67 protein-coding genes, 7 tRNA genes, 2 rRNA genes and 1 riboswitch (1 of these 77 cut by a window edge) are annotated in these 82,137 nt (G+C 41.5%); of the genes, 32 read left to right on the top strand and 44 right to left on the bottom strand.

Annotation, left to right across the window (positions count from 1 at the left end):
• Positions 1-71: 71 nt before the first annotated feature.
• From F946_RS14215 to F946_RS14200, 4 genes are all read right to left on the bottom strand, one after another.
• Positions 72-2,965 (bottom strand): 23S ribosomal RNA (locus tag F946_RS14215).
• Positions 2,966-3,347: 382 nt separating this feature from the next.
• Positions 3,348-3,423, bottom strand: a tRNA-Ala gene (locus F946_RS14210).
• Positions 3,424-3,491: 68 nt separating this feature from the next.
• Positions 3,492-3,568 (bottom strand) — tRNA-Ile (locus F946_RS14205).
• Between the two features lie 61 nt (positions 3,569-3,629).
• Positions 3,630-5,167 (bottom strand): 16S ribosomal RNA (locus F946_RS14200).
• Together the 16S and 23S rRNA genes with 2 tRNA genes alongside form the textbook arrangement of a ribosomal RNA operon.
• A 507-nt stretch (positions 5,168-5,674) precedes the next feature.
• On the opposite strand from F946_RS14200, the gene F946_RS14195 reads away from it, so the two are divergent.
• Genes F946_RS14195 through F946_RS14185 form a run of 3 tightly spaced genes read left to right on the top strand, consistent with a single transcriptional unit; the run spans position 5,675 to position 7,891 of the window.
• Complete coding sequence (locus F946_RS14195; protein WP_035327139.1) at positions 5,675-6,175, top strand: regulatory sequestration protein YfiR; 501 nt, start codon at positions 5,675-5,677, stop codon at positions 6,173-6,175.
• 4 nt (positions 6,176-6,179) lie between these two features.
• Positions 6,180-7,418: a diguanylate cyclase DgcN/YfiN gene (locus F946_RS14190; RefSeq protein WP_004983665.1), complete on the top strand. Its 1,239-nt coding sequence runs from the start codon at positions 6,180-6,182 to the stop codon at positions 7,416-7,418.
• Entirely contained in the window at positions 7,412-7,891 is a 480-nt protein-coding gene (locus F946_RS14185) for an outer membrane lipoprotein YfiB (RefSeq protein WP_004983663.1), read from the top strand. Before F946_RS14190 ends, F946_RS14185 begins: the two co-directional genes overlap by 7 nt.
• 122 nt (positions 7,892-8,013) lie before the next feature.
• Here the strand turns inward: F946_RS14185 and F946_RS14180 are convergent.
• The 9 genes from F946_RS14180 to F946_RS14140 form a co-directional block, all read right to left on the bottom strand.
• Positions 8,014-8,090 (bottom strand) — tRNA-Pro (locus F946_RS14180).
• 18 nt (positions 8,091-8,108) lie between these two features.
• Positions 8,109-8,184 (bottom strand) — tRNA-His (locus F946_RS14175).
• A 35-nt stretch (positions 8,185-8,219) separates the two neighbouring features.
• Positions 8,220-8,296, bottom strand: a tRNA-Arg gene (locus tag F946_RS14170).
• 46 nt (positions 8,297-8,342) lie between these two features.
• Positions 8,343-8,419 (bottom strand) — tRNA-Pro (locus F946_RS14165).
• Positions 8,420-8,572: 153 nt separating this feature from the next.
• Entirely contained in the window at positions 8,573-9,640 is a 1,068-nt protein-coding gene (gene nadA, locus F946_RS14160; RefSeq protein ID WP_035327160.1) for a quinolinate synthase NadA, read from the bottom strand.
• Between the two features lie 145 nt (positions 9,641-9,785).
• On the bottom strand, positions 9,786-11,006 hold the full coding sequence (argJ, locus tag F946_RS14155; protein WP_004983656.1) for a bifunctional glutamate N-acetyltransferase/amino-acid acetyltransferase ArgJ: 1,221 nt from the start codon (positions 11,004-11,006) through the stop codon (positions 9,786-9,788).
• 157 nt (positions 11,007-11,163) lie between these two features.
• Complete coding sequence (locus F946_RS14150; protein ID WP_004983653.1) at positions 11,164-11,511, bottom strand: hypothetical protein; 348 nt, start codon at positions 11,509-11,511, stop codon at positions 11,164-11,166.
• A 192-nt stretch (positions 11,512-11,703) separates the two neighbouring features.
• On the bottom strand, positions 11,704-14,427 hold the full coding sequence (gene secA / locus F946_RS14145) for a preprotein translocase subunit SecA (protein WP_004983641.1): 2,724 nt from the start codon (positions 14,425-14,427) through the stop codon (positions 11,704-11,706).
• A gap of 215 nt (positions 14,428-14,642) precedes the next feature.
• Positions 14,643-15,068, bottom strand: a complete 426-nt coding sequence (locus tag F946_RS14140; protein WP_004697800.1) for a hypothetical protein — start codon at positions 15,066-15,068, stop codon at positions 14,643-14,645.
• Positions 15,069-15,413: 345 nt separating this feature from the next.
• Here F946_RS14140 and F946_RS14135 point away from each other — a divergent pair, with 345 nt between their 5' ends.
• The 3 genes from F946_RS14135 (at position 15,414) to F946_RS14125 (ending at position 17,761) form a co-directional block, all read left to right on the top strand.
• Entirely contained in the window at positions 15,414-16,055 is a 642-nt protein-coding gene (locus tag F946_RS14135; protein WP_004983640.1) for a peroxiredoxin, read from the top strand.
• 309 nt (positions 16,056-16,364) lie between these two features.
• Positions 16,365-17,189 (top strand): MBL fold metallo-hydrolase, encoded by an 825-nt coding sequence (locus F946_RS14130; RefSeq protein WP_004983638.1) that lies wholly within the window; start codon positions 16,365-16,367, stop codon positions 17,187-17,189.
• Positions 17,186-17,761 carry a dual specificity protein phosphatase family protein gene (locus tag F946_RS14125; RefSeq protein WP_004983635.1) on the top strand — a complete coding sequence of 192 codons (576 nt, stop codon included), beginning with the start codon at positions 17,186-17,188 and terminating at the stop codon, positions 17,759-17,761. Before F946_RS14130 ends, F946_RS14125 begins: the two co-directional genes overlap by 4 nt.
• A 26-nt stretch (positions 17,762-17,787) precedes the next feature.
• On the opposite strand, the gene F946_RS14120 is transcribed toward F946_RS14125, so the two are convergent.
• From F946_RS14120 to trpA, 4 genes are read right to left on the bottom strand one after another with little or no spacing between them, the layout of a single operon-like run.
• Complete coding sequence (locus F946_RS14120; protein WP_373868104.1) at positions 17,788-18,801, bottom strand: SPOR domain-containing protein; 1,014 nt, start codon at positions 18,799-18,801, stop codon at positions 17,788-17,790.
• Complete coding sequence (folC, locus tag F946_RS14115; RefSeq protein ID WP_004983632.1) at positions 18,792-20,075, bottom strand: bifunctional tetrahydrofolate synthase/dihydrofolate synthase; 1,284 nt, start codon at positions 20,073-20,075, stop codon at positions 18,792-18,794. The genes F946_RS14120 and folC overlap by 10 nt, the downstream gene beginning before the upstream one ends.
• Positions 20,072-20,968: an acetyl-CoA carboxylase, carboxyltransferase subunit beta gene (gene accD / locus F946_RS14110; protein WP_004697788.1), complete on the bottom strand. Its 897-nt coding sequence runs from the start codon at positions 20,966-20,968 to the stop codon at positions 20,072-20,074. The genes folC and accD overlap by 4 nt, the downstream gene beginning before the upstream one ends.
• Positions 20,965-21,768, bottom strand: a complete 804-nt coding sequence (trpA, locus tag F946_RS14105) for a tryptophan synthase subunit alpha (protein WP_004983629.1) — start codon at positions 21,766-21,768, stop codon at positions 20,965-20,967. Before trpA ends, accD begins: the two co-directional genes overlap by 4 nt.
• Before the next feature lie 372 nt (positions 21,769-22,140).
• Between trpA and F946_RS14100 the strand changes: the two genes are divergently transcribed.
• Positions 22,141-23,472 carry a Na+/H+ antiporter NhaC family protein gene (locus F946_RS14100; protein ID WP_004983627.1) on the top strand — a complete coding sequence of 444 codons (1,332 nt, stop codon included), beginning with the start codon at positions 22,141-22,143 and terminating at the stop codon, positions 23,470-23,472.
• Positions 23,473-23,523: 51 nt separating this feature from the next.
• Here F946_RS14100 and F946_RS14095 read toward each other — a convergent pair whose 3' ends face one another.
• Entirely contained in the window at positions 23,524-24,546 is a 1,023-nt protein-coding gene (locus F946_RS14095) for an AraC family transcriptional regulator (RefSeq protein ID WP_004983626.1), read from the bottom strand.
• Positions 24,547-24,681: 135 nt separating this feature from the next.
• Here F946_RS14095 and F946_RS14090 point away from each other — a divergent pair, with 135 nt between their 5' ends.
• Positions 24,682-25,557 (top strand): metal-dependent hydrolase, encoded by an 876-nt coding sequence (locus F946_RS14090; protein ID WP_004983624.1) that lies wholly within the window; start codon positions 24,682-24,684, stop codon positions 25,555-25,557.
• A 113-nt stretch (positions 25,558-25,670) separates the two neighbouring features.
• Positions 25,671-27,503, top strand: a complete 1,833-nt coding sequence (locus F946_RS14085) for a DUF3413 domain-containing protein (RefSeq protein ID WP_035327157.1) — start codon at positions 25,671-25,673, stop codon at positions 27,501-27,503.
• A 47-nt stretch (positions 27,504-27,550) separates the two neighbouring features.
• Here the strand turns inward: F946_RS14085 and F946_RS14080 are convergent, their stop codons facing one another.
• The 4 genes from F946_RS14080 to F946_RS14065 form a co-directional block, all read right to left on the bottom strand.
• Positions 27,551-28,543 (bottom strand): DUF2804 domain-containing protein, encoded by a 993-nt coding sequence (locus tag F946_RS14080; RefSeq protein ID WP_004983619.1) that lies wholly within the window; start codon positions 28,541-28,543, stop codon positions 27,551-27,553.
• Positions 28,544-28,705: 162 nt separating this feature from the next.
• Positions 28,706-29,218, bottom strand: coding sequence for a DUF1543 domain-containing protein (locus tag F946_RS14075; protein ID WP_004983617.1), 513 nt, complete (start codon positions 29,216-29,218; stop codon positions 28,706-28,708).
• A 373-nt stretch (positions 29,219-29,591) separates the two neighbouring features.
• Entirely contained in the window at positions 29,592-30,821 is a 1,230-nt protein-coding gene (gene trpB, locus F946_RS14070; RefSeq protein ID WP_004697773.1) for a tryptophan synthase subunit beta, read from the bottom strand.
• Positions 30,805-31,446: a phosphoribosylanthranilate isomerase gene (locus tag F946_RS14065; RefSeq protein WP_004983613.1), complete on the bottom strand. Its 642-nt coding sequence runs from the start codon at positions 31,444-31,446 to the stop codon at positions 30,805-30,807. The genes trpB and F946_RS14065 overlap by 17 nt, the downstream gene beginning before the upstream one ends.
• A 143-nt stretch (positions 31,447-31,589) precedes the next feature.
• A riboswitch (cobalamin riboswitch) is annotated at positions 31,590-31,796 on the top strand.
• A 35-nt stretch (positions 31,797-31,831) separates the two neighbouring features.
• On the opposite strand from F946_RS14065, the gene F946_RS14060 reads away from it, so the two are divergent.
• The 7 genes from F946_RS14060 to F946_RS14030 all read left to right on the top strand — a co-directional run bounded on the left by F946_RS14060 (position 31,832) and on the right by F946_RS14030 (position 39,185).
• Positions 31,832-33,661 carry a TonB-dependent receptor plug domain-containing protein gene (locus F946_RS14060; protein WP_004983609.1) on the top strand — a complete coding sequence of 610 codons (1,830 nt, stop codon included), beginning with the start codon at positions 31,832-31,834 and terminating at the stop codon, positions 33,659-33,661.
• 100 nt (positions 33,662-33,761) lie between these two features.
• Entirely contained in the window at positions 33,762-34,340 is a 579-nt protein-coding gene (locus F946_RS14055; protein ID WP_004983606.1) for a cob(I)yrinic acid a,c-diamide adenosyltransferase, read from the top strand.
• 307 nt (positions 34,341-34,647) lie between these two features.
• Positions 34,648-35,370, top strand: coding sequence for a glycerophosphodiester phosphodiesterase (locus F946_RS14050; RefSeq protein ID WP_004983604.1), 723 nt, complete (start codon positions 34,648-34,650; stop codon positions 35,368-35,370).
• Positions 35,371-35,647: 277 nt separating this feature from the next.
• Complete coding sequence (locus tag F946_RS14045; RefSeq protein WP_004697764.1) at positions 35,648-36,814, top strand: acyl-CoA desaturase; 1,167 nt, start codon at positions 35,648-35,650, stop codon at positions 36,812-36,814.
• A 75-nt stretch (positions 36,815-36,889) separates the two neighbouring features.
• Positions 36,890-37,219, top strand: a complete 330-nt coding sequence (locus F946_RS14040) for a DHCW motif cupin fold protein (protein ID WP_004983602.1) — start codon at positions 36,890-36,892, stop codon at positions 37,217-37,219.
• A gap of 78 nt (positions 37,220-37,297) precedes the next feature.
• The gene (locus F946_RS14035) at positions 37,298-38,743 is read left to right on the top strand and encodes a protein adenylyltransferase SelO (protein WP_004983601.1); all 1,446 of its coding nucleotides are present in this window, start codon (positions 37,298-37,300) and stop codon (positions 38,741-38,743) included.
• A gap of 70 nt (positions 38,744-38,813) precedes the next feature.
• Entirely contained in the window at positions 38,814-39,185 is a 372-nt protein-coding gene (locus F946_RS14030; protein ID WP_004983600.1) for an MmcQ/YjbR family DNA-binding protein, read from the top strand.
• Positions 39,186-40,168: 983 nt separating this feature from the next.
• Here the strand turns inward: F946_RS14030 and F946_RS14025 are convergent.
• From F946_RS14025 to baeS, 3 genes are all read right to left on the bottom strand, one after another.
• The gene (locus tag F946_RS14025) at positions 40,169-41,524 is read right to left on the bottom strand and encodes an amino acid permease (RefSeq protein ID WP_004983598.1); all 1,356 of its coding nucleotides are present in this window, start codon (positions 41,522-41,524) and stop codon (positions 40,169-40,171) included.
• A gap of 211 nt (positions 41,525-41,735) precedes the next feature.
• On the bottom strand, positions 41,736-42,422 hold the full coding sequence (locus tag F946_RS14020) for a response regulator (RefSeq protein WP_004983596.1): 687 nt from the start codon (positions 42,420-42,422) through the stop codon (positions 41,736-41,738).
• A 19-nt stretch (positions 42,423-42,441) separates the two neighbouring features.
• Entirely contained in the window at positions 42,442-44,094 is a 1,653-nt protein-coding gene (gene baeS, locus F946_RS14015; protein ID WP_004983594.1) for a sensor histidine kinase efflux regulator BaeS, read from the bottom strand.
• A 137-nt stretch (positions 44,095-44,231) separates the two neighbouring features.
• Here baeS and F946_RS14010 point away from each other — a divergent pair, with 137 nt between their 5' ends.
• The 4 genes from F946_RS14010 to F946_RS13995 all read left to right on the top strand — a co-directional run bounded on the left by F946_RS14010 (position 44,232) and on the right by F946_RS13995 (position 49,574).
• A complete protein-coding gene (locus F946_RS14010; RefSeq protein ID WP_004983592.1) occupies positions 44,232-44,849 on the top strand; it encodes a hypothetical protein in 618 nt (205 codons plus the stop codon).
• Positions 44,850-45,154: 305 nt separating this feature from the next.
• A complete protein-coding gene (locus tag F946_RS14005; protein WP_004983590.1) occupies positions 45,155-46,957 on the top strand; it encodes an acyl-CoA dehydrogenase C-terminal domain-containing protein in 1,803 nt (600 codons plus the stop codon).
• Between the two features lie 197 nt (positions 46,958-47,154).
• Positions 47,155-48,936, top strand: a complete 1,782-nt coding sequence (locus tag F946_RS14000) for an acyl-CoA dehydrogenase C-terminal domain-containing protein (protein ID WP_004983588.1) — start codon at positions 47,155-47,157, stop codon at positions 48,934-48,936.
• 140 nt (positions 48,937-49,076) lie between these two features.
• Positions 49,077-49,574: a phosphate-starvation-inducible protein PsiE gene (locus tag F946_RS13995; RefSeq protein ID WP_004983586.1), complete on the top strand. Its 498-nt coding sequence runs from the start codon at positions 49,077-49,079 to the stop codon at positions 49,572-49,574.
• Between the two features lie 70 nt (positions 49,575-49,644).
• Here the strand turns inward: F946_RS13995 and F946_RS13990 are convergent, their stop codons facing one another.
• On the bottom strand, positions 49,645-50,100 hold the full coding sequence (locus F946_RS13990) for an RcnB family protein (RefSeq protein ID WP_005401677.1): 456 nt from the start codon (positions 50,098-50,100) through the stop codon (positions 49,645-49,647).
• Between the two features lie 193 nt (positions 50,101-50,293).
• Between F946_RS13990 and F946_RS13985 the strand changes: the two genes are divergently transcribed.
• A complete protein-coding gene (locus F946_RS13985; protein WP_004983582.1) occupies positions 50,294-50,746 on the top strand; it encodes a hypothetical protein in 453 nt (150 codons plus the stop codon).
• Positions 50,747-50,864: 118 nt separating this feature from the next.
• Here F946_RS13985 and F946_RS13980 read toward each other — a convergent pair whose 3' ends face one another.
• Positions 50,865-52,328, bottom strand: coding sequence for a phospholipase D family protein (locus tag F946_RS13980; RefSeq protein WP_004983580.1), 1,464 nt, complete (start codon positions 52,326-52,328; stop codon positions 50,865-50,867).
• 165 nt (positions 52,329-52,493) lie between these two features.
• Positions 52,494-54,569 carry a zinc piracy TonB-dependent receptor ZnuD gene (gene znuD, locus F946_RS13975; RefSeq protein WP_004983578.1) on the bottom strand — a complete coding sequence of 692 codons (2,076 nt, stop codon included), beginning with the start codon at positions 54,567-54,569 and terminating at the stop codon, positions 52,494-52,496.
• Positions 54,570-54,707: 138 nt separating this feature from the next.
• Here znuD and F946_RS13970 point away from each other — a divergent pair, with 138 nt between their 5' ends.
• The 5 genes from F946_RS13970 (at position 54,708) to F946_RS13950 (ending at position 59,916) form a co-directional block, all read left to right on the top strand.
• Positions 54,708-55,472 carry a DUF4184 family protein gene (locus F946_RS13970; protein ID WP_004983576.1) on the top strand — a complete coding sequence of 255 codons (765 nt, stop codon included), beginning with the start codon at positions 54,708-54,710 and terminating at the stop codon, positions 55,470-55,472.
• A gap of 151 nt (positions 55,473-55,623) precedes the next feature.
• Positions 55,624-57,408, top strand: coding sequence for an aspartate--tRNA ligase (aspS, locus tag F946_RS13965; protein ID WP_004697728.1), 1,785 nt, complete (start codon positions 55,624-55,626; stop codon positions 57,406-57,408).
• A gap of 320 nt (positions 57,409-57,728) precedes the next feature.
• The gene (locus F946_RS13960; RefSeq protein ID WP_004983574.1) at positions 57,729-58,613 is read left to right on the top strand and encodes a lysophospholipid acyltransferase family protein; all 885 of its coding nucleotides are present in this window, start codon (positions 57,729-57,731) and stop codon (positions 58,611-58,613) included.
• Between the two features lie 152 nt (positions 58,614-58,765).
• Positions 58,766-58,984, top strand: a complete 219-nt coding sequence (locus F946_RS13955; protein ID WP_004983573.1) for a hypothetical protein — start codon at positions 58,766-58,768, stop codon at positions 58,982-58,984.
• 11 nt (positions 58,985-58,995) lie between these two features.
• Positions 58,996-59,916: a capsular polysaccharide synthesis protein gene (locus F946_RS13950; protein ID WP_004983572.1), complete on the top strand. Its 921-nt coding sequence runs from the start codon at positions 58,996-58,998 to the stop codon at positions 59,914-59,916.
• A gap of 22 nt (positions 59,917-59,938) precedes the next feature.
• Here the strand turns inward: F946_RS13950 and F946_RS13945 are convergent, their stop codons facing one another.
• The 11 genes from F946_RS13945 to F946_RS13895 all read right to left on the bottom strand — a co-directional run bounded on the left by F946_RS13945 (position 59,939) and on the right by F946_RS13895 (position 69,367).
• Positions 59,939-60,769 carry a glycosyltransferase gene (locus F946_RS13945; protein WP_004983570.1) on the bottom strand — a complete coding sequence of 277 codons (831 nt, stop codon included), beginning with the start codon at positions 60,767-60,769 and terminating at the stop codon, positions 59,939-59,941.
• Complete coding sequence (rffA, locus tag F946_RS13940) at positions 60,766-61,917, bottom strand: dTDP-4-amino-4,6-dideoxygalactose transaminase (protein WP_004983564.1); 1,152 nt, start codon at positions 61,915-61,917, stop codon at positions 60,766-60,768. The genes F946_RS13945 and rffA overlap by 4 nt, the downstream gene beginning before the upstream one ends.
• Before the next feature lie 29 nt (positions 61,918-61,946).
• Positions 61,947-62,387 (bottom strand): MaoC family dehydratase, encoded by a 441-nt coding sequence (locus F946_RS13935; RefSeq protein WP_004983563.1) that lies wholly within the window; start codon positions 62,385-62,387, stop codon positions 61,947-61,949.
• A 17-nt stretch (positions 62,388-62,404) separates the two neighbouring features.
• Positions 62,405-62,971, bottom strand: coding sequence for an acyltransferase (locus F946_RS13930; RefSeq protein ID WP_004983562.1), 567 nt, complete (start codon positions 62,969-62,971; stop codon positions 62,405-62,407).
• A 3-nt stretch (positions 62,972-62,974) separates the two neighbouring features.
• Entirely contained in the window at positions 62,975-63,997 is a 1,023-nt protein-coding gene (locus F946_RS13925) for a TDP-N-acetylfucosamine:lipid II N-acetylfucosaminyltransferase family protein (protein ID WP_035327130.1), read from the bottom strand.
• Between the two features lie 8 nt (positions 63,998-64,005).
• Positions 64,006-64,881, bottom strand: a complete 876-nt coding sequence (gene rfbA / locus F946_RS13920) for a glucose-1-phosphate thymidylyltransferase RfbA (RefSeq protein ID WP_004983560.1) — start codon at positions 64,879-64,881, stop codon at positions 64,006-64,008.
• Positions 64,881-65,939, bottom strand: a complete 1,059-nt coding sequence (rfbB, locus tag F946_RS13915; RefSeq protein ID WP_004983559.1) for a dTDP-glucose 4,6-dehydratase — start codon at positions 65,937-65,939, stop codon at positions 64,881-64,883. The genes rfbA and rfbB overlap by 1 nt, the downstream gene beginning before the upstream one ends.
• 89 nt (positions 65,940-66,028) lie before the next feature.
• Positions 66,029-66,799 (bottom strand): glycosyltransferase family 25 protein, encoded by a 771-nt coding sequence (locus F946_RS13910; RefSeq protein WP_004983558.1) that lies wholly within the window; start codon positions 66,797-66,799, stop codon positions 66,029-66,031.
• Between the two features lie 11 nt (positions 66,800-66,810).
• Positions 66,811-67,575: a glycosyltransferase family 25 protein gene (locus tag F946_RS13905; protein ID WP_004983557.1), complete on the bottom strand. Its 765-nt coding sequence runs from the start codon at positions 67,573-67,575 to the stop codon at positions 66,811-66,813.
• Positions 67,576-67,584: 9 nt separating this feature from the next.
• Positions 67,585-68,556 carry a stealth family protein gene (locus F946_RS13900; protein WP_004983556.1) on the bottom strand — a complete coding sequence of 324 codons (972 nt, stop codon included), beginning with the start codon at positions 68,554-68,556 and terminating at the stop codon, positions 67,585-67,587.
• Between the two features lie 37 nt (positions 68,557-68,593).
• Positions 68,594-69,367: a hypothetical protein gene (locus F946_RS13895; RefSeq protein ID WP_004983555.1), complete on the bottom strand. Its 774-nt coding sequence runs from the start codon at positions 69,365-69,367 to the stop codon at positions 68,594-68,596.
• Between the two features lie 184 nt (positions 69,368-69,551).
• On the opposite strand from F946_RS13895, the gene F946_RS13890 reads away from it, so the two are divergent.
• Both F946_RS13890 and F946_RS13885 read left to right on the top strand, forming a co-directional pair.
• Positions 69,552-70,721: a nucleotide sugar dehydrogenase gene (locus F946_RS13890; RefSeq protein ID WP_004983553.1), complete on the top strand. Its 1,170-nt coding sequence runs from the start codon at positions 69,552-69,554 to the stop codon at positions 70,719-70,721.
• Complete coding sequence (locus F946_RS13885) at positions 70,718-71,740, top strand: NAD-dependent epimerase (RefSeq protein ID WP_004983551.1); 1,023 nt, start codon at positions 70,718-70,720, stop codon at positions 71,738-71,740. The genes F946_RS13890 and F946_RS13885 overlap by 4 nt, the downstream gene beginning before the upstream one ends.
• A gap of 484 nt (positions 71,741-72,224) precedes the next feature.
• On the opposite strand, the gene F946_RS13880 is transcribed toward F946_RS13885, so the two are convergent.
• The 5 genes from F946_RS13880 to F946_RS13860 all read right to left on the bottom strand — a co-directional run bounded on the left by F946_RS13880 (position 72,225) and on the right by F946_RS13860 (position 78,806).
• A complete protein-coding gene (locus tag F946_RS13880) occupies positions 72,225-73,100 on the bottom strand; it encodes an ATP-grasp fold amidoligase family protein (protein WP_035327151.1) in 876 nt (291 codons plus the stop codon).
• Between the two features lie 206 nt (positions 73,101-73,306).
• Positions 73,307-74,233, bottom strand: a complete 927-nt coding sequence (locus F946_RS13875) for a branched-chain amino acid transaminase (RefSeq protein ID WP_004983545.1) — start codon at positions 74,231-74,233, stop codon at positions 73,307-73,309.
• A gap of 33 nt (positions 74,234-74,266) precedes the next feature.
• Positions 74,267-77,011 (bottom strand): bifunctional [glutamate--ammonia ligase]-adenylyl-L-tyrosine phosphorylase/[glutamate--ammonia-ligase] adenylyltransferase, encoded by a 2,745-nt coding sequence (gene glnE, locus F946_RS13870; protein WP_004983543.1) that lies wholly within the window; start codon positions 77,009-77,011, stop codon positions 74,267-74,269.
• An 81-nt stretch (positions 77,012-77,092) separates the two neighbouring features.
• Complete coding sequence (locus F946_RS13865) at positions 77,093-78,361, bottom strand: sensor histidine kinase (protein WP_004983540.1); 1,269 nt, start codon at positions 78,359-78,361, stop codon at positions 77,093-77,095.
• A gap of 358 nt (positions 78,362-78,719) precedes the next feature.
• Positions 78,720-78,806: transfer RNA gene (locus tag F946_RS13860), tRNA-Leu, on the bottom strand.
• 184 nt (positions 78,807-78,990) lie between these two features.
• Between F946_RS13860 and queA the strand changes: the two genes are divergently transcribed.
• The 4 genes from queA to tgt all read left to right on the top strand — a co-directional run.
• Positions 78,991-80,031 carry a tRNA preQ1(34) S-adenosylmethionine ribosyltransferase-isomerase QueA gene (gene queA, locus F946_RS13855; RefSeq protein ID WP_004983539.1) on the top strand — a complete coding sequence of 347 codons (1,041 nt, stop codon included), beginning with the start codon at positions 78,991-78,993 and terminating at the stop codon, positions 80,029-80,031.
• A 9-nt stretch (positions 80,032-80,040) separates the two neighbouring features.
• Positions 80,041-81,069, top strand: a complete 1,029-nt coding sequence (locus F946_RS13850) for a hypothetical protein (RefSeq protein ID WP_004983536.1) — start codon at positions 80,041-80,043, stop codon at positions 81,067-81,069.
• A gap of 25 nt (positions 81,070-81,094) precedes the next feature.
• Positions 81,095-81,664 (top strand): LemA family protein, encoded by a 570-nt coding sequence (locus F946_RS13845; protein ID WP_004983531.1) that lies wholly within the window; start codon positions 81,095-81,097, stop codon positions 81,662-81,664.
• Between the two features lie 315 nt (positions 81,665-81,979).
• Positions 81,980-82,137, top strand: partial view of a tRNA guanosine(34) transglycosylase Tgt gene (tgt, locus tag F946_RS13840; RefSeq protein WP_004697695.1) — the beginning only. It continues 973 nt past the right edge of the window; 158 of the gene's 1,131 nt are visible here — the first part of the coding sequence; it begins with the start codon at positions 81,980-81,982; its stop codon lies off the right edge, out of view.

The following is an 82,137-nucleotide window of genomic DNA, read 5'->3' as shown; positions in this document are numbered from 1 at the left end:
TATCTAGCTTTATAACTAAATCAAGTTGTTTGCAGTGATTTGAACCACAACACCAACTGTTTGGGTGTTGTATAGTCAAGCCTCACGAGCAATTAGTATTGGTCAGCTTCACATATCACTATGCTTCCACATCCAACCTATCAACGTCGTAGTCTTCAACGGCTCTTTAGAGGACATAAAGTCCTAGGGAAATCTTATCTTGAGGTAGGCTTCCCGCTTAGATGCTTTCAGCGGTTATCCCTTCCGAACATAGCTACCCGGCGATGCGACTGGCGTCACAACCGGTACACCAGAGGTTCGTCCACTCTGGTCCTCTCGTACTAGGAGCAGATCCTCTCAAATTTCCAACGCCCACGGTAGATAGGGACCGAACTGTCTCACGACGTTCTAAACCCAGCTCGCGTACCTCTTTAAATGGCGAACAGCCATACCCTTGGGACCTGCTTCAGCCCCAGGATGAGATGAGCCGACATCGAGGTGCCAAACACCGCCGTCGATATGAACTCTTGGGCGGTATCAGCCTGTTATCCCCAGAGTACCTTTTATCCGTTGAGCGATGGCCCTTCCATACAGAACCACCGGATCACTAAGACCTACTTTCGTACCTGCTCGACTTGTGGGTCTCGCAGTTAAGCGCGCTTTTGCCTTTATACTCTACGCGTGATTTCCGACCACGCTGAGCGCACCTTCGTACTCCTCCGTTACTCTTTAGGAGGAGACCGCCCCAGTCAAACTACCCACCAGACATGGTCCTCGTCCCGGATAACGGGACAGAGTTAGAACCTCAATATTACCAGGGTGGTATTTCAAGATTGGCTCCACCGAAACTAGCGTCTCGGTTTCAAAGCCTCCCACCTATCCTACACAAGTAAGATCAAAGTTCAATGTCAAGCTGCAGTAAAGGTTCACGGGGTCTTTCCGTCTAGCCGCGGGTACACCGCATCTTCACGGCGAATTCGATTTCACTGAGTCTCTGCTGGAGACAGCGCCCCCATCATTATGCCATTCGTGCAGGTCGGAACTTACCCGACAAGGAATTTCGCTACCTTAGGACCGTTATAGTTACGGCCGCCGTTTACTGGGGCTTCGATCAAGAGCTTCGCTTACGCTAACCCCATCAATTAACCTTCCAGCACCGGGCAGGCATCACACCCTATACGTCCACTTTCGTGTTTGCAGAGTGCTATGTTTTTAATAAACAGTTGCAGGGGCCTGGTTTCTGTGGCTGCCAATAGCTCAAGGAGTAAATCCTATCACCGTCGGCAGCGTACCTTCTCCCGAAGTTACGGTACCATTTTGCCTAGTTCCTTCAGCAGAGTTCTCTCAAGCGCTTTGGTCTACTCGACCTGACCACCTGTGTCGGTTTCGGGTACGATTCCTATGTAACTGAAGCTTAGAGACTTTTCCTGGAAGCATGGTATCAGCCACTTCACTGTACAAGTACAGCTTGCTATCAGTTCTCAGCATAGAGTACCCCGGATTTGCCTAAGATACATGCCTACAACCTTCCACCTGGACAACCAACGCCAGGCTGACTTAACCTTCTCCGTCCTCTCATCGCATTACATAGAAGTATTGGAATATTAACCAATTTCCCATCGACTACGCCTCTCGGCCTCGCCTTAGGGGTCGACTCACCCAGCCCCGATTAACGTTGGACTGGAACCCTTGGTCTTTCAGCGTGCGAGTTTTTCACTCGCATTGTCGTTACTCACGTCAGCATTCGCACTTCTGATACCTCCAGCATACTTCTCAATACACCTTCATCGGCTTACAGAACGCTCCCCTACCACTTGCAATAAATTGCAAATCCGCAGCTTCGGCATATAGTTTTAGCCCCGTTACATCTTCCGCGCAGGCCGACTCGACTAGTGAGCTATTACGCTTTCTTTAAAGGGTGGCTGCTTCTAAGCCAACCTCCTAGCTGTCTATGCCTTCCCACATCGTTTCCCACTTAACTATAATTTTGGGGCCTTAGCTGGCGGTCTGGATTGTTTTCCTCTTGACTACGGACGTTAGCACCCGCAGTCTGTCTCCCGGATAGTACTCATTGGTATTCGGAGTTTGCATCGGTTTGGTAAGTCGGGATGACCCCCTAGCCGAAACAGTGCTCTACCCCCAATGGTATTCGTCCGAGGCGCTACCTAAATAGCTTTCGGGGAGAACCAGCTATCACCGAGTTTGATTAGCCTTTCACCCCTATCCACAAGTCATCCCCTGGCTTTTCAACGACAGTGGGTTCGGTCCTCCAGTTAGTGTTACCCAACCTTCAACCTGCTCATGGATAGATCACCCGGTTTCGGGTCTACACCCAGCAACTAAACGCCCTATTAAGACTCGATTTCTCTACGGCTCCCCTATGCGGTTAACCTTGCTACTGAATGTAAGTCGCTGACCCATTATACAAAAGGTACGCAGTCACCGAACAAGTCGGCTCCCACTGCTTGTATGCATGCGGTTTCAGGATCTATTTCACTCCCCTCACAGGGGTTCTTTTCGCCTTTCCCTCACGGTACTGGTTCACTATCGGTCAGTCAGGAGTATTTAGCCTTGGAGGATGGTCCCCCCATATTCAGACAAGGTTTCACGTGCCCCGCCCTACTCGACATCATCATATAAGCCCTTTCGTGTACAGGACTATCACCCACTATGGTTGCACTTCCCAGAGCATTCCACTAGAACTTATATGACTTAATGGGCTTTTCCCCGTTCGCTCGCCGCTACTGAGGGAATCTCAATTGATTTCTTTTCCTAAGGGTACTGAGATGTTTCACTTCCCCTCGTTCGCCTCGTATGACTATGTATTCATCATACGATACCTGCCTTATGACAGGTGGGTTTCCCCATTCAGAAATCTCCGGATCACAGGATATTTGCCGCCTCCCCGGAGCTTATCGCAGGCTATTACGTCTTTCATCGCCTCTGACTGCCAAGGCATCCACCACATGCACTTAATTACTTGACTATACAACCCCAAACAGTCGATCGTTCCTACAAGTGAGAACGTTCAACATTACAGTTTGAAGTACTGTGCACTTAAGCACCGTACAGCTTCAATTCAATTCACATACCAAAACGCTTGATTCAGTTAATTTCGCTAGTAACTCATTTCATTCAACGTTAACAATTGCTTGTTAAGTTAACTAAAACGAGTATGAACAAATTATTTCAACTCAAATATATTCTGTTAATGATTTTTCCAGCCTTCGTCAGGTCAGGAAACTGTGATAAATCACAGAAGTTAATAAGTTATCTACTTACTAATTTCTGTAATCCAACCTATCTGCGCGAAGCATAGCTTCTTGCTTAAATTTCAAGGAAAAGCATGCTTTTCTTGTCTTGAAATTTGGTGGAGACTAGGAGAGTCGAACTCCTGACCTCCTGCGTGCAAAGCAGGCGCTCTACCAACTAAGCTAAGTCCCCAGCTTATCAATAAGTCAATGTCTCTGCTTTTCTGTATTCAGCATTTAATAATGCTTGTTAGTCAGATTTGGTGGGTCTGACAAGACTTGAACTTGTGACCCCACGCTTATCAAGCGTGTGCTCTAACCAACTGAGCTACAGACCCTCAGATACATCGTCATGAAGAACAACTTGTTGTGGATTCTTACCAATCGTCAATCTTTCGTTAAGGAGGTGATCCAGCCGCAGGTTCCCCTACGGCTACCTTGTTACGACTTCACCCCAGTCATCGGCCACACCGTGGTAAGCGTCCTCCTTGCGGTTAGACTACCTACTTCTGGTGCAACAAATTCCCATGGTGTGACGGGCGGTGTGTACAAGGCCCGGGAACGTATTCACCGCGGCATTCTGATCCGCGATTACTAGCGATTCCGACTTCATGGAGTCGAGTTGCAGACTCCAATCCGGACTACGATCGGCTTTTTGAGATTAGCATCCTATCGCTAGGTAGCAACCCTTTGTACCGACCATTGTAGCACGTGTGTAGCCCTGGTCGTAAGGGCCATGATGACTTGACGTCGTCCCCGCCTTCCTCCAGTTTGTCACTGGCAGTATCCTTAAAGTTCCCGGCTTAACCCGCTGGCAAATAAGGAAAAGGGTTGCGCTCGTTGCGGGACTTAACCCAACATCTCACGACACGAGCTGACGACAGCCATGCAGCACCTGTATGTAAGTTCCCGAAGGCACCAATCCATCTCTGGAAAGTTCTTACTATGTCAAGACCAGGTAAGGTTCTTCGCGTTGCATCGAATTAAACCACATGCTCCACCGCTTGTGCGGGCCCCCGTCAATTCATTTGAGTTTTAGTCTTGCGACCGTACTCCCCAGGCGGTCTACTTATCGCGTTAGCTGCGCCACTAAAGCCTCAAAGGCCCCAACGGCTAGTAGACATCGTTTACGGCATGGACTACCAGGGTATCTAATCCTGTTTGCTCCCCATGCTTTCGTACCTCAGCGTCAGTATTAGGCCAGATGGCTGCCTTCGCCATCGGTATTCCTCCAGATCTCTACGCATTTCACCGCTACACCTGGAATTCTACCATCCTCTCCCATACTCTAGCTTCCCAGTATCGAATGCAATTCCTAAGTTAAGCTCAGGGATTTCACATCCGACTTAAAAAGCCGCCTACGCACGCTTTACGCCCAGTAAATCCGATTAACGCTCGCACCCTCTGTATTACCGCGGCTGCTGGCACAGAGTTAGCCGGTGCTTATTCTGCGAGTAACGTCCACTATCCAAGAGTATTAATCTCGGTAGCCTCCTCCTCGCTTAAAGTGCTTTACAACCAAAAGGCCTTCTTCACACACGCGGCATGGCTGGATCAGGCTTTCGCCCATTGTCCAATATTCCCCACTGCTGCCTCCCGTAGGAGTCTGGGCCGTGTCTCAGTCCCAGTGTGGCGGATCATCCTCTCAGACCCGCTACAGATCGTCGCCTTGGTAGGCCTTTACCCCACCAACTAGCTAATCTGACTTAGGCTCATCTATTAGCGCAAGGTCCGAAGATCCCCTGCTTTCCCCCGTAGGGCGTATGCGGTATTAGCATTCCTTTCGGAATGTTGTCCCCCACTAATAGGCAGATTCCTAAGCATTACTCACCCGTCCGCCGCTAGGAAATGTAGCAAGCTACATCTCCCCGCTCGACTTGCATGTGTTAAGCCTGCCGCCAGCGTTCAATCTGAGCCATGATCAAACTCTTCAGTTAAAAATCATTAGTAGCTTATGGCTACAAATCTTGGCTCATCAATTTTCTGACAAATATTTCTCAAATAAACTTCGAGTAATTTTTACCTTCAATCAATGAAATATTTTCGATCGATCAATCAGTAAAAATCCACACAAGTTGTTCTTCATAATCTCTTAATGATCTTCTTGCTGATTCGTCATCAGCAAGCTAGGTCGGCTATACTACTCTCTTTCAAGAAGAAGTCAACTGGTTTTGTTAATTATTTTTAAACTTATTCAAGACTTCCAGATTCTACCGCTTGGGCTAAATCCTTGTTTCTCAACAAGTTTTAATCAACATCACCGCCGATGGATGTGCATTCTACAGCATTTCTAACCCCTTGCAATACCTTTTTCTATTATTTTATTTCAAGCGCATATTTTTTGGTCAAAAATGTGATTTTTGTCGATTATTAAAGCAATTTTAACCATCACTGTTTATTTTTCGTTAAAATAAGCTCACTTTCGCTGCCAAGCAAAATGAATAATGACAGCTTTTAAATACAAAATTTATTTAACCCTTTTGTCCTGTTTAATGATTTCTCAGGTACAGGCACAGCCACAACTAAATCTCCCTGCAACCACGTTGACGATTTTGAGCTATGTGCGTTGGAATACACCCAATCCTATTTCTTTATGCATTTTAAATAACAGCCAATTATCCAATCAGTTCATTCAAGTCAATCAGCAACTCAAGAGTGCGTATCAAATTCAAGCGGTCAGTTTGTCTGAGTTAAATAAGGTCATGTGTAATGCTGTTTTTTTCTCAACCTACACACCACGTGAAGAGCAAAATATTATAAATAACCTAAAAGATGCTCCTCTAACATTCAGCTCTAACAATACTGAATGTGAATTAGGCAGCGCATTTTGTTTATATCAAAACAAAACACGAACTTCCTTTAAGGTAAACTTGACCAGCCTGTCCCAGTCACAAGCGCGTGTTGACCCACGCGTTTTATTATTAGCAAAATCTACGGAGCCTTAAGTCAATGTTTCGTAAAAGCTCTAATACTTCCCTACAAAAAATTTTTAGTCAGTCTCAATTGCTGATTTTTGCTCTTACTCTTGGAATTTGTAGTTTTATTTTCGTGGTGATTTCCATCTACACCATGAATACCTATGCCAAACAAAGCCTTAATATTTTTAGCGCAACCTTAAGTGAGCAAATTCAACCTGCTGTCATTTTCAATGATCGTATTACGCTACAGCAAACACTGAACAATCATATTCAGCAATATCCAATTCGTACTATTCAAGTCATCAACCTGCAAGGGAAACCACTGGCCGAAGCATACAAACCTACACCTGAGTTTGCATGGATGGAAAATCTGTTTGATAAGGTCTTCTTTAAACACCCTGTGACACGCACCATCAAACATCAAAATAACCAGTACGGGACATTGATCATTTACGGTAGTGCCACTCAACTCATGAGCTTTTTCTTTCAACTCTTGATTTGTCTCTCCGCTGGGATTTTTGTCATCCTGTTGATTATGTTGTGGTTGGTACATTCAACCTATCAAAAACTAATGCACTCAATTCAACCCATGGTCAATACTGTTGAAAGCCTTAATCTTAATACTCAATATCAAGCACGTCTTCCATCATCCCCCATTTATGAATTTCGCGTCATCAGTGGTGCATTTAATAATTTATTAGATAAGGTGCAGCGCACCAATGAAAAACTACAAAGCGAAAACTCTCAGTTATCACATCAAGCATTGCATGATCAGTTAACCGAACTCCCGAATCGTCATTATTTTTACAATATTTTGTTCAATCAATTTGAGCACCCTGAGAAAAACCAGACAGCTCTTTTTTTTATCGACAACAATAACTTTAAAAACATTAATGATATGTATGGGCACTTAGCAGGTGATGCCGTGCTCAAAGAAATGGCTCAACGCTTAAAAAAGAATGTCAGAAGCCACGATGTGGTAGCACGATTAGGTGGTGATGAGTTTGCAATTCTGCTCCGTAATATCAAACACTATGATCACCTAGAACTGATTTGTGAGCATTTAATCGAATGCAGTAAAGCACCATTATCTTTTGATCAACAACAGATTCATTTTAGTTTCAGTATTGGCGTTGCTTTTTCAAAATGTGCAACAACGCCTGAAGATTTGATTGCTGAAGCAGACAATGCCATGTATAAAGCCAAAAACTTAGCTCAAGGGTGGTACATCACACCTTGCCTAAATCCTGATCAGGAATCCTCATGTTAAAACATCTTTGTAAATTTATGCTTATCGCAGGTCTTATGACTGCTTTATCTGGCTGCCTTAGTTTAGGGCACCTCAACTATAAACAAGCGCGCATGCTGAAGAAACAAGGCTTTACTTTGACCGAAGAAGGCTGGACGCTGAGACTGCCTGAAAAATTATTGTTCGGCTTTGATCAATCCGATATTCAAGCTTCTCAAAAACCCGCACTCGAAGCGCTTTCTAAACAGTTGCAGCAGTATAATTTGAATAAAATTAAAGTGGTTGGACATACAGATAATATTGGTGACCCAAGCTACAACCAAACACTCTCCGAGAAACGCGCATCAACAGTTAGCCAGATTTTTATCGAAACAGGGTTTAAAACTCAAAATATTCAGAGCATGGGTCGCGGTGCATCACAACCTTTGGTAGAAAATAGCAGCGAGGAAAATCGAGCGCTGAATCGTCGCGTGAATATTATTATTATTCCTTAAGCGTCTCTGTTCTATGTTTTATCTTTAGCCTTCGTCACGAAGGCTTTTTTATGCACCTTACTAAATTTAAGGCATAAAAAAACCGCTTAACGCGGCATCTTTATCTCGACCATTTCAATAAATGGTCGGAGCAGTAGGATTCGAACCTACGACCCCCTGGTCCCAAACCAGGTGCACTACCAGGCTGTGCTATGCTCCGATTTCAACTTTTTAAAGTTGGGGTGAATGACGGGATTCGAACCCGCGACAACTGGAATCACAATCCAGGGCTCTACCAACTGAGCTACATCCACCATAATGTGTCGGTTCTTAATACCAAGCTACCTAATGGCGCGCCTGACAGGATTCGAACCTGTGACCATCCGCTTAGAAGGCGGATGCTCTATCCAACTGAGCTACAGGCGCATGACCAATAATACGAGGTATTATGGATAACCTTGCCTTGAAGAATTGGTCGGAGCAGTAGGATTCGAACCTACGACCCCCTGGTCCCAAACCAGGTGCACTACCAGGCTGTGCTATGCTCCGATTCATCTCAGCTTTTGTATCGAACATCTCGTTCGGTACGGTGTGCATTCTAGGCGTGACGCTTGATAACGTCAACACCTATATTTAAAAAAAATAAAAAAATCACGTCAAATGTATATTAATCAAGCGTTTCAGGCGTTTTTTATACAAATTTTAACGTTTTAGCGATGCACTGAAATCCAACATGCGATCTAAAGGTAATTTCGCACGCTCAGCAAGTGCTGGATCTACAAATATTTCCTGATCGCCACGCTGTAATACCTCTAAAATCCCATCCAGCTCATTCATTGCCATCCATGGACAATGTGCACAAGAACGACAGGTTGCTCCCTCTCCTGCTGTTGGCGCTTCAACCAAAATTTTGTTGGGCACTGCTTGTTGCATTTTGTAGAAAATACCCCGATCGGTTGCCACAATCAGTCGTTCATTGGGTAAGGTTTGTGCCGCTTTAATCAGTTGCGACGTACTTCCAACGGCATCAGCAATATCTACCACAGATTCTGGCGATTCTGGATGCACCAAAACTGCCGCATCCGGATAAAGTGCTTTCATTTGCGCGATGCCACGTGCACGGAATTCTTCATGCACAATACATGCACCATCCCAAAGCAACATGTCTGCGCCCGTTTTCTTTTGGATATAACGGCCTAAATGCTGATCGGGTGCCCAAATAATCTTTTCACCTAAACTGTCTAGATGCTCAATAATTTCGACCGCACAGCTTGAGGTCACGACCCAATCAGCACGAGCTTTAACCGCTGCTGAAGTGTTGGCATAGACCACTACTGTATGGTCTGGATGGGCATCACAAAACTGACTAAATTCTTCAACAGGACAACCCAAATCTAAAGAACATGTGGCCTCTAAAGTTGGCATCAGAATGGTTTTATTCGGTGATAAAATTTTTGAGGTTTCACCCATAAATTTAACGCCTGCCACCACCAAGGTTGATGCTGGATGATCACGACCAAAGCGGGCCATTTCCAATGAATCAGAAACACATCCACCACTTAACTCGGCCAATTCCTGCACTTCAGGATCGCAATAGTAGTGCGCCACCAATACCGCATCGCGCTTTTTCAACTCGTCCAAGATTAAAGCAAATTTTTTTTGCTTCAGTTCTTCACTGAGCTTTGAGTCTTTGGTTTCACCCAAACGGTCCAAATGCGCCTGCACAATTGATTTTGCGTCATTGGTAATTAAATTGGTCGCATTGTTCATCATTCATTCATCCCTTCATGCTTGTCGGCAAGCAAGTCCCGCACTTAATTTATTGGCCAAATGGCTTCTCGGCTTTTGACCAATCATTCAAAAGTTCTTATGGTAAAAAAGCCTCCAAAGGAGGCTTTTTTTAAACTCGTTAAGATTAAGAGCGATAATCCGCATTAATCTTTACATAGTCATAAGATAAGTCACAGGTATACACTGTGTCTTTCGCTGCCCCGCGTCCTAGATCTACACGAATGGTCATTTCAGCTTGTGACATTACACGAGCACCTTCCGCTTCAGTGTAATCGGCAGCCGCGCCACCATCCTTACAGATTTGCACATCATCTAACCAAACTTGGATTTTTTCAACATCTAAATTTTTAACCCCAGCATAACCAATCGCAGCCAAGATACGTCCCCAGTTCGGATCTGACGCAAAAATCGCGGTTTTAACCAAAGGTGAATGCGCAATACTATAAGCAATATCACAGCATTCTTGCGTGTCATACCCACCTTCAACAGCAACCGTAATAAACTTGGTTGCTCCTTCACCATCACGCACAATCAGTTGTGCAAGACGTTTCATCATACGCGTCAGTACATCTAGCACTACGGCATAGCGTGCATCTTGGGTTGAGCTAATCTCAACACCACCCGCTTGACCCGTAGCTGCAAAGATACAGGAGTCATTGGTTGAAGTATCACCGTCAATGGTAATTCGGTTGAACGAAACATTCACCGTTTCGCTCAACAGTTGCTGAACCAACTCACGGCTGATAGGTGCATCGGTTGCAACATAGCCCAACATCGTTGCCATGTTGGGACGAATCATGCCTGCACCCTTAGAAATACCCGTCATGGTATACGTGACGCCATCCAATTCGAATTGCTCAGATGCACCTTTTGGTGTGGTGTCTGTGGTCATAATCCCGGTAGCAGCAACATCCCAAGCATCAGCACTCAAACTATTTAATGCAGGCTGTAATCCATTTAACAAACGCTCCAACGGCAATTGTTCACCAATCACCCCTGTTGAAAACGGTAACACTTCCGTTGCTTGCACACCAGCAAGCTCAGCCAACTGTGCACAAGTACGCTCAGCATTCAGCATGCCTGTCTTGCCTGTACCTGCATTGGCATTACCAGTGTTAATAATGAGGTAGCGCGGATTCGCCACTTGTAAGTGCGCTTTTGACACATGCACAGGTGCTGCACAGAACGCATTTTGAGTGAAAACACCCGCAACATTCGTTCCTTCAGCAAATTCGAAAATGACAAGATCACGTCGGTTCTGATAGCGCACATAAGCTTCAGCCGTTCCGATTCTCACCCCTTTCACCACGTGCATTTGTGGCATTGATACGTCACCTACTGGCATTTTAAACGTCCAATTCATTTGTTAGAAAAAACACAGCTTATTAGAATTTTCAGAAAAAATCGAGCAGAAGACTTTGTTTGCTTTAACTTTTCAATGCACACTCATTTTTGACATAAAAAAACCAATCCGAAGATTGGTTTTATGCAACAGCATTTGATTAATTTGAAGCAAGCTGTGCTGAGCTAGACAAAAGCGCTTGTTTAGCATTTTCTTGACTTACAGGAGAAAGCGCTGGGTTTGAAGCCACAATACGATTCACCGTTGCTGCATTTACAGGAGCAATAGCAGCCGTTTGCAGAACCACTGGGCGTTGATTTGGATTGGCAAAGGTATAACGAATCCCTGTACGCGGACTTTGTACCGTAATATTGCCATTGGCTTGTGCCGCAGGTGCTGTGGTTGCACCGCGTGCTTGTTGAACTTTAGCTGCGGTAGTGGTATCTGCAAATGCAAAAGTTGGAAGCGCTAAAGCTACAATCATGATTGGTTTTAATACTTTTTTCATTGTCTTTCCACTTTAGAGGTTTAGATGATGAGCAACTAAATAGCATTTAATGCCTAACACTGCAAATGCTATTCACATTATGCAACGCTTTAGCTGTAATCAGAATCGTATTTGGATTGATCTTAACGTCAATTTTTCAGTCATACCAATAAAAAGCAGAACCGAAGTTCTGCTTTTTCACTCGTTCACAGTTTAGATTTTACCGTGACACTGTTTGTATTTTAAGCCTGAACCACATGGGCAAGGCGCGTTACGGCTCGCAGGTGCTGCAAACTCTTCTACTGGCTCGTATTGTGCATCTACTTCTGCGAATTGGCTTTGATCATCGGTCAACAAACCATCAAAGTCTGCATGCGACAAGTTCAATTGCATCGCTTCAGCTTGAGCTTGCTTTTGAGCTTCCATTTCAGCCAGCTCTTCAGCCGTTGGTACATGTACGCGAGATAAATCAGTCACAACATCCGATTTGATAATCGCCAACATATTTACAAATAAGTTATACGCTTCTTTTTTGTATTCTTGCTCAGGATTTTTCTGTGCATAGCCACGTAAGTGAATGCCTTGACGTAAATAATCCATCGCCGCCAAGTGATCTTTCCAGTGACGATCCAGCGAGTTCAACATGAAGTGACGCTCCAGCATAACTGCTGTTTCATCGCCCATTTGCTCACGGCGGCTACGGTAGCGCTGTACCACTTCATCAGTAATACGCTCAACCAAAGATTCTTCATCTAAACGGCGGTCATCTTCCAACCATTGGTTGATTGGCAAATCAATCGCAAGATCTTCACGCAACGCTTTTTCAAGCCCATCAATATCCCATTGATCATGAATTGACTCAGGTGGAATATAGTTAGAAATCACGCCTTTCATCACATCACGTTGCATCTCTTCGATGTAATCTTGTAATGTACTTTCAGCCAAAACTTCATCACGTTGCGAGTAAATAATTTTACGCTGCTCGTTGTTGACGTCATCGTATTTCAATAAGTTCTTACGAATATCGAAGTTACGTGCTTCAACTTTACGCTGCGCATTTTCAATCGAACGTGACACCATTTTATGCTCAATGGCTTCATCTTCTTGTAAGCCCATCGCACGCATCATGCCCACAACACGATCACCTGCAAAGATACGCATTAAGTCATCTTCAAGTGACAAGTAGAAACGTGACACACCAGGGTCACCCTGACGACCTGCACGACCACGAAGCTGGTTATCAATACGACGTGATTCGTGACGCTCAGAACCAATGATGTGTAAGCCACCAGAACTTAATACCATTTCATGGTTTTGTTCCCATTCGGCTTTTAAGCGCGCTTCATCTTCATGGGTTGGGTTTTCAATTTTTGCCAGTAAAGCTTTCCAGTTACCACCGAGCAGAATGTCTGTACCACGACCAGCCATGTTGGTTGCAATCGTTACTGCTCGCGGTGCACCCGCTTGCGCAATAATATCTGCTTCACGTTCGTGTTGTTTCGCATTTAACACTTCGTGCTGAATGCCTGCATCACGCAATTTATCCGAGAGAATCTCAGAAGCTTCAATGGTTGCTGTACCAATCAAAATTGGGGCTACACCAGACTCATGCACGCGTTGAATTTCTTGAATAATCGCGTTGTATTTACCATTACGATTTAAATAAATTAAATCGTTTTGATCGAGACGAACCATTGGACGGTGCGTCGGAATGATGACTACATCTAGACCATAAATTTCTTTCATTTCCGCTGCTTCAGTATCGGCAGTACCGGTCATACCCGAAAGCTTTTTGTATAGACGGAAATAGTTCTGGAAGGTTGTGGTTGCAAGCGTTTGGTTTTCAGGCTGGATTTCTAAGCCTTCTTTTGCTTCAACCGCTTGGTGTAAACCTTCAGACCAGCGACGACCTGGCATGGTACGCCCTGTGTTTTCATCGACAATAATCACTTCACCATCATTGATGATGTAATGCACATTACGTTGATACAAGTAATGCGCACGAATGGCAGCAGTAACATGATGAACTAGGTTTAGGTTGGTCGATGAATACAGGCTTTCACCTTCAGCCAACAAGCCCATTTCAATTAGTTCATTTTCAACCGTTTCAAAACCAATTTCTGTCATTTCAACAGAACGTTGTTTTTCATCAATCCAGAAATGACCACCATCTGCGACTTTTTCTTCTTTCTGTGCATGCAGTTTGGGCGGAATGCTATTGATTGCGGCATACAACTGTGAAGAATCATCACTTTGCCCTGAAATAATCAAAGGCGTACGCGCTTCATCAATTAAGATCGAATCGACTTCATCAATGATGGCATAGATCAAACCACGTTGTTTTTTCTCAGCAAGCGAGAACACCATGTTGTCACGTAGATAGTCAAAGCCAAATTCGTTGTTGGTACCGTAGGTAATATCGGCACGATAGGCTTCAGCTTTCTCTGTTGGATCTTGCATGGAATAGATAATCCCGATGCTTAAACCCAAGAATTCAAAGAGCGGACGGTTTAATTCTGCATCACGCTGTGCCAAGTAGTCATTCACGGTAATGACATGAACACCTTGAGCACTAATCGCGTTTAAATAACACGCCAAGGTACCCATCAGGGTTTTACCTTCACCTGTACGCATCTCTGCAATTTTACCTTCGTGTAAGGTAATGCCACCGATCAACTGTACATCGTAATGACGCATGCCCATGACACGCTTAGCTGCTTCACGGCAGACGGCAAATGCTTCTGGGAGTAATTTATCGAGGCTTTCGCCCTTGTTATATCGTTGTTTAAATTCTTCAGTTTTTGCAGATAAGTCTGCATCGCCAAGAGCGGATATCGTCGGCTCGAGCGCATTAATCTTGTCTACGATTTTACGCATGCGTTTGAGTTCGCGCTCATTTTTGGTACCGAAGATTCCTCCGATCAGACTTGCCAACATGAATAGACTCTCTAAATCTTGCTTGTCAAATGAATATGTTTTCTTAGTCGTTATTATGGTGCTAGAAATTTGAAGTACAAGGGCTTTACACAAAACCATTTAAAAAATCTATTCATTGTTTCTAGCCCGTCGAATCTAAGGCAAACTAATGTAACAAATTTTAAACAGCCGACATAGAGATTTCATCCGAACTCATCAGGATTCAACAGTCTTTTTTAAAGTAGCGACTTTAATTGTTTGCAGTTATTCAAGGTTTTGCTTTCAAGCGCTTGATTTTCCCGCAGCGAGGCTTTCACCCCGTTGTTGGACTGACTTGGATTCATGCTCTGTAAGAAACCCAAGAGTTGTTCATCATTGACTCGCATTGCGGTAAGAATCGGAACAAGCTGTACGCAGGTAATATTATAGACATTACTCGCATTCGTATTCTGACCTTGAGTTAACTCTCGCTCGAGAGCTTGTGAAAGGGTGGCTTTACGCTGTTTGAGGCTTTTTTGAGACGCTAGATATTGATCTGTAATTTGTTGTGGCGTTTGACGAGCAGTACTGACTTGGGCTTGTTTCAATTGCCCACCATTCTGCGCATAGGTTACTTCCAGTCCCCATAACACTAAAGTCAGGACGATACCTATTTTTTTCATTGTTCTAATACTCAAGTTTTTTATACTTTGTGGAATTACTTTAAAAAAACAACTATAAATCAATCATGAAAAGAATTGTAGCCAATCATATACGCGATCAATTCTATAGAGCGATACACTTCAGAAGCAGAAATAATCTCGTCTAAACATCGTTACCAAATATGAAAATAAGCGGTCTCTAGAGCAACAACGAGGTCATCTTTAGCATACCCAAATACAGAACACCTATCCGACCAATTATGAATATTTTGTATAAACAAATAATAAAACACTATTTTTCATGCAAAAGAAATTGCGCCATAGTGATGTTCATTCCATAGACATAAAGATAATTTGAGGTTCAACATGAGTTTACGTTTAGGCGACATCGCACCCAACTTTCAACAGGCTTCGAGCGAAGGCGAAATCGATTTTTATCAATTTTTAGGCGATAGCTGGGGAGTACTGTTTTCACATCCTGCTGACTACACGCCAGTATGTACCACCGAGCTTGGCTTTACCGCAAAACTCAAAGATGAATTTGAAAAACGTGGGGTAAAAGCCATTGCCCTCTCGGTCGATGATGTCGAATCGCATCAGGGTTGGATTAAAGACATCAATGCAACCCAAAACACCACGGTGAACTTCCCGATCATTGCCGACCAAGACCGTAAAGTGTCTGAGTTATATGGTTTTATCCATCCCAATGCCAGTGAAACATTGACTGTCCGCTCTTTAGTGATTATCGATCCAAACAAAAAAGTCCGTTTGATTATCACTTATCCTGCATCAACAGGTCGTAATTTCCATGAAATCTTACGCGTGATTGACTCACTGCAACTGACCGATCACCACAAAGTTGCAACTCCTGCGAACTGGCAACAAGGCGAAGATGTGGTGATTGTGCCGTCACTCAAAGATGAAGCTGAAATCGCACAGCGCTTTCCGAAAGGTTATAAAGCAGTTACCCCGTATTTACGCCTGACTCCACAGCCTGAGCAAAGATAAAATATTCTGCTGTGGCAGCAGACAAGTGAAGCCCGAGGTTTTGACCGAGCAGCTCCATTGAAAACAAAAATAGGGTACCGAACTTCAAGCAATCAAAAGAGGAGACTAACCCATAAAAATACGCTCTGAGTCACCTTGTATGATCGTTTCAAACTCCAATGACGAGCCGGGTTTGAACTTTTGAAAGCCTGTCAATCGACAGGCTTTTTTCTGCTTAAAGCAGGCATACATGACTCTTTAACAAAATCAAACTGTTAAAACTAAAATCTTCCGCTATAACAGTCAAAACAATACGATAAAAATGACTTTATGATTTATAACATTCACCATTTACATTGTGGCACCATGTGTCCAGTGTGTGCCCCACTCTTTGGTCAAAAAGGTTTTCAAGCTAAGGTTGTGTGCCATTGTCTTTTGGTTGAAACAGATCAAGGGCTGGTACTGATTGATACGGGCTTAGGTATACAAGACTATCTACACACCAAGCAGCGTTTGGGGCAATTGGTGGCTCGGATTGGAAAAATTGAACAAAACTTAGAATTAACCGCCATTGCACAAATCCAAAAACTTGGCTTTAGCCCAAAGGATGTCAAACACATTTTGGTTTCACATCTGGATTTTGACCATGCGGGGGGTATTTCCGACTTTCCCAATGCAACAGTACATATCCTGTCTAACGAATATAATGCGGCACAAAACCTGAAGTCATTTAAAAATAAAGCCCGTTATAAAACACAACAATTTCAGCAGCATCGCCATTGGCACTTTATTGAGCCAATTCACGGTGATGCATGGTTTAACTTAACTCAAGTGCAAGGGTTTGACTTATTTCATAATGAGATTCTTTTGATTCCACTGTTTGGGCATACTGAAGGTCACTGTGGCATTGCCATTAAAACCCAACAGGGTTGGAAACTCTTCTGCGGGGATGCCTACTACTCCCACCTAGAACTTAATCCCCAAAACAAACTTCGCAGCTTAAATGCCTTAGAAGTATTTTTTACCGAAGATAATGCACAGCGTTTAAGCAACTTGCATAAAATTCAACAATTGGCACAGTCTGAACCAAGTATCGAAATCTTTTGTGCACATGACCCTGTTGAACTCTCACACCATCAGAGCCTGATCCTATGACCAAATATCTTGTTATGCTTTCTCTGTGTATCAGTGTTTCTGGCTGTATGACTACGCCTGCGCTGCCCGAGACAGAGCGTCCACAACACTGGGGGCAGTCTATCCAACCTGCGCATAATTTCTATCAAATCAGTGAAACTGTTTTTCGTAGTGAGCAACCCGATCAAGATTTAGTTCAGAGTTTAAAAGCACAGAAAATTGATGTGATTATTAACTTACGCTCCCGCAATCAAGACCTGAAAAAACTGTCCAACCAAGGATTTGAATTGGTGCACATCCCGATTCATACATGGGCAATTGACCGAGAAGATTTGCTAAAAGTAATGCACAAAATTCAACATGCGGAGCAAAACCAGCAAAAAGTTTTATTGCATTGCTACCATGGTTCAGACCGTACAGGCGCCAGTGTGGCTATGTACCGCATTATTTTTCAAAACTGGTCTACCGCAGATGCCTTGGCTGAGATGAAACATGGCGGTTATGGTTTTCATCCGATTTGGCAAAATATCGAGCCTTTATTTAGCCCCGAAAATATAAAATGGATTCAACAGCAACTGTTGAATCCATCTTAGTGAAGGCAATTGGATTAAACCCGATCTTAACGTTTGTCGAGTGGCACCCAGTCAATCACCCATGCTGACTTCATGCCAAGGCTCGCATCTGAAGTAATCTTCTTGCGGGCTGCATCGGCAGTATCACGGTCTTTAGATGGCCCCACCATAATTCGCACACCTTTAGAGGTTGGACTTTTAGTGACCTTATAGCCCTTGGCACGAAGCTTAGCAGCCAGTGCATCCGCATTGGCTTCATTGGCAGCCAATGCCACCTGTACCATCCACTGCTTATCGCCATGTTCAAGCAAATCACGCGCTTTTTCAGCTTCCGCCTTTTTCTTGGCTTCATCAGCTTTACGCTTTTCATCTGCCTTACGTTTGTCTTCCGCTTTTTTCTCAGCATCTGCTTTACGTTCGGCTTCTTTTTTCGCTTCAGCTTTACGCTCGTCTTCTGCTTTACGTTTAGCCTCAGCTTCGCGCTTAGCTTTATCTTCAAGTGCTTGCTTTTCTGCTAAGGCTTTTTGCTCAGCCAGTTTTTTTGCAGCCGCTGCTTTTTCTGCTTCAGTACGCGCTTGCAGCTTTTGCTGTTCCAACTTCTTTAGTTCAGCCGCTTTATCCGCAGCAATTCGCTGTTGCTTGGCTTTTTCATCTTCAACCAATTCTGGTGGAATGTTATCCGAGCTTTGCTGTGCAGCATTACGGTGCGCATTCAACGCAGCATATTCTTCTGCTGCTTTACGTGCAGCATCTGCTTCGGCTTGCTGTTGCATTGCTAAAAATTCGGCCGCACGAGCTTCTTGTTCAGCAACCGATTTTTCACGTGCTACACGTTGTTGTTCCAGTAAACGCTTTTCTGTTTCAACATCAACCGTTAACGGCTGAAGTTGAACCAACTCACCTTCGGCATTGCGTTGCACATTTTGTGTGACTAGCTCTGGTGCTTTAATATTATTTTGATGTATTTCTTCTTTGCCTTTAAGCAGTAATGCCGCCAAAAGGACACCACCACCTAATAAAACAACGCCACCCATCCAACGTTGTTTGCTATTCATTGACATTCTTCCAAATACTCCCATACCGCTTCTAAGGTATGAAATGACCCACATACCAAAATCAGCTGATTATTCTTTGTTTCGTCGAGCGCTGATTTAAAAGCCAATTTCACACTGTCAAAGTGCTGCACATGTTGCCCTTGCAGCGCTTGATCCAATTGTTCAATTGGAGCAGCACGCGGGACAGTTAATGCCGCAATTTTCCACATTTGTATGGAGTCTTTCAATAACTCTGTGACAGATTTCACATCTTTATCTGCCAACATCGAGAAAACACTGACTACTTCAGTGTACTGTTTATTGTATTTTAGGAAATTTCGCAATTGATTTAATAAAAAAGCAACACCATGCGGGTTATGCCCTGCATCAAAAATCACTGTTTTGTTCTGTATTTGGCGAATTTCAAAACGACCTTGCAATTTTGCGTTTTGAATTCCTTCAGAAATAGCATGCTGAGAAACAGTCAAGCCACTAAGAAGTACTGCCGCAACTGCTGTTGAAATATTTTCAACCGCCAATGTGCCGAGAGGTAAATTTAAAGTGGTGCCGCTGGATGCAAACATCCACGACTGACCATGCTCACTACGTTGATAAAAATAGTCACGATTCACTGCATAAAGTTTTGCAGCACAAGCATCCGCTTTATCGATAATCGCTTGAGGGATTTGTTGTAAGCCGCCAAACACCACAGGAATATTGGGACGGATAATGCCAGCTTTTTCAAAGGCAATCTTTTCGATGGTATCGCCCAGCCAGTCAGTATGGTCTAAACCAATATTGGTGATCACCGCAACATCGGGTTCAATCACGTTGACCACATCTAAACGACCACCTAGACCCACTTCAAGCACCCAAACATCACATGCTTGGTCTTTAAAAATGACAAAAGCCGCGAGTGTGGTCGCCTCAAAGAACGAGAGGCTTAAATCACAATCACGGCGCGCTTGATCCACTTGTACAAAAGCATCGACCAAGCTTTGGTCATCGACCTCTACACCACGCAATTTGACCCGTTCATTAAAACGGTAAATATGTGGTGACTGATACAGTCCCACCTTATAGCCTTGCGCATTTAAAATGGCAGCCAGTGTGGTGGTGGTCGAACCTTTTCCATTGGTTCCCGCTACGGTTAAAACTTTGGCATCGGGACGCGTTACACCGAGCTTTTCAGCTACAGGAATTACGCGTTCCAATCCTAAATCAATCCCCGTAACGTGAACATGGCCCCAATAATCGAGCCATGTTTCTAAAGAGTCTGTTGCAAGTGGTGCTGTGTTCAAGACAAATTCATCAGTTTCGCGACAATACGATAAACTGTATCACGTAATGCGTGACGGTGAACAATTTGATCGATTACACCATGATCAAGCAAGTATTCCGCACGCTGGAACGGCTCTTCTAGCTTTTCACGCACAGTTTGTTCGATCACGCGTTTACCTGCAAAACCAATCATCGCTTTCGGCTCTGCAATATGTACATCCCCGAGCATCGCTAAAGACGCGGTTACACCACCATAAACAGGATGGGTCAACACCACCAAATATGGCAGACCCGCGTCTTTCATTTTTTGGATGGCCGCTGAAGTACGCGCCATTTGCATCAAAGACAACATGCCTTCTTGCATACGTGCACCGCCTGAAGCAGCAAAGCAAATCAGAGGTTGTTTGTCCGCAATGGCTTTTTCAGCCGCTTGCACAAAACGGTCACCAACAACCGTACCCATTGAACCACCCATGAAGTCAAATTCAAAGGCACAGGCAACCAAAGGAATACCTTTAAGTAAACCTTGCATCACCACCAAGGCTTCAGTTTCACCTGTTTTGGTCTGTGCTTCACTCATACGCGCTGGATATGGCTTTGAGTCGACAAATTTCAACGGATCTTTGGCTTTAAATTCTTGTCCCAATTCTGTTTGCACTTGGTCAAAGAACCAATTCAAACGATCACGGGCTTTCATACGCAAATGTTCATCACACTGAGGGCAAACATAAGCGTTAAATGACATTGCAGTACGTGTAACAAGGGCATGGCACTCAGGGCATTCAATCGTTGGTTCTGTAAACGTCGCCTTGAGTGAGGTTTGCTCATCAGGTACTTGAATACCGGGTACACCACGTTCAGTCCATGGCGTCGATGGGCTTAGGATTTTCCCTGATTTAACATCTTGACTCATACTAACTCATCGAGCGCTGCTCGAAGCTCCTTGACTTTATTAACCGTTTCAACCACGGCTTGTTCTGGTGCTAAGCTTGCAAATTGCTTAACAAAAGCACTACCAACAATCACAGCATCAGCCACTCCGCCCATTGCTTTGGCAGATGTCGCATCACTGATCCCAAAACCAACACCGACAGGAATATCTGTTTCTGCTTTAATTTTCGCAATTCGGTTTGCAGCTTCAGCAACGTCTAAAGTTGCTGCACCTGTGACCCCTTTTAAAGACACGTAATAGATGAAACCACTCGCCTGTTTCACCACATGTTTAATGCGTTCGTCCGTTGATGTTGGAGCTAGTAAAAAGATTTGATCCATATCAAATTGCTTCAATACAACATCAAGCTCTGCTGCTTCTTCTGGCGGTAAATCCACCAGTAGAATGCCATCGACACCACATGCATGCGCAGTCGATACAAACTTTTCATAACCAATGACTTCAACCGGATTCAGATAACCCATCAATACGACTGGGGTCTCTTGATCCTTTTGACGGAACTCTTTGACCATATTCAAAGCATCTAAGGTATTGGTGCCACCTGCCAATGCGCGTTCTGCAGCAAGGGCAATCACAGGACCATCTGCCATAGGGTCTGAAAATGGAAGACCGAGTTCAATCACATCTACACCCGCCTCGACCATCTGATGTAACAAAGGAACTGTTACCTGTGGATGAGGGTCACCAGCCATAACATAAGAAACCAAAGCTTTACGCTGTTGAGATTTAAGCTGTCCAAAACGAGTGGCTAAACGTGACATAGGGTTGTGCTTTCCTTAACTTGTTTAAAATTAAAACTACTGAGGAGTTGGCTTTGTAAAAATACAAGACGCTGCATTGTAACGCTATTTTTTACTCATTGAATAGAGCACATCGCGTTCGCGTTCCAATTCATTTTTCGTCAAATATTTTCAGAACAACCGTAAAGCACCATTTACTGATATTTCGGTTTTTTTCTCAATGATCAAAGATGCCTAATTTTAGGAAATACCAAAATGTCTAAGTTTTAGATAAACTTATTTTTATTTACAAAAAAATGATAAAAATAGACGGCTTAGCTTTTACATTTAAAGTTTTATGAAATAGCAAAACCTGCATTATACTACGCACATTCTTTCATTTCCCTATCTCCTATGACCACCGATAACTCAGGTTTAGTGCAAGCACGTGCGCTTGCGCTGTTACCGCTTATTGTTTTTTTAGCCATTTTCTTAGGCAGTGGTATTTACCATTCTGTGATTGGAACCGAGTTTGCGTTCTATCAAATGAAAGCGCCTGTTGCGGCCATTCCTGCCATTATTTTGGCGGTGTTGATTTATCGCGGTGAGCTGAATCAAGGCATCGAAACCTTTCTGCGCGGTGCAAGTCACCCGAACCTTATCTTGATGTTCATGGTGTTCATGCTGGCAGGCGCTTTTGCCAGTACTACCAGTGCCATTGGCAGTGTAGATGCCACAGTGCAAATGGGCTTGTCTGCGATTCCACCAGCCTTTGTGCTGCCCATGCTATTTATTATTTCAGCATTCATTGCAACGGCAATGGGCACCTCGATGGGCACCATTGCGGCCTGCGCACCGATTGCCTTTGGTTTCTCTCAAGCCACTGATATTGCTGCGGTCTATGCCATAGGCGCGGTCGTGGGCGGTGCGATGTTTGGTGATAACCTGTCGATGATTTCGGATACCACCATTGCAGCCACCACCAGTCAAAAAGTTCAACTTCGAGACAAGTTTCGCGTCAATGTCTGGATTGCAGTACCAGCAGCTTTAATCACAATCGCGATTTATGTCTTTAGCATCCATCAAACCGAAACCATTCAATCCAAAGACTTTAATCCTTGGCTGGTGTTGCCCTATGTCGTGGTGTTTTTCCTCGCCTTCAGTCGTTTACACGTGCTTGCGGTACTTACAGTCGGTGTAGTGCTCTCTGGGGTGATGGGACTGATTGCACAGCCAGAATTTACCGTCATTCAACTCAACACAGCCATCTATGATGGTTTTGTCGGAATGTTTGAAGTCGCGTTACTGTCGATGTTCTTGGGCGGTCTTTCGACCATTATGCAAAAAGAAGGTGGACTCGACTGGCTTATTCAACGCATTTACAGCCTCACCCGTTTATTTAAAGTTGGTCGTGAGCGCGCAGGTGAAATCGGATTGAGCTTTTTAGTAGTTTTCTCTAACATTTTTGTGGCCAACAACACTGTAGCGATTATTTTATCGGGCGATATGGCGCGTGAAGTCGCTAAAGAATATGGCGTAGACACAAAACGTGCAGCCGCTTTGCTCGACATCTTTTCATGTGTTGTACAAGGGCTTATTCCCTATGGAGCACAGCTTCTATTGGCCTGCTCAATTGCAAAGCTTTCGCCAGTTGAACTCATCGGCAGCATTTACTACTGTTGGATACTGGCGATCTTTGCCATCCTTGCGATTGCATTCCGTTTTCCACGACTGAAATCAGCCTGATCATTACATACATTTCAGCGCCTTCCAAAAGGCGCTTTTTTATGCCTGCTGTTATTTCAGTTGTCGTTTCAACTGCAATAAGGTCTGTCCACTTTGCTGTTTATAGGCACGCGCTAAAGCAGACTGTCCCGAATAGCCGAGTTGTAAGGCGATTTCAGTTAAACTCAAACCTTGTTGTAAGAGATATTCACATCGCTTCATGCGCTCTGACTCAAGTACTCGCTGAAATGAACTATCCCAGTCTTGTAACTGGCGTTGTAAGGTCCGCGTTGACAAGTGTAATTCATTAGCAATCTGTTCAATTTTAGGGGCTTCTGCATGCGCTTTAAGATAATCGGCCACGGCACTATGAATCTGTTGTAATACGCTCTCATAACGAGGCTTGAGGGCAATTGCAACCTCTGCTTGTTTCAGTAGAAGCTGCGTTAAAGAAGGATCAGCAAAGCCCGATTTTAACGCCAGACTGTCCGCACTCATCACATACGCATAGCAGGCTTGATTAAAGCTTACTTCACAGCCATAAAATTTTTGATAATGATACTGTGCCATCTGGGCTGGATGCGCCATTTGGATTTTTAAGAATTGTAATTGATCGGGAAAAATTTTCTTGGCCAAATGCACAATGGATGCCATGGTCATTTCATTCAGTGAAGCATATTTTTCATTAAGAAAAGGCCAAGTCAGCCAAATCTCACTGCCCCTTTGCTGCATCTGCATGGGACTAACTTCTGCCCCATCAATCACCAAACGACTAAAGCGCATCACATAACTCAGTGCTTCAGCCACGCTATTACTGCGTGTGGCCATATAGCCCAAAACACCAAAATGTTCAGGTTGAATAAATTTTGCCATCTCCATAATCAACTGAGGACAATCCAACTGTTCTCGCGTCAGTTGTAAAATCGTTTGAAAGAATGAAAATGGCGATTGGATATCGATTGGCAGTTGTAATACATGCTCTAATTCATACTGATATTGCTCTAAAAAACCGAGTCGATGAAAATCAATTCCTTGCTCTATGAGATACATATTCCAGAGCTGAAAATAACCATTGGGGATTTGTAATTCTTGCATGACGGCCCACCCGCTATTTGACATGCGATATTTTCACATTGGCGTAAAATGTATAAAAAATGGCAATATCTGTCAAAACAAACTGCATTTTCTCCGACATACTGCAATCATCCAAGGCAAATGAAGTAAAACAAAATGAATGCCATTGTTACAGCCCCTATTGAACCAATTGTGCGAACTCAACTCAATTTTAAGCTTGATGAAGTACCCCGTTTTTGGTTTGGCGGCGACCCATTTCGAACGCGTATGTTTGATGCACTCAGCCTCACTTTCCCCGATGGAGAACGCTATTTTATTCAAAGTGTGCGTTTGTTTCGGGACCAAATTACAGACCCAAGCTTAGCTGCACGTATCACCGATTTTATTAAGCAGGAAGCACAGCATGGCATTGCCCATGACAAAATGAATCAGGTCATGCGAGAACAAGGCATGCCTGTCGATCAGTTTATTCAGCGTTTAAATAAAATCTTTAAATTTGAGCTGAGTAAACGCTCACCTCAGTACAACATTGCCATGACGGCTGCGGCAGAACATTTAACTGCACTGATGGCCGAAACTTTTTATAGCCATAAAGCCACGTTGGCTGAGGCCCACCCCTATGTCCGTGCTTTATTTGCATGGCATGCCATTGAAGAAATGGAACACCGTGATGTCGCATTTGATGTGATGAAGCAAGTCGGACATGTGCCTGAAGCGACGCGTCTATTTGCATTGGCCTTCACCACAGTGATGATGTTCGGTTTCACCACCTATCGTGCAGATGTCATGCTCAAACATGATGGCTTTAACCGTATTCAACGCTTGCAAATGATGCTTAAAGGGCTACCTTGGTTCTTTGGGAAAAAAGGGATACTGTCCCGCATGCGTGGTCAATATCTCGATTGGTTTAAGAAAGACTTTCATCCCAATCAACATCCTGTGATTGCACAGTACGATGTTTGGATCAATACCCTCGCAGAAAGTCATGATCCGATTTTAGCAGGTGAAGCTTTTTGGCAAGCAGGGAAATAATTCAGTAAGCGCAACAAATATACACTTTGGATGAGTTTAGGTATCATACGCCCATCTTAAAACATGGGCATATGAAGTTGAATTTGTATGTCCAATTACATCCGAAGTTAAAAATGTCGTTTAAATTCAAACTCCGCGTTCTTGGTTATCTGATCATGGTCAATGCAGTGATCTCGATGCTCATTGCTTGCAGATATTTCCTGTATTTATCTGAGTTTCCAACAGATTTATTGGGATTCAGTTTCTTATTTACTGGAACATTCTCGCACATGACTGTGCTTGCCTCATTGATTGGCCTGATCTTGATTCCGAGCTTATTTCTACCCAATACGCTACGTCATATTACGCAAGCAAGTATTGCTAGCTTGGCACTCATTGCACTGATCATAGATACCTTTGTTTATGCACAGTACCGTTTCCACATCAATACTGTCATGTTGGAACTGGTGATGTCAGGTCAAGTTGTGAGTTTCTCACTCTCAACATGGCTGATGGTCATTGCTGCGATTACCTGTATTTTTGCGGCACAATTTTACTTCATTCGATTCTTAGAGAAAAAATTACCCACTTTTTCATGGAGCATTGGTAAAAAGTTTACAGGCTTAGTGTTTGTCGCTTTACTTTTAAGTAATGGTATTCACGTTTGGGCTGCAGCACATGTGTATCAACCTGTAACCATGACACAACGCTATTTACCGATGTTTTATCCGATGACCTCGAATAAAACCATGAAAAAGTACGGCTGGATTGATGAAGAAGCTTTAGAAAAACAAAAGGCTATGTCTTTAGAACGTAAAAGTGACCTGAATTATCCGCTAACGCCGATTGTTGGAGAAGCTCCAAAGCAACCTACCAATATTATGTTTATCGTGATTGATTCTTGGCGTGCAGACACATTTAATGCAGACAATTCACCAAACCTGTGGAGTTATGCGCAGAACGGAAAGATTTTTAATCAACACTATTCAACTGGTAATGCCACGCGTACAGGTATTTTCGGGATGTTCTATGGTATTCCTGGTACTTACTGGCACGGCATGATTGTGAACCGCCAAAGTCCAGTATTTATTGACCGTTTGCAAGCACTGAATTATCAACTGGGTTTATTTGCTGCTGCCAAATTAACCAACCCTGAATTCCATGAAACCGCGTTTTCAAAAGTGCCAAATTTACGTATTGGTTCTTCTGGCAAAGTGGCGGGGGGCATAGATGAAGAATTAACGCAAGATTGGTTAAAGTGGTATGAAAAAAGAGATCGAAACAAACCGACCTTTTCATTTTTATTTTACGACTCCCCTCACGGATACAGCTTCCCTAAAGACTATCCACACCAGTACAAACCTATGCTGGATGAGGTTAATTATCTCAAGTTAAGTAATGATTCTGATCGTTCATTAATGATGAATCGTTATAAAACCAGTGTGCACTACGTCGACAGCATTGTGAAACAGGTTTTAGATAAACTAAAAGAAACGGGTGATGCAGAAAACACATTGGTCATCATTACTGGCGACCATGGGCAAGAAGTGAATGATAATCTTCAAAACTTTTGGGGACATAATGGTAACTTTACCGACCCTCAAGTCAAAGTTCCCTTTGCAATCATTGGTCCAAAGATACAAACTGATGCACTATGGGATAACCAAGTTTTAACCAGCCATCAAGATATTGTTCCAACCCTCATGAAGAACTATTTAGGTGTAACCACAAAAATTCACGACTATTCAGTGGGTGAAGATTTGTTGGGAGCACAAATTCAACGTGATTGGATTTTAACCTCAAGCTATAGTAAATATGGCATTGTTACCCCTAAAAACATCTTAGAAGTGGGGGCTGTTGGGCAGTTCGAAATCTTAGATAAAAAGAATCAGCCAATGTCAGATCAAGAGCCAAACTATGCTCATGTTCAAGCAGCATTGGAGCAAATTAGTCGTTTTAATAAATAAAGGCAAAAGAAAAACCGGCATGATGCCGGTTTTTTATCACAGGTCTTTTACCACTTTGCATAGTGCTGTTCGAGCAATCCATATTCATTTAGCAATACAATCTCTTGATCACCCTGCTGAATCGTACCGCTAATCTTGGCTTGCCATTGACTAAACTGACTGCCCACAAGACGCAAATTTAGGTTTTCAAAACGGCGCCAACCCGTGGTCACAGTTAAATTTAAGCGTTCATCTAACGAGCGAATGCTCCAACGCCCTTCTTCTTCCATTTGGAATAGAACATCACTCACGGTATAGAGCTTTCCATTCACCCACAGACAGTTTTCATTACCAAAACTTTCATTCACACCAGAGGCTAAGTTCAGACCAATACGCTTACCCTGTGCATCCCAAAAACTACAAGAAAGCCAAAACCAAGCTGTTTCCGGTCGGAGGAAACCACAGGTATCATCTAGCGCAGCCAAGGTCCGCTCATTAAACTGAATGATCTGCCCTGCTTTGTTGGTAAAAAAACCCTCACACGCTAAGGTGGTCAATTTTTGGGTATAAGTCCAACCATTAATCCCTGTTGGACTACACATACTCAATGGATCAGTACCTGCGCAGAAAATACGGGCGCTCAGCTTAATTTCACCATACTTGGTGACTTGAACATAGCGCACACCATTGGCATGCTGAATTTCAATTTGAAACGGTGAATTTGCAAACACACTTTGGTTATACAAAGGCTGTTCATCTAATACGGTTTTACGCGCTAGAAAATTCACGGCGTTCCATTCAAGTACTTCTTTTTTGAGATGATCGTAAATATAAACGAAACCATGCCCAGCCCAAGCAATATCAGCAATCGCTAAGCCAATGGTGTAATGCTCATGTTGAATGCTACAAAACTTAAATTTCTTATATTTCAGCTTTTTCCGCCATCCCGTAAGTACTTCACCATATGGGGTTTTATACTGATACTTATTTAAATCAATGGTTTTTGGAAGTTCGCTAAACCGACCATAATGTGGTTGTCCGTTGGACTGAATCAAATCCATTGATGCTTTATCCTTAAGCAAAAGTTAATTAATATCCCTAAGCCTATTATGCCTATAATTTTAAAGGTGAAAAGTCTTTAGTTTGTTTTTTCATCAAATTGTTCGCTAAACCTACTCTCTTTCATTTGAAGACACCACTTAAAAATTAAGAATGATCCAACCTTAATTTAACATCAGATATGTATTTTCCCAGATGTTTGCATCAAACTCAGCTTCAACCAAAACCACATAACGCCCATATACACAATCAATCGCAATACAGTCATCAACGTCTAAAACACGGTCAGTATGTTGCTTTTGCCATTTTTGATCAAAATATTGTTTGCCAAGTTGTTTAGCTTCCGCGGCATGCGGCGCAACGACGAGTACATAACGATGTAACTCCCCAAATTCACGTGCGTCATAACCACCTAAATTGATGAGCCACAGTTTTGCATCTGTGACTTGAGGCTGGGCATCACTAAACTGTATTTGGTATTTTTTCCCTCGACATTCAATACCATTCACTTGCATCCAAGCATCAATATGTAAGCCTTTTTGTTCACCAAACCATGCATTTTTAAGTTGCGGGTAACTCTCTTCTAAACTGTCAGCGACTGCAAATACAACATCATGGACTTCAGTATTGGCGCGGGCATGGCGACCACCAAGCATGACCATAAATAGGCTGGGCATGTTTTGCTCCTTTTCAAATTAAAATGTACATGACGGAGTCTTACAGTTTGTACTTCTTATTTGCAGAGCTCGTCATATTACTTTGGTTTTGCCCAAAGTAACCAAAGGCATTTCCGTTTGCAAAACTCGGCACATATCATCAATCCGTTCACTATATCGCAGAAACTGTATAGTTCAACTAATAGCCTGCCTCAAACAATTGCAAACAGTCTTTCCTCGAATCAAATAATTATATTAATTTTTAAACTCTTAAGCGCTCATTTTTGAACCAAAACTATCTACATAAGAAAAAATCGTGCTGAGCTTTCACCCAACACGATTCTTTAAATCTAGTCGTAAAACCTTCCCAAATAGGGAGGCTTCAAGGAGCTAATTACATCTCAACCATTTCCACGCCATCAATACGTGCCACAGTCATTAAGTCCTTATCACCACGGCCTGAAACCGTCGCAATAATAATTTGGTCTTTAGACATCGTTGGCGCAAGTTTAGTGACATAAGCCATGGCATGAGAACTTTCCAATGCCGGAATAATCCCTTCAATCTGAGTTAAATCGCGGAAACCTTGCAGAGCTTCATTGTCATTGATTGGCACATATTCAACACGATGCATATCTTTTAAGAAACTATGTTCAGGGCCTACACCTGGATAATCTAAACCCGCGGAAATTGAATGAGTTTCAATGATTTGACCTTGTTCATCCGACATTAAATACGTACGGTTACCATGTAATACACCAACATGACCAGCATTTAACGGTGCAGAATGTTTACCTGTTTCAATGCCATAGCCAGCCGCTTCAACACCATACATTTTGACATCGGCATCATTTAAGAACGGATAGAACAAGCCCATTGCATTTGAACCACCGCCTACACATGCCACCAAGGCATCAGGTAAACGCCCTGCTTGCTCTTGAATTTGTTTGCGAGCTTCACGACCAATAATTGACTGGAAGTCACGAACTAACTGCGGATATGGGTGTGGGCCTGCAACCGTACCAATCACATAATAAGTTGAATCAACATTGGTCACCCAGTCACGCATGGCTTCGTTCATGGCATCTTTCAATGTTTTTGAGCCACTTTCCACAGGCACAACAGTTGCACCGAGTAAACGCATACGATAAACATTCATGGCTTGACGTTTCACGTCTTCTGCACCCATGAACACAACACATTCAAGACCTAAACGTGCTGCGATGGTTGCCGTTGCGACACCATGCTGGCCTGCGCCAGTTTCAGCAATAATACGTTTTTTACCCGACAGTTTTGCCAGTAAAGCCTGACCAATGGTGTTATTCACTTTATGTGAACCCGTATGATTCAGGTCTTCACGTTTTAAGTAAATTTGCGCACCACCCAACTCTTTTGACCATCGCTCAGCATAATATAAAGGACTAGGACGACCTACATAGTAGGCGAGGTCACGGTCGAATTCTGCCAGAAACTGCTCATCATCTTTCATACGGAAATAGAGCTTTTCTAAGTCTTCTAATGCTGCCATTAGAGTTTCTGACACAAAACGTCCGCCATGGATACCGAAATGCCCACGTTCATCTGGGTATTGGGTATAGTCAATCACATTACTTTGCTGATCCACGATGGACTCCTTGCATGAAGTTTTCTATAAGTTGTTGGTCTTTTATACCTTTAGCGGATTCGACGCCTCCGCTGACATCTACAGCATAAGCCCCAGTCGTCTTTATAGCGTCTTCAACATTAGTTGGGGTTAAACCACCCGCTAAAATTAAAGGAATATCGAGCTTAGGGAATTGTGACCAGTCAAAACTGTGTCCTGTTCCCCCTTTCAGTTCAGGATGCCATGCATCTAAGAGCACTGCGCTTGCCCCTGCCTGTTGAAAGCGTTGAACTTCTGCCACCACATCCAGTTCAGGTTTCACTTGAATGGCTTTATACCAGCGACGCCCAACCTGTGCCGCAATCGCCTGACAGTCTTCTGATGTTTCATCACCATGAAACTGAATGATATCCAGTGCCACTTGTTTTAACACATCCGCAATGTCATCCGCAGTGGCATTCACAAAAAGTCCAACAGTTTGCACATAGGCAGGTATATGTTGGATCAGTTCTTTGGCTTGAGCTGCACTAACATGACGTGGACTAGGCGGGAAAAATACAAAACCAATTGCATCTGCCCCGGCATTGACCACAGCTTGAATATCTTGGCTACGGGTAATTCCACAAATTTTGGCACGGGTTCGCATAGGTTATGACTCTGGCTCAACCCTATTTATAGCTGATCTATAAATAACAGGGCGAATCATTGTAATGCAATTTTTTCGCCTTGCGTAAAGTTCATCCTGAAAAATCTTTACATAGATTGTTTAATTCACATACAAACCTTATACTTCGCGCAAATGCAATAAGTCTAAGCACTATGCTTTAGGGAAGTTGGTGAGAGTCCAACACTGCCCCCGCAACGGTAAAACGAAACGTATATCTTTATAAGTGTTTGCACTTACATCACTGCACTCGTGTGGGAAGATGGATATACCAATATTGTTCGCAATATTTATATTTAAGTCCGGAGACCTGCTTATTGCGCCATTTAACTCAATCATTCACGGGGGGTGAATGTATGGAGCCAGCATGCCAAATTTATTTCAGCCTACAGCTTTAGTGGGCGCAATCGCTATTGCGATGGGTTTCTCCGTGTCTGCATCTGCAAAAGACAGCATTAATGCCTCTTTAGATACACTAGTTGTAACTGCAACACGTTCTGAAGAAAAGATTAAAGACGTACCAGCACGTATCTCAATTATTGAACCACAGATTGTAGAACAATCGCCAATTGCATCTTTACCTGATCTATTAAAAACAGATGCCGCGATCAATATGGTGCAAAGCGGTGGTATAGGGCAGCTTGCAGATATCTACTTACGTGGAACTGAATCAGATCACACCTTAATTTTACGTGATGGTGTTCGTTTAAATAATGCTTCTTCAGGTACTGCAAGTCTTGCATTTTTAGATACTACTGACATTAAACAAATTGAAGTTCTCAAAGGTCCAGCATCCGTCTTATATGGTACCGATGCGATTGGCGGTGTAATTCAACTTGTATCTAAAACACCAGAAAAAACAGGCGCTTTTATTACAGGAGAAATGGGTGAGCACAGCACTTATAAATCTGTAATAGGTGCAGACTTAGCAGAAAATGGTTTTTATGCACAAGTTCGTGGTCAACGCCTAGAATCAGATGCAACTAAAGTGACGGATCAAAAAACCAATAAAACTGATACTGCATCTTTCGATCAAAAAGGCTTTAGTACCAAATTAGGCGTCGAAAAAGAAGACTATGCTGTATCAGTAGATTACAGCAGTAATAAAGGTACAAGCTTATATGATGCTTACACCTTTGATGGTACGTTACTAAAACAAGATTTTGAAAATGAGATCATCAATCTGCGTAGCCGTTTAAATGTAACGGATCAATTTGAACTCAACACACGTTTATCTCAATTTAATGACGAAGTTGATCAAAAAGATTCAACAGACTACGTCCATAGTAAGACACAAGAAGCTGAACTTTATGGCAAATGGAACTTCACTCCTAGCCAATCTATTATTTCTGGGATTACCCATCGCAAACTTGAAGGCGACATCTTATCTTATGGTACACCTTATAATGAAGATGTAGATTCAACTGGTTACTATGCTCAACATCAATACAACGGTTCAAAACTAAATACTCAAGTTGGTATTCGCCTTGAAGATAACGAAAAATATGGTTCACATACTGTAGGCCAAATGGCGGCACGTTATCAATTATTCGCTAACACAAGTATTTATACAAATATTGGCACTGCTTTTAAATCACCAACGTTAAATGAACTCTATAACTCATGGAATGGTAATCCTAACTTAGATCCTGAAGAAAGTACTTCCTATGAAATTGGTCTTGATCAGGTTTTAGCTTACGGTTTCCAAACAGGTTTATCTGCTTATTACATAAAAGTAGATGACTTAATTGCATCTGGTTCAAATGGTTTATTAACCAATATTCAAGAGGCAACTTATCAAGGCGGTGAGCTATATCTAGGTTGGCAACAAGATGAATTGTTTACGAAAGCAACCTATAGCTATGTTAAAGCTCAAAATGAAGAAACCAATGAAGATTTAAAACGTAGACCTCGCCAAGGATTCACTTTAACGACTGGTTTACAAAACGAAGTTTATGGTATTAGTGCTTCATTAGTTGCCAAATCTAAAGCCAAAGAGTGGAATAAAAACTATAGTACTTCAGGTTATGCAACCATTGATATCAATGCATTTTGGAATGTAAACCCATATGTAAAACTCTTCACGAATATTCAGAATATTGGTGATGTTGAATATAAAACCGCATATCAAGACCGTGGTTATTACTATATGAATGGCGGCCGTCTGGCTACCGCAGGAGTCACTTTCCGTTATTAATTTAATGTAAAGACTCAAAAAACCATTTAAAACAGCGCAGTTTATGGATAATGTTTTGACCGGCATTATCCTTTTTTTCATTCTTTAGGCAGGACAAATTATGGGCCACCGTTTAAGTAAAATTTATACCCGTACTGGCGACTCAGGCACCACAGGTCTGGGTGATGGATCACGTGTCACTAAAGATGATCTAAGAATTACCGCACTTGGTGATGTGGATGAACTTAATTCAACAATTGGCGTACTTCGTGCTCAAATTACCGCAAGTCAAATCACGGACAAAGCCACATGGGATAAAAGCTTAAGCCTGATCCAGCACTGGCTTTTCGACTTAGGCGGTGAAGTGTGTATTCCAAATTATCATTTGCTCCAGCCTGTTTGTATTGAGTTTCTTGAACAAGAAATTGACCGTATGAATGAAAACTTACCGATGCTGAAAGAGTTTATTCTCCCTTCAGGTTCTTTGGCATGTAGCTATGCACATCAAGCACGAGCGGTATGTCGCCGAGCTGAACGTAGCTTAATGTCGGTGCACACTCGTGATCAAAATATTCAAAGCACCGCACTACAGTTACTCAACCGCTTATCTGACTGGCTTTTTGTTGCATCGCGTGCTTTACAGCGTGCTGAAGGTGGATCGGAAGTACTTTGGCAAAAAAATATCAATGAAACTATTTAAACGATTCTAAGTTTTTAGAACGAAATAGATTTTTTCGAAGTCTTCCTGTGATCAATTCACTGGAAGACTTTTTGATATTATTTTTCTTTTGTGAAAAGAAACCAAAACCATTTTCCAAGCGTAAAACTCGTCTACTACCATCTCTTATCCTAAATTTCACAGAAGCATTTCATTCAAATTCAGTTCCGCCGCAAACCATTACAAATCGCATTTACGCATATCTAATATCTCCACCTTAGAATCTATCCCCCAATCCAATGTTTTAGCGCTACAATCACTCAAAAGACATATATAGATCAGGTTCAATATGAGAATCATCGGACATCGTGGTGCACGTGGCGAAGCCCCAGAAAATACACTCGGCGGTTTTCAATATATTCATGATCTGGGCATACGTGCGGTCGAATTTGATGTTCGTCAGCTCAAAGACCATGAGCTGATCATTATGCATGATGACAACATGCTCCGAACCACAGGGATCGACCAAGCGCTCTACCCATTAAACAGCACACAACTCGATACCTATAATCAAGCACATATTTGGTTAGACTGGAAAAAGCAAAGTACCCCAACATTGCTACAAGCCCTTCAGATTATGCAGGACTTCGAACATCTTGAAGTTGAAGTCAAAGCTGTAGAAACACAAGCTGAAGCTGAGCGACTAACACACCATCTCACACAGCAACTTAGAGGCTTTGAACGCACTGCGGTCATCACTAGTTTTGATCTTAAAATCCTACAAGCACTCCAAGATCAACACTCAACATTTAAACGTGGCTTATTAATTGAAGACGATATTCAACATCTCGCGATTGAACAAGCGCTCAAATACGACTGTTGCCAAATCGGCTGGATGAACCAACTCGCAACCGATGACTTGTTAAAAGCCACACAACAAGTAAATTTAGCCATTAGTGTTTGGACAGTGAATGACATCGAGCGCGCCAAACATTTACGTGACTGTGGCATTGATGGATTAATTACAGATTTTCCTAAAATGATGCTACAACATTTGATAGATGTGCATTGAACAATGCCAAAGATGGACTTGAGTTTTACATGACTAGTAGCACTGAAAATGTTCATTTTTCATATTGATCGCTCTGCTAATATAAAGCCTAGAAATGCTTCGATAATTTTGATATCTAAACATTCGTATTCTGTTACTGTTTAGTACAATACATCTGTACAATAATGCTAGTGAACCAAGGTTCGCTCATGCTAATATGCTGTAGCTTAATCCATGCAAAAAGTAATGGATTGACCTTCCATTTATACCTCCCAAGGTTTCAGGAGTGCTGTTGGAGATGAATGCTCCCCTACCCAAAGCCCCATTTAACTGGGTTGCAATTTTTGCATTGGTTTTTCTTCCCATTGTGGCTGTGATTGCAATTCCCTTATATGCCTTTCAGCATGATTTCAGCTTAGCTGCTTGGATCAGTATGTTTGTATTACTGGGTGTTAGTAGCTTAGGTATTACCGCTGGCTATCACCGTCTATGGGCACACCGTGCTTATGAAGCAAGCTTACCTTTAAAAATCATTTTGATGATTATGGGTACCTTTGCCGTGCAAAACAGTATTTTATTTTGGAGTTCAGGTCACCGTACCCACCACCGCCATGTCGATGATATCGAGAAAGATCCATACTCGATTAACAATGGTTTTTGGTATGCGCATATGGGTTGGATGCTTCGTGACTATCCATCAGCAGAGCCTGACTTTAAAAATGCACCCGATTTACTGAATGATAAATTGGTGATGTTCCAACACAAATACTATGTTCCTTTAGTGATTAGCGTCCACATGGGTATTTTATTACCAATTGGTTGGGCTGTAGGCGACTTGTGGGGCGTGTTATTGTTGGGCGGATTAATGCGTTTAATCCTCAGCCACCACGTCACGTTCTTCATTAACTCTTTATGCCACATGTGGGGCAAACGTCCGTATACCGACGAAAATACCGCACGTGACAACTTCTGGTTAGCTATTGCGACTTGGGGTGAGGGTTATCATAACTACCACCACATTTTCCAATACGACTACCGTAATGGTGTGAAATGGTGGCAATATGACCCAACTAAATGGTTGATTTGGTCATGCTCAAAACTGGGTTTAGCTAAAAACTTACGTCGTATTCCGAGCTTCAATATTAAAAAAGCTGAACTTGCGATGAAGTTTAAATATGCTGAGCAAGACTTAGAAGTTCATGGTCTCAATGTCAGTGATGACATCAGCTCTGCGAAAGCTCGTATTGCACAGGAATATGATGCATTCACCCAAACCTTGAATGACTGGGCAAAATTGAAAGAACAAGAAATTCAAGCCAAGAAAACAGCAGTGGCTGAAAAAATCCATCAAATGGATGAAAAGCTCAAAATTGAATTTCAATTGGTTGAACAGCGTCTAGGTCATCATCGTCAAACTTTAACCACCTTGATGCGTAGCATTAAAAAAGCCCCTGTTTCTCAGTAATTAATTATCTGATTCACCATTTCAAAAGAAAGCTCCGCAAGGGGCTTTTTTTAGCAGTTCATAAAGGATAACAACATGGATATTAACAACATTCCTTTCGGTATCACCAATTGGACCGAGATACCAACCACCCGCCATACAGGTGATCAAGGTTATGCCCTATGGCGTACTCAGCAATTTGACGCGATTCGCGTGCGTATGGTGGAGTATTCTGAGAACTATTTGGCCGACCATTGGTGTTCTAAAGGGCATATCCTGTTGTGCTTAGAAGGTGAACTACACACCGAACTAGATGATGGTCGTAGCTTTACCCTCACTGCTGGCATGAGTTACCAAGTTGCGGATCAAGCCGAAGCCCATCGCTCGTCCACCTCAAAAGGCGCCAAACTGTTTATAGTTGACTAAAACAGTTGGATATATGTCTTAACACTAAAACTTTGCTATATTGATGGGGTCATGGCTTATCCCTTGTGATCCTTCACTATGCAGTTCAATTCACGCTATTCTCTCCTTCCTTCAAAACTTTATCACCATCAACAGCCCTTGCCACTAAAAGGCGCAAAAGCAGGTCATTTCAATGCCGCATTGGCAGAACAGTTGCAATGGTCTGAAGCCGACAAACAGTCTTGGGTAGAGATTTGTAGCGGACAAAAAACCTTTAGTGAATTTGAACCATTGGCAATGGTCTATGCAGGACATCAATTTGGTCAGTGGGCAGGACAGCTCGGTGATGGTCGGGGGTTATTGATCGCACAAATTCTCGATCAACATGGGCAAACCATTGACCTGCATTTAAAGGGTGCAGGTTCTACTCCTTATTCGCGAATGGGAGATGGTCGTGCGGTACTTCGCTCCGTCATTCGTGAGTATTTGGCTGGACATGCGCTGAATAGTTTAGGTGTCTCATCAAGTAACGCTGTTGGCTTTACCTCATCGGCTCAAGGCGTGCAGCGGGAAAAATTGGAACTCGGTGCCATGATGTTACGTACATCAGACTGTCATATTCGCTTGGGGCATTTTGAATGGATCAATCAGTATCAACCTGATTTACTCGACGAATTTACCCAAAAGTGCATCGCATGGCATTACCCTGAGTGTTTAGAGGCAGAGCACCCTGTTTTGGCATTTGCAACCCAAGTGATTCAACGGACAGCAGTAATGATTGCCAAATGGCAATTGGTCGGCTTCGCACATGGGGTGATGAATACCGATAATTTAAACATTACAGGCTCAACCCTCGATTTTGGCCCTTATGGTTTTATGGAACGCTTCCGCCCGAATTGGATTAACAATCACTCTGACTATCAAGGCCGCTATACCTATCAGCAGCAGCCAAGCATTGGACATTGGAATTTATGGACATGGTTGAATAACCTCATTCCGCTTTGTCCGCAAGACTATGACAAAGAACAATGGAAGCAAGACCTTGCCGATTGCTTAGAGCACTATGAACCCACGTTCTTGGAGCACTACAAACTGGGTTTAAGTCAGAAAATGGGCTTACCTCATTTCCACACTGAGAGTTTTGACTGTGCCATGACTTTCTTACGGATTCTACAAACCGAACAGCTCGACTACACACAAAGCTTTACGCGTTTACAGAATCAACAATATGAAATGATTAAAGATGACTGCCTTGACCGTCGTCAGTTTGAAAGTTTCCTCGCGCAATATGAACAGATCCGTGCGAATCAAGACACGGCAGAACTCAATGCAGCCATGCAACAAGCCAATCCAGTTTATATCCTACGCAATCACATGGCACAAAAAGCGATTGAGCTGGCTGAGCGGAATGATTTCTCAGAAGTCGAACGCTTATTTGACCTACTTAGCCACCCGTTTGAGCGGAATGTAGCACTAGAGAAAGCGGAAGATTTAGCACCTTTACCAACCGATGTTCCAGAGGTAATGGTGAGTTGTTCCTCTTAAGCGTTTGGCTTAAACTGTGGATAAATTAAACAATATCCACAGGGCTTCGCCCACTAGAGTGATGGTCAACATGTCCTTACATCTTATTGCTGCAAAAGCTGCACTTGCCCTGCCAGAAGTGACGTGTAGTCAGCCCTTTGGTGAGGGCTGTGATGTCTATAAAGTCATGGATAAAATGTTTTTGCTCAATTCATCTTTAAGTGGTACGACTTTAAGTAATTTAAAAGTCACGCCTGACCACGGCGCGATGTTACGTGATATTTATCCGTATATTCATGCAGGTTGGCATATGAATAAAAAGCATTGGATTTCAATTTATGAGCATGAAGACTTAGATTCGGATTTAGTCATTGATCTGGTACAAAGTTCTTATGAGCTCGTGGTATCCAAGCTAAATAAACAACAAAGACAGCGAATAGCTGCACTTCAAGCCATCACCTAACTATGTATTGAATGAAAAAGATTGTTAATTACTCCTATTACATTTTCTAAAGCTCAACTCTATCACTGCATCAAACAGGTCATGGATTTGAACATATATTGTCTCTGCTGAGCAGCTTTTCAACGTTCTCTACGTATTGCCTACTTTGGAAGCAAAAATTCGAGACTAAAAGCGAAGTGGGTAATTGAGAGCTCATAAAAAAAGCCCGACATCCTGTCGAGCTTTTTCGTATTGGTTAGCTAGGTATAACTCCTGTCGTACCTCACATCCTAGTGTTGAACTTATCATTTTTGTTTTATGTTTTGGAACTTCCTGTTTTCTATGACTGCATCATATAAAAAATCTTGGGACTGACCTAGACGCAATCCGCTTGAATAGTTGTAAGCCAAAACGTACATGGAAAAATAAGCTTAATTAGACTTACCCCCAAAATTATCCGCAGAAATTGTGGATAGTTTTCAGGATGACCGAAGCTGAACCTGACTCCTTAAAATTAATTTTTGCGTGATTTAAAAGCAACTTTATAGCCCACTGCTTCAATCTGTCGGAAATACAACCACTCTTTCTCCATTTTGCCTATTTAATTATCTATACATATCAATCTGAAAAGATAGAGTATGCAAGTCGCTCACTCTCCACTCAAGTTAATCAGAAAGTCAGGGTGAACTCGTACAAAGACAGGCTGAGAATCAGTAAAGTCTTAGTCATTTTCATATTCAGTTGCTTATTTAAATGTATTGTCGAAAAGTTTGGACGCTATCTTATAGTCCAACCCTAAGTGACATGCTCATGACCAGCAGAATGCTTCGCTGATATGAATATCGGCTCATCGACTTTATCTAAAACAAACGTAAAAGTAAAAAGACAAACTAAAACATTATTTTAGATACTTAGAATTCACCCATGGACCAGAACCCGAAACAATTAAAAGCCCAATAAAAAAGGACTCCATATGAGTCCTTTTCAACATCATCACCTGCGCTTTAGCTCTTCTTAGTCTTCAATGTTTTAAATAAAACAAATAACACGAGGACCCAGACAGGAAGCATCAACACGGAAAGCATAAAACCTTGATTCCACATGATATATAAAATCATCAGCATAAATACTAAAACAAAATAATTGCTAAACGGTGCAAATAACGCTGGAAACTTGGTTTGAATGCCCTGCTTTTTCATACTCTGTCTAAATTTAAGATGGATCAAACTGATCATCATCCAATTCAACACCGCCGCGCTGACCACAATATAAATCAGATAACTGAGCGCTTTTTCAGGCAAAAAGTAATTCAACAGCACGCAACCAAAAATCAGTAATGCTGAAAATAAAACCGCCGCAATCGGTGTCCCTTGCCGATTCACCTGCTTAAAAACTTGCGGGGCATTGCCTTGTTCTGCCAGACCTAAAAGCATGCGACTATTGGCATACATCCCACTATTACAAACAGAAACTGATGCAGTCAGAATAATAAAATTCAGTAAATGCGCTGCCCAATCAATGCCAATTTGCTTAAAAATAAGCACGAATGGACTTTTATCTAAACCACCCAAATCCAATTGATTCCAAGGCACTAAAGACAAAAGAATCGCCAGCGAGCAAATATAGAACAGGAAAACCCGAATCACCGTTTGATTGACGGCTTTTGGAATGTTCTTTTCAGGATCTTCGGTTTCCGCAGCCGCCATACTGATCAGCTCAATGCCGCCAAAGGCAAACATCATAAAGGCCAGCATATAAAACAAGCCTTCAAAACCATGTGGGAAAAACCCGCCATGTGCCCATAAGTTCGTGACAGATGCGGTTGAACCGACATCAGCCGTCAACAACAGATAAACCCCGAAGATGATCATGGCGATAATCGCCACAACTTTAATCATCGACAGCCAAAACTCAGACTCCGCATACAGTTTGACATTGGCAAGATTGGCCAGTGTGATCACCACAAAAAACACCAGCACCGAGACCCACGCAGGAATATGTGGCCACCAGTAATTCACATACTTGCCAATCGCGGTCAGTTCAGTCATCACCACCAAGATATACAGTACCCAGTAGTTCCAGCCCGTTAAAAAGCCTGAAAACTGCCCCCAATATTTAAAGGCAAAGTAGCTGAATGAACCCGTCACTGGCTCATGCACAATCATTTCACCGAGCTGACGCATAATTAAAAATGCAATCAAACCGCCAATCATATAACCCAAAATAATCGATGGGCCAGCAGATTCAATAATATGTGCTGAACCTAAGAACAGCCCTGTGCCAATTGCACCACCCATGGCGATCAATTGAATATGGCGATTCTTTAAACGGCGCTGAAGTTTAGGCGTCTCGCTGCTCAAAACACATGCTCATCTGATAAAAAAATGAATTGTACCGCTTGCACAAGCGATCAACCAGTCTTGCCCTTTAAAATCGCAGATTACTCGGTTTCATTTCACCAGTTGAAGGTTTAAACGGACTGTAGATTTTGATTGCCGCCTTTGCTTGAATCCCATAAAAAAGTGGATAACCCAAGGCTTATCCGCTTCTTCTATCGTTCAGAAAACTGAATTAATCTTCAGGATATTCAAAACGGTAGCCTACCCCATATACCGCCTGCACCCATTCATGACGGTTACCTGTTTCAGCTGCATCCGAAATCTTACGACGTAAGTTCTTAATATGGCTATCAATCACACGGTCAGCTACTTCAAAACTGTCTGGGTTGATATGATCCAGTAACTGCGCACGTGAATAGACTTGTCCCACATGCTCTAAAAACAACTCCAGTAAACGAAACTCGGTCGGCGTTAGGTTTAAAGGCTTTTGTTGATACCAAATGCGTTGCTGCGCTTTATCCATACGGAACAAAGACTGATCTTCAGGCTCAGCTTTACGCTCTAAACGGCGTAACACAGCTTGGACACGCGCTACCAATTCTTTCGGGCTAAAGGGTTTACACACATAGTCATCTGCTCCCATGTTCAAGCCAAGCACACGGTCAATTTCTTCGGTGCGTGCGGTGACCATAATAATCGGCAAATCCGACTGTTCACGGACTTTACGGCAAATGGTCAAGCCATCCATACGCGGCACCATCAAATCTAAAATCATCAGACTCGGTTTACGCTGCGTAAAGCTATCAAATGCGTCCTGACCATCGTGAAACATACTGACTTCAAAGCCCGCTGCTTCAAGATAATCGCGGACCAATTGTGCAAGTTCTACTTCATCTTCAACCAGCATAATATGTTTCATACATACTTCCTTTTGTGTTTCATTTTTTTGGGAACGTTAACTTGCAACGTAAACCACCCAAAGGCGAATGATCAAAACTCAATTCACCGCCTAAAGCCTGTGCCAGTTTAGCCGATAAAGCCAAACCTAAACCTGTACCACCTGTGCTACGCGTACGCGAGTCATCGACTCGGTAGAAACGCTCACCGAGTCGTGCCAACTGCTCATCGCTTAAGCTATATGGACTGTCATCGACATAGACCGTCCAATCTGTTGCAGACTGTTCCGTATGAACTCGAACCTGACCACCCGCTTCGGTATAACGAATGCTATTACCCAACAAATTGACCATGATTTGCTTAAAGCGGTCAATATCAAGTTGTAACTCAGCGCCCTCACCTTCGACACTGATGCTTAAATGGGCCTGTTCAAATTTAGGCTTAAAGTTTTCCACTTCTTGCTCAATCACCGCCCACGGGTTCACGGTTGCAAAGTAACAGTTTAATTGCTGTGCTTCCGCTTGCGCCAAATCGGCCAAGTCATGCGTGAGTTTTTTCAAGCTGGTGACTTGGCGTAACATCGATTCAAAATGCTCAGGCGTTGGTTTTCGAATTCCGTCTTGCATTGCTTCGATCTGTGCTTGTAATACCGCCAACGGCGTTTTCAACTCGTGTGAAGTATCTGACACCCATTGACGACGTGAAATTTCATGCTGATCTAAAATCACCGCCAACTGGTTCAGTTCATTAGACAAATCACCCAGCTCATCGTTTCGATTCACTTTGACTTGATGCTGAAAATTACCCTTCGTTAATTCACGCGTACCATTCAACAAGCGTTGAATCGGTGTCTTAAAATAAGTCGCAAGTAACAACGCAGCAATTAAACTGGCAAAAACGGTTAAACCATAGACCAGTAATAAATAACGTTTTTGATTACTAAAGAAGTTAATACTCAACGCATCATCTTGATCGAGAACTGGTTTCAACCCCAAATACCCCACCACTTGGTTATTCACCACAATAGGCCGGAAAGAAACTTGATCATCCGAAGGCTCACCGACCACAAACTGACGCTGCGTATCGTATAAAGACAAACGCGAGCTAAGACCCAAACGGTCAGGCGTGGAAATAAACTGTTTTTTGCCTGTGTTTTGTTTGCTCTCTTGTTCAATCTCTTCTTTTTTACGATCTGGACGAAAAACATTTTGATTGGCGCTGAGTGGGAACTTTAAACCTTCAAAGGGTTGAAACTCCGAAGGTAAGTTTTCCTCCAAAGCTTGCAGTTCTTGTTCGGTTAAAATCTGTTTTTCATGTTTGACTTCAGTGGTAGAAACATCACTGAGTAAGGTTTTGGTATTTTCTTTAAAATAACGCTGTTGCAAAGCAATGTCGTACTGGCGACGTAACCACCAACGAGAGAGACGGTCATAATCATCTGGCGCAGCATGTCCTTCAATCTGCAAAATTTGCGCTTGAATGGCATTGCCCCAGTCATGATAAGTGCTATAAACGCCAGCCAAGTTATCAATCAGATGATCGAGCTTTTGCATTTCCACGTCCGCCACATATTTGGCAAAATTCTTTTGCATCGTCCAATGCAACACACCTAAACTCACCGTGGTAATCACCAAAGTGGTCAGCAATACAGTGAGGAATAAGCGTAAAGCAATCGGTACGCGGCGAATCTTCAAAAGCAATCTCTCGGTCGTTCTTTTGCCTTGTTATTGTATAGAACACTGCATCAAAAAACTCTCCATTGTTTCTACATCTTTATTATTTAATCTTTAATCATCCAAAATGACATGCTCTTGTATGGGGGAGTTGTAGAATGAATAAGATGACAAAAATGGCTTTAGCCACTGCCAGCGTTTTATCTGTAGGTGTGTTGACTGCTTGTCAATCCACCCAAGCACCGAAAGATATGGAGCAGTCGCAACATATGCATGGTCATTATCAGAAAGACCGTCACATGACACCTGAACAACGCGAACAATTTGAAAAAATGCGTACTGAACGTAAACAAGTCATGCAAGACATTAAAAAAGCCTGCGATGGCAAAGCGGTGGGTTCAGCAGTCCAAGTCAAAGCAGGTGAGCAAACACTAGAAGGCACATGTGCGATTTCATTTAAACCGAACCGTGATGAAATGAAACGTGGTGAACATCGCCCAATGCGTGGTGATCAAGCCGATCGTGGTGAATTCCGTGGCATGCATATGCAACGCGGCGAACCACTAACCGATGCGAAACGTGCTGAGTTAACCCAGCAATACGATCAACGTTTAGCTGAACGTCAAGCGCGTCAACAAGCCGCGACCAAAGCCTGCCAAGGTCAAACTGATGGTAAAGCCGTGCAGTTAAAAGTCGGCACACAAACAGTAGATGGCAAATGTATGGTTCACTTCCAGCCTAAAGCTCCTGTTTCAGCACCCAATAAGGCTGCTTAAACCACTCTAAAAAGTATAAATAGATCAAAAAGGCGCAAATTGCGCCTTTTTTATTGGACATAACTTTTTACGCTTTTTGACTATTTATGTCATGCCAAAAGCAGCAAAACTGTTTACACTCAGTGCACTTAGCGATTTTGAATAATATTTATTTGACTTTACAGTCACCAAGAAAAGCACCTGAACCGCTTGTACCAAATTAGAAGATGTTGCACGATTAAGTTATTCCAATCCGTGTCAAAGAAGACACGTTTTTATGTTTATTAGGATTATAAGCTGGTTAAACCAGTATTGAGGAAACCGATATGCCACAATACAAAGCGCCCTTACGTGATATGCAATTCGTACTGCATGAGCTATTGAATGCAGAAGAACACTATTCTAAATTGCCTGCATTTCAGGAAACCGTAAGCCGTGAATTGGTTGACCAATATTTAGAAGCTGCTGCAGATTTCTGTGAAAACGAATTGTCTCCAATCAACCAAAGCGGCGACCGCGAAGGTTGTACTTGGAATGATGGCGTTGTTACAACTCCAACAGGCTTTAAAGAAGCGTATCAAAAATATATCGAACTTGGCTTCCCGTCTCTTTCTGCTGAAGAGCAATATGGCGGTCAAGCATTACCTGTTTCTTTGGGTAACGTGATTTCAGAAATGGTCGGTACTGCAAACTGGGCATGGGGTATGTACCCAGGTCTTTCTCATGGTGCAGTTCGTACTTTAGAACATCATGGTTCAGCTGAACAAAAAGATGCTTACTTACCAAACCTTGTTTCAGGTGTTTGGACAGGTACGATGTGCTTAACAGAATCACACGCTGGTTCTGACTTGGGTATTATCCGTACTAAAGCTGAGCCACAAGCAGACGGTAGCTATGCAATCACGGGTGAGAAAATCTTTATCTCAGCGGGTGAACATGACATGGCTGAGAACATTGTTCACATTGTACTTGCTCGTCTTCCTGGCGCACCTAAAGGCACCAAAGGTATTTCTTTATTCATCGTACCGAAGTTTAACTTAAACGCAGACGGTACTGTGGGTGAGCGTAACGCGGTGCGTTGTGGTTCTATCGAACACAAAATGGGGATCCACGGGAACTCAACTTGCGTGATCAACTTTGACAATGCAAAAGGCTTCCTGATTGGCCCTGAAAACCGTGGCTTAAACTGCATGTTCACTTTCATGAACACCGCACGTATTGGTACTGCTGTTCAAGGTCTTGCTGCATCTGAAGGTGCATTCCAAGGTGCATTAACCTATGCGAAAGACCGTTTGGCAATGCGTTCTTTGACAGGTCCTAAAGCACCAGAAAAAGAAGCCGATCCAATTATTGTTCACCCTGCTGTTCGTAACATGCTGTTAACTCAAAAAGCATTTGCTGAAGGTGGTCGTGCACTGGTTTACTTATTGTCTCTACATGCGGACGTGGTTGAGCAAGGTGCAACGGAAGAAGAGCGTAAATCTTCTGACAACATCTTGTCACTGCTTACTCCAATTGCAAAAGCATTCTTGACTGAAACAGGTTCTGAATCTGCAAAACACGGCGTTCAAGTGTTTGGTGGTCACGGCTTTATTTCAGAGCATGGCATGGAACAAATCGTTCGTGATACACGTATTGCGTGTTTATACGAAGGGACAACTGAAATCCAAGCGCTTGACTTGTTAGGTCGTAAAGTTTTGGGTACTCAAGGTGCAATGTTAAAAGACTTCACTAAGATTATTCACAAATTTGTTGAAGCAAACAAAGACAATGCTGCAATGAAAGAGTTTGTTGAACCACTTGCTGCTCTAAACAAAGAGTGGGGCGACTTAACCATGCAAATTGGTATGAAAGCAATGCAAAACCCAGATGAAGTCGGTGCTGCTGCGGTCGATTACCTCTACTTCTCTGGTTATGTAACGCTTGCTTACCTATGGGCACGTATGGCACTTGTGGCTCAAGAAACATTGGCTGCAGGTACAACTGACGTTGACTTCTATAATGCGAAAGTCACGACAGCTCGTTTCTACTTCAAGAAGATTCTTCCACGTGTTCGCTCACACGTTGATGTGATTGCTGGTGGCGTAGAACCATTACTCGCATTAGATGCAGAGCACTTTGCATTCTAAGTAATTAATAACTAATTCGATATTCGAAATAGTTGTACTCTTGAGTACAGAAATGAAAAAGGACAGTCATAGCTTTGGCGGTCCTTTTTCTTTATAAATAGAGCGTTATTTCGCTTGGGTCATCTGATAACACTCTCCGTTGTTAATTAAGCTGTCCTAAGTCTACAGAGATTCAAACAATAAACAGGTGAACGAACATGCCAATTTATAATGCCCCACTTGCGGATATGAAATTTATCCTCAATGACGTTTTCAATGCAGATCAGTTCTGGCAGTCTAATGAAAATCTAGCTCATGTAGACAGTGCGACGGCTGAAGCGATCCTCGAGGAAATGGCTAAATTTGCGCAGAACGTAACCCTGCCTTTAAACCGTACAGGTGATGAAGAAGGTGCAACATTTAGCAATGGAGCAGTGACTACACCTGCTGGTTTTAAAGAAGCGTTTAAGCAATATGCTGAAGGCGGCTGGATTGGCTTAGCGGCTGATGAAGAATGGGGCGGTCAAGGCATGCCAAAAATGCTGACAGTTCTAGCAGATGAAATGCTGTTCGCAACTAACCCATCATTCATGCTCTACCCGCTTCTTTCTGTCGGTGCAGGTATGGCGCTGAACAGCTACGCATCGCAAGAACAAAAAGAAACCTATTTACCTAAAATTTACTCAGGCGAATGGTCTGGGACCATGTGTTTAACTGAGCCACATGCAGGTACAGATTTAGGCATTATCAAAACTAAAGCTGAACGTAACGAAGACGGTACCTATAACATTACAGGGACCAAAATCTTTATTACAGGCGGTGACCACGACTTAGCTGAAAACATCATTCACTTGGTTCTAGCAAAAACTCCTGATGCACCTGCGGGTTCACGTGGTATTTCATTATTCATCGTGCCTAAATTCCTAGTGAATGCAGATGGTTCTGTAGGTGAGCGTAATGCGGCAGGTCCAGGTTCAATTGAACACAAAATGGGGATCAAAGCGTCTGCAACTTGTGTAATGAACTTTGATGGTGCCAAAGGTTACTTGGTCGGTAAAGAAAATGAAGGCCTTGCGGCAATGTTCGTGATGATGAACTACGAACGTTTGTCGATGGGTATTCAAGGGTTAGGCGCATCTGAATTTGCCTACCAAAATGCTGCACAGTATGCGACTGACCGTTTACAAGGTCGTAGTGCATCAGGTGTTCAATCACCTGCTAAGCCTGCAGACAGCATTCTTGTGCATGGTGATGTGCGTCGCATGTTGCTTAATGCACGTGCGAACAACGAAGCATCTCGTGCCTTTGCAGTTTACGTGGGTCAGCAACTTGATATCACCAAGTTCTCAACAGACCCTGAAGCGGTGAAAGCAGCCAATGACCGTGTTGCACTGTTAACCCCAATTGCAAAAGCGTATTTAACTGACACAGCATTCCAAGCAACTTTAGATGCACAAATGGTCTTCGGTGGTCATGGTTATATTCGTGAATGGGGTATGGAGCAGTGTGTACGTGACTTACGTATTGCACAAATCTATGAAGGCACCAACGGCGTTCAGTCTCAAGATTTAATCGGTCGTAAAACCATTAAATGTGGTGGTGCTTTCATCGCTGACTACATTACTGAAATCCGTGACTTTGCTAACAGCTTAGACGCTGACCTAAACTTCATTAAAGATGCAACACTCGATGCGGCAACTGAAGTGGAAGAAGTGACCAAGTATATCCTTGAACGCGCTGCTGAAAGTGCGGAGTTCCCGAATGCAGCAGCAGTGGATTACTTACATGCAGTCGGCCTACTCAGCTTTGCCTATATGTTTGCAAGAATTGCCAATGCTGCAAAAGCCAAAGATGGTGATTTCTATCAAAACAAACTGGCGCTTGCAGCTTATTTCGCTCAACGTATTTTGCCTGAAATAGACTTACGTATTGCAAAAGTAAAAGCAGGTGCAGAAGTCATCATGAACTTCTCTGAAGACTACTTCACCAGCCAAGCTTAATCGCTTAATGACTGAATAAAAAAATGCCTGCTTTGTCAGGCGTTTTTTTATGGCTCAGCTTTATTTTTGCTTTTATACGTCACGTGCATGAAATTTGCATATGATGCAATAAACCGTCATCAACATATCAGGAGGCTGCCATGACCAACCGTGACCCCAAAATAGAGAAAATTGAAACCCTCCTCGATAAACTGGGCAATACTGCAGTAGAAAGTTTTCACTATGTGGCTTTATTTATTATTGGCTGTATGGTGATTTGGTCGGCAGGACATACCGTTTATGAGATCCTGACCATTAAACAATATGCCTCAATTGATGATATTTTACTGTTATTCATCTACCTCGAACTGGGTGCAATGGTCGGTATCTATTTTAAAACCAACCACATGCCTGTCCGCTTTTTAATTTATATTGCCATCACCGCCCTCACCCGTCTTTTAATTTCCGATATCCAGCATGACCACAAAGCTGATATGGACTTGGTGATTATTACGGGTTCAATTTTAATTATGGCGATTGCAATCTTGGTGGTGCGTTATGCATCGTGGAATTATCCTTCAGTAATTCGGGATAAACATGCCGACAAGCCTTTGCCTGAAGGGAAAACACCACGCCCACAAGATGATGAACTCGCTTAATTCTTTATTGACCACTAAAAAACCCTCCGTCTAAACAACGGAGGGTTTTCTGTATCAAGCAAAGATTCATTTATTTTGAATCTGGTTCTAAAGCGTAGCGTCCATTTTCATAGATCCAGTGCATGCCTTCAGGTGGGTCTGGCAATCCCAAACGTCTCCAATCGGTAATCAACACATAATCACGGCTTTCGATACTGGAGTCGCCATCCCCATACACATAGCTATTGGTTTCCTGACTATAGGTTGAATAGCTGGGTGCTCGGTAAATAATACTCACACCCGGTCGCATCGGATATCCGCCATGTGGTGGATGATGTGGAGGTGGTCTGTGATGAGGGGGCTCAATTTGAGGCGGTGATGTAGGTCTGGGCATTGCACCTTGATACGGCCCAGCATAGGTTGGGAAACGCTGGGTTTGCGAAGTCAGCGGTTTTCCATAATAACGCGTCGCTGGTTGAGCAGAACTCAGTGCAGGAAATAAGCTGAGTAAACTTATTCCATAGATTATTTTTAAATATTTCATCATCTTCCTCCACTGAGGTGAATATTATTATTTTAAACCCATTTTATGGATAAAAAATGTACAAACCATCAATTTTAGATCACTGGTCGTTATCACCACTATAAGGTTTGAAGCAGGATTTCTTTGAAAAGCAAAAAATGCATGAGTTTTCAGTTTATACTTAATCTTTGTTTATAAATGTATTGGATGAACAATCGTGGCTGAATTAAGTTTTGATCGACTCTATGAATATTTTGCAAAAGTGCCCAGTATTCAAAAAAATCTGATTGATGCTTATGGCACAGATGGCAAAAGTGCATGGTGGTTTAAGTTTCAAATTGATGTAGATCATCCTTTGGCATGGCAAACGGTACAAGAGTTGGGACATGTACTGAACTATATTTCTAAAAATGAGCGCCTGCCGACGCAGTTTTTACCTGTTTCACCGCCGCCGTATATGAATGGTGAAGCCAAACAATTCTTGGCATGGGTCATTCAGTGTAACCACCCTGACTTTCCACCCGATGTCATTTGTGACTGGTTAGAAGCGCGTCTACCGAGCCCAGTGGAAGATGCCGAAAAATGGAAAATCAAAACCGATCTACATGAACTCGATAAGATGACCGATAAAGATTTGGATCAAATCATCCCGCCAAATCCTGAGCAGTAAAATCTTAAAAATTAAATCTCCCTAAATCCCTCTTTAAAAAGAGGGACTTTTCATCTTGCACAATAAAGGAAGTTCCGCTTTTAATGAAACGGTAAGAAATGGCAAAAGGAATTCAAAATTAAAACGTCGACAAACCACTCCATTCCATAAAGCGGTATAGCCCATATTTGAGTTTTGACTCATCTTTATATTGCTCATAGCCCACACTCATTTGACGACCATTTAAGTTCGACCATGCCCCATCAAAATATTGCTGTGTATCTATAAACACCGCTGCATTAGACTGGCCAATCACACGTAAATTGGTCTCTAAGTTATAATTCTTCAAATTCCGTGCGGTAAAATTCGCAGAACCTAAAATAAGCTCGGCTTCTTGCGCATGGCGTTTTAAAATCATTTTGCTATGACACTGCTCTCCTTGAGTATTACACCAACGTACTGTAATACCTGCATCGTTAAGCTCAGACGCAACTTGACGATTAGGAATTCCATTCTTTTGACGACCAAATGCATCTTTATTGGGGTCGAGTAAAATCCGAAGTTTAACTCCACGCTTCTGTGCATCTTTTAAAGCATTGATAATTTGACGCTCAGACAAATAGAACATCGCCAAATCAATCTGGTCATTGGTTTTTGCCGTATTCAACAAGTTGAGTGTTGCGTCTAGGATTGCTTTTTCCGTCAGCACCTGTACCTGCGGTTGAGATGGATTTCCTGCAATTTCGCCTAGAATCACCATTGGTACATCGCCCTGAGACATATGTGCCACAGTTTGCTCTGTTTTCAACACATCAATTGCGGTATTGCCTGTCACCAACAGCGCCACATTGGAATGTCGCGAACTGCCATCATGCGGATTCGCAGATGTGACCAAGGTTTTCCAACCTTCGGCGGTATCGACCACCAAAGTTTTGCGGTGATTGGCTTTAAAGTTAAATAAGTTTAAATAACTACGTAGGGTGATTTTTTCATCCCCAAATGGGTTTCTTAACCAACCACCGTCGGGATTATTGCCTGCGTTTTGACAACAGAGATACCAAAAACCAGACCAAACGGGATTCGATGCACGGAGCGGACGTAAATCGGTTTCAATTACATCCACGCCTGCCTGACGTAACTTACGGTAATGCTCAGGTAATAGTCCGCCATATACTGAGTTAATCGGGTCGGTAACGACTTTGATTTCAATATTTGGATGCAAGCTTCGCTTGACAATTAACGCATCGGTCAGCTGACGAGTCAAAGCCCGTTGTGATGCTTGAGATGTCCCCACTTCATCGTTAAACAAGAACATATCCAACACAATCGTGGTTTGTGCATCTTCAATCAGTTGAAACACTGCGTTGAAAATATGATGATCTTGTTGCTGCTTGCCTTGTGCATCGATATAGGTTTGATCTGCAATAAATTTGACATCGGCATGACGTAACTTGCCCGTATAGTCCAGCCCATCAGGCAGTGGTTTAACGCTATGGTAAACTGCGGAGGTTAAATAAGTCAGAGCCAATAAACCCACCACGACACCGACATAACGGGTCGATGTCCAGTTGAGCTTTTGATGTAATTTTCGAAAGATACGCATAACAAAAAACCTAATCCAATATACTCAGACTAGGTTTTATTGTTTGATTTTTCAAGAGGATTTCTGTTGTCAATGTTTTGGCAACCTCTCCCTAACCCTCTCCTTTAAGGAGAGGGAGCACCTCCTCTCTACGGAAAAGGTTGGGTTGAAGCTTGAAATAGCACCTTAGAAACTAAAGTCCAAGCCAACCGTGAAGTTACGCCCCACTTGTGGAATGGTTGATAAGAAAGAAGTATGCGAATAAACCGTCTCATCTAGAAGGTTATTGGCTTTGAAATACACGCGATAATCATTGCCCTGCATATACTGACCATTATACGCCAAGCCCAAATTCACCATGTTATAGCCCTCAGTTTCAGTCTCATAGCTTGCAATTCGATCTTGCTCAAACACATGGTAGTACTCTGCCGTACCCGACCATGTGTCACTAAAGTTAGCATTCACTTTTGTTCCTAAACGGCCTGCAGGCACCCGTGGCGCATTTTCATTGTCAATTTTGCCACGTACATAGTCACCAAAGACACTCATTTTATAAACATCATTGATAGCATAAGAGGCTTCTGCTTCAGTCCCATAAAAACGCGCTTTGTCTTGGGTGTAGTCTACCAAGCGGAAGTTTTTGTAACGATAAGTTGTTTGAGCATAAATATAGTTGTCATACCAATTGTGGTAAACATGAATATGATAATCAATTTTATCCGTATCGTAATGGAAACCTAACTCTAGGTTATTGGACTTTTCGACATCCAGATTTTCATTGCCACGCTCATAGGTATTGGTTGCAAGATGCTTACCATCGGCATAAAGCTCTTGTGCCAAAGGTAAACGCTCTTGATGTGACCCGACCAAAGACAGTTTATAGTTCGGTGCAAACATCCAATTCACAGCACCCGAATAGGACACGGCATAATCATCATAGTCTTTTCGATTGGACTCAATATCAATCGTCTGCTGATCGACACGTGCCCCTAACTCAAAATGGAAGTCATTCCACTGCTTGTGTTCTAAACCAAATACGCTCCACTTTTGCGTCTTGGTCGGTTCTAAAATAGACTCTTCACCCGTGATATCTAATTTTTGTTGATTGTACTGTACGCCAACCACACCTTCCCAATCCGCAATCGGCTGATGCACCATTTCTAGACGCGCATCATACCCTTTACTTTTAAAGGTGGTTGCAACGCTATCACCTTCAATTTCATCATGTTGGTAGTCGGTATAACTGGCATGGGCACGTAACTTCTCAAACCCTGCAATCGGATTTAAAATTTCTGTACGGAAGTCATAACGCTCCGACTTTAAGTCTACCCAAGGCCCTGTCTCATGTTCGTCATGTGCATGGTCGTGTCCTGAGTGATCATGTTCATCCGTATGTCCATGATTATCGCTCCCGTCACAGTGCAAATGATCATCATGTGGATGACAGCTCTCATATTCATGGCTGTGCCCAGGTAAACCGTATTGATCTTGACGGTTGGTATAGGCAATACCCGCAAAACCACGCTCACCAATCCATGAGCCACCAACGCTGACAGTTTCGCCTTTGGCAAAGGTATTTCCAACACGACGTTCTTTTTCGAGTTCACCCTCATGCTCGTGGAAATAGTTCGGCGCAATATAGTCATTCGCTTCACGCTTTGAACCTTCAACCCGTAGAGCAAACTGACTGCCCAAAGCAACCGTCGCCCCAGCACTGGCCAACTTTTCATCACTGCCAGAGTTGTAGCGTAATCCCGCCGTACCTTCTAGACCTTTTTCAGGCATGCTGGTTGGAATTTTTTGATCGGTGACATTGACCAAACCGCCCACGGTGCCTGCACTGTATAACAGGGTTGAAGGGCCACGGATGATTTCAATTTGCTTGGCCAAAATCGGATCGACCGTCACGGCATGGTCTGGCGATAAAGTCGAGACATCAGCAGTTTCTGAAGCATGTTGTAAGACTTTCACGCGTGGGCCATCTTGACCACGAATCACGGGTCGACTTGAACCTGAACCATATTGATTTGAATATACGCCTAGCTCATCGGCCAAAGCATCCCCAATGGTCGGTGCACGTTCTTTTAAGCTTTTTTGCTCGACAACCTGATCAGCCACCGCAAAATCAGCAGCGGTCTGAACGAGTGGATGTGCTTGGCTGGTCAACGTTTCAAGTTGTTGTGTTGTTGTGTCATCTGCAAAAACGGCAGGTGCGACCACCGCCAAAATAGAGAGCGTTATCAAATTTTTATGGAAAGCCATGGAACTCACTCAAGCGTACAATTTTTGAATATTGTTATAGTATAACATTTCAAACTCATTGCAATAAAAAACATTCCAATCGCAGAAAAAAGATAAACTTCCCTATCCATCTAAGTCGATGCCAACGCCAACAGATCAATGCCCTTTACCATTTCACATGCCGTTCTCGCGCCCCCTTTAGCCAAACTCAGTGGTGACCGTTTACCGATTGCTGCCATTGCCATTGGCAGTATGACCCCCGATCTTTATCGACTGTTTACACAAGCCAATTCAAATACTACCCACTACTGGACTTCACTGATTCACCCCGATCTTTGGATTGGACTCAGTTTTTGTGTTTTGTGGTACGCGCTATTGCGGCCCTGTTTTTATCGTTTTTTAGGTATTCAGCATGAGTTAAGGCTGAGCAGTATGCTGCGTTTTTTTAAATTTTCTGTGGCCGTTATTCTCGCAATATTGCTCGGCACGGCTACGCATCTGTTATGGGACGGACTCACCCATGTTGATCACCGAACTTTGTTCGGACATGAGTTTTTAAGCCAGAAGATCTCTTTGTTAGGGCACTATTATCCGCTACATCGCATTTTACAAATTGGCACATCGGCACTGGCTCTGCCCTTGTTGGCGTGGATGGGTTGGCGTTATTACCAAACCTATCAGCAACATTTTCCTGTTAGTCTAAAAATCAAACGCTTTGCGATGGGGCTTTTCATACTGAGCTTTTTAGGTGGTTTAATCAGTGTTTGGGACTATGCACGTTATATCCCCACACAAGTTTGGCAGTCAGACCTGTATTATTTTACGGGGCGAAGTATTAATGAGTTTAGCCAAGTCGCTTTACTGATTTTAATCTTTGGCTGCATTCTGTTTTTATTTTTAGATCGAGACTATCGTTTGGGCTGAATTTATATCAATGCTTAATTGCTATTTCATACCTTTTTTAAGCTATACCTTGAGAGTCAATGCCCAAAGAGGCATAATCCTACCTTTATTTCTGGCGGTACGCTGTTTACGTATTCGCTACCTTTAGCCATATAGTTGGATTTTTAACGCCATGATGCGAACTCATTACTGCGGTTCTTTAACCGAAACTCAAATTGATGAAACAGTAACCCTCTGCGGTTGGGTACACCGTCGCCGTGACCACGGTGGTGTCATCTTCCTTGATATGCGTGACCGTGATGGTCTTGTGCAAGTGGTTATTGACCCAGACACTCCTGAAGCATTTGCAACTGCAGACAAAGTACGTTCAGAATTCGTATTAAAAATTACAGGTCGCGTACGTCGCCGCTACGCAGGCACAGAAAATGCCAATATGGTGAGCGGTCAAATCGAAGTTTTAGGTAAAGAAATCGAAGTTCTTGCTGCATCAGAAACTCCGCCGTTCCCATTGAATGACGACAACACCAATATTTCTGAAGAAATCCGTTTGAAATACCGTTTCTTGGACATCCGTCGCCCTGAAATGTTAGATCGTTTACGTTTCCGTTCTAAGCTAACCAACCTCATTCGTAACTATTTCGAAGACAATGGTTTCTTAGACGTTGAAACCCCGATTTTAACCCGTGCAACGCCTGAAGGTGCACGTGACTACTTAGTGCCAAGCCGTGTTTCAAATGGTAGCTTCTACGCACTTCCACAATCACCACAATTATTCAAACAATTGTTGATGGTCGGTGGTATTGATCGTTACTACCAAATCGCAAAATGTTTCCGTGATGAAGACTTACGTGCAGACCGTCAACCTGAATTCACTCAAATCGACGTTGAAACATCGTTCATGAGTGACGATGACATCATGGATTTAATGGAAACCTTGACCGTTAAGATGTTCAAAGAACTTCTTGATGTTCAATTCGATAAATTCCCACGCATGACCTATACAGATGCTATGCGTGACTATGCATCGGACAAACCAGACTTACGTATTCCTTTGAAATTGGTTGACGTCGCAGACCTAATGCAAGAAGTTGAATTCAAAGTATTCGCAGGTCCAGCGAAAGATCCTAAAGGTCGTATCGTTGCATTACGTGTTCCGGGTGCAGGTTCACTACCACGTAGCCAAATTGATGAATACACGAAATTTGTCGGCATCTACGGTGCAAAAGGTTTAGCGTACATTAAAGTGAACGAGCTTGAAAAAGGCATCGAAGGCTTACAATCTCCAATCGTGAAATTCATCGAGCCAATCGTGCTTGATCTATTGAAACGTGTTGGCGCAGAAAATGGCGATATCGTGTTCTTCGGCGCAGACAAAGCTAAAGTTGTGAACGATGCCATGGGGGCTTTACGTATTAAAGTCGGTCATGACTTGAAAATGTCAACTTGCGAGTGGGCACCGCTTTGGGTCGTTGACTTCCCAATGTTTGAAGAAACAGATGATGGCAAATGGACTTCTGTTCACCACCCATTCACACTGCCTAAATCAAGCGTTGAAGATGTGAAAAATAACCCAGGTGCTGCACTTTCTGTGGCTTATGACATGGTGTTAAACGGTACTGAAATTGGTGGTGGTTCACTACGTATTCATAACCTAGAAATGCAAAAAGCAATCTTCGAAGCTTTAGGTATTGGTGAAGAAGAAGCTGAAGAGAAATTTAGTTTCTTACTCAACGCATTACGTTACGGTGCTCCTCCGCATGGTGGTTTAGCATTCGGTCTAGACCGTTTAGTCATGCTCATGACGGGTGGTGCTTCTATTCGTGATGTGATTGCATTCCCGAAAACCAAAACTGCTGAATGTCCATTAACGCAAGCGCCTGCACCAGTTGAATCAAATCAACTACGTGATTTAGGTATTCGCTTACGTGAAAAACCAAAAGCTGAAGAAACTAAATAATCTTTAGATTTTGATTAAAAAAACCCTGCCATGCGTAGGGTTTTTTTCATTCAAGACAAGACCATCCATTCCATAGATATTATTCTCGCTTCAAATTTTCCAAAATTTCTTTTGAACTTTTAATCTATCCCCCTTACAGTGATTCACGATAGTCTATATTTTATTGCAGCAGTTCTGGCACTGAATCACTCTATTGATTTATTCATTTATTTTGTTCTTAAGACGCTCATCTTTTTTTGATTTTATCTATCTTAGATTTTTAAGTCTCTTTGCAAAATTTTCTCTCATCTCATCTTTTAAAAAGATTTCTGAGTCAAAATATGGCTATTTATTATCTACTTAAAATCATCTCACTTTTTCCATTGTCCTTTTTACAATACATCGCACGCGGAATTGCGTACCTACTTTACTTTAGTGACTCTTCAATTAAGCGTATCACCACCATTAATCTGCAGTTGGCCTACCCTGAACTCGACCCAATAACACTCCAGAAACGCGTTCATCTCAGTATTCAAAGCCAATGTCAGACCTATATTGAATTTTTAAAATGTTGGGGAATGCCTCCACAATACAACCTAGATTTATTGAAAAACATTCATGGTGAATCTGTTCTAACCGAGGCTTTAGCCAATAAAAAAGGCGTGATTGTGGTCATTCCGCATTTTGGTTGTTGGGAGCTGTTAAATGCATGGTTAAATGTCTATACGCAACCAATGATTATGTATAAACCCTATAAAATTAAAGGGATTAACCGCTATATTCTAGCTGCACGTCAAAAGTTTAATGCCACACTAGTTCCCACCGATGAAACGGGTATCCGCAGTATCTTCAGACACTTAAAACAAGGTGGGCTGACGGTGATTTTACCGGATCATCTGCCAAAACCTAGTGGCGGTATTTATTCATATTTTTTCCAGCAGAATACTTTGTCCACGACACTGGTCTCTAAAATGGCGGCAAAAACACAATGCAATGTGATCGGATTAAGTTGTATTCGTAATACTGACGCAGCAGGTTTTGATGTGTACTGTACTGAGCTATCTCAAGATATTTTATCGACAGATCTACAGCTGTCGGTGGACAGTTTAAATCTTGCCATGCAAGACATAATTAACCAAGCACCTGAACAGTATATTTGGTCCTATAAACGTTTTAGAAATTGTTATGGCAATATCAATGCTTATCGGATACAGCCACCAATGTAGGCTCCACAAACTCGCACATGATCTCAAGCAGTTCGAAAGCAATAATTTATGCTATTTGCTAAAGGCCTGAATAGAATACTTTTATTCATTTGAGATCAATTCTCAGCAGTGGCATAATAGCGCACTGTTTTAGATAAGTTGTGAGCAACCAAATGGCTATGCGCCCTGAAGTCCGTCGTCGTGGTATTGTGCTAATTGTGTTTGCAATCGTACAATGGTTTTTCATGCGCTATATTCTAGACAATCAATTATTTAATTTAACCACCTATGACCGTATTGTCTTTTTCTGTGTAAGTAGCCTTGCGGGTGCTTTTGTCATTTTTGTTGGCTTAATTTATATGGTCCTGAAGGGAAATGCGGATAAGGAATAGGTTCTAAATATATGCAAACAATTTCGCCAAAAATATTTAGACAAGTTCAATTGATCAATAAATTGTTTAAAATTTCAAAAAAGCATTATTTTTTGAGAAGATTTTCAAACTTTTTATTCCAGAAAAAAACAGATTTAATTGTTCAGGAATTACAAAAATTACATCTCGATACATTAGAAACGTACAAAGAGAAACTATTAATAAATAATAACCCAAGCATCACTAATATTATTTGGGTATGCTGGTTTCAGGGAGAAGATCAAGCTCCTGCTCTGGTACAAAAGTGTATCTGGAATCTAAAGCAATTTAATCAAGATGAATACACGATTAAAATAGTAACATTAGATAATTATAAAGATTTTATTGATTTACCTTCTTACATTGAAGAAAAATTTAAAAAAGGTATCATCTCTTATACACAACTCTCGGATATATTAAGATTTACCTTGTTAGCAACGCATGGGGGTATATGGATTGATTCAACATATTTAACCCTGTCACCACTTCCCAAATACGTAACAAATCATTCTTTTTTTAGCTTAACTAGCGCTATTTTTCCTACCTACTCAATATCAAAAGGTCGTTGGGCTGGTAATTTTATAAAATTTGGTAAAAATGATTTCATTGCTTTGCTATTTAAAGACTTATTTTTCGAATATTGGAAAAATAACAATCAACTTGTAGATTACTTTTTAATCGACTATTATTTCGAACTTTTATATCGAAATATACAATCTTTCCAAGAGAATCTTAAAAAACTACCTCAATATGGTGACAATCGCCATCTTTTAAATAGCATATTATTTAAAGAGATTAATCAAATTGATAGTTCCAAGTTAGAAAAGGATATCTATAAAATATATAAATTAACCTATAAATTTAAGGCCGAAAAAGCAAATAAGCAAAAAACTTATTTCAGAGAGTATTTCTAAATACTCTCTGAAATAAACCCATTTATTTAAAAAAGTTTCTCATAATAATACTTAACTTCAAAATTTCTTTAATAAAATTTGCGAAACGATCTTTATGTATCACTTTATAGTTGTATAAGTGATTATTTAACATTCTTTTTTTAAAATTATTTAACTGATTTTTTTCGGAAAACTGCTCAACTGTTTTAAATATTTTTTCTGATTTAGCTTCGCTAATTCTCCCATACAAATGACTTGTATCAAAAAAATATGTAGGGTTATCAACGTGCTCAAAATTACCCAAGTCACCAACTCGATACCAAAGCTCTAAGTCTTGCCACATGCAGAAACTCTCATCAAAACCAGAAACTTGTCGTAACGTTTTTGTTTCTGTAAAAATTTGATTACCAACATAGTTTGCAAAAAGGAGATCATCTTTCTTAAAGTATTTTTTAGAAAATAAACTATGCTCTTTTGCTTGATTACTTTTTTCACTTTTAATATTTGAAGTAAATAAAGCGATTGAGTCTTCTCTCTTTTTATTTACCCAATAATCTAGAAAGAACTCAAGGCGATGTGGTAAAAAATAATCATCATCATCTAAGCCTGTAATTAACTCACCTTGTGCTAAATTAATTGCAATATTTCGGCTGACGCATGCACCGCTATTTTTATCCTTAAAAAAATAGCGAATACGTGAATCCACTTTGGCCAACCCAACTAAAAAATCTTGTGTACCATCTGATGAGTTATCATCGACAATAATGATTTCAAAATTTTTATATGTTTGATTCTGTACAGACTGAACTGCCCTTTTTAAAAGCTCCAACCTATTATAGGTTGGTATATATACAGAAATTAGTGGTTCCATCATTCATCTGCACTAATTATAGTTTCAAAAAATGTATAAATCATTTTCACGACAGTTTCCTGTTGTTGATTAGAAATACCATACCATAAAGGCAACCTTAGCAATCTCTCGCTCTCTTTAGTCGTGAATTCATCAAGACCACAAAACTCAGAGTATTTTTCACCTGCGGGAGAGCTATGCAAGGGAACATAATGAAATGTAGCCTGAACACCGTTGTCTTTCAAATATTGGAGTAAACCACTTCTTTGTTTTATATCTTTAACTTTCACATAAAACATATGAGCATTATGTTTACAGTTTTCAGGAATTTGTGATAATTCTATTTTTGAGCTATATGTTAAGGGAACCAATTTTTCATAATAATAGTTCCATGCCTTTAAGCGCTCTTGATTAATATGTTCAGCACTATCCAACTGAGCAAATAAATAAGCAGCCTGAAGCTCACTTGGCAACAAACTACTACCAATATCACTCCAAGTATATTTATCCACCATACCTCTAAAAAACTGGCTACGATTAGTGCCTTTTTCCCTAATAACTTCTGCTCTTTCTATAAACCGTTGATCATTTATGAGTAATAACCCACCCTCACCGCCACTCGTATAATTTTTTGTTTCATGAAAACTAAAAGCAGCTAAATGTCCAATAGTCCCCAATGCCTTTCCTTTATAGGTAGACATGACACCTTGCGCAGCATCTTCAACGACATACAAATGATATTTATGGGCTAAATCCATAATTACATCCATTTCACATGCAACACCTGCATAATGCACTGGAACAATCACTTTTGTTTTTGATGTAATTGCTGCTTCTATTTTTGTTTCATCGATATTCATTGTATCCGGACGAATATCTACAAAAATAATTTTTGCACCTCGTAAAACAAATGCATTTGCCGTACTTACAAAAGTATAGCTTGGCATAATGACTTCATCCCCCTCACAAATATCTAGCAATAATGCTGCTAGCTCAAGTGCATGTGTACAAGAAGGGGTTAATAAAGTTTTTTTACAAGTAAACGAGTCTTCAAACCATTTTTGACATAACTTCGAATACTTACCATCACCTGAGAGCTTTTTAGACTGGATGGCGTCTACAATCAATTTAGTTTCAGAACCTAATACTGGCGCATTATTAAAAGGAATCATCAATCTACCAATTCATTTATTATTTAGACTTATACACAAAATAGTGAGTGTTTTAATGTTGCTTCACCTATCAAAACTTTTCTACCAGACTCATCAGAAACAGTTGTTGCAAGTTTAACATTTCCTTTATCTTCATCGATTTGATTCACTACAATCTGAGCATAATATGTTTGATCCATAAATACTGGTGCTTTAAAATTCATAGACTGGTTTAAATAAATTGTACCAATACCAGGATAATCAGTGCCAAAGATCCTAGAAAATACACTCCCGACAAAAAAACCATGAACTATTGGGCTCTTAAAAAACGTCGTTTTTGCATATTCTTCATCTAAATGAATAGGATTAACATCGCCCGTTATTTCAGCAAACTTTTCCACATCATTTTTTGAAAACCTAAATTTATACAACCTTTCATAATTAAGAGCATTATGCATACATTGATTCGAACTAATAAATTCAAAAAACATGCTTAAATCCATTCATCCTAGTTTGTAATACTATTATTTAAATATTTAAGTTCTAGATCTAATAAATCTTTTTTCCGATCTTTAACTCTTTTTGCAGGATTACCAACATAAATCCCCCATTCCTGAGTGCTTTTATTCACTAGACTTAAAGCACCAATTGAACATCCATCAGCGATACAAACCCCAGGAAATACTATCGTACCTGCCCCTATAATTACATGCTTGCCTAAAGTGACTTCTCTTTTAGTTTCATTTTTATATTCCTTAGGTATCGTTGGGTTAGTCAAAGATGCTCCACTATAATCATCAGATTGTGTAAAAACTTGTACATGATAGGCTAACCCTGAAAAATCGCTAAAAATAATTCCCTTCTCACCACCAGCAACTAGACACATTGGTGCAATATGCACATTTCGACCTATGGTTACCTTCCCAGAAATAACACAAAAATCATCAATCCGCGAATGATCACCAATCGTTATTTGTTCGCAATTATAAATTGAAGCTTTATCACTAATTTTTACGTTTATGCCTAAATTCTTAAAACCCATTGCATTGAGTTGTTCTTCAGATAAATATGCCACTTTTTATGACTCCAACAAACTTTTCCATTTATCTTCAAAGTTTTCTTTTGAAAAGTAATTCTTTATATTGATTTCATTTTTAACTAATTTTTCATTATTAGTTAAACTAAATTCTTCAATATCAAAAATATCAACACCCATTTCTTTCAATAGTTTCCACTGCGACGTTCCAGGCCTCAAGTACACTACTTTCCCCATCCCTAAGAGACTAATAGTATTACCCATAGCCTGCTGTCGTTTGTGATTAAAAATAGCAATATCTATATTTTTAAGAAAACACTGATATTTTTCATAGGTCATGAATTCAGTCAAGGAGACAAACTTATGCTCAAATATAGTCTTACCATATTCGATCACCTGTTCTGCATAAGCTTGATTTCCATAAGATAAAGGTACATAAATCTTAATATTTGACTCTTTAAATTTTTCGAGTTGAGCTAAAGCTTCAATGTGCTCATTTGCAGGGTCAGCAGAATTACCCAATAGAATATGGATAGCTTCATTATGCTTTTGATCAGAACCGTGACTTAAACTAAAAATATTGCTTAAATAGCCAAGGTTTTCAACATACTTTCCTTTGGCTCCAAATCTTTTTCTCGCATATTCAACATCGCCTGGTAGATATGTGAGCAAATACCCCATATTCTTTATGACATATTTTTTATAATAAGCAGATAGGCCAGAATTTATATGAGTCTCATATAAATCCCCCCCCCACATGAGCCAATAGCATTTCTTTAATAGCCAAGGGTTATAAAAAAGAAGTTTTATAACTTTTGAACTAAATAATCCATGTAGTATCACTTTATCAGCGCTATACATTTCTGATAAGAGCTGAAAATAGCTGGTGTTATTAGCTTTTTTTCCTAAAAAAAACACCCCTCTATCTTTTAAAAAACCATAAACACTCTCATCTCCATAAAGATAAAAAACATTACCTTCATGTGAAAATTTTTCCTGTATAAAGTCAATCAAAGGAGGTAAAAACTTATCAGCCATACCGACGTGAATTATTTTTTTTTGCACCGTTTTACCTAATCAACCAATGAGATCAAATACTGACCATAACTATTTTTACTCATAGTATGACCAATTTTTAAAATCTGCTCTTTACTTAACCAACCTTGATTAAATGCAATTTCTTCCAAGCATGCCACTTTATAGCCTTGACGCTTTTCTAAAGTTTCTACAAATTGTGCAGCTTCAAGTAAACTACTATGTGTACCTGTGTCGAGCCATGCAAAACCACGTCCAAGTAGTTCCACATTTAAATCCCCACGTTCCAAATACATTTGGTTCACGGTGGTAATTTCTAATTCGCCACGCTCTGATGGTTTAACTTGTTTGGCAATTTGAATCACATCATTGTCATAGAAATACAGTCCCGTTACTGCAAAATGAGACTTTGGATGTTGAGGTTTTTCTTCTAGTGAAATTGCGCGTTTCTGATCATCAAACTCAACGACACCAAAGCGTTCTGGGTCTTTTACTTGATAACCAAAAACTGTTGCACCTTTTTCACGCGCAACAGCCTGTTTTAGCATTGGTGTAAAACCTTGACCATAGAAAATATTATCGCCTAGTACTAAACACACATTACTATCACCAATAAACTCTTCACCAATAATAAATGCTTGTGCTAAACCATCTGGACTTGGCTGAATGGCATATTGGAGACGAATACCAAATTGTGTACCATCACCCAGTAAACGCTCAAAGCTCTCTTTATCTTCTGGTGTTGTAATAATAAGGATATCCTGAATTCCTGCCAGCATGAGCACAGAAAGTGGATAATAAATCATTGGCTTATCATAAATAGGTAAAAGTTGCTTTGAAACACCCTTTGTAATTGGATACAAACGTGTACCCGAGCCACCCGCTAGAATAATACCCTTTGTTGTTATGGCCATTATGCGTTTACACCTAATCTTTCACGTTGGTAGCTACCATCTTGTACTCGATGGCACCAATCTAAATTATTTAAATACCATTCAACCGTTTTTCGTATACCCGTTTCGAAGGTTTCTTGTGGCGTCCAACCGAGTTCTTTTTCAATTTTTGCCGCATCGATCGCATAACGCAAATCATGCCCAGGACGATCTTCGACAAATTTAATAAGAGACTCATACTTTTGACCATTGGCTTGAGGCTTTAATTCATCCAAGATATTACAAATCGTTTTTACGACTTCAATATTTTTTTTTTCGTTATGTCCACCAATATTATAGGTTTGCCCTACAGCGCCTGTAGTAACAACTTGATACAGCGCACGTGCATGATCCTCAACAAAAAGCCAATCCCGAATCTGATCACCCTTACCATAAATAGGTAAAGGTTTCATATCTAGAGCATTGAGAATAACTAAAGGGATTAGTTTCTCTGGAAAATGATATGGCCCATAATTATTTGAACAGTTGGTCACAATTGTTGGCAAACCATAGGTTCTGTGCCATGCGCGAACCAAATGATCTGAACTTGCCTTACTTGCTGAATATGGTGAACTTGGTGCATATGGTGTTGTTTCTTTAAAAAGGTCCGTCGTTCCCTCTAAATCACCATACACTTCATCGGTTGAAATATGATGAAAGCGAAAAGATTCTTTTACTTCTGCGGTTAGACTTAGCCAATATTTTCGTGCAGCTTCTAATAAACTATAAGTTCCCACAATATTGGTTTGGATAAATGTAGCAGGACCATCAATTGAGCGGTCGACATGCGATTCAGCAGCCAAATGCATCACTACATTCGGTTGAAAGTTTTCAAAGATTTTTTCTAATTCAACCTGATCACAAATATCGGTTTGGAAAAATTGATAGCGTTCACTTTGTTCAATGGATTGAAGTGACTCCAGATTACCTGCATAAGTCAACTTATCGACATTTAAAACATGATGATGGGTGTTTTCAATAATATGACGTATTACTGCTGAACCAATAAATCCAACGCCGCCAGTTACTAGAATGCGCATTTCAAGCTGTTCCTATCATTTCATCACATTTATATTTTGATTTTTTAAATAAGGTATCAACGTATTCAGTTTAAGTATCAAATCAACTTTTATTTAAACTCAACCCGCTTAGCCACTAACGCATATTTTATTTGTTTCAATATACGTAAAATCTCCAGTCGAACTTTAGCCAAGCCCTTCTTCTTTTGCTTTTTCATTCGAGCTTTACGCTCTGCAAGCAAGTCGCTTGAAAGCGTCGTTTTCTTTTCAGGAAATAACATCATTTCCTGTATACATAAAGCAGGCGTCATCTGATATACGGGATGAAATGTATGACGTATAAATTCATCAAACATCACTTGGTCCAGTGGGATCAATTGAATTTTTTTCACATATTCCAAATATTTTTGAGCACCTTCAAGACTCAGGATATAACCTGCGGTGCCCAAGTTTTTTCCCGTGAGTTGAACAATATGACGCATGCCATTTGCTATTTCCGACTGGGCATTACCGAGAAAAACTTGATCTGCAAATGCTTCCGTCTTAATAATGTCCCAATTTGGGTTGATCCAGCCTGCGTTATTTAATAATTCAGCAGCAGAATTACCTAAATACACATCATCTTCAAAAATAGCCAAATGAGGAATGTGCTCATCTACCATTTTTTGCCAAATCGAGACATGACTCATAAAACAAGCCAACTCACCAGGACTTAAAAACTCATCCTGAATATTGAGCTGCATTTTTTCTGCTAAAGGACGTGCTAAATCAGGCGTCAGTGCATCGAAAAATTCAAACTCCACATTCTGTTTGCCGAATTCTCGCACGATATGCTCACGACGCGCAGCCGCTGTTTTTAAGCTAATGACTATATTTTTCATATCGATACTACTTATTTCGATGCAACCAAATGCTTTACAGCATAAAGCTTATCACGCCACATCCGCTTTTGTTTCTTGATGCCGTGAGAAAGACTACGCCCTTCTTTTTCTTTACGGGAAATACCTTGTGCTGCCACAGTGCCCAAGATATCACTATCCAAGCCAGCAGGTTTCACTAAAGCAGGCCACACGCCTAAACCCTTCCCATTTTTACTGAGCCATGTTTGAAAGAAAATATCGACAGGCATGGTCATTTTTCTCCCAGCTTGCATAAATGCTTCTGCACCTTGACGTGACCACACCAAACCTAAACCACGAATAGGAAAATAAAAAGCATGCCATAAGCTCATACCCTCAACATTCGTAATATCTTTAGCTAGCTTTTTCTTTTTGGTTGCAATGTTAATCAAATACCAATCCAGCTCTTTATGCTGATCGAGATACTCAATCACGCCATTAAGCTTGTTTTTAAAGTCTTGGTTGATTTTCATATCGTCTTCAAGCACCACCAAATAATCAGCATCCGTACTTAAAAATTGCTCCGCACAGCCATAATGACTTAAATAGCAGCCCAATTCCGAATTCATCAATCTGCGACCGAGCACGTCGTTCGCCCCCTGATCATCGTAGTTTACAAATTCAGTTAAATCTTTACCACGACCATCGACTGCAGAAAAGCGCTCAAAATGCCAGTTAACTTGATTCAGCTGCTGAGTTGCTCTTTCAAGTCGCTCCTGACTGCCGTCCAAATTAATCAAATAAGTAACAACTTTCATCATGAACCTTTAAACTAAAACTGAATGGGGCAAATAGCCTGCTAATTTTTCATGCATAGCAGTACTGATTTTTTTCGCAGCGTCACTATCAAGCTGATCCAAACTCTGTATACAACCATACTTAATCTCAGGATTATGCAACGCCTGTATAAAACTGTTCAAACTGTCCTGATTTTTAAGGTAGGCCAATTCAAGATCTGGTTTCAACTCCGCCTGCTGTTTTTGAATCTTAATGTGGTTCATTAATGAAATTGGATTCAACTGCTCTACACTACGAAATTTAAACTTGATCTGGGTTTCTAAAAGCTGTGGATGTTCCAGCAAATAATCTTTTAATGCATGGCGATCTACAATATGTGGATAATGATGGATTTCAAAAAATTTCTTAAAGCCCAAAACATCCGCACCAAGCATCTGCGCAATCATATGTTTCGGCTGAATTGGCTTTCCAAATTGGCGACTCATTAGCTGACGATATTTGAGCTTTACTTTGAGTGCAAAACTATTTTGCCAATGACCATAGATCACCAAGCTATCCGTTTTTAAAAAGTCTTCGACTTGTGCAGGCGCATTAAAAAAGAAATCGTCATTGAGATAGATAAAATATTCCGACAATCCTTCAATATTCCACAGCATGCTTTCAATGGAACGGGTATTGAAGGTCGGTAAATACTCTTCAAAACCTCTAAAAATTTCTCGGTGATCAACCACACGAATTTTATCTACAGCGCACAAACCTTGCGCTGCAAATTCATCGATAAACTCAGGACGCTGATTATCTGCCACTACATAGATATGACGACAAAAAGGGACATATTTTAAAATTGAAGCAATGTTGTAATAAATTTCGTTATTACTGGCGAAACGCGTATCACTGACTGCATCAGATGCATCGTCACCAGTCAGATATTTATGGCGTTTCTTTTTTAATTCAAGATCATTGCCATCTACCCAGGCAATCACGATATCAATATTTTGCATTCACTTGATCACTTCAAAATCTGAGTCTAATGGACAATTATTGCCAAGCATCCTTAATCCACTGTGATGGCAATACATAACGATACCATTTCCCACCACCACCATTAATCGCATCAGGTGGATTGATTTCACCATGGAAAATAATGACCTTAACCCCTTCAGGTTTTACAGGCGGTTTAAAGTATGCCAACGGAATTTTTTGCAAACAGTGATATTTGTAACTCTTACACCAACTATCAGGCCAGTAAGAAAGTTTTTTCTCTTGATCGACATACCAAGACAAATAAGCTTGCTCATTGCGGAATTTTTGACGAATTTCATCAAAATGCTCCCGAAAATAAGGCATCAGTCCAGGGAAAGCACCCAGTTTAAAACGGTAAACCGAGCTGTTACCTGTAATCCGCCAAGGGCGTTTCCAGTCATGAATAATTAGGAAGTCCCCAGGATGGGTAAAGAAACTGTCAATATTGTCAACAATCACCACATCCAAATCTAAAAAGAGCGCATTACCTTGTAAACCGTACAAATCTGGCTCGAATGTAGACAATTTATTCCAACCGCGTTCAGGACTTCCTTCTGGAAGCGCTAAAGGTGGAATGGGAAAACATTCAACTGCAGGATCGATTCCTTCTGTGCGGTCTGTTAAACAAACCATCTTAAAATCAACCGTGGTGTGACGCTTCACCATGTTATATAAACGATTGACGTACTCGGCCCCATATTTAGTGCCCCATTTCATGCATAACACAATATTTTGATCTGTCTGTGTTTCAGCCTGTTTTGACAACGAGTCGTTTACGTTTTCCTGCATGTTCTATCATCCACCAGCATTCTGCGTTGTATCATAACATTTCTTGCAATAAGTTAGTGTATGGCTTTTTCAAAGCCCTCATAATACTCAAAAATAGTTTGTGCTATGATACGAAATCGCTTTATGTAAATCCTTTACAAGGTTCACTTAAGCCCTCATATGAAGAATATATAATCAGGTTGATATGAAAATAGCAGTTGCAGGCACAGGTTACGTCGGCCTTTCTAATGCCATGATCTTCTCACAACATCATGAAGTGATTGCACTAGACATCATCGACACGAAAGTCGACATGTTGAATCAAAAAATCTCTCCGATTCAAGACGCAGATATATCGACATTTTTAAGCGAAAAGCCGCTTAATTTTCGTGCCACAACTGACAAATATGAAGCCTATCAAGGCGCTGATTTTGTCATTATTGCAACACCCACCGACTATGATACGCAAACCAATTATTTCAACACACAAAGTGTGGAAAGTGTCATTCGAGATGTGGTCGAGATCAACCCTCAGGCAACGATGATTATCAAATCAACAGTGCCAGTGGGCTTTACTCAAAAAGTCAAAAACCAATATCACACTGACAATGTGATCTTCTCCCCAGAGTTTTTACGTGAAGGCAAGGCGCTGCATGACAACCTTTATCCCTCTCGGATTATTGTTGGTGAAAAGTCAGAACGTGCTCAATTGTTTGCAGATATGCTGATCGAAGGTGCAATCAAAAAAGACAGCCCTGTATTGTTCACTGACTCAACTGAAGCCGAAGCGATTAAGTTATTTGCCAACACCTATCTCGCGATGCGTGTCGCTTACTTTAATGAACTCGATACTTATGCCCAGTCTTTCGGTCTAGACACTCGTCAAATTATTGAAGGCGTATGTTTAGATCAACGCATTGGCAATCATTATAACAACCCATCGTTTGGCTATGGTGGCTATTGTCTACCGAAAGACACCAAACAACTTCTTGCCAACTACAATCAAGTGCCGAGCAACCTGATTCAGGCCATTGTAGATTCCAACAGTACCCGTAAAGACTTTATTGCAGACTCTATTATTGCAAAAAATCCTAATACCGTCGGCATTTATCGTTTAGTGATGAAAAGTGGCTCTGATAACTTCCGTGCGTCCGCGATCCAAGGCGTCATGAAACGCATTAAGGCCAAAGGCATTGATGTGATTGTTTATGAACCAACCTTAAATGAGGATGAGTTTTTCAAATCCAAAGTGATTAATGATTTAGAACAATTTAAACAACAAAGTGATGTCATCATCGCCAATCGTAAGTCACAGGATTTAAGCGATGTTGAAGACAAAATCTATACCCGTGATATTTTTGGAGGCGATGAATGAACGTTTTAGTAACAGGTGCAGCAGGCTTTATCGGCTTTCATGTCTCTAAAAAACTACTCGAGCGTGGTGATAGAGTTGTCGCTTTTGACAATATGAATGATTATTATGATCCTGCTTTAAAGCAAGCTCGTATCGACTTATTACATCAAACTGCTCAGCAAAGTGCTGGCCAATTTGACTTCATTCAAGCCAATCTTGCCGATAAAACAGCAGTTGATCAATGCTTTCAACAACACCAGTTTGACCGTGTGATTCACTTGGCTGCACAAGCAGGCGTGCGCTACTCACTTGAAAATCCAATGAGTTATGTAGAAAGCAATATTATTGGCTTTACCAATATTATTGAAGCTTGCCGCTATGCGAAAACACCACATCTGACCTATGCCAGCACCAGCAGCGTATACGGTGCAAATACCACCATGCCTTTTAGTGAGCAACATGGTGTAAACCATCCAATTCAGTTTTATGCAGCAACAAAACGTGCAAATGAATTAATGGCGCATAGCTATAGTCACCTATTTCAATTGCCAACCACAGGCTTACGTTTCTTTACGGTCTATGGACCTTGGGGACGCCCCGATATGGCGCTGTTTAAGTTCACCAAAAACATCATTGCGGGTCAATCAATTCCCGTATTTAACCATGGTAATCACACCCGCGATTTCACATTTATTGAAGACATTGCTGAAGGCGTGATTCGCTCAAGTGATCAAATTGCTGAGGTCAACCCAAATTGGGACAGCAATCACCCAGATCCAGCGACCAGCAATGCGCCTTTCCGTATATTCAACATCGGCAATAACAATCCTGTGAAACTCATCGAATATATTCAAGCAATTGAAAAAGCCGTTGGCCAAGAAGCCATTTTAGAATTACTCCCGCTTCAAGCAGGTGATGTACCTGATACCTATGCAGATAGCAGCGCTTTAGAAAAAAGTGTGGGGTATAAACCCTCTGTTTCAGTTGAAGCTGGTGTGAAACAATTTGTAGATTGGTATCGTGACTTTTATCAGGTTTAAATAAAAAGCCACTCGCTAATTAAACCAATCTAAAATAAAAACCCTAATTACTGTGTAATTAGGGTTTTTAAATACAGGTGTATTTAAATTAAATTGTAGATCGTTACACTATAAATTTTTCTTACTAAATCACCATCCAACACAAAACTGTCCCCTATACCTATACAAATTCTTTGAGGTAGAAAAAATCTATCCTTCCTTCTGTTGAAGATCCTCAACTAAATAAACGAAGGTTATTTTTAAATAGCAACATCTTAGCAATAGGATAACTTTTATTTATACTCGATGAGGTTTATGGAATGGCTTTTATTAAAAATTACAGTATCAAAAAATATTAAGCCTATACAAAACATTGGCTTAAATTATTTAAGAGAAATACCAAATTAAACACCACCAGAGCCATCATAAATAATCCTATGATGACTCTACCTTTATAAAAATAATTTATTTATTTTTCTTTTTGCATATATTTATCAATATATGATTAAGAACGCCATAATTCTCCAAGTTTTACATCCCACTCAACAGGAGAAATAACCATACGTCCTGCATTTGGGGTCAATGTAATTTCACTAAACAGCACTTCATCTTGTGACAATAGGAAGTCAATTCGGCTATAACCATATTCCAAACATAACTGCTCAGATAGCTCAACCATTTTATGCATCTTGCACGGTTCTATCACCGCTTCTGGCGTATTTTCTTTGCAATCTACGGTGAAAGGCTGTAGCACCCAAGAGGTATCATAAATATTTGAATACTCTGTACCATCACTCCCTTGGACATCGACTTCAACATACTTAGGCTGCCCTTCAAAACAGTGAACACGACATGTTGTAATGGTGGCATTCGTGTTAGCATCACGATATAAGTCAACATAATGCTCTGCCAAGATGAGCGGCGAAATATTTTTATAGTGCCACTCTCGCTTGCGGTAGTACATATTCATTTTTAAACTGTTATTTAGTTTGCTTTCCGCTCTATTAACATCAAATGTACCTTTATCGCGACAAATAATAGCGCTTCCACTGTCGTGGGTACACTTTAAAACGAATTGGTTCGGAAGTTGATCAAAATCAATATTCTTAAAGTCACAATATGTGCCTATAAGTGGGACCAGATGTTTTTCTCCAATCCGATCTATAATCAATTCTCTTACTGCCGATTTATCAGCTAATTTGGTATGTAGTGCACTTCTTTCAAAAATCATTCGTGCAGTAACTTTCTCATTAAAACTTTCAGGTTGATTAAAATTTGGGGTATACCCTAATTTATTAATAAACCTTTTTTTTAGATATCTCTCATCAGAAACAAATAATGTTCTAAATACTTTTGCTTTATATATAAGACTGTTAATCATAGGTAAAAATTTTAAATACATCTCATTCTTACCAAATAATAACAAATTAATTATATTATGTATGCTTTAAGAATATTTTTTTTACTAAAAGTTCAAAAATCTTCGATCCTTTATAAACAACTAAATGCTATAAAATATAATTCATATACCTTTTTAAATAATGAAAATAAAAAAGGGCTCCGAAGAGCCCTTTTTCACCTAATTACTTATTTTACATAAGTTAACCAGTGTGCGTATTTCGGGTCTTTACCCTTAACCGCATTAAAGAATGTGGTTTGAATTTGTTCAGTAATAGGACCACGCGTACCTGAACCGATTTCACGGTCATCATATTCACGAATAGGCGTCACTTCAGCAGCAGTACCTGTAAAGAATGCTTCATCTGCAATATAGAATTCATCACGTGTAATACGACGCTCAACCACGTCATAGCCCAAGTCTTTTGCGATGGTAATAATGGTTTGACGCGTAATACCATCCAGTGCACCACCCGCGATATCTGGCGTATGTAAAACACCATCTTTCACCAAGAATACGTTTTCGCCAGAACCTTGGCATACATAACCTTGAGGGTCGAGCAACATTGCTTCGTCATAACCTGAATGCGCTACTTCTTGGTGAGCCAAAATCGACAAGGTGTAGTTACCTGATGCTTTCGCTTTACACATCGTCACGTTTGGATGGTGATGGGTAAACGATGAAGTTTTCACTCGAATACCTTTCGCCATTGCTTCATCACCAAGGTACGCACCCCAGCTCCATGCCGCTACTACTGCATGAATCGTATTGTCTGTTGCAGCAATACCTAATTTTTCCGAACCAATAAAAATAATTGGACGCAAGTAGCAAGACGCTAATTTATTTTCACGAACCACATCAATTTGAGCTTGCTCTAGTGTTGCTTGATCAAACGGGACTTTCATTTGATAAATTTTTGCAGAGTTCAATAAACGCTTAGTGTGTTCTTTTAGACGGAAAATAGCCGTGCCATTCGGTGTTTCATAGGCACGGACACCTTCAAACACACCCATGCTGTAGTGCAAGGTATGTGTTAATACGTGAGTTTTTGCCTCACGCCAGTCAACCAATTGTCCATCTTGCCAAATAAAACCATCACGATCAGCCAAATTCATGACACACACTCCAAATTTATATACACAGTCATGTTACCCAATGCTCACGATTGAGCTTGGATCAATTAATCTTTGCCATAATTTGCAAACGATCACTCGGGTATCGCGCCAGTCCGCAGCATTTACTTGCATGGATTGATTCGCAAGGGCTAAACGGTGGCTCTCGGCTCGTTCACTGAGATAAGCTTGAATCAATGCAGTCGCATCGTCACTGGATAAGCAACTGGCTTTTGCGGCGTCTTCAAGAATTCGTACATTGTCGGAATAATGGGCAAGATCTGGATGAGATCCGCTCCATGCCAACACAGCATACTGTGCCATAAATTCGATATCGACGATACCACCTGCGTCTTGTTTTAAATGAAAAATTCCATCTTTTTGTTGTTCTTTAGAAGAACCCAAATGGTCTTTCATTTTTTGACGCATCTTCAGCACTTCTGCGCGTACATTTTCTTCATCACGTGGCTGCGTCAAAATCCGACAGCGCAATGCTTCAAACTTATCACGCAAACTTGGCTCACCCGCAATCGAACGAGCACGTACCAATGCTTGATGCTCCCAGACCCATGCATTTTTCAACTGATACTGTTCAAAGGCTTTTAAACTGGTAACCAATACCCCTGCTTCACCCGATGGACGTAAGCGTGTATCGATTTCATAGACCCGACCATCGAGGGTCTGCGTGGTCATCAACGACATAAATTTCTGCGCAACACGCATTGCAAACTCGAATCCACTAATCGACTTCAGCCCATCGGTATCGGCTTGCTCATCCATATAATGAATAAAGACCAGATCTAAGTCCGAGCCATAGCCAAGCTCAATCCCACCAACTTTGCCATACCCCACCACAGCAAATGCCAAATGATCGATCGAACAGCGCTGTCCTTCAACATCGAGCGGATAACCATGTTTCTTCGCCGTCATTTGGTAAGCTAAATTTAAAGTTGTACTGACCGAAACTTCTGCAATATCGGTCAAAGCATCGGATACTTTCATCAACGGACTTTCAGCCAAGACATCACTAGCCGCAACTGCCAAAACATTGGATTTTTTAAATAGACGCAGCACACGCATCAAATCTTCAACGTCATCAAGCTCAATGCGAAGCAACTGTTGACGCAACGAATCTTCCAAATCTTGACGGCGCGGCAGCTCAAAGTCCATGGACAAAAATTCATCCAATAGCACTGGATAATGGGTCAATTCTTCACAAATCCATGGACTTACGGTTGCCATTTTCACCAAGCGCTGTAAAGCCCCTTTACTCTCAATCAACATGACCAAATATACGGTGCGCCGCATCACAGACTCGACCAAAGGCATGAGGCGAAGCAACGCAGCTTGCGGCTTATCTGACTGTAAAATCGCTTCAATCAAATGCGGCCAAAACATTTTTAAACGCTGCACCGCTTTTGCAGGCAGTTTTTTCAGCGCATGACCATTCCAAAATTCATGAATGAGGTTTTTTGCATTCGCATCCAACACATCATTTAAACGCGCTTCTAACTGACTAAAGCTTTCTACGAAAGGGTCATGTTCTTTTTCTTTAATTAAATGCTCAAATTGGTAAATAACTTTGGCACGCTTTTGGTTTAAGTACTCAATAAATGCATCCCAACTTACAAAACCCAAGGTGTCAATCATCCTTTGTCTGAGTTCTGGTTCTGTTGGCAAAGACTGGGTCTGTTGATCATTTAAGGCTTGAATGGCATGTTCTACACGGCGCAGCAATAAATAAGCATCTTCCAGCTCACTGACCGCCTGACCATCCAGCAAACCCACTTCACCCAAATGATGCAAGCTCACTAAACATTGACGGTCTTGTAATTCTAATTTTGCCCCACCATAAATTAGCTGAAAAACCTGCACAATAAATTCGACTTCACGAATACCGCCCGCACCCAGCTTAATATCATCTTCGATATTGCGGCGTAATACTTCACGCTCAATCATGGCTTTCATTTCGCGCATGGCTTCAAAAGCGGTATAATCGACATACTTACGAAACACGAAAGGACGAGTCATGTCCAACAACTCATCTCCCTCTTTGCCCCCTGCCACAATCCGCGCTTTAATCCACGCATAGCGCTCCCACTCGCGCCCATGTTGGCTTAAATACTTCTCCAGTGCCGCATGACTAATGGCCAATGCAGAACCATCGCCCCAAGGGCGCAAGCGCATATCCACACGGAAGACAAAACCATCAGCCGTGATATGGTCCAACAAGTAAATGAGCTTCTGCCCCCACAAAATGCAAAACTGTTGTACGTCGATGCATTTACGACCATCAGTTTCACCTTGCTCATCAAAAGCAAAAATCAAGTCGATATCACTGGAGAGATTCAGCTCTTGTGCACCGAGCTTCCCCATCGCAACCACAATTAAATCTTGAATTTTATGGTTATAACCCACAGGCTGACCATGTTTAGCCACCAATGGCGCTAAGGCAAACGCTTTTGCCACACAAATGGCTGCATCGGCAAAATCAGATAACTCCCGCGTTAGCGTCATCACATCGATCAGTTGATTGGCATCCTGCCAAATCCAGCGAAACATTAAACGCGCACGTAAAATTCGGATGGTGCGCATCCATGTGGTTTCATCACTGATCTCTTTTAAGGTGTTTTGAACGACATCGAAAATTTGTTCGGTGGTCAATGGCTGAGAAAATTGATCAATTGCATAATCTTGTTCAAGATAAACCTGATGTATAGATAGGACTTGTTCCGCATATTGACTTGCGCGCAATGTCTTTTGCAATTGCTCAGCATTCATGATCGACTCTTTCGCATTGTTTTGGTTATTTATAACAGCAGATCATGAGATTAGGCGAATTATTTTATAAGAAAAGTATGATTATTCACTAAATTCTTGCTGGGATGTCGCAAGTGACAATGCTTGATGTGCGCTGTTCGAACGTGGCAGGCTGACGATAAAAGTTGAACCGACGCCTTCTTTCGATGTGACTGAAATTTCACCTTTATTTAAGTCAACAAAACGCTTACACAACACCAGACCTAGACCCGTACCTTTCTCCCCCGCTGTCCCCTTAAAACTAACAGTTAGTTTCGGTTCAAACAACGATTCGATTTGCCCCAATGTCATACCTAGACCCGTATCTTGAATGTAGATATCGATAAAATCATCACGTTGTTTGGCATCAATCGTCACAACACCTTCGCCATGCATATGGGTAAATTTCAGCGCATTTGAGACCAAGTTTTGGATCACCGAGGTCACCATATTGATATCTGCAAAAATTTTTAAATCATCGGGTACACGGTCAATCAGTTGAATATTTTTATTGATGGCCAACGCATGCAACACATCAAAAACGATTTGAGAGGACTGCTTAAGCTTGTAATGGATGGGGTGATAAACAAAACGTCCACCTTCTGCCATCGCCCAATTCAGTAAACTCTCCAGCAAGCTATAAGTCGACTGTGCGGTATCATGCAAATAATCTGCAATGCTTTGCACACCAGACTCATCCAAACTTTTTCGCTCTTCAGCCAACACTTCTGAGAAACCAATTAAGCCATGAAAAGGGGCTCTTAAATCATGTGCAATAATTTGGAAAAATTTGGTTTTACTAACATTCATGGCCACCTGTTGTTCATACAACTCTTTGAGCTCCGCATTTTCCATGCGCAAATGCAGCAGATTAAGAAAACCAGAGGCCAGTTCATAGACATTTTCTACAGCATCCTGCGTAAAAGCGTCCAACTGTTCATCAAAGAAAATCACTTGCCCTACAGATTTATCCGATGCCTTTAAATCCAATGCGATGATCCGCTGATGTTTAAACCCTAAAGCACTCACCTGCTGAGAAAGATGATGATAATGGCGATGCAGGCTATCAATCGCAATCTCCCCTTCAAAATGAGTAGCAAAATTGGCTTCAGCAGGTAACCGAAAAGCATTGAATGCATGTTTGCTGGCATACCAACTATAAGGTTCATTGCTAAACGTTAAAATTGCGGCATGTGCACCTAAAATTTTTCGCGCAAATTTGAGAAAGCTCTTAATTTTATTGTCATTACTGTTCACGCCCAACAATAAAGATAAGTGACAAGCACTTAACTGTTCTGTATCAGACCCGATATCTAGCAATTGAATACCCATTTCTGCCTCATCTTTTGTGATTTTCGGCACAAACCTATTATTTACTTGTATTTATTAGCAAATTTTCAACATTAAAACAATATAAAAATACAACAATACAAGCGTGGCATTTAACAAAAAAATTAATTATTTCAGAATTTTATCTTGTGACTACTTTCTCTTTTTGAAAACTCGTTATTTATCAGAAGGATTAAAACAAAATTTTGAGTTCATCATATGAGGACATAATTAAGCAAACCCGCACCAAACATTCAATTGCTTTAAGCCATCTGTAATGTTTTATGGCGATTTGATTCAAATCTTAAATTTCAGGCAATAAAAAACCCAAGACTGAATATGCTTGGGTTTTTTAATATCTTGGTCCCGAGGGTCGGACTCGAACCGACACGTCATCTCTGACAGCGGATTTTGAGTCCGCCGCGTCTACCAATTTCACCACCTCGGGAAGGTGTTGATGCGTATATTAAACTTTTTGAAAAACTTGTCAACGCAAGTTGATAGTGATTGGCTATTTTTAAGTCACATTTGTTTTTTTAGCTTTATATTTGTGCAATTTCAGCGTTTTTCAACAAAACCGCATATACTAAGCGCAATTTTGACCTCCCTTATTTTGACGCTGCTTTCCCATCATGCAACTTTCTGATTTTAATTTCGACCTCCCCGATGAACTCATTGCCCGTTATCCTTTAGACACGCGTAGTGCTTCTCGACTGTTACACCTCGATGCTCAAGGTCAGCATCATGACTTTCAATTCACCGACATTTTAGATTTGCTCGATGCAGGTGATTTACTGGTCTTAAATGACACCAAAGTGATGAAAGCACGTCTCAAAGGCAAACGTGCCAGCGGCGGAGCTGTCGAAGTTCTGGTTGAACGCATGCAAGATGCATTTATTGCACACTGCCACATCAAAGCCAGCAACACACCCAAAGCCGGCGCTGAGCTCTTTATTGGCCCAGATGCCGTTAAAGTCACGGTGCTAGGTCGTCATGAAAATTTATTTATTGTGGAGTTTTCCCAGCCAATTTTAACGGTGCTGGATTTATACGGACAACTTCCGATCCCTCCCTACTTCAACCGTGAAGCTGAAGCCATTGATACCGAGCGTTATCAAACAGTATTTAATGATCCAACCAAGTTAGCCAGTGTCGCTGCACCTACCGCAAGCTTACACTTCGACCAAAAGCTGTTGGATCAACTTGAAGCCAAAGGTATTCAGAAAACCTTTGTCACTTTACACGTGGGTGCTGGTACCTTTCTGCCTGTACGTACCGATGATATTGCCAATCACATTATGCACAGTGAATGGTGTGATGTTCCAGAGCACGCGGTTGAGCTGATTCGCCAAACCAAAGCTCGTGGTAACAAGGTCATTTCTGTTGGAACAACTGCCACCCGTGCCGTAGAAAGTGCGGCTCAAGCGCATCAGGGTGAACTCAAAGCATGGACGGGAGATACTCAAATTTTTATCTATCCAGGTTATGAGTTCAAAGTGGTGGATCGTCTTATCACCAACTTCCATCTGCCTGAATCGACCCTCTTGATGTTAGTTTCAGCACTGTCAAATCGTGATAATATTTTGGCAGCTTATCAACATGCGGTAGCCAACCAGTATCGCTTCTTTAGTTATGGCGATGCCATGTTAGTCGACCAACTTCAACCCAAATAAGAACCTCACATGCCTATCGATACAATCAAACATTCCATTCATATTCGACGTAAAAAGAATAAAATTGTGTTTGATAATATCGATAGGCTTTGGGACATTGGTCGAGGAGCAGATTCGGCACAAGACATTCTTGACCGACTGCACCCTTGGAATGCCCCGATTACCCTGAAATTTGAAAATGTGCTGCCTATTCTACTTGGAATAGGCGGCATTTTTTTTATTGTGCCAGTGTTCTTTATAGGAGAGCATATTTGGACCTTATTCAGCTTTTTATTCGGCTTAGGCTGTCTGCTTTGGGCCTATTTAAGTTATGAGCAAGATGATCCGCTTGAAGAGGTCACTGACTATCTCGAAAAACAAATTATTCATAAAAAATATCAGCTCAATGAGTTTACCCCTCCGCAGCATATTGGCGTGGCCCTACAACCTGCTTTTTTTATTACCCATTTAAAGCAGCTGTTTCCAATTTTTAATCAAGGCACCATCAGCAACGATATTCCTTACTACGCCAGTACCACTTGGCAGGATGAAGCAGGACAACAACATCAGGTTTTGCTGTTTCAATACCACTTTGTCGATGAAATTCGCGTGCGTGATAAAGATGGCAATGAGTTAAAAGTTAAAGAAGTGCATAAAGACTTATGGGGATGTTTTGTCTTTGAGGTACCCACGCAAGGACTCGCGATTACCGCATACAATAAAAAATTTTATTATCCTTATAGTTTTCCATGGCATAGCAGTGATATTCAAATCAACCAAAAGCTCAAGTTTTTTGGTACTGACCAGATGCAGATGGCCAAACTCCTCTCCCCTGCATTTGTGCTGCGTACTGCCGATTTTTTCCGTTCTCGTGAAGGCGATTTACTTTTTCATCCTGAAAAAAATATCTTGTGCTATATCAGCCCACAAAACCTGTTTGAAATATCCAGCAAAGCAAAAAAAATCAATGACATTTCGACATTGCGTGGACACTTACGCACTTTTAAATTACCTTATCTAGAGCGCTTAGAATCTGATCTAACGCAATTTTTAAAATAATGACATTTTGCCGTTTGAGGACTGTATGGGGCTATTGATTTTCTTATTGATTATTATTGCAATCGTGTTTGGCGTGATCGTCATTCGCAATAATATTGTGCGACACCACAATGCAACCATTCGCGCATGGTCGGATGTAGCAACCTATGAGCGTCAGAAAATAAAAATTCTAGATGGCTTAGAACCTTTGGTCGAACAATACTCCAGCTTTGAAAAAGGTACCTTGGAAAAAGTTACTGAGCTCCGTCAGAACATTCTCAACCTGAACTTAAACAATACAGATGTCAATCAGTTGCAGCGTATCGAAGCATTAAACCAAGAGCTAATGCGTAGCCTCAATGTCGTGGTCGAAAACTACCCTGAACTTAAAGCCAATGATATTTATCTAAAAATGATGAATGAAATTGAAGAGCAAAACGAAAATGTCGGTGCTGCGATCAGCATTTTTAACCGCAATGTCGAACTGTTTAACAACCACATTCAAATCTTTCCGAACAACATTGTAAACACCATGACCGTCGGTAAAAAAGCTGTGCGTCCATTCCGTGACGCTGCTGCGCTGCAAAATTTTGATTACCGTCCAAATTTCAACTAAAAAGATCGCTTTAACACAAACAACACATCCAAGGCACTCAAAATGAGTGCCTTTTTCACCCCTACGTTCACAACCTCGTCCATGCGATCAACTCTTTTCATCCTAATCACGACTCACTCGCCACCATGACATAAACTCAAACCGCCCCCCCCCTTACAGCACGTCACCCTGCTCCGAAAAGCTTTGCGTTAAAAGTGTTACAACACTGGTGTTTATTTGCATAATCAAGGAAAATAGCCTCCTTTTAGCGGCGAACTGTTTTTTCGCTCTTGCACTGCAAGCAGAGCAGTGCTTTGCTCTTGTTCAGGATATTTTATGAAGTTTGAAAAATTAGGTCAGTCGGGTCGCGCCCGTCGTGGTCGTTTAACTTTAGAGCACGGTGTGGTTGAAACCCCTGTGTTCATGCCTGTCGGTACTTATGGTACGGTGAAAGGCATGCTCCCGCGTGATATTGAAGACATCAAAGCGCAAAT

This window comes from Acinetobacter johnsonii ANC 3681 (genome assembly GCF_000368805.1).
Lineage (GTDB): Bacteria > Pseudomonadota > Gammaproteobacteria > Pseudomonadales > Moraxellaceae > Acinetobacter > Acinetobacter johnsonii.
Note: the sequence above shows the minus strand (reverse complement) of the source record. Positions and strands in the feature narration are given on the sequence as shown.

Excerpts from the sequence above, each read along its gene's own strand:
- F946_RS14195 (WP_035327139.1), top strand. The coding sequence starts at position 5,675 with ATGACAGCTTTTAAATACAAAATTTATTTAACCCTTTTGTCCTGTTTA.
- F946_RS14190 (WP_004983665.1), top strand. The coding sequence starts at position 6,180 with ATGTTTCGTAAAAGCTCTAATACTTCCCTACAAAAAATTTTTAGTCAG.
- F946_RS14185 (WP_004983663.1), top strand. The coding sequence starts at position 7,412 with ATGTTAAAACATCTTTGTAAATTTATGCTTATCGCAGGTCTTATGACT.
- nadA (WP_035327160.1), bottom strand. The coding sequence starts at position 9,640 with ATGAACAATGCGACCAATTTAATTACCAATGACGCAAAATCAATTGTG.
- argJ (WP_004983656.1), bottom strand. The coding sequence starts at position 11,006 with ATGCCAGTAGGTGACGTATCAATGCCACAAATGCACGTGGTGAAAGGG.
- F946_RS14150 (WP_004983653.1), bottom strand. The coding sequence starts at position 11,511 with ATGAAAAAAGTATTAAAACCAATCATGATTGTAGCTTTAGCGCTTCCA.
- secA (WP_004983641.1), bottom strand. The coding sequence starts at position 14,427 with ATGTTGGCAAGTCTGATCGGAGGAATCTTCGGTACCAAAAATGAGCGC.
- F946_RS14140 (WP_004697800.1), bottom strand. The coding sequence starts at position 15,068 with ATGAAAAAAATAGGTATCGTCCTGACTTTAGTGTTATGGGGACTGGAA.
- F946_RS14135 (WP_004983640.1), top strand. The coding sequence starts at position 15,414 with ATGAGTTTACGTTTAGGCGACATCGCACCCAACTTTCAACAGGCTTCG.
- F946_RS14130 (WP_004983638.1), top strand. The coding sequence starts at position 16,365 with ATGATTTATAACATTCACCATTTACATTGTGGCACCATGTGTCCAGTG.
- F946_RS14125 (WP_004983635.1), top strand. The coding sequence starts at position 17,186 with ATGACCAAATATCTTGTTATGCTTTCTCTGTGTATCAGTGTTTCTGGC.
- F946_RS14120 (WP_373868104.1), bottom strand. The coding sequence starts at position 18,801 with ATGTCAATGAATAGCAAACAACGTTGGATGGGTGGCGTTGTTTTATTA.
- accD (WP_004697788.1), bottom strand. The coding sequence starts at position 20,968 with ATGAGTCAAGATGTTAAATCAGGGAAAATCCTAAGCCCATCGACGCCA.
- trpA (WP_004983629.1), bottom strand. The coding sequence starts at position 21,768 with ATGTCACGTTTAGCCACTCGTTTTGGACAGCTTAAATCTCAACAGCGT.
- F946_RS14100 (WP_004983627.1), top strand. The coding sequence starts at position 22,141 with ATGACCACCGATAACTCAGGTTTAGTGCAAGCACGTGCGCTTGCGCTG.
- F946_RS14095 (WP_004983626.1), bottom strand. The coding sequence starts at position 24,546 with ATGCAAGAATTACAAATCCCCAATGGTTATTTTCAGCTCTGGAATATG.
- F946_RS14090 (WP_004983624.1), top strand. The coding sequence starts at position 24,682 with ATGAATGCCATTGTTACAGCCCCTATTGAACCAATTGTGCGAACTCAA.
- F946_RS14085 (WP_035327157.1), top strand. The coding sequence starts at position 25,671 with ATGTCGTTTAAATTCAAACTCCGCGTTCTTGGTTATCTGATCATGGTC.
- F946_RS14080 (WP_004983619.1), bottom strand. The coding sequence starts at position 28,543 with ATGGATTTGATTCAGTCCAACGGACAACCACATTATGGTCGGTTTAGC.
- F946_RS14075 (WP_004983617.1), bottom strand. The coding sequence starts at position 29,218 with ATGCCCAGCCTATTTATGGTCATGCTTGGTGGTCGCCATGCCCGCGCC.
- F946_RS14065 (WP_004983613.1), bottom strand. The coding sequence starts at position 31,446 with ATGCGAACCCGTGCCAAAATTTGTGGAATTACCCGTAGCCAAGATATT.
- F946_RS14060 (WP_004983609.1), top strand. The coding sequence starts at position 31,832 with ATGCCAAATTTATTTCAGCCTACAGCTTTAGTGGGCGCAATCGCTATT.
- F946_RS14055 (WP_004983606.1), top strand. The coding sequence starts at position 33,762 with ATGGGCCACCGTTTAAGTAAAATTTATACCCGTACTGGCGACTCAGGC.
- F946_RS14050 (WP_004983604.1), top strand. The coding sequence starts at position 34,648 with ATGAGAATCATCGGACATCGTGGTGCACGTGGCGAAGCCCCAGAAAAT.
- F946_RS14045 (WP_004697764.1), top strand. The coding sequence starts at position 35,648 with ATGAATGCTCCCCTACCCAAAGCCCCATTTAACTGGGTTGCAATTTTT.
- F946_RS14040 (WP_004983602.1), top strand. The coding sequence starts at position 36,890 with ATGGATATTAACAACATTCCTTTCGGTATCACCAATTGGACCGAGATA.
- F946_RS14035 (WP_004983601.1), top strand. The coding sequence starts at position 37,298 with ATGCAGTTCAATTCACGCTATTCTCTCCTTCCTTCAAAACTTTATCAC.
- F946_RS14030 (WP_004983600.1), top strand. The coding sequence starts at position 38,814 with ATGTCCTTACATCTTATTGCTGCAAAAGCTGCACTTGCCCTGCCAGAA.
- F946_RS14020 (WP_004983596.1), bottom strand. The coding sequence starts at position 42,422 with ATGAAACATATTATGCTGGTTGAAGATGAAGTAGAACTTGCACAATTG.
- F946_RS14010 (WP_004983592.1), top strand. The coding sequence starts at position 44,232 with ATGAATAAGATGACAAAAATGGCTTTAGCCACTGCCAGCGTTTTATCT.
- F946_RS14005 (WP_004983590.1), top strand. The coding sequence starts at position 45,155 with ATGCCACAATACAAAGCGCCCTTACGTGATATGCAATTCGTACTGCAT.
- F946_RS14000 (WP_004983588.1), top strand. The coding sequence starts at position 47,155 with ATGCCAATTTATAATGCCCCACTTGCGGATATGAAATTTATCCTCAAT.
- F946_RS13995 (WP_004983586.1), top strand. The coding sequence starts at position 49,077 with ATGACCAACCGTGACCCCAAAATAGAGAAAATTGAAACCCTCCTCGAT.
- F946_RS13990 (WP_005401677.1), bottom strand. The coding sequence starts at position 50,100 with ATGATGAAATATTTAAAAATAATCTATGGAATAAGTTTACTCAGCTTA.
- F946_RS13980 (WP_004983580.1), bottom strand. The coding sequence starts at position 52,328 with ATGCGTATCTTTCGAAAATTACATCAAAAGCTCAACTGGACATCGACC.
- znuD (WP_004983578.1), bottom strand. The coding sequence starts at position 54,569 with ATGGCTTTCCATAAAAATTTGATAACGCTCTCTATTTTGGCGGTGGTC.
- F946_RS13970 (WP_004983576.1), top strand. The coding sequence starts at position 54,708 with ATGCCCTTTACCATTTCACATGCCGTTCTCGCGCCCCCTTTAGCCAAA.
- aspS (WP_004697728.1), top strand. The coding sequence starts at position 55,624 with ATGATGCGAACTCATTACTGCGGTTCTTTAACCGAAACTCAAATTGAT.
- F946_RS13960 (WP_004983574.1), top strand. The coding sequence starts at position 57,729 with ATGGCTATTTATTATCTACTTAAAATCATCTCACTTTTTCCATTGTCC.
- F946_RS13955 (WP_004983573.1), top strand. The coding sequence starts at position 58,766 with ATGGCTATGCGCCCTGAAGTCCGTCGTCGTGGTATTGTGCTAATTGTG.
- F946_RS13950 (WP_004983572.1), top strand. The coding sequence starts at position 58,996 with ATGCAAACAATTTCGCCAAAAATATTTAGACAAGTTCAATTGATCAAT.
- F946_RS13945 (WP_004983570.1), bottom strand. The coding sequence starts at position 60,769 with ATGATGGAACCACTAATTTCTGTATATATACCAACCTATAATAGGTTG.
- rffA (WP_004983564.1), bottom strand. The coding sequence starts at position 61,917 with ATGATTCCTTTTAATAATGCGCCAGTATTAGGTTCTGAAACTAAATTG.
- F946_RS13935 (WP_004983563.1), bottom strand. The coding sequence starts at position 62,387 with ATGTTTTTTGAATTTATTAGTTCGAATCAATGTATGCATAATGCTCTT.
- rfbA (WP_004983560.1), bottom strand. The coding sequence starts at position 64,881 with ATGGCCATAACAACAAAGGGTATTATTCTAGCGGGTGGCTCGGGTACA.
- rfbB (WP_004983559.1), bottom strand. The coding sequence starts at position 65,939 with ATGCGCATTCTAGTAACTGGCGGCGTTGGATTTATTGGTTCAGCAGTA.
- F946_RS13910 (WP_004983558.1), bottom strand. The coding sequence starts at position 66,799 with ATGAAAAATATAGTCATTAGCTTAAAAACAGCGGCTGCGCGTCGTGAG.
- F946_RS13905 (WP_004983557.1), bottom strand. The coding sequence starts at position 67,575 with ATGAAAGTTGTTACTTATTTGATTAATTTGGACGGCAGTCAGGAGCGA.
- F946_RS13900 (WP_004983556.1), bottom strand. The coding sequence starts at position 68,556 with ATGCAAAATATTGATATCGTGATTGCCTGGGTAGATGGCAATGATCTT.
- F946_RS13895 (WP_004983555.1), bottom strand. The coding sequence starts at position 69,367 with ATGCAGGAAAACGTAAACGACTCGTTGTCAAAACAGGCTGAAACACAG.
- F946_RS13890 (WP_004983553.1), top strand. The coding sequence starts at position 69,552 with ATGAAAATAGCAGTTGCAGGCACAGGTTACGTCGGCCTTTCTAATGCC.
- F946_RS13885 (WP_004983551.1), top strand. The coding sequence starts at position 70,718 with ATGAACGTTTTAGTAACAGGTGCAGCAGGCTTTATCGGCTTTCATGTC.
- F946_RS13880 (WP_035327151.1), bottom strand. The coding sequence starts at position 73,100 with ATGATTAACAGTCTTATATATAAAGCAAAAGTATTTAGAACATTATTT.
- F946_RS13875 (WP_004983545.1), bottom strand. The coding sequence starts at position 74,233 with ATGAATTTGGCTGATCGTGATGGTTTTATTTGGCAAGATGGACAATTG.
- glnE (WP_004983543.1), bottom strand. The coding sequence starts at position 77,011 with ATGAATGCTGAGCAATTGCAAAAGACATTGCGCGCAAGTCAATATGCG.
- F946_RS13865 (WP_004983540.1), bottom strand. The coding sequence starts at position 78,361 with ATGGGTATTCAATTGCTAGATATCGGGTCTGATACAGAACAGTTAAGT.
- queA (WP_004983539.1), top strand. The coding sequence starts at position 78,991 with ATGCAACTTTCTGATTTTAATTTCGACCTCCCCGATGAACTCATTGCC.
- F946_RS13850 (WP_004983536.1), top strand. The coding sequence starts at position 80,041 with ATGCCTATCGATACAATCAAACATTCCATTCATATTCGACGTAAAAAG.
- F946_RS13845 (WP_004983531.1), top strand. The coding sequence starts at position 81,095 with ATGGGGCTATTGATTTTCTTATTGATTATTATTGCAATCGTGTTTGGC.